The organism is Hymenobacter coalescens (assembly GCF_054783195.1).
In genome coordinates, this window is sequence record NZ_BAAGRA010000002.1 from 114,707 (window position 1) to 225,031 (window position 110,325).

At 64.9% G+C, this 110,325-nt stretch carries 106 protein-coding genes (2 of these 106 only partly in view); 59 read left to right on the plus strand and 47 right to left on the minus strand.

Features of this window, described 5'->3' with window-relative positions; all coding sequences use genetic code 11:
• The 4 genes from araA to ACYVKQ_RS01650 form a co-directional block, all read right to left on the minus strand.
• On the minus strand, nt 1–1,162 hold the 5' portion of the coding sequence (gene araA, locus ACYVKQ_RS01635; RefSeq protein WP_460574926.1) for an L-arabinose isomerase. It extends 329 nt beyond the left edge of the window; only the first 1,162 of its 1,491 coding nucleotides appear in the window; its start codon is at nt 1,160–1,162; its stop codon lies beyond the left edge, outside the window.
• 220 nt (nt 1,163–1,382) lie between these two features.
• On the minus strand, nt 1,383–2,078 hold the full coding sequence (locus ACYVKQ_RS01640; protein WP_460574928.1) for an L-ribulose-5-phosphate 4-epimerase: 696 nt from the start codon (nt 2,076–2,078) through the stop codon (nt 1,383–1,385).
• A gap of 76 nt (nt 2,079–2,154) precedes the next feature.
• Nucleotides 2,155–3,825: a ribulokinase gene (locus tag ACYVKQ_RS01645; RefSeq protein WP_460574930.1), complete on the minus strand. Its 1,671-nt coding sequence runs from the start codon at nt 3,823–3,825 to the stop codon at nt 2,155–2,157.
• Nucleotides 3,826–3,928: 103 nt separating this feature from the next.
• The gene (locus ACYVKQ_RS01650; protein WP_460574932.1) at nt 3,929–5,155 is read right to left on the minus strand and encodes an aldose epimerase family protein; all 1,227 of its coding nucleotides are present in this window, start codon (nt 5,153–5,155) and stop codon (nt 3,929–3,931) included.
• 317 nt (nt 5,156–5,472) lie between these two features.
• Here ACYVKQ_RS01650 and ACYVKQ_RS01655 point away from each other — a divergent pair, with 317 nt between their 5' ends.
• Both ACYVKQ_RS01655 and ACYVKQ_RS01660 read left to right on the plus strand, forming a co-directional pair.
• On the plus strand, nt 5,473–6,105 hold the full coding sequence (locus ACYVKQ_RS01655; protein WP_460574934.1) for an LON peptidase substrate-binding domain-containing protein: 633 nt from the start codon (nt 5,473–5,475) through the stop codon (nt 6,103–6,105).
• 129 nt (nt 6,106–6,234) lie between these two features.
• Nucleotides 6,235–7,461: a metallophosphoesterase family protein gene (locus ACYVKQ_RS01660; RefSeq protein WP_460574937.1), complete on the plus strand. Its 1,227-nt coding sequence runs from the start codon at nt 6,235–6,237 to the stop codon at nt 7,459–7,461.
• Here ACYVKQ_RS01660 and ACYVKQ_RS01665 read toward each other — a convergent pair.
• Nucleotides 7,412–8,326, minus strand: coding sequence for a diacylglycerol/lipid kinase family protein (locus ACYVKQ_RS01665; RefSeq protein ID WP_460574939.1), 915 nt, complete (start codon nt 8,324–8,326; stop codon nt 7,412–7,414). The genes ACYVKQ_RS01660 and ACYVKQ_RS01665 overlap by 50 nt on opposite strands.
• 110 nt (nt 8,327–8,436) lie before the next feature.
• Nucleotides 8,437–9,249 carry a M48 family metalloprotease gene (locus ACYVKQ_RS01670; protein WP_460574941.1) on the minus strand — a complete coding sequence of 271 codons (813 nt, stop codon included), beginning with the start codon at nt 9,247–9,249 and terminating at the stop codon, nt 8,437–8,439.
• Nucleotides 9,250–9,424: 175 nt separating this feature from the next.
• On the opposite strand from ACYVKQ_RS01670, the gene ACYVKQ_RS01675 reads away from it, so the two are divergent.
• On the plus strand, nt 9,425–9,613 hold the full coding sequence (locus tag ACYVKQ_RS01675) for a hypothetical protein (protein ID WP_460574943.1): 189 nt from the start codon (nt 9,425–9,427) through the stop codon (nt 9,611–9,613).
• A gap of 84 nt (nt 9,614–9,697) precedes the next feature.
• Here the strand turns inward: ACYVKQ_RS01675 and ACYVKQ_RS01680 are convergent, their stop codons facing one another.
• The gene (locus tag ACYVKQ_RS01680) at nt 9,698–10,471 is read right to left on the minus strand and encodes a murein L,D-transpeptidase catalytic domain family protein (protein WP_460574945.1); all 774 of its coding nucleotides are present in this window, start codon (nt 10,469–10,471) and stop codon (nt 9,698–9,700) included.
• A gap of 94 nt (nt 10,472–10,565) precedes the next feature.
• Between ACYVKQ_RS01680 and ACYVKQ_RS01685 the strand changes: the two genes are divergently transcribed.
• A complete protein-coding gene (locus tag ACYVKQ_RS01685) occupies nt 10,566–10,973 on the plus strand; it encodes a hypothetical protein (RefSeq protein WP_460574947.1) in 408 nt (135 codons plus the stop codon).
• An 88-nt stretch (nt 10,974–11,061) separates the two neighbouring features.
• On the opposite strand, the gene ACYVKQ_RS01690 is transcribed toward ACYVKQ_RS01685, so the two are convergent.
• Together ACYVKQ_RS01690 and ACYVKQ_RS01695 are read right to left on the minus strand one after the other, a co-directional pair.
• Nucleotides 11,062–11,460, minus strand: coding sequence for a hypothetical protein (locus ACYVKQ_RS01690; RefSeq protein ID WP_460574949.1), 399 nt, complete (start codon nt 11,458–11,460; stop codon nt 11,062–11,064).
• A gap of 269 nt (nt 11,461–11,729) precedes the next feature.
• Nucleotides 11,730–12,200, minus strand: coding sequence for a DUF4199 domain-containing protein (locus ACYVKQ_RS01695; RefSeq protein WP_460574951.1), 471 nt, complete (start codon nt 12,198–12,200; stop codon nt 11,730–11,732).
• A gap of 321 nt (nt 12,201–12,521) precedes the next feature.
• On the opposite strand from ACYVKQ_RS01695, the gene ACYVKQ_RS01700 reads away from it, so the two are divergent.
• Nucleotides 12,522–14,147 carry an ABC-F family ATP-binding cassette domain-containing protein gene (locus tag ACYVKQ_RS01700; protein WP_460574953.1) on the plus strand — a complete coding sequence of 542 codons (1,626 nt, stop codon included), beginning with the start codon at nt 12,522–12,524 and terminating at the stop codon, nt 14,145–14,147.
• A gap of 83 nt (nt 14,148–14,230) precedes the next feature.
• Entirely contained in the window at nt 14,231–15,127 is an 897-nt protein-coding gene (locus tag ACYVKQ_RS01705) for a hypothetical protein (RefSeq protein ID WP_460574955.1), read from the plus strand.
• 103 nt (nt 15,128–15,230) lie between these two features.
• On the opposite strand, the gene ACYVKQ_RS01710 is transcribed toward ACYVKQ_RS01705, so the two are convergent.
• Nucleotides 15,231–15,392 carry a lmo0937 family membrane protein gene (locus ACYVKQ_RS01710; protein WP_460574957.1) on the minus strand — a complete coding sequence of 54 codons (162 nt, stop codon included), beginning with the start codon at nt 15,390–15,392 and terminating at the stop codon, nt 15,231–15,233.
• Between the two features lie 346 nt (nt 15,393–15,738).
• Between ACYVKQ_RS01710 and ACYVKQ_RS01715 the strand changes: the two genes are divergently transcribed.
• The 3 genes from ACYVKQ_RS01715 (at nt 15,739) to ACYVKQ_RS01725 (ending at nt 18,442) form a co-directional block, all read left to right on the plus strand.
• Nucleotides 15,739–16,629 carry a 3-hydroxyacyl-CoA dehydrogenase family protein gene (locus ACYVKQ_RS01715; RefSeq protein WP_460574959.1) on the plus strand — a complete coding sequence of 297 codons (891 nt, stop codon included), beginning with the start codon at nt 15,739–15,741 and terminating at the stop codon, nt 16,627–16,629.
• Nucleotides 16,630–16,803: 174 nt separating this feature from the next.
• The gene (gene msrA, locus ACYVKQ_RS01720) at nt 16,804–17,343 is read left to right on the plus strand and encodes a peptide-methionine (S)-S-oxide reductase (RefSeq protein WP_460574961.1); all 540 of its coding nucleotides are present in this window, start codon (nt 16,804–16,806) and stop codon (nt 17,341–17,343) included.
• Nucleotides 17,344–17,506: 163 nt separating this feature from the next.
• Entirely contained in the window at nt 17,507–18,442 is a 936-nt protein-coding gene (locus ACYVKQ_RS01725; protein ID WP_460574963.1) for an isoaspartyl peptidase/L-asparaginase family protein, read from the plus strand.
• Between the two features lie 82 nt (nt 18,443–18,524).
• Here the strand turns inward: ACYVKQ_RS01725 and ACYVKQ_RS01730 are convergent, their stop codons facing one another.
• The 3 genes from ACYVKQ_RS01730 to ACYVKQ_RS01740 all read right to left on the minus strand — a co-directional run bounded on the left by ACYVKQ_RS01730 (nt 18,525) and on the right by ACYVKQ_RS01740 (nt 22,783).
• Nucleotides 18,525–19,820, minus strand: coding sequence for an alpha/beta fold hydrolase (locus ACYVKQ_RS01730; protein WP_460574965.1), 1,296 nt, complete (start codon nt 19,818–19,820; stop codon nt 18,525–18,527).
• Nucleotides 19,821–19,866: 46 nt separating this feature from the next.
• Nucleotides 19,867–21,708 (minus strand): S8 family peptidase, encoded by a 1,842-nt coding sequence (locus ACYVKQ_RS01735; protein ID WP_460574967.1) that lies wholly within the window; start codon nt 21,706–21,708, stop codon nt 19,867–19,869.
• A gap of 250 nt (nt 21,709–21,958) precedes the next feature.
• Nucleotides 21,959–22,783, minus strand: a complete 825-nt coding sequence (locus tag ACYVKQ_RS01740; protein WP_460574969.1) for a 2,3,4,5-tetrahydropyridine-2,6-dicarboxylate N-succinyltransferase — start codon at nt 22,781–22,783, stop codon at nt 21,959–21,961.
• Nucleotides 22,784–22,855: 72 nt separating this feature from the next.
• Between ACYVKQ_RS01740 and ACYVKQ_RS01745 the strand changes: the two genes are divergently transcribed.
• The 4 genes from ACYVKQ_RS01745 (at nt 22,856) to mnmE (ending at nt 27,448) form a co-directional block, all read left to right on the plus strand.
• Nucleotides 22,856–24,061 (plus strand): glycosyltransferase family 4 protein, encoded by a 1,206-nt coding sequence (locus ACYVKQ_RS01745; RefSeq protein WP_460574971.1) that lies wholly within the window; start codon nt 22,856–22,858, stop codon nt 24,059–24,061.
• A 76-nt stretch (nt 24,062–24,137) separates the two neighbouring features.
• On the plus strand, nt 24,138–25,148 hold the full coding sequence (locus tag ACYVKQ_RS01750) for a 3-oxoacyl-ACP synthase III family protein (RefSeq protein ID WP_460574973.1): 1,011 nt from the start codon (nt 24,138–24,140) through the stop codon (nt 25,146–25,148).
• A gap of 138 nt (nt 25,149–25,286) precedes the next feature.
• Nucleotides 25,287–25,946, plus strand: a complete 660-nt coding sequence (locus ACYVKQ_RS01755; RefSeq protein WP_460574975.1) for a metal-dependent transcriptional regulator — start codon at nt 25,287–25,289, stop codon at nt 25,944–25,946.
• A 119-nt stretch (nt 25,947–26,065) separates the two neighbouring features.
• A complete protein-coding gene (mnmE, locus tag ACYVKQ_RS01760; RefSeq protein WP_460574977.1) occupies nt 26,066–27,448 on the plus strand; it encodes a tRNA modification GTPase in 1,383 nt (460 codons plus the stop codon).
• A gap of 128 nt (nt 27,449–27,576) precedes the next feature.
• Here mnmE and ACYVKQ_RS01765 read toward each other — a convergent pair whose 3' ends face one another.
• A complete protein-coding gene (locus tag ACYVKQ_RS01765; protein ID WP_460574979.1) occupies nt 27,577–28,617 on the minus strand; it encodes a DUF6268 family outer membrane beta-barrel protein in 1,041 nt (346 codons plus the stop codon).
• A 12-nt stretch (nt 28,618–28,629) separates the two neighbouring features.
• Complete coding sequence (locus ACYVKQ_RS01770; protein WP_460574981.1) at nt 28,630–29,085, minus strand: DUF2147 domain-containing protein; 456 nt, start codon at nt 29,083–29,085, stop codon at nt 28,630–28,632.
• 318 nt (nt 29,086–29,403) lie between these two features.
• Here ACYVKQ_RS01770 and ACYVKQ_RS01775 point away from each other — a divergent pair, with 318 nt between their 5' ends.
• Complete coding sequence (locus tag ACYVKQ_RS01775) at nt 29,404–30,696, plus strand: type II citrate synthase (RefSeq protein WP_460574983.1); 1,293 nt, start codon at nt 29,404–29,406, stop codon at nt 30,694–30,696.
• A gap of 82 nt (nt 30,697–30,778) precedes the next feature.
• Here the strand turns inward: ACYVKQ_RS01775 and ACYVKQ_RS01780 are convergent, their stop codons facing one another.
• The 7 genes from ACYVKQ_RS01780 to lepA form a co-directional block, all read right to left on the minus strand.
• Nucleotides 30,779–31,141 (minus strand): hypothetical protein, encoded by a 363-nt coding sequence (locus tag ACYVKQ_RS01780; protein WP_460574985.1) that lies wholly within the window; start codon nt 31,139–31,141, stop codon nt 30,779–30,781.
• 103 nt (nt 31,142–31,244) lie between these two features.
• Nucleotides 31,245–31,622, minus strand: coding sequence for a hypothetical protein (locus ACYVKQ_RS01785; RefSeq protein WP_460574987.1), 378 nt, complete (start codon nt 31,620–31,622; stop codon nt 31,245–31,247).
• Between the two features lie 323 nt (nt 31,623–31,945).
• Entirely contained in the window at nt 31,946–33,886 is a 1,941-nt protein-coding gene (locus ACYVKQ_RS01790) for an OmpA family protein (RefSeq protein WP_460574989.1), read from the minus strand.
• A gap of 10 nt (nt 33,887–33,896) precedes the next feature.
• On the minus strand, nt 33,897–34,478 hold the full coding sequence (locus tag ACYVKQ_RS01795; protein WP_460575180.1) for a 7-carboxy-7-deazaguanine synthase QueE: 582 nt from the start codon (nt 34,476–34,478) through the stop codon (nt 33,897–33,899).
• Nucleotides 34,479–34,693: 215 nt separating this feature from the next.
• Nucleotides 34,694–35,605 (minus strand): bifunctional 5,10-methylenetetrahydrofolate dehydrogenase/5,10-methenyltetrahydrofolate cyclohydrolase, encoded by a 912-nt coding sequence (locus ACYVKQ_RS01800; RefSeq protein WP_460574991.1) that lies wholly within the window; start codon nt 35,603–35,605, stop codon nt 34,694–34,696.
• A 252-nt stretch (nt 35,606–35,857) separates the two neighbouring features.
• The gene (locus tag ACYVKQ_RS01805) at nt 35,858–36,085 is read right to left on the minus strand and encodes a hypothetical protein (RefSeq protein WP_460574993.1); all 228 of its coding nucleotides are present in this window, start codon (nt 36,083–36,085) and stop codon (nt 35,858–35,860) included.
• Nucleotides 36,086–36,146: 61 nt separating this feature from the next.
• Nucleotides 36,147–37,934, minus strand: coding sequence for an elongation factor 4 (gene lepA, locus ACYVKQ_RS01810; RefSeq protein ID WP_460574995.1), 1,788 nt, complete (start codon nt 37,932–37,934; stop codon nt 36,147–36,149).
• Nucleotides 37,935–38,062: 128 nt separating this feature from the next.
• On the opposite strand from lepA, the gene ACYVKQ_RS01815 reads away from it, so the two are divergent.
• Nucleotides 38,063–38,914 carry a hypothetical protein gene (locus tag ACYVKQ_RS01815; RefSeq protein WP_460574997.1) on the plus strand — a complete coding sequence of 284 codons (852 nt, stop codon included), beginning with the start codon at nt 38,063–38,065 and terminating at the stop codon, nt 38,912–38,914.
• Between the two features lie 54 nt (nt 38,915–38,968).
• Here ACYVKQ_RS01815 and ACYVKQ_RS01820 read toward each other — a convergent pair whose 3' ends face one another.
• Nucleotides 38,969–39,463 carry a hypothetical protein gene (locus ACYVKQ_RS01820; RefSeq protein WP_460574999.1) on the minus strand — a complete coding sequence of 165 codons (495 nt, stop codon included), beginning with the start codon at nt 39,461–39,463 and terminating at the stop codon, nt 38,969–38,971.
• Nucleotides 39,464–39,665: 202 nt separating this feature from the next.
• Nucleotides 39,666–40,706 carry a prohibitin family protein gene (locus ACYVKQ_RS01825; RefSeq protein WP_460575001.1) on the minus strand — a complete coding sequence of 347 codons (1,041 nt, stop codon included), beginning with the start codon at nt 40,704–40,706 and terminating at the stop codon, nt 39,666–39,668.
• 585 nt (nt 40,707–41,291) lie between these two features.
• Here ACYVKQ_RS01825 and ACYVKQ_RS01830 point away from each other — a divergent pair.
• The 9 genes from ACYVKQ_RS01830 to ACYVKQ_RS01870 all read left to right on the plus strand — a co-directional run bounded on the left by ACYVKQ_RS01830 (nt 41,292) and on the right by ACYVKQ_RS01870 (nt 51,322).
• Nucleotides 41,292–42,179, plus strand: a complete 888-nt coding sequence (locus ACYVKQ_RS01830; protein WP_460575003.1) for a carboxypeptidase-like regulatory domain-containing protein — start codon at nt 41,292–41,294, stop codon at nt 42,177–42,179.
• 56 nt (nt 42,180–42,235) lie between these two features.
• Entirely contained in the window at nt 42,236–43,354 is a 1,119-nt protein-coding gene (locus ACYVKQ_RS01835; RefSeq protein ID WP_460575005.1) for a WD40/YVTN/BNR-like repeat-containing protein, read from the plus strand.
• A gap of 106 nt (nt 43,355–43,460) precedes the next feature.
• Nucleotides 43,461–44,330, plus strand: a complete 870-nt coding sequence (locus ACYVKQ_RS01840) for a peptidase associated/transthyretin-like domain-containing protein (protein ID WP_460575007.1) — start codon at nt 43,461–43,463, stop codon at nt 44,328–44,330.
• Between the two features lie 97 nt (nt 44,331–44,427).
• Nucleotides 44,428–45,156, plus strand: a complete 729-nt coding sequence (locus tag ACYVKQ_RS01845) for a DUF434 domain-containing protein (protein WP_460575009.1) — start codon at nt 44,428–44,430, stop codon at nt 45,154–45,156.
• Between the two features lie 229 nt (nt 45,157–45,385).
• The gene (locus ACYVKQ_RS01850) at nt 45,386–45,532 is read left to right on the plus strand and encodes a hypothetical protein (protein ID WP_460575011.1); all 147 of its coding nucleotides are present in this window, start codon (nt 45,386–45,388) and stop codon (nt 45,530–45,532) included.
• The gene (locus tag ACYVKQ_RS01855) at nt 45,529–46,005 is read left to right on the plus strand and encodes a T6SS immunity protein Tdi1 domain-containing protein (protein WP_460575013.1); all 477 of its coding nucleotides are present in this window, start codon (nt 45,529–45,531) and stop codon (nt 46,003–46,005) included. Before ACYVKQ_RS01850 ends, ACYVKQ_RS01855 begins: the two co-directional genes overlap by 4 nt.
• Nucleotides 46,006–46,105: 100 nt before the next feature.
• Entirely contained in the window at nt 46,106–49,588 is a 3,483-nt protein-coding gene (locus ACYVKQ_RS01860) for a methylmalonyl-CoA mutase family protein (RefSeq protein ID WP_460575015.1), read from the plus strand.
• 92 nt (nt 49,589–49,680) lie between these two features.
• The gene (locus ACYVKQ_RS01865) at nt 49,681–50,658 is read left to right on the plus strand and encodes a hypothetical protein (RefSeq protein WP_460575017.1); all 978 of its coding nucleotides are present in this window, start codon (nt 49,681–49,683) and stop codon (nt 50,656–50,658) included.
• Between the two features lie 4 nt (nt 50,659–50,662).
• On the plus strand, nt 50,663–51,322 hold the full coding sequence (locus tag ACYVKQ_RS01870; RefSeq protein WP_460575019.1) for a hypothetical protein: 660 nt from the start codon (nt 50,663–50,665) through the stop codon (nt 51,320–51,322).
• Nucleotides 51,323–51,480: 158 nt separating this feature from the next.
• Here the strand turns inward: ACYVKQ_RS01870 and ACYVKQ_RS01875 are convergent, their stop codons facing one another.
• Nucleotides 51,481–52,242, minus strand: a complete 762-nt coding sequence (locus ACYVKQ_RS01875; protein WP_460575021.1) for an IS5 family transposase — start codon at nt 52,240–52,242, stop codon at nt 51,481–51,483.
• A 121-nt stretch (nt 52,243–52,363) separates the two neighbouring features.
• Here ACYVKQ_RS01875 and ACYVKQ_RS01880 point away from each other — a divergent pair, with 121 nt between their 5' ends.
• The 3 genes from ACYVKQ_RS01880 (at nt 52,364) to ACYVKQ_RS01890 (ending at nt 54,202) form a co-directional block, all read left to right on the plus strand.
• On the plus strand, nt 52,364–52,843 hold the full coding sequence (locus ACYVKQ_RS01880) for a GNAT family N-acetyltransferase (protein ID WP_460575023.1): 480 nt from the start codon (nt 52,364–52,366) through the stop codon (nt 52,841–52,843).
• 168 nt (nt 52,844–53,011) lie between these two features.
• A complete protein-coding gene (locus ACYVKQ_RS01885; RefSeq protein WP_460575025.1) occupies nt 53,012–53,431 on the plus strand; it encodes a hypothetical protein in 420 nt (139 codons plus the stop codon).
• Nucleotides 53,432–53,578: 147 nt separating this feature from the next.
• On the plus strand, nt 53,579–54,202 hold the full coding sequence (locus tag ACYVKQ_RS01890; RefSeq protein WP_460575027.1) for a GrpB family protein: 624 nt from the start codon (nt 53,579–53,581) through the stop codon (nt 54,200–54,202).
• Between the two features lie 57 nt (nt 54,203–54,259).
• Here ACYVKQ_RS01890 and ACYVKQ_RS01895 read toward each other — a convergent pair whose 3' ends face one another.
• Nucleotides 54,260–55,390, minus strand: a complete 1,131-nt coding sequence (locus tag ACYVKQ_RS01895; RefSeq protein WP_460575029.1) for a zinc metalloprotease — start codon at nt 55,388–55,390, stop codon at nt 54,260–54,262.
• A gap of 225 nt (nt 55,391–55,615) precedes the next feature.
• Here ACYVKQ_RS01895 and ACYVKQ_RS01900 point away from each other — a divergent pair, with 225 nt between their 5' ends.
• The 7 genes from ACYVKQ_RS01900 (at nt 55,616) to ACYVKQ_RS01930 (ending at nt 61,991) form a co-directional block, all read left to right on the plus strand.
• A complete protein-coding gene (locus tag ACYVKQ_RS01900; protein WP_460575031.1) occupies nt 55,616–55,924 on the plus strand; it encodes a hypothetical protein in 309 nt (102 codons plus the stop codon).
• 35 nt (nt 55,925–55,959) lie between these two features.
• A complete protein-coding gene (locus ACYVKQ_RS01905) occupies nt 55,960–56,178 on the plus strand; it encodes a hypothetical protein (RefSeq protein ID WP_460575033.1) in 219 nt (72 codons plus the stop codon).
• A gap of 258 nt (nt 56,179–56,436) precedes the next feature.
• Nucleotides 56,437–58,266 carry a peptidoglycan D,D-transpeptidase FtsI family protein gene (locus ACYVKQ_RS01910; RefSeq protein WP_460575035.1) on the plus strand — a complete coding sequence of 610 codons (1,830 nt, stop codon included), beginning with the start codon at nt 56,437–56,439 and terminating at the stop codon, nt 58,264–58,266.
• A 40-nt stretch (nt 58,267–58,306) separates the two neighbouring features.
• Nucleotides 58,307–58,894 (plus strand): hypothetical protein, encoded by a 588-nt coding sequence (locus ACYVKQ_RS01915; RefSeq protein ID WP_460575037.1) that lies wholly within the window; start codon nt 58,307–58,309, stop codon nt 58,892–58,894.
• Between the two features lie 38 nt (nt 58,895–58,932).
• Nucleotides 58,933–59,808 carry an aldo/keto reductase gene (locus ACYVKQ_RS01920; protein WP_460575039.1) on the plus strand — a complete coding sequence of 292 codons (876 nt, stop codon included), beginning with the start codon at nt 58,933–58,935 and terminating at the stop codon, nt 59,806–59,808.
• A 57-nt stretch (nt 59,809–59,865) separates the two neighbouring features.
• The gene (locus tag ACYVKQ_RS01925) at nt 59,866–60,951 is read left to right on the plus strand and encodes an OmpA family protein (RefSeq protein WP_460575040.1); all 1,086 of its coding nucleotides are present in this window, start codon (nt 59,866–59,868) and stop codon (nt 60,949–60,951) included.
• A gap of 227 nt (nt 60,952–61,178) precedes the next feature.
• Nucleotides 61,179–61,991, plus strand: a complete 813-nt coding sequence (locus ACYVKQ_RS01930; protein ID WP_460575042.1) for a polysaccharide deacetylase family protein — start codon at nt 61,179–61,181, stop codon at nt 61,989–61,991.
• A 95-nt stretch (nt 61,992–62,086) separates the two neighbouring features.
• On the opposite strand, the gene ACYVKQ_RS01935 is transcribed toward ACYVKQ_RS01930, so the two are convergent.
• Nucleotides 62,087–63,793 carry a GMC family oxidoreductase gene (locus ACYVKQ_RS01935; protein ID WP_460575044.1) on the minus strand — a complete coding sequence of 569 codons (1,707 nt, stop codon included), beginning with the start codon at nt 63,791–63,793 and terminating at the stop codon, nt 62,087–62,089.
• The gene (locus ACYVKQ_RS01940; RefSeq protein WP_460575045.1) at nt 63,790–64,671 is read right to left on the minus strand and encodes an aldo-keto reductase family protein; all 882 of its coding nucleotides are present in this window, start codon (nt 64,669–64,671) and stop codon (nt 63,790–63,792) included. Before ACYVKQ_RS01940 ends, ACYVKQ_RS01935 begins: the two co-directional genes overlap by 4 nt.
• A gap of 426 nt (nt 64,672–65,097) precedes the next feature.
• Here ACYVKQ_RS01940 and ACYVKQ_RS01945 point away from each other — a divergent pair, with 426 nt between their 5' ends.
• The 6 genes from ACYVKQ_RS01945 to ACYVKQ_RS01970 all read left to right on the plus strand — a co-directional run bounded on the left by ACYVKQ_RS01945 (nt 65,098) and on the right by ACYVKQ_RS01970 (nt 71,743).
• On the plus strand, nt 65,098–65,235 hold the full coding sequence (locus ACYVKQ_RS01945; protein WP_460575046.1) for a hypothetical protein: 138 nt from the start codon (nt 65,098–65,100) through the stop codon (nt 65,233–65,235).
• A 273-nt stretch (nt 65,236–65,508) separates the two neighbouring features.
• On the plus strand, nt 65,509–66,513 hold the full coding sequence (locus ACYVKQ_RS01950) for an alpha/beta fold hydrolase (protein WP_460575047.1): 1,005 nt from the start codon (nt 65,509–65,511) through the stop codon (nt 66,511–66,513).
• Nucleotides 66,514–66,728: 215 nt separating this feature from the next.
• Complete coding sequence (locus ACYVKQ_RS01955) at nt 66,729–67,358, plus strand: FKBP-type peptidyl-prolyl cis-trans isomerase (protein WP_460575048.1); 630 nt, start codon at nt 66,729–66,731, stop codon at nt 67,356–67,358.
• A 50-nt stretch (nt 67,359–67,408) separates the two neighbouring features.
• The gene (locus ACYVKQ_RS01960; protein ID WP_460575050.1) at nt 67,409–67,945 is read left to right on the plus strand and encodes a hypothetical protein; all 537 of its coding nucleotides are present in this window, start codon (nt 67,409–67,411) and stop codon (nt 67,943–67,945) included.
• A gap of 88 nt (nt 67,946–68,033) precedes the next feature.
• Entirely contained in the window at nt 68,034–70,004 is a 1,971-nt protein-coding gene (locus ACYVKQ_RS01965; RefSeq protein ID WP_460575054.1) for a KUP/HAK/KT family potassium transporter, read from the plus strand.
• A 161-nt stretch (nt 70,005–70,165) separates the two neighbouring features.
• Nucleotides 70,166–71,743: a type VII secretion-associated serine protease mycosin gene (locus ACYVKQ_RS01970; RefSeq protein ID WP_460575058.1), complete on the plus strand. Its 1,578-nt coding sequence runs from the start codon at nt 70,166–70,168 to the stop codon at nt 71,741–71,743.
• Nucleotides 71,744–71,819: 76 nt separating this feature from the next.
• Here ACYVKQ_RS01970 and ACYVKQ_RS01975 read toward each other — a convergent pair whose 3' ends face one another.
• Entirely contained in the window at nt 71,820–73,622 is a 1,803-nt protein-coding gene (locus ACYVKQ_RS01975; protein WP_460575063.1) for a M61 family metallopeptidase, read from the minus strand.
• Nucleotides 73,623–73,810: 188 nt separating this feature from the next.
• Between ACYVKQ_RS01975 and ACYVKQ_RS01980 the strand changes: the two genes are divergently transcribed.
• The 4 genes from ACYVKQ_RS01980 (at nt 73,811) to ACYVKQ_RS01995 (ending at nt 76,865) form a co-directional block, all read left to right on the plus strand.
• Nucleotides 73,811–74,365 (plus strand): C40 family peptidase, encoded by a 555-nt coding sequence (locus ACYVKQ_RS01980; RefSeq protein WP_460575069.1) that lies wholly within the window; start codon nt 73,811–73,813, stop codon nt 74,363–74,365.
• Between the two features lie 798 nt (nt 74,366–75,163).
• Entirely contained in the window at nt 75,164–75,601 is a 438-nt protein-coding gene (locus ACYVKQ_RS01985; protein ID WP_460575074.1) for a DUF2147 domain-containing protein, read from the plus strand.
• A 114-nt stretch (nt 75,602–75,715) separates the two neighbouring features.
• Nucleotides 75,716–76,183: a DUF2147 domain-containing protein gene (locus ACYVKQ_RS01990; RefSeq protein WP_460575076.1), complete on the plus strand. Its 468-nt coding sequence runs from the start codon at nt 75,716–75,718 to the stop codon at nt 76,181–76,183.
• A gap of 79 nt (nt 76,184–76,262) precedes the next feature.
• A complete protein-coding gene (locus tag ACYVKQ_RS01995) occupies nt 76,263–76,865 on the plus strand; it encodes a hypothetical protein (RefSeq protein ID WP_460575078.1) in 603 nt (200 codons plus the stop codon).
• A gap of 74 nt (nt 76,866–76,939) precedes the next feature.
• Here ACYVKQ_RS01995 and ACYVKQ_RS02000 read toward each other — a convergent pair whose 3' ends face one another.
• Nucleotides 76,940–79,000, minus strand: a complete 2,061-nt coding sequence (locus ACYVKQ_RS02000; protein WP_460575080.1) for a M1 family aminopeptidase — start codon at nt 78,998–79,000, stop codon at nt 76,940–76,942.
• A gap of 200 nt (nt 79,001–79,200) precedes the next feature.
• Here ACYVKQ_RS02000 and ACYVKQ_RS02005 point away from each other — a divergent pair, with 200 nt between their 5' ends.
• Nucleotides 79,201–81,450 (plus strand): gliding motility-associated C-terminal domain-containing protein, encoded by a 2,250-nt coding sequence (locus ACYVKQ_RS02005; RefSeq protein WP_460575082.1) that lies wholly within the window; start codon nt 79,201–79,203, stop codon nt 81,448–81,450.
• Between the two features lie 88 nt (nt 81,451–81,538).
• Here the strand turns inward: ACYVKQ_RS02005 and ACYVKQ_RS02010 are convergent, their stop codons facing one another.
• The 3 genes from ACYVKQ_RS02010 to ACYVKQ_RS02020 form a co-directional block, all read right to left on the minus strand.
• The gene (locus ACYVKQ_RS02010) at nt 81,539–82,183 is read right to left on the minus strand and encodes a cytochrome c oxidase subunit 3 (protein WP_460575084.1); all 645 of its coding nucleotides are present in this window, start codon (nt 82,181–82,183) and stop codon (nt 81,539–81,541) included.
• Nucleotides 82,184–82,327: 144 nt separating this feature from the next.
• Nucleotides 82,328–82,702: a hypothetical protein gene (locus ACYVKQ_RS02015; protein WP_460575086.1), complete on the minus strand. Its 375-nt coding sequence runs from the start codon at nt 82,700–82,702 to the stop codon at nt 82,328–82,330.
• Nucleotides 82,659–82,907, minus strand: a complete 249-nt coding sequence (locus ACYVKQ_RS02020) for a hypothetical protein (RefSeq protein ID WP_460575088.1) — start codon at nt 82,905–82,907, stop codon at nt 82,659–82,661. The genes ACYVKQ_RS02015 and ACYVKQ_RS02020 overlap by 44 nt, the downstream gene beginning before the upstream one ends.
• A gap of 176 nt (nt 82,908–83,083) precedes the next feature.
• Between ACYVKQ_RS02020 and ACYVKQ_RS02025 the strand changes: the two genes are divergently transcribed.
• The 5 genes from ACYVKQ_RS02025 to ACYVKQ_RS02045 all read left to right on the plus strand — a co-directional run bounded on the left by ACYVKQ_RS02025 (nt 83,084) and on the right by ACYVKQ_RS02045 (nt 87,407).
• Nucleotides 83,084–83,917, plus strand: coding sequence for a TapB family protein (locus ACYVKQ_RS02025; RefSeq protein WP_460575090.1), 834 nt, complete (start codon nt 83,084–83,086; stop codon nt 83,915–83,917).
• 48 nt (nt 83,918–83,965) lie between these two features.
• On the plus strand, nt 83,966–84,484 hold the full coding sequence (locus ACYVKQ_RS02030) for a DUF4920 domain-containing protein (RefSeq protein ID WP_460575092.1): 519 nt from the start codon (nt 83,966–83,968) through the stop codon (nt 84,482–84,484).
• A 99-nt stretch (nt 84,485–84,583) separates the two neighbouring features.
• Nucleotides 84,584–86,617, plus strand: a complete 2,034-nt coding sequence (ligA, locus tag ACYVKQ_RS02035) for an NAD-dependent DNA ligase LigA (RefSeq protein ID WP_460575094.1) — start codon at nt 84,584–84,586, stop codon at nt 86,615–86,617.
• 85 nt (nt 86,618–86,702) lie between these two features.
• On the plus strand, nt 86,703–87,083 hold the full coding sequence (locus ACYVKQ_RS02040; RefSeq protein WP_460575096.1) for a rhodanese-like domain-containing protein: 381 nt from the start codon (nt 86,703–86,705) through the stop codon (nt 87,081–87,083).
• A gap of 15 nt (nt 87,084–87,098) precedes the next feature.
• Complete coding sequence (locus tag ACYVKQ_RS02045; RefSeq protein ID WP_460575098.1) at nt 87,099–87,407, plus strand: hypothetical protein; 309 nt, start codon at nt 87,099–87,101, stop codon at nt 87,405–87,407.
• 75 nt (nt 87,408–87,482) lie between these two features.
• Here ACYVKQ_RS02045 and ACYVKQ_RS02050 read toward each other — a convergent pair whose 3' ends face one another.
• Nucleotides 87,483–88,427: a polysaccharide deacetylase family protein gene (locus tag ACYVKQ_RS02050; protein WP_460575100.1), complete on the minus strand. Its 945-nt coding sequence runs from the start codon at nt 88,425–88,427 to the stop codon at nt 87,483–87,485.
• 126 nt (nt 88,428–88,553) lie between these two features.
• Between ACYVKQ_RS02050 and dapA the strand changes: the two genes are divergently transcribed.
• Nucleotides 88,554–89,441 (plus strand): 4-hydroxy-tetrahydrodipicolinate synthase family protein, encoded by an 888-nt coding sequence (gene dapA / locus ACYVKQ_RS02055; protein ID WP_460575102.1) that lies wholly within the window; start codon nt 88,554–88,556, stop codon nt 89,439–89,441.
• Nucleotides 89,438–90,100, plus strand: a complete 663-nt coding sequence (locus ACYVKQ_RS02060) for a hypothetical protein (RefSeq protein ID WP_460575104.1) — start codon at nt 89,438–89,440, stop codon at nt 90,098–90,100. The genes dapA and ACYVKQ_RS02060 overlap by 4 nt, the downstream gene beginning before the upstream one ends.
• Here the strand turns inward: ACYVKQ_RS02060 and ACYVKQ_RS02065 are convergent, their stop codons facing one another.
• A complete protein-coding gene (locus ACYVKQ_RS02065) occupies nt 90,101–90,838 on the minus strand; it encodes a (Fe-S)-binding protein (RefSeq protein ID WP_460575106.1) in 738 nt (245 codons plus the stop codon).
• A gap of 245 nt (nt 90,839–91,083) precedes the next feature.
• Nucleotides 91,084–91,935, minus strand: coding sequence for a hydroxymethylglutaryl-CoA lyase (locus tag ACYVKQ_RS02070; RefSeq protein ID WP_460575108.1), 852 nt, complete (start codon nt 91,933–91,935; stop codon nt 91,084–91,086).
• A gap of 264 nt (nt 91,936–92,199) precedes the next feature.
• On the opposite strand from ACYVKQ_RS02070, the gene ACYVKQ_RS02075 reads away from it, so the two are divergent.
• The gene (locus ACYVKQ_RS02075) at nt 92,200–93,489 is read left to right on the plus strand and encodes a peptidoglycan DD-metalloendopeptidase family protein (protein WP_460575110.1); all 1,290 of its coding nucleotides are present in this window, start codon (nt 92,200–92,202) and stop codon (nt 93,487–93,489) included.
• Between the two features lie 122 nt (nt 93,490–93,611).
• Here the strand turns inward: ACYVKQ_RS02075 and ACYVKQ_RS02080 are convergent, their stop codons facing one another.
• The 3 genes from ACYVKQ_RS02080 to ACYVKQ_RS02090 all read right to left on the minus strand — a co-directional run bounded on the left by ACYVKQ_RS02080 (nt 93,612) and on the right by ACYVKQ_RS02090 (nt 96,868).
• Nucleotides 93,612–94,217 (minus strand): hypothetical protein, encoded by a 606-nt coding sequence (locus ACYVKQ_RS02080; protein ID WP_460575112.1) that lies wholly within the window; start codon nt 94,215–94,217, stop codon nt 93,612–93,614.
• 135 nt (nt 94,218–94,352) lie between these two features.
• Nucleotides 94,353–95,075, minus strand: coding sequence for a hypothetical protein (locus tag ACYVKQ_RS02085; protein ID WP_460575114.1), 723 nt, complete (start codon nt 95,073–95,075; stop codon nt 94,353–94,355).
• On the minus strand, nt 95,072–96,868 hold the full coding sequence (locus ACYVKQ_RS02090; protein WP_460575116.1) for a S8 family serine peptidase: 1,797 nt from the start codon (nt 96,866–96,868) through the stop codon (nt 95,072–95,074). Before ACYVKQ_RS02090 ends, ACYVKQ_RS02085 begins: the two co-directional genes overlap by 4 nt.
• 164 nt (nt 96,869–97,032) lie before the next feature.
• On the opposite strand from ACYVKQ_RS02090, the gene ACYVKQ_RS02095 reads away from it, so the two are divergent.
• Entirely contained in the window at nt 97,033–97,866 is an 834-nt protein-coding gene (locus ACYVKQ_RS02095) for an OmpA/MotB family protein (protein ID WP_460575118.1), read from the plus strand.
• 105 nt (nt 97,867–97,971) lie between these two features.
• On the opposite strand, the gene ACYVKQ_RS02100 is transcribed toward ACYVKQ_RS02095, so the two are convergent.
• Nucleotides 97,972–98,544 (minus strand): 2'-5' RNA ligase family protein, encoded by a 573-nt coding sequence (locus ACYVKQ_RS02100; protein WP_460575120.1) that lies wholly within the window; start codon nt 98,542–98,544, stop codon nt 97,972–97,974.
• Between the two features lie 73 nt (nt 98,545–98,617).
• Between ACYVKQ_RS02100 and ACYVKQ_RS02105 the strand changes: the two genes are divergently transcribed.
• Nucleotides 98,618–99,061, plus strand: a complete 444-nt coding sequence (locus ACYVKQ_RS02105) for a hypothetical protein (RefSeq protein ID WP_460575122.1) — start codon at nt 98,618–98,620, stop codon at nt 99,059–99,061.
• A gap of 92 nt (nt 99,062–99,153) precedes the next feature.
• Here ACYVKQ_RS02105 and ACYVKQ_RS02110 read toward each other — a convergent pair whose 3' ends face one another.
• The 7 genes from ACYVKQ_RS02110 to surE all read right to left on the minus strand — a co-directional run bounded on the left by ACYVKQ_RS02110 (nt 99,154) and on the right by surE (nt 106,227).
• Complete coding sequence (locus ACYVKQ_RS02110; RefSeq protein WP_460575124.1) at nt 99,154–100,548, minus strand: zinc-binding metallopeptidase family protein; 1,395 nt, start codon at nt 100,546–100,548, stop codon at nt 99,154–99,156.
• A 166-nt stretch (nt 100,549–100,714) separates the two neighbouring features.
• A complete protein-coding gene (locus ACYVKQ_RS02115; protein ID WP_460575126.1) occupies nt 100,715–101,584 on the minus strand; it encodes a universal stress protein in 870 nt (289 codons plus the stop codon).
• 114 nt (nt 101,585–101,698) lie between these two features.
• Nucleotides 101,699–102,868 (minus strand): polysaccharide deacetylase family protein, encoded by a 1,170-nt coding sequence (locus ACYVKQ_RS02120; RefSeq protein WP_460575128.1) that lies wholly within the window; start codon nt 102,866–102,868, stop codon nt 101,699–101,701.
• A 6-nt stretch (nt 102,869–102,874) separates the two neighbouring features.
• Entirely contained in the window at nt 102,875–103,423 is a 549-nt protein-coding gene (locus tag ACYVKQ_RS02125) for a SixA phosphatase family protein (RefSeq protein ID WP_460575130.1), read from the minus strand.
• 61 nt (nt 103,424–103,484) lie between these two features.
• Nucleotides 103,485–104,489 (minus strand): DUF1028 domain-containing protein, encoded by a 1,005-nt coding sequence (locus ACYVKQ_RS02130; RefSeq protein WP_460575132.1) that lies wholly within the window; start codon nt 104,487–104,489, stop codon nt 103,485–103,487.
• Between the two features lie 101 nt (nt 104,490–104,590).
• Nucleotides 104,591–105,217 carry a hypothetical protein gene (locus tag ACYVKQ_RS02135; RefSeq protein WP_460575134.1) on the minus strand — a complete coding sequence of 209 codons (627 nt, stop codon included), beginning with the start codon at nt 105,215–105,217 and terminating at the stop codon, nt 104,591–104,593.
• A 134-nt stretch (nt 105,218–105,351) separates the two neighbouring features.
• On the minus strand, nt 105,352–106,227 hold the full coding sequence (gene surE, locus ACYVKQ_RS02140) for a 5'/3'-nucleotidase SurE (protein ID WP_460575136.1): 876 nt from the start codon (nt 106,225–106,227) through the stop codon (nt 105,352–105,354).
• A 192-nt stretch (nt 106,228–106,419) separates the two neighbouring features.
• Here surE and ACYVKQ_RS02145 point away from each other — a divergent pair, with 192 nt between their 5' ends.
• From ACYVKQ_RS02145 to ACYVKQ_RS02160, 4 genes are all read left to right on the plus strand, one after another.
• Complete coding sequence (locus ACYVKQ_RS02145) at nt 106,420–107,076, plus strand: hypothetical protein (RefSeq protein WP_460575138.1); 657 nt, start codon at nt 106,420–106,422, stop codon at nt 107,074–107,076.
• Between the two features lie 122 nt (nt 107,077–107,198).
• The gene (locus ACYVKQ_RS02150; RefSeq protein ID WP_460575140.1) at nt 107,199–107,633 is read left to right on the plus strand and encodes a DoxX family protein; all 435 of its coding nucleotides are present in this window, start codon (nt 107,199–107,201) and stop codon (nt 107,631–107,633) included.
• Nucleotides 107,634–107,772: 139 nt separating this feature from the next.
• A complete protein-coding gene (locus ACYVKQ_RS02155; RefSeq protein ID WP_460575142.1) occupies nt 107,773–109,524 on the plus strand; it encodes a M14 family metallopeptidase in 1,752 nt (583 codons plus the stop codon).
• Nucleotides 109,525–109,608: 84 nt separating this feature from the next.
• On the plus strand, nt 109,609–110,325 hold the 5' portion of the coding sequence (locus tag ACYVKQ_RS02160) for an ABC transporter ATP-binding protein (protein WP_460575144.1). 192 nt of this gene lie beyond the right edge of the window; 717 of the gene's 909 nt are visible here — the first part of the coding sequence; the start codon lies at nt 109,609–109,611; its stop codon lies beyond the right edge, outside the window.

Genomic DNA, 110,325 nt, shown 5'->3' on the forward strand with positions numbered 1-110,325 from the left:
CCGGGCCGGCCGGGCAGTTGAACACCAAGCGCGCCGGATCGGCCTTGCCGCCGATGCCCAGCGGGTGCACTTCCACCCGGGGCTTGCCCGCGGCAATGCTGGGGCAGATTTCGAGCATGTGCGAACCGAGCACCTGCTCGTTGCCGGGCTCGAAATGGTAGGTGTAGTCCTCCATGAAGGAGTTGCCGCCGGGCAGGCCGGCGCCCATCACTTTCATGGCCCGCACCAGCGCGGCCGTTTTCCAGTCGCCTTCGCCCCCAAAGCCGTAGCCCTCGGCCATCAGGCGCTGGGTAGCAATGCCAGGCAGCTGGGCCATGCCGTGCAGATCCTCGAAGGTGTCGGTGAAGCCGATGGCCTTGGTGTCGTGCAGAAAGCGGCGCAGGCCCGCTTCAATGCGGGCCGCCTCGCGCAGGGAGGCCCGCTGCCGGCCGCCTTCCCGCAGCGTTTCGCCCAGCTCGTATTCCTGCTGGTACGTGGCCAGCAGCGCGTCCACGTCGGCGGCCGGCACCGCATTGATGACGGCCACCAGGTCGCCAATGCCGTAGGTGTTCACGCTGTAGCCAAACTTGATTTCGGCCTCTACTTTGTCGCCCTCGGTTACGGCTACGTAGCGCATGTTGTCGCCGAAGCGGACGATGCGCCCGCCCTGCCAATCGGCCCAGGCGCAGGCGGCGCGCGCCCAGGCGCTCAACCGCTCGTGTACCCCGGGGCTTTGCCAGTGGCCCACCACCACCTTGCGCTTCAGCCGCATGCGGGCCCCGATGAAGCCAAACTCCCGGTCGCCGTGCGCCGACTGGTTCAGGTTCATGAAGTCCATGTCGATGTCCGCCCACGGAATGTCGCGGTTGAACTGCGTGTGCAGATGGGCCAGCGGCTTTTGCAGGATTTTCAGGCCGTTGATCCACATCTTGGCCGGCGAGAAGGTGTGCATCCAGGCCACCAAGCCTACGCAGCTGGGACTGGTGTTGGCATGCTGCACGAGCTGGTGTACCTCGTCGGGGCTGGTGAGGGCCGGCTGGTAAACCACCTTGACGGGCAAGGCCGCGCCCAGCGCGTCAGCAATGTGCTGCGCGTGGCGGGCCACCTGCGCCAGGGTTTCGGGCCCGTACAGGTGCTGGCTGCCGGTCACAAACCAGACTTCGTACTGCGAAAGGTCAATCATGGAAAAAGGCTGAACGCAGTGCCGGCTTGGGTGCGCCGGTCACCGCCAGGTGAACAGAATTGAATTATCGATTGTGTAGATCAAACCGCCAACAGGAGCAGCGTGCTCATCGGCGGTCGTCTTTGTTTAACGCGGCGAGCAGGCTGGTAACCTGCGTTACCAGACCGCATGCCTTGTTGGCCTGGTGAGCATAAGCAGCCGCCAGTAGCAGCAGATGGTATCAACTTTGACCGTAGTACGACTGTGGGCCGTGCTTTCGCTCGTAGTGCTTGCGGATGAGCGCGTCTTTGAGGCGCGGCAGCCCCGGGCGCAACGTGCAGCTCAGGTAGGCCATGCGGGCCACTTCCTCCAGCACGGCGCTGTTGTACACGGCTATGTCGACGGTCGTGCCCCAGGTGAAGGGCGCGTGGTTGGCGAGCAGCACCATTTCCACCTCGCCGGGCGAGAGGCCCCGCCGCTGAAACTCGTTGAGGATCTGCCAGCCGGTCTGGTGCTCGTAGTCGCCGTTGATCATTGCGTCGTCCATGGGCGGGGCGCAGGGCACGTCCGCGGTGAGGTGGTCGGCGTGGGTGGTACCCAGGATGGGGATGTCGAGCTGGGCCTGCGCCCAGGCCGTGGCGTAGGTGCTGTGCGTGTGCACGATGCCGCCGATGTGCTCCCAGTGGCTGTAGAGCACCGCGTGGGTTTTGGTGTCCGACGAGGGCCGCTTCTCCCCTTCCACGACGCGGTTGGCAAAGTCCACCACCACGATGTCCTCGGGCCGCAGCGTGTCGTAGGGGACGCCGCTGGGCTTGATGGCGAAGACGCGGTTGGCGCGGTCCACCACCGAGGCGTTACCGAAGGTGAAGAGCACCAGCCCGAGCTTGGGCAGCTGCATGTTGGCCTCGTAGCAGGCCTGTTTGAGAGCTTGGTACATGCTTGGGGTTGTCAGTTGCGAGTTGGTTGGTAGCAGGCGGCCCGTTCGGGCGCAACGCCAGCGGCCAGACCTCCGGTTAGGCTATGCGCGGCGTCTGGGCTTCCACAAACGCCCCGAAGGCCTGGTACTGCCGGTAACGCGTTTCGTAGTCGGCGACGCGGGCGGGGGTTGGCGTGTAAGTTTCGGCGAAGCCGTTGCCCATGGCGCGCTGGGCCGTCGTCACGTCGGGGTGCAGGCCGGCGGCTACGGCCGCGTACATGGCCGCGCCCAGCGCCGGGGCCTGGTCCGACTCGGCCACCTTGATGGGCCGGTTGAGTACGTCGGCCAGGGTCTGCATCATGAAAGCCGACTTTTTGGCCACGCCGCCCAGGCCAATAACCTGCTTGATGGGTACGCCCTGCTCCTCGAAGCGCTCCACGATCTGGCGGGAGCCGTAGCAGATGGACTCCACCAACGCGCGGAAGATGTGCGGGGCCGAGGTGCCCATCGTGAGGTTCATCAGCGCGCCTTTCAGGGCCTGGTTGGCGTCGGGCGTACGCCGGCCGTTCACCCAGTCCAGGGCCAGCACGGCCGATTCGGTGGGGTCGACGGCGGCGGCGGCCTGGTTGAGCGCGGCCATCATCCGCTCGCCCAGCTCCAGTAGCAGGGCCTGCTGCTGCGCGGCCGCCAGCACCGCCGACTGCGGCAGCAAGGTGCGCAGCGGCCACTCCAGCACCTGCCGAAACCACGCCAGCAGGTCGCCCACGGCCGATTGCCCGGCCTCCAGGCCCAGCATGCCGGGCACCACCGAGCCATCTACCTGCCCGCAGATGCCGGGCACCAGCCGGCGGCCCACTTCGTCCATCGGCGCCACCACGATGTCGCAGGTGGAGGTGCCCATGACTTTCACCATGGAGTGCGCCTCGATTTCGCCCGCCACGGCGCCGGCGTGGGCGTCGAAGGTGCCCACGGCCACCACCGTGCGGGGGCTCAGGCCCAGGCGCTCGGCCCACTCGGCCGAGAGCGTGCCGGCCGCTTCGTCGGCGGTAAACGTGTCGGTGTAAAGCCGGGCGCGCAGGCCGGCCAGCCGGGGCTCCAGGTGCACCAGGAACTCTTCGCTGGGCAGGCCGCCCCAGCTCTCGTGCCACATGGCCTTGTGGCCGGCGGCGCAGCGGCTGCGCTTGCAGGATGCCAGGTCGCCGCCGGTGAGCTGCAAGGTGAGCCAGTCGCAGTGCTCCATCCAGGAGTACGCGGCCTGGGCTACGGCCTCATCCTGGCGTACCACGTGCATGATTTTGGCCCAGAACCACTCCGAGGAATACACCCCACCTTCAAACTGGGTGTAGTCGGGGCCGCCCCAGCTTTGGGCTTTTTGGTTGATTTCGGCGGCTTCTTCCAACGCCGTGTGGTCTTTCCAGAGCACGAACATGGCGTTCGGATTCTCCTCGAAGCCGGGCAGCAGGGCCAGGGCCACGCCCTGCTCGTTGACCGGGCCGGGCGTCGAGCCGGTGGTATCCACAGCCAGGCCCACGATCTGCGCCTTATCGACCTTAGCGGCTACCTGGCGCACAGTGGCCTCCAGGCCTTCGAGGTGGTCGAGCGGGTGCTGCCGAAACTGGTTGTGGGCCGCGTAGCAGTAGCGCTGCTCGTTCCAGCGGGCGTACGGGTGCACGGCCTGGGCTACTTCGGCCCCGGTGTGGGCATCCACGAGCACGGCCCGCACGGAGTCGGTACCGTAGTCGATGCCGATTACGAAGGTCTTGGACATGTAGGTGAACTGGTGAGGTGGTGAACTGGTGAGTTGGTGTCCGGGAGGCCGGCGCCACGCATGTCGCGCAAGCCGAACGGCACTCACCAGCTCACCAGTTCGCCTATTTGCGCACGCCGAAACGGTACACCGTGGTGGAACGCAGCGTCTGGCCGGGCTCCAGAATGGTGCTCGGAAACTTGGGCTGGTTAGGCGAATCGGGAAAGTGCTGGGTTTCCAGGCAGAAGCCTGCGTGCTTGCCGTAGACGATGTCCTCCTTGCCTTTCAGCGTGCCGTCGAGGAAGTTGCCGGTGTAAAACTGCAGGCCCGGCTCGGTGGTCGTCACGTCCAGGGTGCGGCCCGTGGTGGGCTCGTACACGGAAGCCGCCGCGTGCATCCCGTCGGACTGGTTCAGCACCCAGTTGTGGTCGTAGCCGCCGGGCACCTGCCCGATGCGCACCCCGATGGCGCGCGGGGCGGTGAAGTCGAAGGGCGTGCCCTTCACCGGGCGCAGTTCCCCGGTTGGAATCAGGCCGGCGTCGACCACGGTGTAGCGGTCGGCCGGGATGGTGAGCTGGTGGGCCAGCACGTCTTTGGTGCGGCCCAGGCCGAGGTTGAAGTAAGCGTGGTTGGTCAGGTTGACGGGCGTGGCCTTGTCGGTGGTGGCCGTGTAGTCAATCTTCAGGGCGTCGTCGGTGGTCAGCGTGTACACCACTTTCACCTGCAGGTTGCCGGGGTAGCCTTCCTCGCCGTCCTTGCTCAGGTACTTGAGCGTGAGCGTCTGCCCCTCGGCGGAAGTGCCCGGCTCGGTTTGCCACACCACCTTGTCGAAGCCGCGGGTGCCGCCGTGCAGGTGGTTGGCGTCGTTGTTTTTGGCCAGGGTGTACTGCTGCCCGTTCAGCGTGAACTGCCCCCCGCGGATGCGGTTGCCGTAGCGCCCGATCAGCGCCCCGAAGTACGGGCCGGCTTTCTGGTACGCCGGGCTTTGGTAGTCGCTTACGTTGTCGAAACCCAACACCACGTCGCTGGGCCGGCCGTCCCTGTCGGGCACCACCACCTTGGTCACCGTGCCGCCGTAGTTGGTGATGCTCACCCGCAGGCCGTGGGCGTTGGTGAGCGTGTACAGCAGCGCATCCTGGCCGTCCTTGGTCATGCCGAAGGGCAAGGCCGCCGGGGTGGCAAACTTGCTGGCCGGCGCTGCGGCCGGTATCGTAACCGAATCGGCCACCAAGGGCGTTTCCGCCGCCGTTTGCTCAGCGGGCTTCGACTGCTCGCAGCCGACCAGAATAAACAGGCTGACCAATCCGGCGCTGCTGCGGGCCAGCATACCGGCGCGGAAGAGTGGTGTCATGGCGAAGGGGGCGTGGGTAAAAAGTAGCGGACAAACCAGGGGGGCGGCGGGCGGGCAAGCGCGGCCGTATCTGCGTCGGCAACCCGCTCAAGACGTAAAGTAGACAAAGCTTTTGAATTCACACAATCGTTTGTGTGAACCCAACGGTGGATTACCCGTGGTGCAGCCGGCCTGTGCCGGCTCGCTGCTTACCCGAAAGCCCGCGCAGAAGTAGCTAACAAAAGCGGCAAAACCCTACTTTACAAGCCGGAGCCAGCCGCGCAGGTTTTCAGCCGGCACCCCTCCGTATTCAGCCGCTACCTGTTTGCTCAGCTCCCATGCGCCTCTTACCCCTCTTCCCCTTGAACCTGGTCGTGTTTCCGGGCGAGAAGCTCAACCTGCACATTTTCGAGCCGCGCTACCGGCAGCTGATCGAAGATTGCCTGCAGGAGGACATCAGCTTCGGCATTGCGCCCTTTCTGGCCGACCGTGTGCAGCCTGTCGGCACCGAAATGCGCCTGACCAAGGTCGAGCGTACCTACGCCGGCGGCGAGTCGGATATCCGGACGCTGGCCGTCGGGCGCTTCCGCATCACCGAGGTGTTTCGGCAAGCGCCGGGCAAGCTGTACGGCGCTGCCACCGTCGAGGAGTTTCAGGAAGAAGGCGCCGCCGACCCGGTCCTGCGGCAGCGCATCAGCGCCCAAATCGAACGCCTCTACGATGCGCTGGGCCTGCAAAAACTGTTTATTGAGCTGTCCCCTGAGTACGCCACGTTCGACATTGCGCACCAACTGGGTCTGTCCACCGAGCAGGAGTACGAACTGCTGGCCATGGCGTCCGAAGCCGACCGGCAGGCGTTCGTGCTGGAACACCTGCAGCACATCCTGCCGGTGGTGCTGGAAACCGAGCGGCTCAAGGAGCGCGTGCGGCTCAACGGACACTTCAAGCACCTCACGCCCCCGAACTTTTAACGGCTGAGGGCCCGCTACACGCGCCTAAGGCCAACGTTTGGGCGCGGCACAGCAGCGGCCGCGTGCCCAAAGCCGACCGTTGCCGGGCGCTTGCCCGTACAGGGCAGGGTGACACAGCTTCTTCCATGGTTGCCCGCCCTGATTCTGGCCTTGGTGGTGGGCTGGCTATTGTACCAGTACGCGCTGGAGCGCCGCTTCCGCCGCCGGCCCTACGTAGCTCCGGCGGCCCGGCAATGGGCCAGCCTCACGCCGCCCAGCGAAGCGCCCCGGTACCGCCTGTGCCTGATCGGCGACTTGGGGGCCGTGGCCACCGATGGCCGCGACCCTGTGCTGAACCTGCTGCAGCACTGGCTGCGCGAGGCCGGCGCGGCGGGCACGGTGGTGCTGCTCGGCGACAACGTGTACCCCACGGGCCTGCCGCCCTTGGGCAACCCGCAGCGTCCCGCCGCCGAGCGGCGCCTCGATGCTCAACTGGCGCTGCTGCGCGACTTTCCGGGGCAGGTAATTTACCTGAGCGGCAACCACGACTGGAACAAGGGCCGCGCCGACGGTTACGCCTACCTGCAGGCGCAGGAAGCCTACGTGCGCCACCACCTGCCCCGGGCCCGCTACCTGCCCGAAAACGGTTGCCCTGGCCCCGTTGCTCTCCCGCTGGCCGAGGGCTTGGTGTTGCTCGTGCTCAATACCCAGTGGTGGGTGCAGCGCGGGCCGCGGCCGCTGGGAGCTGCGAACGGCTGCACTGCCAACGACGCCCAGGAGCCGTTCGCGCAGCTGCAGCAGCTGATGGCCCGGCACGCGCAGCAGCAGCTGGTCGTGGTGGGGCACCACCCGCTGTACTCCAATGCCATGCACGGCGGCAAATTCACCGTCAAGCAGCACGTTTTTCCGCTCACGGCGGCGCACAAGCGCGCTTACGTGCCTTTGCCCGTGCTGGGCTCGTTGTTTCCCGCTTACCGGCGGGTACTTGGGGCCGCCGAAGACATGGCCCACCCGCGCTACCGGCGCATGCGCCGCCGCCTGCTGCAGGTGCTGCGCCAGTTTCCCGGCGCGGTGTACGCCGCCGGCCACGACCACAACCTGCAGTATTTCCTGCGGCGCGGGGTGCACTACATCGTGAGCGGGGCGGGCAGCAAGACGGCGTACGTGGAAGCCGGCGGCAAAGCCACGTTCACCCACGAGCATAAAGGCTTCTTCACGCTCGATTATTACGCCGACGGCCAGCTCTGGCTGCAGACCTGGGAGCCCGCCGATGCGCAGGGCACCCCGGCCCCAACGCCCTTCCGCTGGCCTCTGGTGCCCGCACCCGCTACGCCTGCGCCGCATGCGGCACCAGCACGCGCAGGCTCCGCGGATTAATAACTACTTCTACCGGCGTGGGCATGAGCATGGGCTCCCCGTCTACCTGCACGCTCACCTGCGTGGCGCCTGGCACCTCAATGCGGGCCCGCTGGCACGGCAGCCGCCGCGTGTACGCCGACTCGTCGAAGCCTTCGGTATAGAGCTGATACAGAATGCCCGGGGCCGCCGTGCCCGGAAAGGGCTCGATGACGCAGACCTCAAATCGGCCGTCGTCCATGCGGCTGGCGGGGTTGATGACGACGTTGCTGCCGAAGGTGCGGGCGTTGGCAATGGTGAGCATAAAGGCTTCGCCCTCCCAGGTTTCACGGTCCGTCACCACGCGGTAGCGGGCGGGCTCGTAGCGCATGTATTCCTGCAGCGCCACCCGCACGTAGGCGCCGGGGCCGCGGGTGCCGCCCTGCGCGAAGCGCTCCACCACCAGCGCGTTGAAACCCAGATCGGCCAGGTGCGCCGCAAAGTGTCCGCCCACCGTGAGCGTGTCTAGCTCGCGCACGTCGTGCTGCCAGATCAGCTGCAAGGCGTCCTGTGTATCCTGCGGGATGCCGAGGTCCTTGGAAAGCCCGTTGCCCGAACCCAGCGGCACGATGCCCATGGGTAGCGGCTGCCCCTGCAGGGCCTGGGCCACCAGGCTCACGGTGCCATCGCCGCCGGCGGCAAATACGGCGTCGTACTCGTGGGTCCGCAAGAACTCCCGGAGCTGGTGTAGGTCGTCTTGGCCGCTGGTTTCGTACAGCCGGGCCGTGCGGCCGCGCTCGGCGCAGGTGCGCCGGATCAGGTCCTGTACGTCGGCCTTGTCGATGTCGCCCGAAATGGGGTTCATCACGAACAACAACCGGCGGAGAATGGGTGGGGTGTCAGACATAGGCGGCAACATAGGAAAAGCGTTTCTGCCGCCGTAATAACGCGGCGGCCACGAAAAAGGCCGGGGCAATACGCCCCGGCCGTGCAGCAGCAAGCCATCCGGCCCCAAAGCTACGGCTTCAGGCCCGCCGGAATACCGCTCGGAAACTCTTCCGCAATTTCGTTTTCCAGCACCCCCACGCGGTTGCCCGGGTTGGGGTGGGTGCTCAGAAACTCGGGGCCGCCGCTGCGGCCACCGGCCTGCTCCAGAATCTGCATCACCTGAATCATGGCGCGGGGGTCGTAGCCGGCGTCGGCGGTGTACTTCACGGCCAGTCGGTCCGATTCCAGCTCGTCCTCGCGCCCAAAGCGCAGGTTCACCACCTTGGCAATGGCGGCGGCAATGGCGGCATTGGCTACCGAGCCGCCGGGCCGGTCGGGGTCGTAGGCGGCAATGGCACCGGCGCCGGCCAGGCCCTGCGTGAGCTGCTGCTTGGCCAGCTGCTCGGCCGAGTGCCGCCCTATGACGTGGCCGATTTCGTGGCCAAGCACGCCGGCCAGCTGCCCCTCGGTTTTCAGGTTTTTCAAGAGGCCGGCCGTGATAAACACCTGCCCGCCCGGCAGGGCAAATGCATTGATGGTCTGCTCGTCGGCCAGCAGGTGAAAGTCAAAGCGGTACGGCGACTGGGTGGCGCCGGAAGCCTGCACCAGCTGCTGCCCGACGCGGTCGACGGCGGCCTGCGCCTGCTGATCGGGGTGCAGCCCGCCGTATTGCTGAGCCATCTGCGGGGCGGCCTGCAGGCCCAGCGCTACTTCCTGCTCGGCGGTCATGCTCACGTGTTGCACCTCGCCCGTGACGGGGTTGGTTTGCCGGTTGCAGTAGTAGGTGATGAACGAAAACCCGGCTACCAGCAGGGCAATGATGTATCGAAGGCTGCCTCTCATGGAAAGACGGGGTGTGGGGGAAGGATCAACCGACGGTTTTCGCCGGCACAGAATCTAACGCGGCGCGCGCGGCAGGGTTGTACGCCCCAAAGCAGCCAAAACCGTGACCCTTGCGTATCAGGCACAACAGCTGCCCGCCCGGCGGGTGCTTCACTCCCATCTACTCTTCCAGACCATGAATCAGAAACGCACTTTTGGCTCCCTGCTGACGCTGCTCGGCATTGCGGGCATCATCTACGGCGCCATGGGCCTGCTCGGCATGGCCGACCTGAGCAAAATCAATTCGTTTGTGCCCCTGGGCGTCGGCCTGATTTTCTTCTTTGCCGGCATCAGCCTGGTGCGTGCCACCGGCGACCGGGCCTGACGCTTGCGCAAATAACCCCATATAAGCCCCACGGCCCGCTCCGAAGCTTCGGAGCGGGCCGTGGGGCTTATATGGAAACCTGATCTATTGTCCGGTGCTGAACGCGGCGCCCTCGGTGCGCGCAAACGCCGGCAGGGCCGCGTTGAGGTTCAGCCAATCTGAGGTGTAGGGTACCGAGCGCGGCCCTTGCACAAACAGCACCGACCCGCTCTGGATGGTCTTGATAATGCTCGCCGACTGCGCGGCGGGCAGCGCGGGGCAGCCCTGGCTGCGGCCCAGGCGGCCGTTTTGCCGGATAAAGTCCTGGCTGACGTAGTCGGCACCGTGCACGACCACGGCCCGTTCGGCGGCCTGCGAGTTGTAGCGCGGGTCCAGCCCCCGCAGCTTGAGCGAGAGGCCGTGCTTGCCCTGGTAGGTGTTGCCGGTCACGTAAAAGCCGAGGCTGCTCATCTCCGAGCCGAGGCGGTTGGAGAAGGTCTGGGCCACGTCGCCGCCCGTGTTCTTGCCGTGCGCCACCAGCGTGTGGTAGAGCAGCCGCGTGCGGCTCAGGTCGATAACCCACAGGCGGTTCTGGCGGCTGGAGCGACTAAAGTCGATAACCGTCAGCACCGGCCGCTTGGCCAGCCCGCGGCTGCGCAGGTTGAAGTAGCCGATCAGGGCGTTGCGCAGCACCTGCACGTTCAGCCCCGTCTGGGCCAGGCGGGCTCCCACGTAAGTGCGGAGTAAATACTGTTCGAAAGCGGCGGTGGTCGCCGCTTGGGCCGCGCTGGGCACCTGGGCCGGTTTGGCAGCCAGGGCCGGCCGAAGCCCCGCGGTCAGCAACAACAGCCCAATCAGGCCGTAACGAGCAAGCTTCATAGGTGGTGGAGTACGTAAACGCGATGCGTCAACCGGAGCAAAGACAAAAATAGTAGTTTTGTCCAACCTCGGCCCACTTAACTGGCCGAATGGCATGCTGGTTCCCACGATGTTACAACGCTCGGCCCTTTATTTTTTGTGTGCGCTGCTGCTGGCCGGCTGTGGCCGCTCGCTCAAGTCGCTGCCTGGCTTCGATGCGGCGGCCTGGCAACAAGACCAGCGCGGCTGCGGCGGCGTCCGCCAAACCCTGCTCCCAACCCTCGATCAAAACCGGGAGCAGCTCTACAACGTGCATGTTGACGCGGTGACCGACCTGCTGGGCCGGCCCGACGAAGAGGAACTGCAGGAACAAACCCAGCGGGTGTATTACTACTACGTCGTACCCGGTCCCCAGTGCGCCCCCAACCACCCTTCGGCCAGCACCCGCCGCCTGATGGTGCGCTTTGGTTCCCTCGGCACCGTCACGGAGGTATTGTACACCTCTGCGCCGCCGCTTCCGTAAGGTGCACACTACCCGAAACGCCACGTGGGCGGCTTCGCAAGGAGGCCGCCCACGTGGCGTTTCGGTCAATGACGTTACCCGGTTTGGCTTAGCCCAGACCGTTGCTGGCCGGATCGGCCGGTAGTGGCGTAGCGTCCTGCTTCTGCTCGTTGTGCAGCATCCCGATTTGCGACGGGGTAAGGATGCGCCGGCATTCCTGCTCGTACTGGGCCTCAAGCTCGGCCATTTTTGCCTGCCGGGCCGATGGATCCTGCTGGTACTGCCACTGAATTTCGTCCATGCGGGCCAGCTTGATCTGGTTCACTGAGCGCAGGCGGATGTACTGCGCTTCGTTGAGCTGCAGGCGGTTGGCCATTTGGCGGGTAAGCTCAGCGGCCGTGGTCACGGCGGGCTGCCCCCCGGGAGCGGCGGCCACGCGGTCTTTCATTTGAGCAGACGCAGCCACAGCCAGCCCGCTCAGCAAGAGGGTGAGGGTAAGTACCTTCATGGTGGAGAAAAGCAAAAAAGTGGTGGTTGGACAATCCAGCCTCGGCTTGGCTTCCGGGCTATGTTTAGTCCAAATATATATTAATAAAGTTTTAAAACAAGACTGTCAGAAAACATTTATTCTTGGGATATAAACACGTTGCCGCAATCGTAACGTTCCCATGCTGGGAATAATGGTCACAATGGGAAAAGGGCCTTTGCAAGCACAAAAAAGCGGCCCCGCACGCACGTGCAGGGCCGCTCGGGCTAAGTAATTCAGGCTGCGCCGGGTTATTCCACGTGCTGCATGGGCTTGTGGTCCGGGCTCTTGAAGTACTGCATGGCAATGAGCGAAATGATGACGCCCGACATCACGCCTTGCAGCAGCAGAGCCAGGAAAGCAACGGTGACGGAGAGGTCAAAGCCAAACAGGTCCTCGGCACGCATCCGCTCCATCAGGCCCGGGCTGACAACCGAATACACTACGAAGAAGAGACCAAAGACAACGCTAGCGACGCCGGCCGTGATGATGCCCGTGCCGAACCCGTGCAGGTACGGCATGCGGTCGTGCCGAACGGCTTTGTAGTGCGCAATGGCGATGCATACGCCGATGGCCAAAATGACAAAGTTCAGGTAGCTGTACTCGATTTTGTGCGCTACGCCAAGCAGCGAAGCAACCAGGAAATAAGCAGCCATGGCCGCAGCCGTGAACAGGCCGTAGCGAATACCGTTGCGCTCAGGGGAAAGCATGTGGTCAGCCATAAGGCAGGAAGATTTTAGAGGAGTTGGAGAGATGGGTCCGCGCCGCACCGTCCCGAAAGGGGTGCTACTCAGCCGGTCAGGCCAGCAAAGCGGCGTTGAAGTGTAATACTGCCATTCGGCGTCGCTGGTTGTGCTTGGCCCGCACAAATTCCGTTTTATCCGCCGCCAAGCCCTTGGCAATGAACTTTGAGCGACCGGGATTTTTTGCGGCCGCGCCGGTGTTACAGGGCGGATTCTCCAACCGGCACGGGCATTTTTTTCTCTACCTTTGCGCGGTTTTTCCGGGTCGGGGTCCGTCCTTATTCCGCTTACTTTTCCTGCATGATCAGCACTACCAACGTCAGCCTGCGCTACGGCAAGCGCGTGTTGTTTGAAGACGTCACCATCAAGTTCATGCCCGGCAACGTGTACGGCCTCATCGGGGCCAACGGGGCGGGCAAATCCACCTTCCTGAAGATTCTGTCGGGCGAAATCGAGCCGAACACGGGTTCGGTGGACATGCCCAACGGCGCGCGCCTATCGGTACTGAAGCAGGACCAGTTTGCCTACGACAACTACCCGGTGCTGCAAACGGTGATTATGGGTCACCAGCGCCTGTGGAAGGTGATGGAGGAAAAGGACGCCATCTACGCCAAGCCGGATTTCTCCGACGCCGACGGCGAGCGGGCGGCCGTGTTGGAAGGTGAGTTTGCCGACCTGGAGGGCTGGAACGCCGACTACGAAGCGGCCGAACTGCTCTCCGGCCTCGGCATCGGCGAAGACAAGCACTACACGATGATGGGCGACCTGGGCACCTCCGATAAGGTGCGCGTGCTGCTGGCCCAGGCCCTGTTCGGCAACCCCGACGTGCTGCTGCTGGACGAACCCACCAACGGCCTCGACGCCGAGACCGTGTTGTGGCTGGAAAATTTCCTCGACGGGTTCCAGAACACCGTTATCGTAGTGAGCCACGACCGCCACTTCCTCGACGCGGTGTGTAACTACATGGCCGACCTGGACTTCTCGAAAATCACCATGTACCCCGGCAACTACTCGTTCTGGTACGAGTCGTCGCAGCTGGCGCTGCGCCAGCGCCAGGAGGTGAACAAGAAGACCGAGGACAAGCGCAAGGAACTGGAAGAGTTTGTGCGCCGCTTCTCGGCCAACGCCTCAAAATCCAAGCAGGCCACCTCGCGCCAGAAGCTGCTGCAAAAGCTTACGCTGGAAGAAATCAAGCCTTCGTCGCGCAAGTACCCTTACATCGCCTTCAAGGCCGAGCGCGAAGCCGGCAACCAGCTGCTGACGGTAGAAAACCTGGCCGCCACGGTCGACGGCGAGACCATCTTCCGCAACGTGTCGTTCAGCCTCGACAAGAAGGACAAGGTGGCCATCATCAGCCGCGACGACCGCGCCGCCTCGCTGCTCTTCGACATCCTGTTCGAGCAGAAAAAGGCCGATAAAGGCGACTTCAAGTGGGGCACGACCATCACGCCCTCTTACTTCCCGAAAGAGAACACCGAGTTCTTCAACACCGACCTGAACCTGGTGGACTGGCTGCGCCAGTACAGCACGGAGAAGGACGAGTCGTTTATCCGGGGCTTCCTGGGCCGCATGCTCTTCTCGGGCGAAGAGTCGCAGAAGAAGTCGAATGTGCTTAGCGGGGGCGAGAAAGTACGCTGCATGCTCTCCAAGATGATGATGGAGTCGGGCAACGTGCTCGTGCTCGACGACCCGACGAACCACCTGGACCTGGAAAGCATCACGGCCCTGAACAACTCGCTGCGCGACTTCACCGGCTCCATGCTCTTCGCCTCGCACGACTTGCAGTTCATCGACACGGTGGCCAACCGCATCATCGAGCTGACCCCGGACGGCATCATCGACAAGCGCATGACGTACGAGGAGTACCTGGCCGACGAGACCATCAAGGCCCAGCGCCAGCGCATGTACCAAACGGTCGGCGCCTAGCGTTCTGCTTTGAAAGGCCGCGGATGCAACGATCCGCGGCCTTTTTGTTACTTACCTTCCGAAGGACCTTTCGCTCTCCCCCTATGAAGCGTTTACTGCTGGTGGCCGCGCTCAGCGCCGCCGGATTATTGTTTACCACCGAGGCCCAGGCCCAACGAACGGACACCACGTACGTGAAGCCCCAGTTGCCGACCGGCCCACCCATGGCACCGCCCCCGCGCCCCGCTACGCCCGCCCCTGCGCAGCCCACGCCGGCGCAACCGCAGCAGCCCGTGCCCCAACAGCCGGTGCGCCCCAGCGGCGGCATCGACGACGACGGCCGCACGGCCCAGCCGCTGCCCGGCACGCCCCGGCCCCAGCCGGCCACGCCAGCCCCAGTCGGCCGCCCCACCGGTATTGACGACGACGGCCGTCCGGCCCAGCCCCTGCCGACGGACGGCAGCCCCGTGCCCGGCGCCGTCACGGTACCGGAGCGCAAGCCCAGCAAGTACTTTCTGTACACGAACTTTAACCTGGGCTTGTCCTCTTCCTACGACATCACCCAGTTCAACGTGGGCGCGTCGCCGGCGATTGGGTACCGCGTGACCGACAAGTTTGCCATTGGTCCGGGTATCACATACACCTTCAACAATTTCAGCCTCTCGCGCGATGCCCAGGCCGTGGGCTACCCGAGCAACATTTCCTGCAATAACATTGGCGTGAAAGCCTTCGCGCAGTACATCGTATACAAACAATTCTTTGTGCACGCCGAGTACGAGGTAACGCGGGCGCAGCTCGTGCCAAGTCCCATCGTGCTGGGCGGCCCCTACAAGTTCAACCGGACCATCACCTCCCCGCTCGCCGGCGTGGGCTACCGCAGCCCCTTGGGCGAGCGAGCCGCCCTGGACATCACGGTGCTCTACAATTTCAACGACGGCATCGAGAACATCTACGGGCAGCCGGTTATCCGCTTCAGCTTACTCTTCGACCTGGGCAAGTAACCGCTGGCCGGCTTCGGCAGATGGTAACAAACACGAAACGGGCGGCTCCCCACTGGGAAGCCGCCCGTTTCGTGTTTTTCAGACGCAACTAGGTGCGGGATATTCAGACGGCGCTGCCGCGTATGAGGCGCAGCACCACGGCGATGATGGCAATGACCAGCAGGATGTGAATCAGGTTGCCCATCCCGAAGCTGTTGAAGCCCAGGAAGCCCAGTAACCAGATGATGATCAGGATTACCGCGATGATGTACAGTAGGTTGCCCATGGCGTGGGAGAAGAGTTAAGGTGAGAGGTGTGGAAGTGAACGGGAAGCGCTGTGCCTCGGATGCATCCTTTTTGGAAGCCCTTTGGCGAGGCGCTCTGCGGGTTTGTACGCCGAGTTGTACAAAAGGATATCCGCCGGCAAAAAAATATTCACAGACATAGTTGCTTCGCTATGCTAGCAGCTTGATAATCTGTGGGCAAACTTTTCTGGGGTTTTGTGGTTTTGGCGCTTCCCGCCGGCCCGGACCCGGTCTTGCAGCTTGGGCCGCGCCGGCCTTTCGGTTAGCTTTGCCCCGCCCGGCACTCCCGGGTCTTTTTCTTTTGCCTAACTCCCACCCTTCCCACACATGCTGAACGTCGCCGTTATTGGCTCGGGCACCATGGGCAATGGCATTGCCCACGTGTTTGCCCAGCACGGTTTTCCGGTTACCCTCATCGACCTCAATCAGGCGGCCCTCGACAAAGCCTGGACCACCATCGGCAAAAATCTGGACCGCCAAGTGGCCAAGGGCGGCCTTTCCGAAGACGACAAAGCCGCCACCCTGAACCGCCTGCAGCGCAGCACCTCTCTGGCCGACGGCGTGCGCGACGCGGGCCTGGTGGTGGAAGCGGCCACCGAGAACGTGCAGATCAAGCTCGACCTGTTCCGCCAGCTCGATGAGCTGGCACCCGAAGGCTGCATCCTGGCTTCGAACACGAGCAGCATCAGCATCACCAAGATTGCGGCCGTCACGAAACGCCCCGACAAGGTCATCGGCATGCACTTCATGAACCCGGTGCCGGTGATGAAGCTGGTGGAGGTGATTCGCGGCTACGCCACCTCCGACGCCGTGACGGAGCAAATCATGGAGCTGTCGCGGCAGCTGGGCAAGACGCCGACGGAAGTCAACGACTACCCCGGCTTCGTGGCCAACCGCATCCTGATGCCGATGATCAACGAGGCCATCATCACCCTGCACGAGGGCGTGGCCGGCGTGGAGGAAATCGACACGGTGATGAAACTGGGCATGGCCCACCCCATGGGTCCGCTGCAGCTAGCCGACTTCATCGGCCTGGACGTGTGCCTGGCCATCCTGCGGGTGCTGCACGAAGGCCTTGGTAACCCCAAGTACGCTCCCTGCCCCCTGCTCGTGAACATGGTAATGGCCGGCCGTTTGGGCGTGAAGTCGGGCGAAGGCTTCTACAGCTGGACGCACGGCACCAAGGAGCTGGTGCTGGCCGAGCGCTTCCGTAAGTAAGCCCGTCATTTCGGCACTTTATCCGAGCCCCGGTGCCCTGCGGCGCCGGGGCTCGGTATTTGCACGGCTTGGCCGGAGCAGTGAAGGCCGGCCGCAGGCCGCTACCGGGCAGCTTGTAACCTTCCGGCCCCAATTGCGCTTAACCATACTTCCACACCTTATTTCCCACCTGACATGGAATTAGCAACCTTCGGGGCCGGCTGTTTCTGGTGCGTCGAGGCGGTCTTTCAGAACCTGAAAGGCGTCGAGAAAGTCGTATCGGGCTACACGGGCGGCCGCATTGCCAACCCCACCTACAAGGAAGTCTGCTCGGGCCTGACCGGCCACAACGAAGTCGTACAGCTTACCTTCGACCCGGCCGTCATCAGCTTCGAGGAGCTGCTCGAAATTTTCTGGAAAACCCACGACCCCACTACCCTCAACCGCCAGGGCAACGACGTGGGCACCCAGTACCGCTCGGGCATCTACTACCACAACGACGAGCAAAAGCAGCTGGCTGAAACCTACAAGCAAAAGCTCAACGAAGCGCAGGCCTTCGACAAGCCCGTGGTAACGGAAATCCTGCCCGCCGGTCCTTTCTACCAGGCCGAGGACTACCACCAGAACTACTACAACCAGAACGGCACGCAGCCTTACTGCCAATTTGTGGCCCGCCCCAAGGTGGAAAAGGTCAAGGCGCTGTTCGGTGAAAAGCTCAAGGCGGCAGCGCAGTAGCCAACTTACTTATACTCATTCAAGCCCGGCTTCGGCCGGGCTTGTTTTGTTTTCGGAGGGCCCTACAGCGCTTGCCCTGGCACCAACTCCGGCGGGTTTCGGCCGTAACAACGACACGCCGCATTGCTCTCCCACACCGCCACCTATTCCACCAGCACCGAATATGGGCAAGTGCGTTCTGATCATTCACGGCGGAGCCGTCAATACTGACCCGGCTACCATTCCGCCGGCAAAGGAGAAAAGGCTGAAACAGGGCCTCAAGCAGGCCTTGATGGCCGGCGCAGAGATTCTGCAGCGCGGGGGCACGGCCCTCGACGCGGTAGAAGCCGCCGTGAAGAGCATGGAAGACAACGAGTTGTTCAATGCCGGCCGCGGCGGCATGTTCAACATCAACGGGGAGGTCGAAACCGAGGCGTCCATCATGGACGGGGCGACGCTGCGCGGCGGGGCGGTGAGCGGCCTGAAACTGGTGAAAAACCCCGTCAGCGTGGCCCGGCTGGTGATGGAAAAGTGCAAGCACTCCTTCCTGACGGGCGAAGGCGCCCAGGAATTTGCCCTTTCGCAGGGGCTGCCCCTGCACGACCCGAACTACTTCAAAACCGACGAGCAGCGGGAGCAGTGGCTGGAAATCATTCAGGAAGCCGAAGCCGAGCACGCCGACCGGCACGACACCGTGGGCGCCGTCGCCCTCGATCAGTACGGCAACCTAGCCATGGCCACCTCCACCGGCGGCATCGAAGGCAAGCTGCGCGGCCGCGTGGGCGACAGCTGCATTTTCGGGGGCGGTGGCTACGCCAACAACGAGGTCTGCGCCGTTTCGACCACCGGCGACGGGGAAATCATCATGCTGGCCGGCGTGGCCCACGAGGTGTACGCCCTGCGCAAGTACAAGAAGATGAGCATCGGGCAAGCCGCGCGGACGGCCGTGGACGTGTACGCCGATAAGCTGGCCGGCGACCGGGGCATCATTGCCGTGGACCCAGCCGGCAACATTGCCATCGAGTCGAACACCAACGTGATGCGCTGCGCCTACCAGGTGGACGGAGAAGAACCCTTCGTGGCCATCTGGAAAAAAGAACTGGACGAGCACTTCAAATAAGCTCGGCTCCGCGCGGCGTACATCTCCGCGCAAAGCCCCGCCCGACAGTGCCGGGCGGGGCTTTGCGCGGACGCTCCTTTGATCAGGTGGTAGCTACGGCCTGCATGATGGCGTAGGCGACTTCGTCGCGGCAGATATCGGAGTGGCCCCGAATGACGTCGTCGGCGTTGAGGTTGAGGATGCGCCCGGGCTTGAACGCGTAAGCCGACGCGACCGGCAGCAGCTTGCCGGTCGCGGCCTCCGGGGTCTTGAGCGCCCCGTTGCGCCCGATGCCGCCGTACTTGTCGGTGGCGTCGCCCAGGCCCGCAGCGACCTGCCGGGCCACCCGCGAGGCCAGCGGGTACATGCGCCCGACGGCAATGTCGCGCACACTGTGGGTTATCAGCACCGGCCCCGTAACCGTGGGTGCGGCGGCCTTAAACAGGGACCGAAAAAACCCGTGGTTGCCGGCTCCGTCGTAATCCTGGGCAAAACCGTAGTGCGAAAAAGCCGCCTGCAGCAGCGTCAGGGTGCTCACCTTGAAGTCGGCCTGGCCACTGGCCGCCGCCGTTACCAGCCGTCCGCCAAAGCTGTGGCCAATCAGGTGCAGCCGCAGTCCGGGCCGGGCCTGCACGGCCGCTTTCAGCACGGCGCGCAGCCCCTGGCTGCCCACTTTACCGGCGCGCTCCTTCATCTGGTAATAGGTCGTGAAATTGAGCAGGTTCAGCGCCCCGGATTTCATGTCGCCCCACCAGTCGCTGAGGCCGGCCACCTGCCCCGCGCCGGCTTCGCCGTCGAACTGAGCCGGCGGCAATGCCGAGTCGGGCTGCGCCAGCAGCTCCACCAGCATGTCGTCGGGCGTTTCCGCCACCAGCTCGGCGCCGTCGATGTCCGGGGCCGGGGCCGCATCGTCCACCAGGTCGCGCAGCAGGGCAGCAAACTCTTTGCGGGCCGATTTTTTGTCTTCCAGGTACGGCACCAGCTCCTGGGCCCGGGCCAGCCGCTGGTCGGCGGCGGCCGCGTCGAACACGCCGCGCAGGCGGTCCAGCTCGGCCCGCAGTACCTCGTCCGTGACGAGCGAGCCGCCGCTGGCGGCGCCGCTGGGAATCAGCTCCTGCTCGGCAAACTTCTTCGACGGCCAGAACACCCCCAGTACGGCAAAGCTGCGCCCCGCCGGCCGGTGCTGGCGCAGGCGCTGCAGCAGGCACTCGTAGAGCTTTTGCGCCTCGGCCATGTCGTTGTTCCACCCGTGCGAAATCACCAGCAGATCGGTCACGGGCGGGTGGCCGGCCGTAGCGCGCAGGTAGTCGAGCAGGCGCTGCGTTTCTGCCCCCTGAAACACCTGTCCTTCCTTGGTAAACTGGACGCGAAAAAACGGAAACTCGGCGATTTTGCTCATGGCAACCGGGAAAGAAGGGTGAGAAAAGGCAATAGCACCTGACTGCTTAAATCGATTGGATGGCCCGCATCAGATCCACCAGCCCGGCGCCCTGGAAATACCGCTCGCGCTTCAGGTCGGTGGCCGAAGAAATAAACAGCTCCTTAACTTTTTCGGGGTAGCCGATGAACTCGCGGCGGATTGATAAAAAGGCGGCAATGGCCCCCGACACGTGCGGCGCGGCCATGCTCGTGCCGCTTTGCTCGAGGTACTCGCAGGGTTTCTGCTTGTTGACCATCTCCTGCAGCTTGAGGCCGGCCGCGCAGGAAATGATTTTCTCGCCGGGCGCCACCAGATCGGGTTTTTGCCGGCCGTCGCCGGTGGGGCCCTTGGAGGAGAAGTAGGACACGCCGTACACGTGGGGCATGTCGCGGTGCGTGGAGCCGACGGTAATGGCCAGGTCGGCGTTGCCCGGGTCGTTGATGGTCAGCGACATGCCCGCCGGCACGGGACCGTTGAACTTGCTTTGGGTGAGGCCGTAGCCGGTGTTGCCGGCGGCTACCACCACCACCACGCCCGAGCGCACCAGCCGGTTTACTTCCACGCACAGGGGGCTCTGCCCGCAGGCAAACCACTCGGGTTCAAAAGTATAGCCCACGCTCATGTTGACGCCCTGCACGATCAGGTTGCGGCCATGCCCGTTCAGCTCCTGGATTAGGGCAATGGCAGCAATCAGGTTGCTGGCCGAGCCCCGCCCCTTTTCGTCCATGACTTTCAGGCTGAGCAGCTTGCACTTCGGCGCAATGCCGCTGATGCGCGCAATGTCCACCGGCGCGAAATCCAGGTCGCCGAGCCCGTCGCGCTGCCGGGAGTAGGCCCGGATGGGCGCCGCCGCGTCGCCGCGCAGCTCGCCCGCGATGATGCCCGCCACGTGCGTGCCGTGCCCGAACTCGTCGGTCAGCGGACCGCCGCTGCCGGCCGAGCCGCTGAAGTCGACGTGCTGCAGGGGCGGCTCCAGCACGAGGTTTTCGTGCTGCCGGAAATGCGGGTGCTGCTCGTCGATGCCGGAATCGAGCACCGCCCAGACCAGCCCCGCGCCGGTGGCCGCGTAGGACACCTGGGCGGCATCGGCCTTGACGGTGGAAATCGACTTGTTGACGAGCCCGTTGACGGGAAAATCAGGCCAGATGCGGTACAGGGCGCGCTTGACCGGCACACGCCGCTCGGTGGGTTTTTCGCCGCGCCGTGCCCGCTCAGTCTGTTCGGCTGCTTCGGCCGCAGCGGCCAACTCCTGGGCGTGCTGCAGGTCGCGCTCCACCAGCCGGCGGATCACCGGCCCCTCAAGCTGCGCGAAAAGGTACTGCTGCACATACCGGTTCTTGGGGTCGGCCACGGCGCGCAGGCCCTGCGCGCGGTGCTCGGCGCTCTGCGGGTGGTCCTTGATCAAGGCGTTTAGCTCTTCCCACACCCAGTGCTTGGCCGCTTCGCGGCCCGCGGGGTACTGCAGGTTCAGGTCGATGATGACCGCGAACAGCTCGGGCTCGTACGCCGGCCGGGGTGATTTCAGCAGCCCCTGCAGCCAGTCGAACCATTCGGCCTGGGCCGTGGCGGGCGGCGCCAGCCCGGCTTCCTGCAGATCGGCCCACAGCCGCAGCACCCACGCGCTGTACCGGCCGCTGCGGTCCACCAGGCCGTATTCGTGCCAGGCGTCGGATAAGTCGGCCAGCAGCCGGCGCCAGGGCAACGCCCGCCGCTCGGCAAACTCCCGCAGCAGCCCAAACCAGCGCTGCGCATTCGCGTCGGCCGCGATTTTGACCAGCAGCGGCAAGGTTATGACGGACTTATCGAGCGTATCCGGGTCGAAGGGAAACAGATTCTGCCGGGGAAGCGGCGGCACGTCGTCAGCCATATCGATGGGGTTAGCAAAAAGGGGAAACATAGGTGGACGCTGCCCGCCCGGGCTACTACGCAGGCGCCCAACGGGCCTGGGACGCAGCTCCGCCCGAATAATAAGCCTGCCTAATATAGCGGAAGTGCCGGTCGGCAGCCAAGCCGGCTGGCGGGCACCAGGGCAAAAAAAGAGCCCGCCTAATGCGGGCTCTCGGAGCAGTCAGGATAGGTGGCAGACCCTTGCTGTTAGAAGGCGGCCCCCGCGCCGTTTACACGGCCACGTTGTGCTCCCGCAGGGCGTCGTTGAGCGAGGTTTTCAGGTCGGTGCTGGGCTTGCGCTGGCCGATGATGAGGGCGCAGGGCACGTGGAACTCGCCGGCCGGAAACTGCTTGGGCAAGGAGCCGGGAATCACCACCGAGCGGGGCGGCACGTAGCCGCGGTACTCCTTGCCCTCGGGCGTGCTCACGTCGATGATGCGGGTGCTGCCGGTGATGGTCACGCCCGCGCCGATGACGGCTTCCTTGCCGATGTGGCAGCCTTCGACCAGGATGCAGCGCGAGCCGATGAAGGCCCCGTCTTCGACGATAACCGGGGCCGCCTGCACCGGCTCGAGCACGCCGCCCAGGCCCACGCCGCCCGAAAGGTGCACATGGGCACCCACCTGCGCGCACGAGCCCACCGTAGCCCAGGTATCGACCATGGTGCCCTCGCCCACGTAGGCGCCGATGTTCACGTACGAGGGCATCATGATGACGCCGGGCGCGAGGTAAGCGCCGTAGCGGGCCACGGCCGGGGGCACCACGCGCACCTGCTGCTGGGCGTAGTTGGTCTTGAGCTTCATTTTGTCGTGAAACTCAAAAATGCCCACCTCGTGCGTCTGCATCTGCTGCAGCGGGAAGTAGAGGATGACGGCTTTCTTGATCCAGTCGTTGACCTGCCAGCTGCCGTCTTCGCTGGGGCTGGGCTCGGCCACGCGCACGAGGCCGCGGTCGAGGTGGTCGATAACGCTGCGGATGGCTTCCTGGGTAGCCGCGTCCTGCAGGCGCGAGCGGTCGGTCCAGGCCGCTTCGATGAGGGGTTGGATGTCGGTCATAGTCGGGGTCGAAAAACAGATGAAGCCGCCGCCCCTTGGCTGCGGAGGCGCGAAAGTAGTAGGTTTGACCTTGTGCTGCCCCACTCCCGCCCCGCTGCGCCGCTCCTGCTGCTGGCTTCCGTGCTGAAGCCCGTGGACGACACGCGCATGTACGAGAAGTTTGGCCGCACGCTGGCCGCGGCAGGTTACCGGGTGGCCGTAGCAGGCCGCGCCACGGCGGTGGCATCCTTCCCCGCCGACCTGCCGACCCAACACCCGATTTTCAGCGGCCACCGCCTTGGGCTGGCGCGGCTGACGGCACAGTGGCGCTACTGGCGGCTGCTGCGGCAGCTGCGGCCGGCGCTGGTGGTGGTGCACGCCCCGGAGCTGCTGCCGCTCACGCTGCTCTGGCACCTGCTAGGCCCCGCTCGCCCCTTTTGCTACGACGTACGCGAAAACTACGCCCTGAACATCCAGACCCAGCAGGTATACCGCGGCGGGCTGCGCCGCCTGTTGGCCGCCGCGGTGCGCTGGGTGGAGCGGCGGGCCGCCCGACGGGCCGCCGCGGTACTGCTGGCCGAGCGCAGCTACGCCCAGGAGCTGCCCTGGCTGCCGGCCGGCCGCACCGTGGTGCTCGAAAACAAGTACGTGCCGCCCGCCGACGCCGTGGCCCCGCCGACGCCCGTGCGCCTGCCGACCCCGCCCGAGCCGTTGCGGCTGCTGTATTCGGGCACCATTTCGGCCCTCAACGGCTTGTTCGAAGCCATTGAACTAGCCCGGCAGCTGCGCACGGCCTGGCCGCAGCTGCAGCTGACCATCATCGGCTACTGCCAGCAGCCCACGGAACTGCGGCAGCTGCAGGACCTGGTGGCCCGGCACCCCGAGTGGCTACGGCTGATCGGCGGGGCGCAGCCGGTGCCGCACGCGGCCATCGTGGCCGAAATCGGGCGCCACCACCTGGGCCTGCTGCCGTACCAGGAGCATCCCAGCTCCTGGCGCTGCCTGCCCACCAAGCTCTACGAATACCTCGCCAGCGGCCTGCCGGTGCTCATTCCCCCCAACCCGCTCTGGGCCGCCGAAGTCGAGCGGCACCAAGCGGGCTTGGTCGTGGACTTTGCGGCGGCCGGCCAGCTCAATGCGCCCCAACTAGCCCGGCAGCTCAGCGGCCGGCGCTGCTATCCGGCCGGGCCGGTGGCCGAAGCCCGCTGGGACTCGGAGGCACCGCGCCTGCTGGCGGCGGTACGGGCAGCCCTGCTCGCGCCCGCCGCGGAAACTGCCCGTACCGGGCGTGCGTTGTAGGCGCGGTGCTATTGTTATCTTTGGCGCCTTTTTCCCCGCTTTTACCGCTCCGCTTTTTTTCCTCACCCCCATCATCATGTCCCAACTGTATTCCGCCGAAATTGCCGGTATGGGCCACTACGTGCCCTCGCGCGTGGTTACCAACGCCGACCTCGAACAACTCATGGAAACCACCGACGCGTGGATTCAGGAACGCACCGGCATTCAGCAGCGCCGTTGGTTCAACGAGGGCGAGGACACCACCGCCAACATGGGCGCCCGCGCGGCCCGCATGGCCCTGGAGCAGGCGGGCCTGCAGCCCGACGACGTACAGCTCATCGTCTTCGCCACGCTCTCGCCCGACTACCTCTTCCCCGGCTCCGGCGTGCTGCTCCAGCGCGAGCTGGGCATTAAGGCGCCCATTCCGGCCTTCGACGTGCGCAACCAGTGCTCGGGCTTTATCTACGCCCTCTCGCTGGCCGACCAGTTTATCAAAACCGGCATGTACGAAACGGCCCTGGTGGTAGGCTCCGAAATTCACTCCTCGGGCCTCGACAAGAGCACCCGCGGCCGCGGCGTTTCGGTGATTTTCGGCGACGGTGCCGGCGCGGCCGTGCTGCGCCGCAGCACCCGCGAGGGCCACGGCATCCTGAGCACCCACCTGCACGCGCAGGGCGAGCACGCCGAAGAGCTGATTACCCGCGAGCCGGGCTCCAACCGCGAAAACCGGGTGCAGGTCGTGCTCGACGAGCCGGAGGCCATGTACCCCTACATGAACGGGCAGCAGGTGTTCAAGCACGCCGTCACGCGCTTCCCGGAGGTCATCAACGAGGCGCTGCAGGCCAACGGCTACCAGTCCTCGGACATTGATATGCTCATTCCGCACCAAGCCAACCTGCGCATCACGCAGTACGTGGGCCAGAAAATGGGCCTGAGTGCCGACAAGGTGTTCAGCAACATCCAGAAGTACGGCAACACCACGGCGGCTTCGGTGCCGCTGGCCCTGAGCGAGGCCGTGCAGGAAGGCCGCGTGAAGCCCGGCGACCTGGTGTGCCTGGCCGCGTTCGGCTCGGGCTTCACCTGGGCTTCGGCCCTCATCAAGTGGTAACCACCGCTTCTAACCGGCCCCAGGCGCAGTAATACGAGGCAGGCGGTTTTCGCCTGCCTCGCTTTTTTTCGGACCTTTGCTCCCAGGTGCAGCTGCCCCTGTTCCGCCTGCCGTCGTTCACTTCCACCCGCCACCGCGTTGCCGAGTCATACTGAGGAAAATTACCTGAAGGCCATTTACAAGCTTTCGGAAGCCGAGCCCGGCGCCGAAGTCAGCACCAACCGCATTGCCGAGGTGCTGCAGACCCGGCCCGCCTCCGTGACCGACATGATGCGCCGCCTTGGGGAGAAAGGACTGCTGAGCTACCAGCGCTACCGCGGCGTGCTGCTCACCAGCGAAGGCCGGCGGCTGGCTTTGCTCACCATTCGCAAGCACCGTCTTTGGGAAGTTTTCCTGGTGCAGAAGCTGGGCTTTGCCTGGGACGAGGTGCACGACGTGGCCGAGGAAATGGAGCACATCAGCTCCCCGGTGCTGGTGCGCCGCCTCGACGAGTTTCTGGGCTTTCCGGAAGTCGATCCGCACGGCGACCCGATTCCGCGCGAGGACGGGGCCATCCTGCGCCCGCAGCACCGCCTGCTGGCCGAGGTGCCGCCGGGGCAACGGGGGCTGCTGGTGGCCGTCAAAAACACCTCCCAGCCCTTTCTGCAGTACCTGAACAAGGTCGGGCTGGTGCTCGGCTGCAACATTGAAGTGCTGGATAAGATAGCCTTTGACAGTTCTCTGGAAATCAGCATTAATGGCTCGCCAAAAACCCAGATATCCGCCGAGGTCAGCCGCAACCTGTTCGTCACTTCGTAAGCGGTGCACTGGTGAGGTGGTGAATTGGTGAGTGCCATTTTAGCTGCGCGACCTGCGCGGCTTGGGCCTCCCGAACATCAACTCGCCACCTCTCCACTTCACCATTTCACCCGTTCCCCTTGCTTCCGCTCGCCCTTTCCGATACCATCGTCGCCCTGTCCACACCGCCCGGGGCGGGCGCCATTGCCGTGGTGCGCCTCTCGGGCCCGGCGGCCATCGACCTGACCGCGGGCGTTTTCCGCGGCCGGAACCTGACGGAGCAGCCCGGCCACACCCTGCACTACGGCACCATCCGGGAGGATGACCGGATTCTTGACGAGGTGGTGGTGAGCCTGTTTCGCGGGCCGCACTCCTATACCCGCGAGGACGTGGTGGAAATCAGCACCCACGGCTCCGACTACATCGTGCGCGAGCTGCTGGCCCTGCTGGTGCGGCGCGGCGCCCGCCTGGCCGAGCCGGGCGAGTTCACCAAGCGCGCTTTTCTGCACGGCGCCCTCGACCTGGCCCAGGCCGAGGCCGTGGCCGACTTGATTGCCGCCGATTCGGCCCTGCAGCACCGCGTGGCCCTGAACCAGATGCGCGGCGGCTTCTCGCGCGAGCTGGCCGACCTGCGTCAGCGCCTGATCGATTTTGCGGCCTTGCTGGAGCTGGAGCTCGACTTCGGCGAGGAAGACGTGGAGTTTGCCGACCGCACCGGCCTGGTGCGGGTGCTCACCGAGGTGCAGACGCTGGTGCGGCGCCTGCTGCGCTCCTTCGAACTGGGCAACGTCATCAAAAACGGCGTCACCACCGTCATTGCCGGCCGGCCCAACGCGGGCAAGAGCACCCTGCTCAACGCCTTGCTCAACGAGGAGCGCGCCATCGTATCGGCCATTCCCGGCACCACCCGCGACTTTATCGAGGACGAGGTCAGCCTGGAGGGCATCAAGTTCCGCTTCGTGGACACGGCCGGCCTGCGCGAAACCACCGACGAAGTGGAAGCCATTGGCGTAGAGCGCACCCGGCAGCGGGTGCAGCAGGCCGCCGTGGTGCTCTACCTCTTCGATCTGACCACCGCCACGCCCGCCGAGGTAGCGGCCGACGTGGCCGCGCTGCCGCTGCCGCCCGGCGCGGCGCTCCTGCTGCTCGGCAACAAGCTGGACGAAGCCCCGGCGGCGGCCGTGGCGGCCCTGCAGGCGGCGCACCCGCAGCTGCTGTTGCTGTCCGCCGTGCGCCTCGCCGGCCTCGACGAACTCAAGCAACACCTGCTGGCCACCGTGCGGCGGGAAGGCCTGGATGCCGGCGCCGCGACCATCGTCACCAACCTGCGCCACGCCCGCAGCCTGGAAGTGGCTGCCGAAGCGCTGGCAGCCGTGCAGCACGGCCTGCAACACGGCCTGGGCACCGAGCTGGTGGCCGCTGACCTGCGCCGCGCCCTCACGGCCCTGGGCGAAATCACCGGTGACATCAGCTCTGACGACCTGCTGGGCAGCATCTTCACCCGCTTCTGCATCGGCAAATAAACGGACCGGGCGAACGTCGCCCGCCCGTGCCCCGGCCAGCCCACTTTGGCGTTAAACCATCACTCCAACGCGCAAAACAGACCGGCTGGCGGGCACGAACGGGCAACGTCCGCACGGCACCGCTCGGCTCAGGGGCTGACGAGGTTGACGCTGAGGTTGAAGTACAGGGGATTATCCAGTGAATGATCGAACACGGGTTTGTTGTCGCCCTGCGGATTTTGCTCGGCAAAGGTGTTGAAGCGCCAGTTGTAGCGGTAGCCCACCTGCGCCGACAGCCACACAAAGCCCGCGAGCTGCCGCTCGTAGGTGATGCGCGGCTTCATTTCGCCGCGGCGCAGGTAAAGGTCCTGGCCATTTAGCGGGCCGAGGTAGTAGGTATTGCCCTCCAGCTCATAACCCAGCAGCAGCAACGAGGTGGTACCGAAGCTGCGGCGTAAGTTGACGCGGGCCGGAAACACGGCTTCCACGCCCCAGCGCGGGTTGAACGTGCGGTTGTAGAGCAGCACCGGAATGTGCAACAGCTGCCCGGCGCGGTACGTGCGCGTCACGCCCAGGCCCCACATGTAGTTGTCGTTGCGCTTCCAGCCGTAAATCGCCGTTCCGCTGTACGTGAGCCCCTTGCCGCTGAGCTCGTCGAGGCGACGGTAGTTGCCGTTCAGGTCGGTGTTGGCCTGCACGAGCAGGAAGCGCTGCTCGTTGAAGGGCTTGAACATTGTGGCGCTGGCGCCGGTGCTGCGCAGGCCACGGCGCAGGGCCTGGAAGTACGTCGAGGCCTCAGCTCCGTCGAGGCGCACGTCGGTGTTCCAGTACGTAAGGCCCAGGTTCAGAATGAAGTTGGAGCGCGAAATGACGGGTGCGTTGACGCCCAGGCGCAGCCCCCCGTAGCGGTTCACGTTGCGGGCAAGGGCGGCGTCGGCAGGGCCAGCGGCCTGGTGACGCCCGGTGGCCGTCAGGTCGAAGCCGGTTTGTGCCTCGTACCCCACCGAAATCAGCTTGGTGGGGCTTAGGTAAAGCACTTTTTGGGTGGCGTAGGCTTGGGCGGGCTTGTCGGCATCGCCGAAGTCGCCGAAGTCCAGCGAGTCGGGGGCAGCGGGCGGGGCTACTTGGGCGCGGACGGTGCCGGCGCTCAGGCTGGCGGCCACCAACCCCAGGAATACAGAGGAGCGCATGGGTTGGCGGGGTTAGCTTTTCTTTACCTGGCGCTTCCAGACATCGGTGCGCCCGAAGAGCGACACCCCAATGTAGCCGCGCACCTCCAGGGTGTTGGCGTCCACCAGCTTCATCTCGCAGCTGTAGTCGTTGCCAGTTTTGGGGTCGTACACTTGGCCGTCGTCCCACACGTTGTCGCCCTTATACACGAAGTTGCGCAGGTTTTCCATTCCTTTCAGGGGGCGGCTGCGCAGCTTCTCCTCGGGGTTGTTTACGTCCGTGCGCGGGGTACCATCCGGGTTGTTGGGCACCTTCAGCCATACCACCCGCCCAAAGTATTTGTCGCCGCGCTTGTACACCTGCACCATGCCGGTGCCCTCGCCGTTTTTCCACACGCCGAGCACGGCGTCGGGGTTCTGTGCCTGTGCCCCGGGCGCCAGGGCGCCCAGCAGCACCACCAATAGCAGGAGGTGTTTCCAGTACTTCATTGTTGGATGGGGTTAAAGGTTTCCGTCCCAAACATAAAGCCAAACTACCATTAATAAAAGTATTGCTATCATTATCAATAGCAACGCTTGGCCGGCAAATATCTGGCTGCTTGCAGCCGGCGAGCGGGCTTAATTTTTTTAATTCCGGCACTTCCCGGCGGTGGTTTGGAGTTGGCACTCAGCCCTGAACAACTGCCCAGTTGTATTTGTACTACACCCGGTCCGGCGCAATCTCGCCGCCGGGTTGCAGGGCAAGGCACTAATTGCGTACTTCGCCCCCGCACGCCACCCTCTCTCCTGTCCACTAATTAGTTTGTAATGGCAGAAACCGCTGAAATTATCCTCGACGGCAAATCGTACACGATGCCGGTGTTCGAGGGTACGGAGAACGAAAAAGCTCTCGACATCAACAAACTCCGCGACCAGACCGGCTACGTTACGCTGGATTCTGGTTACAAGAACACCGGCGCCACCAAAAGCGCCATCACCTTCCTCGACGGCGAGGAAGGCATCCTGCGCTACCGCGGTTACCCGATCGAGCAGTTGGCCGAAAAGTCCAGCTTCCTGGAAGTGGCTTACCTGCTGATCTACGGCGCGCTGCCCACCGAAGCCCAATTGAAGGACTTCAGCGCCCAGATTACCAAGCACACCCTCGTGCACGAGGACGTGCGCAAGATTTTCGACGGCTTCCCGTCGGCGGCCCACCCGATGGCCATCCTCTCCTCGCTGATCTGCGCCCTGACGGCTTTCTACCCCGAGAGCGTGTCGCCGGACCTGAGCAAGGAGGAAATCGACCTGAACGTCATCCGTCTGATGGCCAAGCTGCCCACCATCGCCGCCTGGACCTACAAAAACCAGATGGGTCATCCGCTGAACTACCCGCGGAATGACATGGATTACTGCTCGAACTTCCTGCACATGATGTTCAGCTTCCCTACGGAGAAGTATGAGCTGAATCCGGTGGTCGTCAGTGCCCTAAACAAGCTGCTCATCCTGCACGCCGACCACGAGCAGAATTGCTCGACGTCGACGGTGCGCCTGGTGGGCTCGGCCAACGCTTCGCTGTACGGCTCGGTTTCGGCCGGTATCAACGCCCTCTGGGGCCCCCTGCACGGCGGCGCCAACCAGGAAGTGGTGGAAATGCTCGAAGCCATTGAGCGCGACGGCGGCGACACCAGCAAGTTCATCGCCAAGGCCAAGGACAAGAACGACTCCTTCCGCCTGATGGGCTTCGGCCACCGCGTGTACAAAAACTTCGACCCGCGCGCTACCATCATCAAGAAGGCCGCCGACGAGGTGCTGACCGCCCTAGGCCTGCAGGACAGCCCGCTGCTGAAAATCGCGAAGGAGCTGGAGCAAGCCGCCCTCACCGACGAGTACTTCGTTCAGCGAAAGCTCTACCCGAACGTGGACTTCTACTCGGGCATCATCTACAAAGCCCTGGGCATCCCCACGGAGATGTTTACGGTGATGTTCGCCCTGGGCCGCCTCCCCGGCTGGATTGCCCAGTGGAAAGAGATGCGCGAGAACAAGGAGCCCATCGGCCGCCCGCGTCAGATCTATATCGGCGAAAAAGAGCGCAACTACGTGCCGATCAACGAGCGGGCCTAGTTTGCCTCTGGCAACGACCAACAAAAAAAGCCAGCCCGATGGGGCTGGCTTTTTTGCGTATTGTGAGCGGCGGGTAAGGCGTTTAGCGCGGGGTTGAGGCGTCCATGGCCGTCATGCTGGCGCGGGAGCGTTGGTATGCGGCCATCTGGCGGGGCCACAGGATGGCGGCCATGTCCCATTCGTAGTGCTCCTGCAGCTCGGCCAGTTGCTGATCCAGCGCCGCCGGGTCGTTGGCCAAGCGGGATTTCAGATCCTGCGTGGCGGCCAGCAGGTGCAGGTTGAGCCGGCGCACCTTCACGAACTGGGCTTCGTTGAGGGGCACTTTATGGGCGAGCTGCTGGGTGAGCTTGGTGGCGCGCTCGTTCAGGTCTGGCTCCTGGCCGGCCGCGGCCGGCTGGGCCAGCGTTAGCAGCAGGGCGGCCGACAGGTAGAATAGTTTGTTCATGGCGGTGGAATGTAGATTAGAGTGGTACAAAGCTCGACGGGACCTGCCCGCCGCAAGCGCGACGTCCCTGCCGTGTGAGCTCGGCAGGGACGTCGACTGGGGACTAACGGGCGCCGGGCAGGCCCAGGGCCGTCATGCTGGCTTGGCTTTGCTTGTAAGCGAGCAGTTGCGTGGGGCGCAGCATCATGGCCAGCTCGGTGTGGTAGCTCACCTGCGCTTCGGCCATGCGGATGTCCCGGATTTCAGGGTCGGCGGCGAAGCGCACTTTGAGGTCTTCCATGGTGCTGAGCATGCGCAGATTCAGCTGCTTCAGGCGCAGGTATTGGCCTTCGTCGAGCTGCATCTTGCCGGTCATGGCGCGGGTCAGCGCGGTTGCCCGGTTGTTCAGGCCGGCGGGGCTGTCACTATCGGGGTCCGTGGCCGCGTGGGCGACGCTGTGGAATCCGATGGCGAGGCCAGCCAGAAGGAGGAGCATTTTCATGGGACGGGAGTGTGGAGGTTGGACAATGAATGGAAAGGGTTTAGTGGTGACAAAGAGCGGAGCCCCGTATCCAAAGCCCGGAAAAGGCGCTGGGAACTGCTTGGGGTTCGAACCAAATGTGAGGAAAGGAAAATGAAACTCCAAAAAGAAATTTTGTAACTATTCTATTTACAAGCTTTCATTAAAGACACACTAAACACTGATTATCAAACCAATAATTAACTATCAACCAAGCACTGATATAGCACAAAAAAAAGCCCGGCGGGCTGCCAAGCTCACGCTGACAGCCCGCCGGACAGGCATTTCTGGCCCTGAAAGAGCGGCTATAGGATCCGGAACTCGATGCGGCGGTTCTGCTGCCGGTGCTCGTCCGAATCATTGCTGACCAGCGGCTTCGATTCGCCGTAGCCCCGGAAGCGCAGGCGCTCGGCTTTCACACCGTGTTCCACCAGGTAGCTGTACACCGATTTGGCGCGGTTCTTCGACAGCACCATGTTGTCGTCGTCGGTGCCGACGTCGTCGGTGTGGCCCGAAATTTCCACCTGCACGTCCGGATACTGGCTCATGAACTTGATCAGCCGGTTCAGTTCCGTGCGGGAATTGGGTTTCAGGGCGTATTCCTTGGTGTCGAAGAAGAGGTTGTTGAGCACAATGGCGCGGCCGGCGCGCACGGGCTCCAGGTAGATATCAAGCGTAAGCGGGTCGAAGCTGCGCTTGTCCGAATAGTCGAAATTTAGGCTCTTCATCAGGTACTTATCCGCCACCGCGTACATGCCGTACTGGTGCCCTTCGTTGAGCACCACGGTGTAGTCGCCGCTTTCCGGGTCGCTCATCACGGCCTGCACCAGCTCGTCGGTTTTCAGGTCGTACAGCTGCACATCGGCTTGAATGGGTTTCTTGGTCACCGCATCGTACACGCGGCCCTGGGCGTAGGTGCTTTGCTCCCGCGAGCGGATCTGGGCCGGCACCTCGAAGCTGAACAACTCCACGGGCCGGTCCCGCTCCGCCACGGCGGCCTCGGCCGGACGGGTGCGCGAGCAGAACCCCCGGCGGTTGTCGGAGGAAATAAACAACGAGGCTTCGTTCTCGAAGGTATTGAGCGGGTAGCCTAGGTTTTCCGACACCGACCACTTGCCCGCAGTCTGGGTGCTGCGGTACACGTCGAGTCCGCCCATGCCAATCATGCCATCCGAGACGTAGTACAGCGTGGTGCCGCTGGCGTGGATGAACGGGGCCATGTCCTTGCCCGCTGTATTGACCGGCGCCCCCAGGTTACGGGCTAAGGACCAGACGCCGTCTTCCTGCAGAGTGGTCACGTAAATGTCTTCCAGCCCCTGCCCGCCGCGGCGGTCCGAGGTGAAGTAGAGCGTACGGCCGTCGGCTGAGAGCGTGGGCTGCGAGTCCCAGGCCACGGAGTTGACGTTGCGGCCCAGGTTGCGCGGCTTGCTCCAAGAGTTGCCGGTGCGCCGCGAGATGTACAGGTCGCAGTTGCCGACGGCCCCGGGCCGGTCGCAGGAGGCAAAGACCAGCGTCTTGCCGTCGCCGGAGATGGTGCCGGCGCCTTCGTTGAACTGCGAGTTGATGGCCGAGGAAATCAGCGCCGGCTCGCCAAAAGAACCGTCCTTCTCCATGCGGCTCACCACGATGTCCTCGTCGGATTCGCCCGTCTTGCGGGCTGTGTACACCAAAAAGCGGTTGTCGGCCGTGACGGCCGGGAAGTACTGGAAGCGAAAGGTGTTGAGCGGCGCCCCGAGTCGCTCCGGCGCCTTGCCCACCGGGCTCTGGATGGACTTCAGGGCAAATTCACAGTTCTGTACCTGCTGCTGGGCCCGCGGAATGTAGCGTTGCCCCTTGGGGGCCACTTTCAGGAATTTGCGAAAAGCCTCCAGCGCCGGCTGGTAGTCGCCGAAGCTCATGGCCAACTCCCCCAGGGTGAAGTAATCGTTCATCCGACCGGGGTCAAAGGGCATCTTCTCAACGCCTTGCCGGTAGGCTTCGTAAGCCGGGCGCATCTCGCCCATGGCCTTGTGTAGCTTGCCCTTCAGCAGAAAAGGCTCCCCCAGGGAAGGAAATTTCTGGTTGAGTTGGTTGAGCGTTTCAATGGCTTTACCAAACTCCCGGTCTTTCTCCTGCTGCTGCGCTTTCTCCCAGAGGTTTTTGGCCTTGGTATTCGTAATCGGGACCTTCGCTTGTGCGGCGGCCGGCTGCAGGGGCAGCAGGCAGCCGGCAGCTACGACCAACAAGGGCAGCAACACGCGGCGCATAAAGGGGCGGCTAGGGGATGTCGAGGTACTTATGCGTCTGCAGGGACACCTGCCAGCGCGGGTGCTGCTTGACGTAATCGATGATGAGCGGCGTGACCACGGCGGCTTTGCCCCATTCGGGCTGCAGGAACAGCCGGCAGTCGGGGCCCACCAGGGCGGCGTGTTCTTCCGCCCAGGCAAAGTCGCTCTTGTGGAAGACCACCACTTTCAGCTCGTGGGCGTGGGCCAGCACCTCAGGCAGCGGGGCCTTGAATTTCTTGGGCGAAACGCAGATCCAGTCCCACTCGCCGCTGAGCGGGTGCGCGCCGGAGGTTTCCATCCAGGTTTGCATACCGGCTGCGTGCAGGGCCTGCGTGAGCGGGCCCAGGTCGTGCATGAGCGGCTCGCCCCCGGTAATGACCACGTGGCGGCCCGGGTGGGCGCTGGCCTGCCCGACCAGGTCGGCGATTTCCTGACGCGGGTGCGCGTCGGCGTCCCAGGACTCTTTCACGTCGCACCAGTGGCAGCCCACGTCACAGCCACCGAGGCGGATGAAATACGCGGCCCGGCCGGCATTGGCGCCTTCGCCCTGGATGGTGTAAAACTGTTCCATCACCGGCAGCGCGGCGGGGGCAGTGGGCAAACTGGCAGACGACAGGGTAGGCAGCGGGTAAAGCAAAACGGAGGCGTAGGGCACAAACAAAGCGCGGGCCGCTCGGCAAACGAAGGTCCCGTATCCGGGGTTTCCCTCACCACCTAACGGCCCGACCTTAAAAATAGCATACCCCGGCGGCATTCCCAATTCTGGGGAAGCTTTTCCGGCCTTTTTTAGCGCGGGTACACCTCGCCCTTGGCGGCCCGCAGTGTGTTCTGCAGCAACATGGCAATGGTCATCGGGCCCACCCCGCCCGGCACCGGCGTGATGTACGAGCACAGAGGCGCCACGCTGGCAAAGTCCACGTCGCCCTTCAGCGCCCACCCCGACTTCTTGGTGACATCTTCCACGCGGGTGGTGCCCACGTCGATAACCACCGCCCCGGGCTTCACCATGTCGGCCGTCACGAAGCCGGGCCGGCCCAGCGCCGCCACCAGAATATCGGCCGTGCGGGTGATGCTGGGCAGATCCTGGGTACGCGAATGGCATAAAGTAACGGTGCAGTTGCCGGGCTCCAAGTTCTTAGCCAACAGAATGCTAACCGGCGTTCCTACGATATTGGAACGGCCGATTACCACGCAGTGCTTGCCGTCGGTCACCAGTTCGTAGCGGCGCAGCAACTCCACGATGCCCGAGGGCGTGGCGGGCAGCAGCGCGGGCAGCCCGGCTACCATGCGGCCGATGTTCATGGGGTGAAAGCCGTCCACGTCTTTCTCCGGCTTGATGGCTTCGATGACCTTGTTCGGGTCGATGTGCTTGGGCAACGGCAGCTGCACGATGAAGCCGTCGATTTCCGGGTCGTTGTTCAAATCCTCTACCTGCCGGAGCAGCTCGGCCTCCGTGATGTCGTCCTCGAAGCGGATGAGCGTGGAGCCGAAGCCCGCCGCCTCGCAGGCCAGCACCTTGTTGCGCACGTAGGTCTCGGAGCCGCCGTCGTGGCCGACCAGCACGGCCGCTAGGTGCGGCACTTTCTGGCCCTGGGCTTTGAGCTTGGCTACTTCGGCAGCAATTTCCTGCTTGATGTTCTCGGCGGTCTGCTTGCCGTCGATGAGGCGGTAGGTCGTGGCGTCGGGAGCAGTGGTCATGGTATGTTGAGAAGTTGGTGTTTCAGCTACAAGCCGCTGGCGCTGGATGCGCCGCTGCGTCGTCGGGGGGTGCCCTCCCGGCTGGGAAGTCGGCTTCCTCCTTTGCACCGGGTTCGAAATGGTTCGCAGCGGCGCCCTCAGCCCACCAGCCACCCTCGTCACGGCTGCGCCCGGGCCGGCTGGGGCAGGGCTTTGACGTTCAGAAGTGGCTGCGGTGTCATGGAAACGTCAGGAACGTTAGCAGTCCGGGGGTTACTGCGGGTTGGCGGCAATACTAGCTTCCGCGTTGCGGGCAATGGCCTCACGGCCGGCCTTTAGGATGGCCTGCTCCATAACGGGCCAATCGTCGCGCCAGCGGAAGCGTAACTCCTGCCCGCGGCGGATTTTTTCGAGTTGGGCCTCACTCGTGCAGTTCTTGGTCAGCAGCGTGTTGTTCATGATGTTGGCGTTAATCACACAGCGCTTTTGCAAGAATTGCATGAAGTGAAAGGAAAGCAAGCCACAAAAAAAACGCGCCGCTGAGGCGGCGCGTTTTTCAGGGTTAATCAATTTTCAAAACGGCGAGGAAAGCTTCCTGGGGAATTTCGACGGAGCCCACCTGGCGCATCCGCTTTTTGCCTTCTTTTTGCTTTTCGAGCAGCTTGCGCTTACGCGAAATATCGCCGCCGTAGCACTTGGCAATTACGTTTTTACGCAGGGCCTTCACGGTTTCGCGGGCCACGATTTTCTGGCCGATGGCGGCCTGAATGGCAATTTCGAACATCTGGCGCGGCAGCAGCTCCTTGAGCTTTTCGCAGAGGCGCTTGCCCCAGTCGTAGCTCTTGGAACGGTGCACGATAGCGGAGAGGGCGTCCACCTTCTCGCCGTTGAGCATCACGTCCAGCTTCACCATGTCGGACTGGCGGAAGCCAATCAGCTCGTAGTCCAGCGACGCGTAGCCGCGCGAAATGGTCTTGAGCTTGTCGAAGAAGTCGAACACGATTTCCGACAGCGGCAACTCAAACGCCAGTTCCACCCGCTCGGACGTCAGGTAGCTTTGGCCCTTGATGATGCCGCGCTTCTCCATGCACAGGGTAATGATCGGCCCGACGAACTCCGAGGCCGTGATGATCTGCGCCTTGATGTAGGGCTCCTCGATGTGCTTGATCAGGTTCGGCTCGGGCATTTCGCTCGGGGCCGACACCATTTTCAGCTCGTCGCGGTTCGAAATGACCTTGAACTGCACCGAGGGCACGGTGGTAATCACGGTCATGTTGAACTCGCGCTCCAGGCGCTCCTGCACGATTTCCATGTGCAGCATGCCCAGGAAGCCGCAGCGGAAGCCGAAGCCCAGAGCCGCCGAGGTTTCGGGCTCCCACACCAGGGAGGCGTCGTTGAGCTGCAGCTTCTCCATGGAGGAGCGCAGCTCTTCGTACTCGGTGGTATCCACCGGGTAGATGCCCGCAAATACCATCGGTTTCACGTCCTCGAAGCCCACGATGGCCTCCTTGGTGGGACGCGCCACGTGGGTAATGGTGTCGCCGACCTTTACTTCGCGGGCTTCTTTGATGCCCGAAATCAGGTAGCCAACGTCGCCGGCCGAAACCACGTCACGGGCCTCCTGGTTGAGCTTGAGCACCCCGATTTCGTCGGCGCCGTATTCCTTGCCCGTGGCCATGAAGCGCAGCTTGTCGCCTTTGCGCATGGTGCCGTTCTTGATGCGGAACAGCACTTCGATGCCGCGGTAGGAATTGAACACCGAGTCGAAGATCAGCGCCTGCAGCGGGGCCTCCGGGTCGCCGGTGGGCGCGGGCACGCGCTCCACGATGGCGTTCAGGATGTTTTCGATGCCGATGCCGGCCTTGCCCGAGGCGTGGATGATGTCCTCGTGCTTGCAGCCGATCAAATCCACGATTTCGTCCGAGACTTCCTCGGGCATGGCGTGGGGCAGGTCAATCTTGTTGAGCACCGGGATGATTTCCAGATCGGCCCCGATGGCCAGGTACAGGTTGCTGATGGTCTGGGCTTCGATGCCCTGCGAGGCGTCCACGATCAGCAGCGCGCCTTCGCAGGCGGCGATGGAGCGCGACACTTCGTAGCTGAAGTCGACGTGACCGGGGGTATCAATGAGGTTGAGCGTGTACATTTCCCCCTTGTAGGGAAACTGCATCTGGATGGCGTGGCTCTTGATGGTGATGCCCCGCTCCCGCTCCAAATCCATGTTGTCGAGCAATTGGGCCTGCATCTCGCGCTTCGATACCGTGCTGGTAAATTCCAGCAGGCGGTCGGCCAGCGTGCTTTTGCCGTGGTCGATGTGGGCGATGATGCAGAAGTTGCGAATGTTCTTCACTCGGCTGAATTAAGGCTGTATGCAGCCACGAAGGTAGCGGATTGGGGCCGCAAAAACTATCCGCAGGCCCGATATACCCCTTGGCGGTAACCGGCCAACCCGCTTACTTTAGCGCTAGTTCCCCCGCCATGTCCATTACCGATACCCCACCCGCCGCGGCCGCCACCGATGCTCGGCACAAGGCCCTTATTGCCGGCGCCAACGCCACCATCCTCTACCTGCTGGCTTACCTGACGGCCGACACGGCTTACCGCCTGGCCACCGTGGCTACGGCCGTGCAGTTTGGTATTCCGGGCGTCTGGCGGCTGGGCCGGGTGCAGTTTCGCATGGCCGATACGGCCTGGTGGCGCTCGGCGGTGGTGGCCGTGTACAGCGCCGGACCGGTGCTGTGCCTGCTGCTGGCCGTGGGCGCCTGGCTGTGGTTCTGGCAGCGGGCCCGGTTTCAGCGCGGGCTGCTGAAGCAGTACCTGATGTGGCTGGTGCTGCACGGCCTGAACCTCTTCTTTGGCGCCCTGGTGGCCGATACGTTTACGCAGTCGGGCTTTTGGTTTGTGCCGAGTTGGCTGTTTCTGGCCGGCAACGCGCCCAACGTGGCCGTGGCCGCCCTGTTCGGGCTGCTGCTGGCGGTGCTGGGCTACCTGGCGGCGCCGCTGTTTCTGCAAAGCCACGACTCACGCACGCTCATGCGCTACCGGCAGCGCCCGCGCCTGCTGCTCACCACACTGCTGGTCCCCTGGCTGCTGGGCTCCGGGCTGCTGGCCGCGGCCAAGTACCCCGAGCTGACGGCCAACGAATGGCTGCACTTCGTCACCCTGCTGCTGGCGCTGGGGCCGCTGGCGCTGGCCAGCGCCAATGAGCTGTTTGAATTCACCGTGCCGGTGCCTCAAAAAACCCGCGTCGCCTGGGGGCTGGCGCTGGCGCTGGTGGTGGTGGTGGTAGTCGCCCGGGTGGTGCTGGGACGAGGAGTGACTTTTGGCTGAGTCGCCGCGTCTGCAGCGGCGCTGCAGCCGACGGGAGCGGCCGACACCAGGAACCTACGGCACCACCGGCATAGGCTGGGGCGCCCACTCGGGCAGCAGCAGACGCAGCGGCGACTCAGCCGGTGCCCACGGCGTGGTGGCCCAATACAGGTGCACCACAGCCGCCGCGGTGCCCGGCTCGTACACCCGGGCTTCGTACTGCACGGGCCGGCCGCGGTAGTGACCGTAGCCCGTCGCAGTGGTGACAGCAGTGCCCACGGCGCTGAACTTCGCCGGGCCAGCGGGCCGCAGGTCGGTGTGGTACAACAGCCGGTGCACGGCACGGGCCGGGGCGGGCGCTGGGCGGTGCAGCCAGTAGCCCACCACCAGCCGAGCCGCGTGTTGCGGGTGGCTGTAGGTGGTCAGGCGCACGGTGTCGGGCACCACGCGGTAGTGCTCCGTCCAGCCGCTCGGGGCCCGGAACTTAAGCTGCCGGACCCGCCCGAGCACAGGGTCGTGGGCGGCAGGAGCGGCCAGCAGGCAGGCCGCGAGCACAAAAAGCAAGTTCATGGCGCATGCAGTTACAAGGGAGTGGTCATCAAGAGGCTTGTATCTATTGGGGAAAGCCGGCTGGGCTTCGGCCCGGCAGGACCGCGCTGTACCGGGGGTACCGCGGGCCGGAGGATGGCGGTGCTCCGGCCGGGCCCGGATCTGGGGCCGGCCCCGGCGGAGCCGCCGTCGGCCTGGGTGCTGCGCCCCCGGCCGGACGTGCTTACTGGGCCAGCGTGTTGAGAATGGGCGCGTCGCCTGAAATAATGGTTTTGGTGTTCTGCGACTTCGACAGCTCCCGGAACGCCTCGATGCCCTTGTAGCGCAGCACTTCCTTGGTTAGGCCCTGGCTGATGAGGCGGTTGGTGGTGCGCACGGCTTCGGCTTCGATGCGCATGGCATCGGCTTGTCCCTGAGCACGCAGCACAGCCGCCTGCCGCTCGCCCTCGGCCCGCACGATGGCAATGCGCTGCTGGCCTTCGGCTTCGATGACGCGGCGTTCGGCGTCCTTGGTTTCGCGCTGCTTCAGAAACTCCATGCGCTGCGCATCCTGTTCGGCCTCCAGCTTATCCTCAATGGCCTTGGCCAGGCCAGCCGGCAGCGCGATACTTTTCAGCAGCACGTTCTCAATCACGAACCCTCGCTTGGCCAGTACCTCGGCCATCTGGTCGCGGATGGCCCGCTCAATGGCCGCGCGCTCGGCGCTGTGCATGTCCTTGGCGTAATAGCGGGCCCCCACGTCGGCGGCGGCGGAGCGGAACACGGGCAGGATCAGCACATCGGCGTACTGCATACCCACGTTTTCCAGCACGTTGGGCAGTTCCGTGCCCTGCACCCGGTAGAGAATTGAAATTTCCGAGCCCACCGTGAGGCCTTCCTTAGAAGGCAGATTGGAGCGGATTTCCAGGTTTTGGGTAGTGGTAGGCACCTTGATGATAGTGCTGGTAAAGGGGTTAAAAACCTTAGGCCCGGCGAGGATAACTTCGCGGTCGATCTGACCCAGGCGGCGCCGGACGCCTACTTCGCCCTGTCGCACGACCGTGCAGCTGCTCAGCAGACCGGCCAGCAGGGGCACCAGCAGCAACGGCAAACGTCCCGACAGCAGGGCCGGCAGCGACAGCCGCTGCAGCCGCGTGCGAATCAGGTAGCGCCGCTGAGCCCGGGCGTGGTGGCGGGCGGCCTGGGCACTCAGGGGCAGCAGCGGCTGGGCGGCCTGCAGCCCGCGGCGCGTAAAGAGGGCGCGGAGCAACAACAACAGTTTCATGGGTGAAAAAAGGAGTTTGGGTGAGAGTTGCGCGTACCGCCTCGCGCTGGGCACCAAGAGAACCTGTATGCTGAAAGTCGAGCCGCGTGAAAGTTTATATATCTTTCTTGGTAGTATTACTATCACAAACTAAAGCAATACTATTATGTTCCGGTTTTGTAGATTTTTTTCGCTGCCCGCGAAGCTTTGCATGAACGAGCTGATCAGGCGGCTGTGCGCGTGCGAAGGCCGGTGCGGCCATGCGGCCCCGGGCATTTGCCCGCGCCCTCGTCAGCTTGCCCGGCCGCCAAGATTCGTGGCCGGGCGCGGCTGCCACGCCCCGCTGCTGGCGGGTACCCGTGGAGCTTTCCCACCGACCCGGTGAAGTGCCAAGCCGCTGGTGGCCAAGGCGCGTGGCCTACCGGATTGTCTCGCCCACGCAGCAGCTAACCACCTACGGGCAGGTACCAGCAGGCAGCCAAGCAAGGCTGACCGCCCCGCGCACGGTGGCCCCACCAATATTTTCGGAGCATTTTTGCCGCGGCCCATACAACCTCTCAGGTCCCGGCCTGCTCCTGGCCTAAACTGCTGCCCACCGTTATGTTTATGTACGTCCGTTTTCCGTTTTTCCTGCTCCTGGGTTTACTGGGCTGTTTGAGCGCGCAGGCGCAGCTGCTCACCGGCCGCGTGGTGGCGCCCCCCACCAGCCTGCCCGTCGCTTACGCCACGGTGGGCGTGAAGGGGCGCCCTCTGGGCTCGACTACCGACGACGCGGGCCGTTTCGCCTTTGCCGTGCCCGCGGCGCTGCCCGCCACCGATTCGGTTATCATTTCTTGCGTCGGGTTTCAGTCGCGGCGCCTCACGGTGGGCCAGCTGCGCCAACCCGACGCCGTGTGGACGCTGCAGCCCGGCGTGCAGGCCTTGCAGGAGGTGCAGGTGCGGCACGGCCGCCTCACGCCCGCCATCCTCGGCCGGCAAGCCCTAGGCGGCAGCGCCCACTGGACCACGGCCATCCGCGACAATTCCCCGGCGGCAGCCGGCCTGAACGCCGGCCGCGACGAGCGGGGCTGGGAAGTGAGCACGCTGCTGCCGGTGCGCAAAAGCTGCTACCTCGACGCGTTCCACGTGTACATCGAGCAGAACGGGTTCGACCCGATTCGGCTGCGCTTCACGCTCTACGCCGTGGAGAACGGCAAGCCCCGGCGGCAGCTGCTCACCGACGACATTCAGTTTACCATTCCGCGGGAGCAAACCGGCTGGACCAGCGTGGACCTGAGCCAATACAACATTCAGCTGCCCAAGGGCCAGACCGTGGCCGCCGGCATTCAGTGGCTGCAGGGCACCAAGCTTCCGACTTCCGCCAAAGCCTTCGGGGGGCCCGGGGCCTTCCCCTCGCCCACCCACCGCGTGGCCGTGCGCAACAAAAGCGAGGATGAGTGGAAGGTGCTGCCCGTCAACGTGAGCATGTACCTGGCCGTGCAGCAGTACGAATAAGCCGCCGGCCGACGGGGCTTTTCCGGCGAAGGCCGGGGCGTGCTTATTTTGCCGGCATGGTACGTTTCCGCCGCGCGGCGCGGCTCATTGCGTCAACGGGCCTGCTTGGGGCGCTCGGCCTGGCCGCCTGCTCGGGCCCCACGGCTTCCTGGCAGCTGATTTCCCCCTTGGGCCTGCCCATCAAAAACCACCAGGCCGGGGCCCTGCTCTTCCTCGACGACAGCACCGGCGTGCTGCTGGGCAGCGCCTGGAGCGAGGCAGCTGAGCTAACCCAAACCATAGCCGACGAGCAGGTATCGACCATCTTCCGCACCACCGATCGCGGGCTGACGTGGCGGATGCGGGCCCTGAGCAAAGGCCGAGGCTTTGTGCTGGGCACCCGCGTCGGGCGCGCGGCCTACGCCGTGGAGCTGCGGCCGCGCTCCGCCAGTAGCCCCCGGGATACGTCGCGGGTGCTGCGCTCTACTAACGGCGGCGAAACCTGGCAGCCGCTGGGCCGGGTGCCCGGCCGCATCTTCACCCTCAGCTTTGCCGATACCGTGCACGGCTTCGCGCTGACCACTACTCCCCAAGCCGGCGGCGCGGCCACATACTACACCACCGACGGCGGGCGGCACTGGCTGCCGGCGCAGCTGGAGCTGCCGGCTGCGACCCGGACCGGCGTAGCCGCCCCCGATGGCTCGGCCTGGCTGCTGCTTGCGCCGCCGCACCCGAACCCCGACGCGGCGGCTACCTCGCTGGCCCGCGTCGACTGGCGCACGGGCCGCGTGACGACCGAAACCATTCCGGGCGGCCGCGTAACGGCGCCTCCGCAGCTCGACGCGGCCGGCAACCTGTGGCTGGCCGCCGCGGCCGCCGACGGCAGTGCGCTGGTGCTGCGCCGCGATGCGCGCAGCGGCCGGTGCGCCGTGGTTCATCGCTTCGCGCCAGGCCGCGGGGAGCACCTGCGCCCGATAGCCCTGCACCAGGCCGGCAGCAGCTTATCCGTACTGCTGACCGCCGACGCGCCCCTGAACCAAACCCGTTTTTACCACAGCCCCGATGCGGGCCGCACCTGGCGCGCCGAAGCGCTGCCATCGGGGGCAGTGGGCGGCCCCGTGGCCTTTTTCGGCCCGGAACACGTTTGGCTTGCGGGGCCGGGGCCGCAGCTGCGGGTACGCGCACCCCGTTTCTGAGCGCGTTCCAGCGGCCGAATCGGTACTTTTGCGCCGTTGTTGCCGGGAGCTTTTCCAATCCGCCGGGCCGTATTCTTCGTTTTGGGTCCGTTCGTTCCCGCTTCTTATGCTTCCCCTGCTTCGCCGGCTCCTGTGCGGTTTTCTTCTGAGTGCCCCGCCCCTGCTCGCGGCGGCCCAAACCGCCGTGCCGCCCCTGGAAGGGCAAGTGCTGAATGCCCGCACCGGGCAGCCCGTCCCCTTCGCCACGCTGGGCGTGCCGCGCCGGGGCCTGGGCACCGTGGCCGATGAGCAGGGCCGCTACGTGCTGCGCCTGCCCGCCGGCCCGGCCGACACGCTCATCATCACCAGCGTGGGGTTTTCGCGCGAGGTGGTGCTGCCCGCCGCGCTGGCCGCCGGGCAGCGCGTGTTCAAGCTGCAGCCCCAGGAGCAGGCGCTAGCCGCCGTGGCCGTCACGCACCGCCCCGTGCACCCGGCCCGGCTGGGCCGCAATCAGGAGAAGGGCGACGTGCGCTGGATGGCCGGCTCCTCGGGCAAAACGACGGTCGACGACGAGTGGGGCTGGGAGTTGGGCACGGTGCTCACGCCCAAGCGCGCCGCCCTGCTGGAGGAGTTTCACGTCTTTCTCCACGACAACACCTACGACCACCTGCGCTTCCGCCTGAACCTGTACGCCCTGGAAAACGGCCGCCCCGGCCGGGCGCTGCTCTCCCAGGACGTGCAGCTGACTACCGGCCGCTGGCAGAAAGGCTGGCTGACCGTGGACCTGCGCCCCTACCACCTCACGCTGGAGGCCCAGCCGGTGGTGGCCACCATTCAGTGGCTGCAAAGCGAGAAGACGCGGCCCGAAAACAAGTACTTCTCCATCCCCGTCAAGCGCCACCCCAAACAGACGATGGTGGAGCGCGAAAACAGCCAGGCCCTGTGGACCATTCACGCCATGCAGCCCAGCCTGTACTTCGACCTGCTGATGGAGTAGCGGAGCCGCGCCCCGGGCCTGGGGCCCCACTCACGGCTCGGTAGGAAGTCTGACGCTGCCGGGTGCAACTTGCCCCGCCACTGCCCGTTGCCTGCCTATGCGCCCTGCCGACACCCGCCACCGCGGCCCCCACCCCGCCGATACCGAGTTGTTTGCGCCCCGCTGGCTGCCCGAGCTGCGCCGCGCCACGGCCGAAATATCCTGGCTGCTGACGCGCGGCTACCCGCCCGGCGGTACCCTCAAGCTCGTTGGCGACCGGTACGCCCTCACCGAGCGGCAGCGCTGGGCCGTGGGCCGCGCCGCCTGCACCGACGAGCAGTACCACGGACGCCGCGCCAAGCAGCTGCCCACCGCCGACCTCGGCGGCCGGCCCGTCGCCATCGACGGCTTCAACCTGCTCATTACCCTCGAAACGGCCCTGAGCGGCGGCGTGGTGCTGCGCGGCCGCGACACGGCCCTGCGCGACCTGTCGAGCATCCACGGCACCTACCGCGCCGTGCAGGAAACCGACCGCGCCATCCGCCTCGCCGCCGCGGCCTTGCGCCCCCTGAACCCCGGCCCCATCCGCTGGCTGCTCGATCAGCCCGTATCCAACAGCGGCCGCCTCGCCGCCCGCCTGCGCGACCTGGGCCCCGAACTCAGCCTGTCCTGGACGGCCGAAGTGGTGATGAACCCCGACACGGTGCTGGCCGCTACCCCGGAGGTGGTCGTCACGTCCGACTCGGAGGTGCTGGACCGCGCAGGCTGCTGGCTCAACCTCGCTGCCCTGGCCCTGGAGGCCGAGCCGCCGTGCTGGCTGCTGGAGCTAGGGACAAGTGCGGCCTGAAAGCATCTAGTGGCTTAGCTCCGCTGTCGAGCCTAATGCCACCAGCTGCAAAGTCCATGTCTCGTTCGTTGGAGTTCACGTCAACCCGCATAAGGTTCATGACGCCTTCGTTGAAGTTCATGTCACCTCGCGCAAGGTTCATGTCAGCTCCGTTGAAGTCCATGTCATCACCATTGAACCTCATGTCACGTTTGTTGAAGCCAATGACACCTTCGTTGAAGTTCATGTCATGCTCGTCGAAGTTCATGCCGCCTTCTTCGAGGTTCATGTCACCGCCGTTGAAGCTTATGAGGCCTTCTTCGAGGTTCTTGTCAGCTCTATTCCAGTTCTTGCCACTTCCGTTCATGCGTTGCCACGGTCTACCATTGATTCATGACCTCTCCTAGCCCTCATCTTATTAAAAGTGTCAGCGCCGACAACGCGAATGAGCTGCTCAAAGCTTGGCTATGGCTTGTAGACAAAGGGATTACAGTGCTGTTCGCTTCGCTTTTTGGCGACTTGTTTCTACGCTACCCCGACCAATCCGTCAAGTGGCTGGATACCGGTACCGGCGACCTTACCCAGCTAGCCGCTAATACCGAAGAATTTTATTCAGTTCTGCAGTACCCCGAAAATCATGATTACTGGTTGCTGCCTGATTTGGTGCAAGACGCGGCGCAGGCTGGCTTAATACTCGGCCCAGCCGAAGTGTACAGCTTTACACTGTTACCGCTGCTTGGAGGTGAATACAAGCCCAATAATTTGTATCCCACCGAGCTCCAAACTCATCTGGACCTGACCGGAACGCTCCACGAACAGTTAAGTGGGCTTCCTGATGGCACTGAGGTAAAATTCAAAGTGGCCGACTGAGCTGCTTTTCTTGCCTAACACCCGTTAGCCCCGCGTGTCACCCCCACCGGGGCTTTTTCGTACTTTAGCCGCCCATTTCCCACTCGTTCGGAACCCTACCATGCACCCAGCTCCCGTAGCTCCCTATAAACCCCAGAACCACGTCCGCATCGTTACGGCAGCGGCGCTGTTCGATGGCCACGACGCGGCCATCAACATCATGCGCCGCATCATCCAGGCCAGCGGGGCCGAGGTCATTCACCTTGGCCACAACCGCTCGGTGCAGGAAATCGTGGACTGCGCCATTCAGGAAGACGCCCAGGCCATTGCCATTACCAGCTACCAGGGCGGCCACAACGAGTTTTTCAAGTACATGCACGACCTGCTGCAGGAGCGCGGCGCGGGTCACATCAAAATCTTCGGCGGCGGCGGCGGCGTCATCCTGCCCGCCGAAATCGAGGAGCTGCAGGGCTACGGCATCACCCGCATCTACAGCCCCGACGACGGCCGCGCCATGGGCCTGCAGGGCATGATCAACGACCTGCTCGAAAAAGCCGACTTCCCCACGGGCCAGAACCTGAACGGCGAAGCCGGCCACGTCAAGGAAAAAGACGCCCGCTCCCTGGGCCGCCTGATTTCGGCCGCGGAGAACTTTCCCGACGAGTTCGAGCGGGTGAAAGGCCAACTCGTCGCCGATTTCCAGAAGGCCGAGTTCGGCAGCGACCAGCGCCTCAACGCCGCTTCGTCCTCGCCCAAGAAAGCGCCGATTCTCGGTATCACCGGCACCGGCGGCGCTGGCAAGTCGAGCCTGGTGGACGAGCTGGTGCGCCGCTTCCTGCTCGACTTCCCCGACAAGACCATTGCCATCATCTCGGTGGACCCGAGCAAGCGCAAGACCGGCGGCGCCCTCCTGGGGGACCGGATCCGGATGAATGCCATCAACAACCCGCGCGTGTACATGCGCAGCCTGGCCACCCGCCAGAGCAACCTCGCCCTGAGCAAGTACGTGCAGGACGCGGTGGACGTGGTGCGCGCCGCCGACTTCGACCTGATCATTCTCGAAACCTCCGGCATCGGGCAGAGCGACACCGAAATCATCGAGCACTCCGACGCCAGCCTCTACGTGATGACGCCCGAGTACGGGGCGGCCACGCAGCTGGAGAAAATCGACATGCTCGATTTCGCCGACGTCATTGCCCTGAACAAGTTCGACAAGCGCGGCGCCCAGGACGCCCTGCGCGACGTGCGCAAGCAGTTCCAGCGCAACCACCAACTCTGGGATACCAAGGCCGACGAGTTGCCCGTATACGGCACCATCGCCTCCCAATTCAACGACCCGGGCATGAACCGCCTGTACCGGGCCGTGCTCAGCACCATCGAGCGGAAGACGGGCGCCACGTTCCTCTCCCACCTCGAAACCAGCAACGACGCGAGCGAGAAAGTCTACATCATTCCGCCGCACCGCACCCGTTACCTCTCCGAAATCACCGAAACGATCCGTCAATATGACCAGTGGGTGGAAAAACAAGCCGGAGTTGCTCAGCAACTCTACGGACTCCAGCAAAGCCTCGAAGCCGTCCGCAGCCTCGGAGCCGGCCAGCCTGGATCAGCTCACGGAGCCGGGGGGAGCAGCAGCGACGGACCCCAACCAGTCGAACTCGCAACCGGCCTGGAGAAAGCCTTCCAGGAAATTAAACTACGGCTGGACGGGCAAAACTGGAAACTCCTGGAGACCTGGCCGCAAAAGGTAGCCGCCTACAAAGCCCCGGAGTTCGTCTTTAAGGTGCGCGACAAGGAAATCCGCATCAAGACGCACTCCGAAACCCTCTCCCACCTGCAAGTGCCCAAGGTGGCCACCCCGCGCTACTCGGCCTGGGGCGACCTGCTGAAGTGGATGCTGCAGGAAAACGTGCCCGGCGAGTTTCCCTACACCGCCGGCGTGTTCCCCTTCAAGCGCGAGGGCGAAGACCCCACCCGCATGTTTGCGGGCGAAGGCGGCCCGGAGCGCACCAACCGCCGCTTCCACTACGTGTCGGCCGGCCTGCCCGCCAAGCGCCTGAGCACGGCGTTTGACTCGGTCACGCTCTACGGCGAAGACCCCGACCACCGCCCCGACATCTACGGCAAAATCGGCAACGCCGGGGTGAGCATCTGCTGCCTCGACGACGCCAAGAAGCTTTACTCCGGCTTCAACCTCGCCGACCCGGTCACCTCCGTGTCGATGACCATCAACGGCCCCGCCGCCACCCTGGCCGCCTTCTTCATGAACGCGGCCATCGACCAGCAGTGCGAGCTGTACATCCAGGAGCACGGACTGGAAGCCGAAATCGACGCCAAGATTGACGCCATCTATAAGGAGCGCGGCCAGGAGCGCCCGCGCTACCAGGGCGCCCTGCCCGAGGGCAACGACGGCTTGGGCCTCATGCTGCTGGGCGTGACCGGCGACCAGGTGCTGCCGGCCGAGGTGTACGGGCCCATCAAGGCGCGCACGCTCAGCCAGGTGCGCGGCACCGTGCAGGCCGACATCCTGAAGGAAGACCAGGCCCAGAACACCTGCATCTTCAGCACCGAGTTTGCCCTGCGCCTCATGGGCGACGTGCAGGAGTACTTCATCAAGGAGAAGGTCCGCAACTTCTACTCCGTCTCCATCTCGGGCTACCACATTGCCGAGGCCGGGGCCAACCCCATCACCCAGCTGGCCCTCACGCTGTCGAACGGCTTTACCTTCGTGGAGTACTACGTGAGCCGGGGCATGGACGTGAACGACTTCGCGCCCAACCTCTCGTTCTTCTTCTCCAACGGCATGGACCCCGAGTACGCCGTGATGGGCCGCGTGGCGCGCCGCATCTGGGCCAAGGCCATGAAGCTGAAGTACGGGGCCAACGCCCGCTCGCAGATGCTGAAGTACCACATTCAGACCTCCGGCCGCAGCCTGCACGCCCAGGAAATCGACTTCAACGACATCCGCACCACCCTGCAGGCCCTGTACGCCATCTACGACAACTGCAACTCCCTGCACACCAACGCCTACGACGAGGCCATTACCACGCCCACCGAGGAATCGGTGCGCCGGGCCATGGCCATTCAGCTCATCATCAACCGGGAGCTGGGCCAGGCCAAAAACGAAAACCCCATCCAGGGCTCCTTCATCATCGAGGAAATGACCGACCTGGTGGAAGAGGCCGTGATGCTGGAGTTTGACCGCATCACCGAGCGCGGCGGCGTGCTGGGCGCCATGGAAACCATGTACCAGCGCGGCAAAATCCAGGAGGAAAGCCTGTACTACGAGATGCAGAAGCACACCGGCGAGCTGCCCATCATCGGGGTGAACACCTTCCTCTCCTCCAAAGGCTCGCCCACGGTGCAGCCCGCCGAGGTTATCCGCGCCACCGAGGACGAAAAGCAGTACCAAATCACCATGCTCCAGGCCCTGCACGCCCGCAACCGCGACAAGTCCGACGCCGCCCTGAAGCGCCTGCAACAAGTGGCCGTGCAAAACGGCAACCTCTTCGAGGAGCTGATGGAAACGGTGAAGTCCTGCTCCCTCGGGCAGATTACCAACGCCCTGTTCGAAGTAGGCGGGCAGTACCGGCGGAATATGTAAATAAACATTGTTACAGTTTCTCGAGAATTATAGCAATTCCTTACTTTACGCCGGATTAGGTCACCTAAGACCTGATCCGGTTTTTCTTTTATATGGACTTTTCTTTTCATCTCCAACAAGGAATGCACCTGCTTAACAAGCAAGATGCTGCATCTGTCAAAAAAGCTCTGGAACATTTCAGGCAAGCTAACCAGATGACAGAGTATGGTAACATTGCTAAGCCACAAGTGCTGTATCACCTAGCATATGGTAATCTTGTTATTGGCAACATTGAACAATCATTTAAAATAGCACATAAGGCTAAAAGGTCGATAAATCAATCCATACAAAATAGCGTATTCAGCTCCCCATCTTTAGCCAAGATGCTTGGGGAGGATAACATTGATTCACTTATTGAATATATTAGCGCTAATTTTTTTGAACACATATTTTTTATCAACAATGAAGACGATTACTTTAATGAAAATGAAATAGATTTTTCTAATATTCACAAGCTTTACCCTAACGGGGATGTCTTAGAGCAAAAATTCATTAACAAATCGAAACTAACCGACGATATAATCTTCTCGACTTTCATAGGACAGTGCCGAACAAATGATCAATTAATTTATTTTGACAAAGTTAAAGGAGACGTAGTTAGCTATATAGACGGGTATTTTTCCTCCCATTGTGGTGACCAGAGCATTGAAAACAGAAAACTAGCAGATAAAATCACAAACAACGCTCCAACTGATTTTATTGACGAACAAAGGCACATACTAATTGATAGATTATTGCTTTCGGATTTTTTATCAGAGTACGAAAGTCAGACAAGAGGCTTAATTCCTTTTGACACGTTAGCGAAAGATTTTTCTTTATTTATCATGGCCGAATTTAAGGCACAAGGCATCAAATCAACTAGTGAGTTGGCCTTTTCGCCATATATGCATGAAAAATTTCATAATTTCTTCGGCAGCAAATACAAAGAACAAGCAAACAACTTAAGAGACGTTTATACCAAAATCTTTGAAGACACTTGCAAAAGAGTCGCAGAGAATTGGATCGACAAGAACATCTTCCTTAAATCTTAGCAATATGAACCCACAGCAAGAAATGGTACTGACTCTATTCACAAAGGAAGTGATAGAGCAAGCAAAAAAATTAACCAAGTCGACCAAGCAGATAGCTCCGATTGACAAGTATGACATGCCATTCCGCTTATATAAAGTCAACGACAGAACGGTAAATCTTGAGATACTTGTACAGCGAATGTTCGGCCCTACTAGAAAAGAATCCTTTGGCCTAGTTAGAAATATGACAGAATTTTTCAAGCCAATTGGCGTATACTCTATAGAAAAAGGATTCATATTCGATAAAGTTAGTATCACCTTACCAAAAGAATTTGAAAACGTCTACAAATTATTTCTGGACCCGGCTAAAATCAGCAACAATAATGAGGTAAAGTTTTTCTCATTAGAAGAGAATGCCGTAATAGCTGGCTTTTCGATGGATGCGGTTGTAGAAGCAAGGGCTATGAGAGACACTTCGTTCAAAGTAAATGGCCTTGATGTAGATATCTATATGGCTCATGAAGGATATCCCCAACTTTTCCTTGATGATAAATATGGGCTTCGCGGTCCGGTTGCAGCTTATTTTGCTCAAGGACCAAACTCCCTTAATCCAATGGTCAATAACAAACGTGTTTTTGATGATCTTGAAGCAAGGAGTTTGCTTTCGGCTTATAAGGCCCTATAGTTTGCAACTGATGTAGTCTCTGCAGAAGCCCCAGCCGCCGCAGCGGCCAGCCGGTACCGCGCCGCTAATCATGCTGTTGGCAGATGCCCGGCCTCTCGATTTCCTCACCAGTACTCAGTAAAAATGATGAACAAAAGCTTTAGAGCGTGTTTGGGAATTCAAAGTAGTCTGTTGAGGCAGAGCGATACGTTGGCCCAGAGAATCCAGGCGGCGTGGCTTTCGGGCGTGTACTCGTAATCCATCACCACACGCCGAAAGAAGTTGAGCCAGGCAAACGTGCGCTCGACGACCCAGCGGCAGCCCACGGGCACGAAGCCGCGGCTGGCGGGCGGGCGGCTGCTGACTTCGTGGCGCAGGCCGCGGGCCAAGAGCCCTTCGGCGAAATGGCCGCGGTAGGCACGGTCGGTGACGACGGTGGTCAGGCGCGGGCCCCACTGGCGGCGCTGCAGCAAGAGTGGGGCGGCCCCGCGGCTGTCGTGCAGGTTGGCCGCGTGCGTGCGGCAGGCCCAGACGCGGCCTTGCCGGTCCACCAGCACCTGCCGCTTGCGTCCGTTGACGCACTTGCCCCCGTCCGTGCCGCGGTGCTCGGCGATGCGCGGGGCCAACTTGATGCTTTGGCTGTCCAGGCACAGCACCGCCGGCGTGGCCGCTTGCCCCTGCGCTTGCCGGTCCGCCGCGTTCAGGGCCCGGTTCAGCTGCTGCAGCGTGCCGTCCTGCTGCCAGCGGCGGAAATAGTAATACACCGCCGGCCAGGGCGGAAACGCGGCGGGTAAGCAGCGCCACTGGCAGCCCGTGCGGCACACGTAGCGCAACGCGTCCACCACACGCCGCAGGCACAAGCGCCGCTTGCGTTGCAGCGGCAGCAGGCAGCGCATAACTTGCCACTGCGAGTCAGTAAGGGGTTGATAGCACGCAACCATAATGCAGACCGGAGCCTAGGAACTCCGCCTGCAACTTACTGGCTCGTTTCTGTTTAACTCAAATCAGATTCCCAAACAGGCTCTTACTCCGTTTCCGGTTATAAAAACAACAAGGCTGACCTTGCGGCAACTCAGCAGCAGTGATGACGAAGCAATATTTAGCTTGCGTTCAAGCAAGCAGGTAAACAAATACCTTGGTAGAAAGCCTAGCGAATCAATGAAGGATGCCCAGAATTTCATCCGGGCTATCAATGAAAACGTTCAACGGGACGAATCCATTTACTGGGGCATTACACTTGGCGACGACAAAAAACTAATCGGAACAATTTGCTTGTACAGCTTTTCAAAAGATAATACCACGGCGGAAATTGGATTTGAATTGCTACCAGACTTCCAGAGAAAAGGAATAATGCAAGAAGCAGCCCAAAAAGTAGTCGACTTTGGATTCAAAGACATTGGACTAAACTCGATAGAAGCTTATTCGCACTTCGAGAATCAAGAATCAACAAGACTTCTAGAAAGATTGGGGTTCAATAGAGAAAGTATTGCTGACGAAAATCTTATACTATTCAAAGTAACAGCTACCCTGCGCTCAGCATGACATTCAACGTGAGGGGCCGCACAATTGCGCAACGCGCTAGATGCGTAATTCCGACCCATTCCTGACGAGAAGCCCCAGCCTCCCACGGCCCCCCAGCGGCCAGCCGGTCCCGCGCCGCTTGGAGTCGTCTGGGCAGCGTTGTTCCATTCGAAATAATAAGCAGCACATATGGCCACTGATACTCATCTAACACCATCAGATTCATTCTCTGATGAGGAGCTACGCGAGATGTGGCGGGTCCGATGGAAGTCTTCAATTGAAGAATTGACGTCCATCGAGCATCAGCGCAAAACGTGGTTGGATGTAGTTAAGCCTAGCGTACACTACACGTATGTAGAGTTTATGAGCTGCTATTTCGATGATTTGCTGTGCGGATTGACTTACAATCAGCTTATGGATAATGGCTATGTAAGTAAATGGGAAAAGGACATTCTGACCGAATGGCACGAGGCACTTAACAGTTACAATTCTCCTTGCAATGATGATTACAACGATGAAGCCATTCTGAATGACCCTGAATGGCTTCGGATTGGAGAGTTGGGAGCGAGAACATGGCAAGAACTTCAACTGCTTTGGAATAGAAAATAATTACTCTTCTAGAGTACGTTGGCGCAACGCAACTCGTGACTAGCCGAAGCCGCAGCCTCCCTTGCCCACCAGCGGCCAGCCGTTGCCGCGCCGCTGGAGCTGCATCAGAAATGCTTATAGCGACCTTCACATCCTTCCACCGCCTCGATGCCTGCCCCAAAGCCAATCGTGCTAACGCCATACTCCGACCAATGGCCGGTGGTGTTTCAGCAGCTGAAGGACGTGTACGAAGCAGCTTTGGTCGGTTTGGTCGAAGGAATCGAGCACGTTGGCAGCACTTCGGTTCCGGGCCTGCAAGCCAAGCCCGTCATCGACGTTGACATCATCATAGCGGAAGCAGGCCAGCTGGCAGCCGTCGTGCCCAGGCTGGCCGCTTTGGGCTACCACCACGTCGGCAACCAAGGCATTGCCGGCCGGGAAGCCTTTAAGCGCACCTCTGCGCTGGTGCCGCTCGACGGCTCCGGCAAAGCCTGGCCGCCTCACCACTTGTACGTGTGCCCACGGGGCAGCCTGAGTCTGCTGAACCACCTCACATTCCGGGACTACCTTCGCTCGCACCCGCAGCAGGCCCGGGCTTACGGCCAACTAAAGGAAGAGCTAGCCGCCGCATTTCCGGGCGACATGGACCGCTACGTAGCCGGCAAGACGCCGTTTGTGCTTGGGGTGCTGCAGCAGCTCGGATTTGAAGCAGGTTCGCTTGCCTTGATCCAAAGTCAAAACGCCCCTCCCCCCGGGTCACCTAACGCAAGCTTGCCACAGCGTAGCTTGTAACCAACCGTGTTCGGCAAGCTCAGCATGACTTGATAACCAGCACTCCAGAATTAGCTCCTAAACCGGCTTAACCGCTGCAGCTTCCTGCTCGGCCCAGCGGACGGTATCCAGCAGCCACTCCTGGTACAGACGGGCACTGCCTTGGTCGAGGTTGCGGGGCAGCTCGCGCAATGCCGCCTGGGCCTGGGTGCGGGCACGTTCGGCATCACCGGCGAGGCGGGCCAGGGCAGCTTCGACGCGGTACGGCTGGTCGGCCGGGGTGAAGGCATTGACTTTGGCCACGGCCTGGTGGCTCTGGGCCGCGGCGGCATCGTGTTCGTAGGCAGCGCTGAAGAAGGCTGCTTCCAGCCAGCCGCTGGCTTGCAGCGCTTTGGGCAGCTCGGGCAGGTGCTGGCGGTACTGGCTCAGGTGCTGCCCGGCCGCGGTCGGGTTACCCGAATCGAGGTGGTGCAGATAAAGGTAATAGGGCACGTAGGGCCGAAACGGGTGCTTGACGTCGAGCGCAGCAGCGGCTTCCAGGGCGGGGCGGCTCAGCTCACGGGGGCGCATCCCGGCCATGCTGTGGATGGTGGCCGTCAGCATGCACGCTTCCATCTCCCGTTTGGGTCCCGGGCGGCTCAGGTTGAGCAGGCGCATGCCGTCGCTGGCAAATCCTCCAGCTTGCAAGGGAAGCAGATTGATAACGCCCAGCAAAAGGGAAAGGGCCCCGCTCAGGCTCAGCGCCACGGCCGGCACCGTGGCCTGGGCCGCACCGGGCAGCAGCGCGTAGAGGCCCAGCGCCAGTGCACCCCAGGCCAGGCTTGCCAGCGGTCCGCCCGCTATGAACACGCGAAACCGCTCGCAGAGGCGCAAATCGTCCGGCGGCGCACTCAGGGCCAGGCCGCCGGCGGCGTTGAGGCTGCGGTTCCACCCGAAGCGCAGGCGCCCCGAGGGCTGGCGGCGCCACATCAGCGGCCCCACCGTAAGCCAGTGCAGGCGAAACCCCTGCAGGCGGCCGGCCAGCGCGTGGCCGAGTTCGTGCAGGCCCACGGCCACCAGCCAAGACACCGGCAGCAGGGCCAGCAGCCCCAGAAATTCTGCGCTGCTCCAGTGTAAGTTCACCGGGAAAGCCCACCCGTGCCGGGCGCTTAACAGACCAATTCCTCCGCCCAGGATGGCGCACAGCAGAAGCCGCAGCAGCTTTTTCATGGTGTATTGCTCGAATCTCAACCTCTTCGGGAAGCGAAACCGCTCCGCAGAATACCAAATGTAGCGCCCCCGACGCGGCTGCCGCAAGCGGTGGCAGGCGGTGCCACAGGTGCCCGGCTATATTGCGCGGAGCTTTGCCCGGTGGCCCCGACCGAGCCGGTTGGTCGAAGCCTTCCCTCCCATGTTTCCCTGTAGCATCGCCTCCCACGGCTGCTCTCCCCCACCATGCGCAGAGTTTTACCAGTCATCGTGCTGGCCCAGTTCTGCTGCACCTCGCTCTGGTTTGCGGGCAACGCCATTGCGCCGGAGCTGGCCGTCACGTTGCGGCAGCCGCCGGGCTTCGTGGCGCCCCTGACCAGCGCGGTGCAGCTCGGCTTCATTGCCAGCACGCTGGCGTACGCCCTGCTGGCCGGGGTCGACCGGTTTTCGCCCGCGCGGGTGTTAGGCCTCAGCGCCTTGGCGGCCACCGCGTGCAACCTGGGCCTCAACGTGCCCGGCATCGACGCGGGCGCCCTGCTTGCGTGCGGCTGCTGACGGGCTTTTTCCTGGCCGGCATCTACCCCGTGGGCATGAAAATAGCCGCTGACTACGCCCCGGCCGGCCTGGGCCAGTGGCTGGGCTTTCTGGTGGGGGCGCTGGTGCTCGTGGCCGATTCGCCGATGTTTTCCAGCCTGGTGGCCCGCAGCACACCCGAAACCACCCGCGGCACGGCCCTGACCATCGTCAACTGCCTGGGATTCGCGCTGACCGTTCCCAGCATTGAGCTGACCAGCTGGACGGTCGGGTAGAGGCGCACAACCTCTTGGTGGTGCTGGCCCTGGGGCTGCTGGCCCAGCTTGGGCACCCGGCAAAGCCGCCGGGTAGCCGCGGCGCCGGCGGGCGGCCATAACCGCCGCTGCCCTAACCCGGACGCGGCGCACGACACGGCAGGGCGGCACGGATGCCGGGCGCACAGCCACCAGGAAGCTGTCGCCGTTGGGCGGGAGCCAGGCCCCGTTCGGCGAGCAGCTGGGCGCTAAACTGGGCAATTGCCTAGCTTTGCCCTCATGCGCACGGCTCTCGACAGGTGGAAAAAGACGCTGCTGATGATGGTAGCGGGCCTGAGCGCCTGTTCCTCTCCCGATCAGCAAACGGGCCTTCCCGCCCAGCCGGACCAAAACGTCAGCATCCGCTACTCGGCCCGCCGTGTGCCGGTGGGCGACTCGCTGATTCGGGGCCGCCTGCTCGACCGGCACGACTCCGTGCTTGTCGCCACCCGGCCGCAGTTTCTGCTGCAGCTGCCGCGCCGCCCCCCGCTCGATACGCTCCTGCTGGGTGAGCTGCTGGGCTGGGACTCGACCACCGTACGCCGCCGCATTGCCGAGGCATTGCCCTACCCCGGTGCTCGGCCCGGCTACCCGGTGCAGCTCAGCCTGACAGTCGCCGAGGCCGAGCGGGTGCGCCGCGACAGCAGCGCCACCGTGCCCCGGCTCACGCTGACGCAGCGCCCCCGGCGCACCTACACCACCGGCGCTGGCGCGCCCGTGCTCGGCTACCTGGCTGCTGAAGCGCAGCCCTTCCTGCGCCAGGCTCAGCGCACCGGGCGCGGGCGCTTTTACCGCCTGCGCAACGGCGGCGTCGAAACCTACTACAACGGCCTGCTCAGCGGGCACCGCGGCTATCTGCACCCGCTGCTGGACCGGCAGGGCCGGCAGCACGGCACCTGGGCCAAGGACACCCTCTTTCAGCAGGGCCAGGACCTGCGCCTGACCATCGACGCGAAGCTGCAGGCTTACGCGGAAAAGCTGCTGGGCAACCGCCGCGGCTACCTCGTGGCCCTGGACCCGCGCACCGGCGAAATCCTGGCGTACGTGTCGGGGCCGGTGTACCCCGCCGCCACGCTCACCGCCCCCGATAAGGCCGGCGTGCGCGCCGAGCTGCTGGAGCACGAGGACATGCCGCTGCTCAACCGCCCGGCCATGCTGGCCAATCCGCCCGGCTCGGTCTTCAAGCTTGTCAACGCCGCCATTGCCCTGCAGATGCAGGCCATCAGCCCCGGCACGGCCTTCCGCTGCGACCAGTCGCTGGTGAGCTGCGTGCACCACCACCGCCCGGCCAAAAACCTGACCGCCGGGCTGAAGTACAGCTGCAACCCCTACTTCTACCAGGTGATGCAAAGCCTGATCGACTGCGTGCCCGACAGCCTGGCCGGCGACACCGTGGCCGCCCGCCACGCCAACCTGGCCCAGTGGCGCCGCTATGCCCGCTCCTTCGGCCTCGATTCAGTGCTGGGCGTGGACCTGCCGCGCGAGGCGCCCGGCTTTCTGCCCACCCCGGCTTACTACGACAAGGCCCGCCGCACGCGCAACTGGACCTACCGCTCCATTTACTCGCTGAGCCTTGGGCAAGGCGAAATCAACCTTACCGGCCTGCAAATGGCGAATCTGGCAGCCATCGTGGCCAACCGCGGCTGGTACTACCCGCCGCACCTGGTGCGCGGCGTGGGCGCCGGCGGGCCGCTGCCGCGCTTCACCCACAAGCGCCGCACCCTCATCGACAGCGTGCACTTCGCCGCCCTGGTGCCCGGCATGGTAGCCGCCCTGCAGCGCGGCGGCACCGCCGATGCCTCCAGCCTGGCCGATGTGGGCATCACGGTAGCCGGCAAGACGGGCACCGTGCAGAACGACGAAGGCGACGACCACGCCGCCTTCGTGGGCTTCGCCCCGGCCGATAAACCGAAGATTGCCGTGGCGGTGTACCTGGAAAACGCGGGCTTCGGGGCCACAGCCGCCGCGCCCTGCGCCGTGATGGTGATGGAGAAGCACCTGCGCGGCTACATTGCCCCAAAGCGCAAGAACTGGGAAAAGCGCATTCAGCGCCGGGCCGCGGGCGAGTAGACCGGCCGCCGGCGGCCGGTCGCGTATCTTGCGAGTACCTATGGCCATCTGGCAATACCGCTTAACCGCCCTGCCCGCCGCCGGAATCCGGCGCAAACTTGGCCACATTCCTGCCCAGCTCTTCATCGACCACGAAGGCCGGAAACAGTACTGGGCCGCGCCGCCGTCGCCAGACTCGCTGCCCCGCCCAGCCTTCGAAGACGCGTACACCATCAATTGGTGGGAGGACGTAAGCATTGCCGCCGCTCCGCTGGCCGCGCAGATTGATCAGCTGCTTCCCCGCGAAACCTGGGTTGCGCCTACGTCCGACTATATCCGCTGGAAAGGGGACGGCCGCCGGGACGAAGACCACGATTGTTCCATTGCCATCGACGCGGCCACCGGTACGCTGGGAAACGTCGAGTTTCGGACCGACTTTCGCAACCTCGACAAGGCCTTTGCTTTCCTTTCGGCTATGCTGACCCTGAGCGCCTCCCGCGACCTGCTCGTGTTCGATGCCGCCGGGGCGCTGATGCCGCCTCAGGTGGCGGCGGTGCTTCCATCCGTTCAAAATTCCAGCGCGGTGCGCTTCCTGACCAAGCCGCAGCAGTTTCTGGAGCAGATACTGCGCGAACAAAAAGACAGGTAACGGGTAGTATTTCCCAATCCATCCTTCCGCCCTCGCCCATGCCCGCAACTATCACCATTGCTCCGCACTCCGCCCAGCCGCTGATGGTCAGCCGCCTGGGCTACGGCACCATGCGCCTCACTGGCCCCGACATCTGGGGCGAGCCCGCCAACCGCACCGAAGCCCTGCAGATTCTGCGCACCGCCGTGGAATCAGGGGTCAACTACCTCGACACGGCCGACTACTACGGCGAGGACGTGACGAACCGCCTCATCCGCGAGGCGCTGCACCCGTACCCGGCGGGGCTGGTCATCGGCAGCAAGTTGGGCGCCACCCGCCGCCCCGATAAAAGCTGGGTGCCCTACCACCGCCTGGAGCAGCTGCGCCAGAGCATCGACAACAACCTGCGCACCCTGGGCCTGGAGCAGATTCCGCTGGTGCACCTGCGCCTGATGGGCCACGCCGGCGTGCCCCTCGACGAGCAGCTCGGCGCCATGTTTGAGCTGCAGCAGGCGGGCAAAATCCTGCACGTAGGCCTGAGCAACGTGACCCGGGAAGAGCTGGAGGTGGGATTGAAGCTGGGTCCGATTGCCACCGTCGAGAACATGTACAGCTACGCCCAGCGCACCACCGTGCAGCTGCCCCACGGCCACAACCCCGGCGGCGAGGAAGTGCTGGACCTCTGCGAGCAGCACCAGCTGCCATTGATTCCCTTTTTCTCCCTGCTGCACGCGCTGTCCAAGGCCAACGACAACATCGCGGAGGTGGCGCGCCGCTACGACGCCACGCCGGCCCAGATCAACATTGCCTGGCTGCTGCACCGCTCGCCCTGGATGCTGCCCATTCCCGGCACGTCGTCGCTGGCGCACTTGCGCGAAAACCTGGCGGCGGCCGATATTCGCCTGAGCGCGGAGGACCTGGCGCTCCTGGGCTGAGCCCACCTGGCCGGGCCACGCCCGTAGCTGTTACTGATTTATTTGCTCCTGAAGCTCATGCATAGCACCCCGAAATGCAGCATGTGCCTGGGCGCGGTGGCCCTGCTGCTGGCCGCATCGGCGCAGGCGCAATCTTCCGCGCAGTCGTTGGCCGGCATCTGGCAGGGGGTGGAAACGGCCCCGGACGAGCCCGGCGCCACCTGGCCGGCCGTGCTGCGGGTGCAGCAAGGCAAAGGCAATGGGCTGTTCGGCGTGCTCTACCAGGAAGCCGGCGGCCGCCCGGGCGTGACGGTCACGTTTCAGGTGCAGGCCACCCGCACCGCCGGCGGCATGCGCCTTGAACACCTGCGCAAGCTCCACGAAACCGGCATCAACCCGTTCAGCTACTGGTGCGAGGGGGCCATTGCCTTCAGCTACGACGCCGAGCAGGAAAAGCTGACCGGCCGGGCCAATTATGACCCGGTGGGCAACTGCGACCATGGCAGCTTCGCCCTGTACCGCGTCAAGCTGAAATCGGCCGCCACAGTGCCGGCGGGGGCCGAAACCACCATCCGCGTGTCGGGGCGCGACGTGCGCTGGTACGCCGATGCCGACCTGAAGCAGCCCGTGGCCACGGGCAACACCCACCGCACCAAGCTCAGCAAAACCACCACCTTCTACCTCGTGCAGGGCTACTACCGCACCCGCGAAAGCGCCGTGGTGCCCATCACCATCAAGGTAAGCGGCGCCGTGGCGCCGGCTAAGCCCACACCGACTCCGCCTGCCGCCCCGGTGCCGGCAGACACGGCCCGCCCGGCCGCGCCCATCATCACCGAAAAGCCCGTGGTGTTGCCCACGGTACTCTTCCGCCAGGGCACGCCGGAACTGCTGCCCGAAGCATTGCCGGCCCTGGACCAGCTGGCGGCGGAACTCCGCAACCGGCCCGCGCTGCGGCTGCGCGTAGCGGGCCACACCGACCGCATCGGCGAGCCGGAGAAAAACCAGGCCCTCTCGGAACAGCGCGCCGAAGCGGTGAAGGCGTACCTGGTGAAGGCGGGCATTGCGGCCGGGCGCATCAGCACCGTCGGCTACGGCGACTCCCGCCCGCTGCACCCCTCCCCCGACCCGCGCAACCGCCGCGTGGAAGTAGCCGAAGTACGGTAGCAACCGGGGGCTTGCGCAGGCGCCCCATCCGAACTATAGTGGGCGCAGTTGCAGCGGCTAGCTTCAGCAACGCGGGGGTGCCTGCCCGGAGTACAGCCGGTGCGCGTCTGTCGTTTCGGGGACGCGGCGGCCGTTGTTCACAAGCCGGCAATTGTTCCTAAAAAGCATAGACTTGCAGCGCCCGGCCGAGCGCCGCCTGACCTCTACGTTTCACTATGCCCACGGACATGCGTTTTTTTCAACTGCTGCTGCTGGCCGCGGCCTCGCCCCTGCTTACGCGCACGGCGGCCCTGGCCCAATCGGCCACCACCTGGAACGGCAAGAGCTGCGCCGTGGTGCTCACCTACGACGACGCCCTCGACGCCAACCTGGACCGCGTGGTGCCGGCCCTGGACTCGGTGAAGCTGCGCGGCACGTTCTACCTCATCGGCTCCTCGCCCGTGGTGGCGCGGCGGCTCAGCGAGTGGCGGCAGGTTGCCAAACGCGGGCACGAGCTGGGCAACCACGCCCTGATGCACCCCTGCGACGGCTCGCTGCCCGGCCGCAGCTTCGTGACGCCCGACAACGACCTGAGCCAGTACACCGTGAGCCGGGCCGTCAGTGAAATCCGGACCACCAATACCCTGCTCACGGCCATCGACGGCCAGACGGCGCGCACCTTCGCTTACCCCTGCGGCGACCGGCAGATCCGGGGCGTGCACTTCTACGAGCAGCTCCAAAACGATTTCGTGGCCGCGCGCGGCGTCACCCAGGGCCAGCCCACGGCCGCGCAGGTCGACTGGCACAACGTGGCCTGCTACTCCATCAACGGGCAATCGGCCGAGTACATGATTGAGCTGGTGAAGAAGGCGCAACAGTCGCACACGCTGCTGGTATTCCTGTTTCACGGGGTGGGCGGCGGCCACGCCCTGAATGTGGACGCGCAAGCCCACCGCCAACTGCTGCGCTACCTCAAGGCCCAGGAAAAAAGCATTTGGGTCGCGCCGATGGTGGAAGTGGCCGCCCGCATGAAAGGCACGCCGGCGCCCATCGCCAAATAGCGTCCTTGCTCGGCCTTCTTCGAGGCGCATAAGTCAGCCCCCACGCCCACCGGCCTTTCGACGGTGGACGCGGGGGCTGAACGCTTACCCCGGAATCACTCCACGGCCTGCAATTCCGCCGCGGCCTCAAGGGCTGCGGTCGGCTGCCGCTGCCGGAGGTAATCGGCCAGCCGCAGGGCCTGGGCCACGATGGTGAGCGTGGGGTTGGCGTGCCCCCCCGTCGGGAAGACCGAAGCGCCGGCCACGAACAGGTTGTCCACGCCGTACACCTGGGCATTGCCATCCACCACGCCGGTGCGCGGGTCGTCCGACATGCGGGTGGTGCCGATGTGGTGCGCGGCCGAGTTGAAATGCGTCATCTGCTGGCGCACGGTGCGCCGCAATTCCTGCTCGTCGAAGCGAATGTCGCCGGCGCCGGCCGCCCGGAAGCGCTCCACGAACAGCTGATGCGCCCGCACGATGGATTCCAGGTCTTCTTCCTGAAACGCCATCCGCACCTCGGCCCGGGGCATGCCGAACGCGTCCGTTTCCGTCGCCGAGAGGCAGATGCGGCTTTCGCGGTGCGGCGCCTGCTCGCCCTGAAAGTACAGCCCCCAGTTGGGGTTGTGCTTAGAGGGCAGCAGGTACGGCAGCCGGCGCTTGGCCATGCGTTGCAGCCCGATGCGCACCAGCTCGGGCAGCTCCACGAGGCCATGGCGGGCAATGTTGGCCAGGTGGCTGCGCAGGCCCGGCAGCTGCTGCCGGGCCTGCCCGACTATGCGCCCGAAGGATTTCTGGCTGAGGATGAAGAGCAAGGTTTTGGCCACGAAGCGCGAAGAAAACAGCACGTCGCGGTGGCCCTCCCCGTTGCGCGGGTGGTAGAGAAAAAAGATGCAGTTGAGTAGCCGCTGCCCCTGCTGCGCGGGCTCCGGAATCCACCAGCGGCGGCGGCAGTACACGCCCTGGTCGCGCTCGAAGCCGGCGTGCAGCGCAGCCCGGTTGTGCACCGTCAGGTCGGCGTACACGCCGCAGTAGTGCCCCATGTAGTAGCGGCCCACGTTGTCCAGCTCATTACCCAGCCCGGTGGGGAAGCGCGCCGAGGTGGAAGCCAGCAGCAGCCGGGCATTTTCGATGCCGCCGGCGGCCAGCACAAACCGGCCGGCGGCCACCGTCAGCGGCTGCCCGCCCATGGTCACGCGCACGTGGCTTACGCGGCGGCTGTCGCCTGCGCAGCGCAGCGCCAGCACGTGCGCGTCCATCAGCACCCGGATGTTGGGGCTGCTTTCCAGCGCGTCCTGGTAGGTTTTGCCGAAGTGAACCGGCGGGCTCCACCGCTCCAGCGCGTCGGAGGTCAGCTCCGCCGCCTCCATGCCCGGCAGAATTTCCCGCGGGGCCGCGGGGAAGGCCGAGCGGGCGCTGAACTCGTAGCGCCCGATCTGGCAGAGGTCGGCGGCCTGCCGGTAGTACGGCAGCAGGTCTTCGTAGCGGAAGGGCCAGCCGCTGTCGGGTACCCAGGCGCGCGGCTTGAAATCGACGGGCTCGAAGGGAATGCAGCGCCCACCCCAGGCGGCCGACGAGCCCCCAAACTGCCGGCGGCGGTTTTCCTCCAGCGGCTCGTGCGAGCCGGCCGGTGCGGCGCTGCCCCGGTACAGGTCCTGGTTGGCCAGCGTTTCCGTCCAGGCGCCACCCGTTATCATCACTACGCTGAGCGGGGTGTTGTTCAGGCGCAGGGCCAGCGAAATGGCGGCCGGGCCGCTGCCGATGATGCAGACATCAGCCGTGAGGGTGTGGTCGGGGGCGAAGGTGTTGGTGGAGAGGATCATGGCAGCAGGTCGTTGAGCACCGGCAAGGCCGGCCGCAGGTTGGAGACATAGCGCAGGGCGTCGATGTTGTGGGCCAGGTGGCTGAGGCTGCTGGTGCCGAACAGCACGGCGTCGGCCCGGTGGTCGGCCAGTACCGACGCAATCAGCAGCTGCGCCAGCGACATGCCGGCCAGCCCGTCGAGGCTCCGAATGGCGGCGGTGTGCTGCGCGAAGGTCTGCTGCAGGCTGCGGTAGGGCTGCAGCACGGCGTTGGCCAGCACCGGAATGCCGTGCCGGCGGCACAGAGCCACGATGGGGTTGTCGAGGTGCCAGTTCACGGCCGTCTGCACCAGCTGCACCTGTCCGCTGGCAATGCCGGCTTCCACCACCCGGTAGTCGTTGGTGGAGAGGCCCGTGTAGCGCGCCAGGCCGAGCTGCCGGATGCGGGCCAGCCCCTCCCAGGGGTCGGCGCCGGCCAGGTCGTCCCAGCCGGGCTCGTGCAGCAGCAGCGCATCGGCCGCTTCCACGCCCAGGCGCTGGTTGCTCTTGCGGATGCTGCCGAGCAGGTACTCCGAGCGGTAGTTGCCCTTCGCCCCGGCTTTCTGTCGAAGCTTTTTGCCGAGCTGATTCAGGGGCGAAAGCCAGCCGGGCGTGTGCACGCAGGGCAGCCCGGCTTTGGTCACCACGAAAAAGGGCTGCGCGGTGGCCTTCAGGGCGCGCCCAACGAGGCGCTCTGCGTCGCCGGAGCCGTAATAGTCGGCCGTGTCGATGAGGTTGACGCCTTGCTCGGCCGCCAGCCGCAGAAACGCCCGAAACGTATCGGCCGGCAAGCGGCTGCCCAAAGAGGCGGCCCGGCTCGTCCCGATGCCGACGCGCGAGAGTTGATCCAGTGAAATCATGTGCAAAGCGTTTGCGGTGGACAAACACCCCGGGCCAGCCAGCACGGTTGGGCGCCTCAGTCGCGGCGCCCACGGAGGGGTGCCGCAGCGGCCCAGCCCGGCCGGTAGCATCGGGAGAAGGCGGCCCCAGTATTCGACCGCTGAAGCTGGCTAATGCCCTCAACAGTCAGAAACAACTGCGCCGGCCTTCAGGGTAAATATTGACATATTTTCCGATAATATATAACTATGTTTAGTGATTTTTGTCAGTAATCCTGATTTCAGCAACTCTCATTTCACTGCTTCCAATTCTGCTGCTGGCTATTTTGGCGAAACGTGCCTAAAGGCTTACCTAACAAAACAATGAGGCATGCATAACAACTAATTAACATTCATGTCGTATCTTTGCATCAAGATTCTGAACATCACTTACATAGAACATAGACAATGAAAAAGACCACCGCTGTTTCGACACTGTTGCTGCTGGGTGGCCTGGGGTCCTTAGGGCTGTGGGCGGCTCGTACGCTGCGCTTTAACTTGCACATCGGCGCCCTCGACGAGGAACTGAGCGACTACTGCTGCTAAGCGCCTCTTTTCCGGGACTTCCGATTGATACCAAGCCGGTTCTGCCTCCGCAGGGCCGGCTTTTTCGTGCCCTTCAGTGCCCCGGCGCCTGCGCGGCCGCGTAGGCAAGAACAGCAGCGGCCAAACTGGCCTGGCCCGCGCCCTCCCGATCATCCACCGAGGTTGCCCGGCGCCGGCCGGCTGGCCAGCGGCTGAAACCCGGGCGGCTTCCGTCGCGGTGCAGTAGCTTAGCCTGCGGAATGCCCGCTACCCTACCGGGCTTCCCGTTAGCCGATGCCCCTGCTCTTTTCTTCACCCCGCTGCCTGGGCGGCCTGCTGCTGGCAGGCCTGCTGGGTGCGGCCGTTCCGGTCTGGGCCCAGCAGCCCGGTGCCCCACGCGACACGTCGTTCACCGTGCACAGCGCCTACGTAAAGGCCAAAAAGCAACATCCCAGCATCACCGTGGCCCGGCCGCCAGTGCCGAAAACCATCCGGCAGCGGCCGGGCGTGACGTACTGCACCCTGCCCGGCGGGCGTGAGCTGAAGCTGGACGTGTTCTACCCCAAAGCCAAGCGCAAACAGCGGTTTCCGGCGGTGCTCGTCATCCACGGCGGCGGCTGGCGCTCCGGCGACCGGTCGCAGCACGTGCCGCTGGCCCAGCAGCTGGCGGCCCGCGGCTACGTGGCCGTCACGGCCGAGTACCGCCTTTCCACCGAAGCGCAGTACCCGGCAGCGGTGCAGGACCTGAAGACGGCCATCCGCTGGCTGCGCGCCAGCACCGCCACCTACCCCATCGATACCACCCGCGTGGCGGTGTGGGGCTTTTCGGCCGGCGGGCAGCTGGCGGCCCTGATCGGCACGACCAACGGCGACCCAGCCTTCGAGGCGGGCAGCTGCTACCGCAGCCGCAGCAGCCAGGTGCAGGCCATCGTCGACGCCGACGGCACCCTGGCCTTCATCCATCCCGAATCGGGCGAGGGCGACGACCGGAAGGGCCCGTCGGCGGCCACGCTCTGGTTTGGCGCGCCCAAGACCGAGCGGACCGAGCTGTGGCACCAGGCCGGGGCGCTCAACCACGTCACGGCCCAGACACCGCCCATCCTGTTCATCAACAGCAGCGTGGACCGCATGCACGCCGGCCGCGACGACATGCGCCGGCAGCTCGACGCGTTCGACATTTACAGCGAAGTGCACAGCTTTCCGGAGGCCCCGCACCCGTTCCCGCTGTTCAACCCGTGGTTTGAGCCGACGCTGCAGTACACGGTCGACTTTCTAAACCGGGTGTTCCGGGGCAAGTAAGCCGGCTTGGTCGTGGCGCCGCCCAAGCCGGCCAGCGGCACGCCCAGTCGCTCGTATCAGCCTGTGCCGCTGCGGCTTCCGCCCCAGACGCCCCGGCGGGCGGGTCCGCTCCGGCCGGGCCGGCTCGCCGGGGCCTGCTTTTTTTCTGCACCTTCGCCCCGGCAGCCGTATAAGGATGCTTTACCACGCCTGCCTTTTACCCCAAACCCTACCCCATGGAACTGACCTCGCTCAAGCAGCAAATCAGCTACATCATCGGCCGCGACCTGGCCCGTAACTTCGCCCAGCAGGGCCTCGACCTGGACGTGGACGTGCTGGCCACCAGCCTCCGAGACGCCCTCAGCGGCAAGCCTAGCCAACTCTCGCCCGAGCAGATGCAGCAGGCCATGCAGCAGTTTCAGGCCCAGATGGGCGGTGCCGACGAGGAAGAGGACGGCGGCAGCCAGTCGGGCGGCGAAAACAAGGCGGCCGGCGAGGCCTTCCTGGCCGAAAACAAAAACAAGCCGGGCGTAACCACCCTGCCCAGCGGCCTGCAATACGAGGTGCTGCAGGAAGGCTCGGGAAAGAAAGCCGGCCCGCGCAGCTCCGTGACCACCCACTACCACGGCACGCTCATCAACGGCAAGGTGTTCGACAGCAGCTACCAGCGCGGCGAGCCGGCCACTTTCGGCGTCAACCAAGTAATTGCCGGCTGGACAGAAGCCCTGCAGCTGATGAGCGAAGGCTCGAAGTGGCGCCTGTACATCCCCTCGAACCTGGCCTACGGCTCGCGCGGTGCCGGCCGCGACATCGGACCGGATTCGGCGCTGATTTTCGACGTGGAGCTGCTGAAAGTAAACAACTAAGAACTTCCCGGTGGGCGGACGGTTATGCTAGCCGTCCGCCCCTTCCGGTTATGGAACCGATATCCTACCGCTTCGCGCCGCCCCCCGTGCCCCCGCCGCGCCCACCCCTGCACAGCGAGGACGGCCGCTGGCAGCTCACCGATGACGAGCTAACCCTGGAGGGCCGCAGCTACTCGCTGCTGGAGCTGGAGCGCGTGTCGGTGCAGCACGTACGTTGGCTGCTCTGGATCATGCTCGGCGCCTTCGTGCTCGGCGGCTTTACCCTGGCTTTTCTGCAGGACTGGATTCGGACGCTCACGGCCATGCTCGGCATGGCCAGCGGTGCGCTGATTCTGGCCTGGGGCCAGCGCGGCGCCAACCGCGTGCGCCTGCACCTGCTGGGCCGCCAAGACGCCCACCACGCCCTGCCCGGCGAGTTGGCAGCGTGGCAGACGCTGGCCAGCGAAACCAACCTGCGCATTCACCTGCGCCACCAGCGGGCCGCTGCCGAGGCCCTGGCCCTGCTGGCGGCCCAGCAGCCGGAACAGCCCTTTGACGGCGGCGCCCCCGCGAGCGGGGAATCCGCTCCCACGTCTTCTATTTCGTAGGATCCGGGCCGACCGCACAGATGTGAGACCGGTCCTTACCTTTGCGCGCCTCATTTTCCGAGGCCCTTACCCCCGTTGTCGCGTCCTTATGAGTGACACCCAAACCCTCGCGGAAGGCAAAGCTACTTCCTCCCCCCACGCCCACACCGCGGTATCCACGGCGGGCCTGCTCATTGCCCTGGGCATCATCTACGGCGACATCGGCACCTCGCCGCTGTACGTGATGAAGGCCATCGTGCCCAACATCATTACCCGGGACCTGGTGTACGGCGGCATCTCGGCCGTGCTCTGGACGCTCACGCTGCAAACTACCGTCAAGTACGTGCTGCTGACGCTCAACGCGGACAACAACGGCGAAGGCGGCATTTTCTCACTCTACGCCCTGGTGCGCCGCCGCGGCGCCTGGCTGTCGGCTGTGGCCATTGTGGGCGGGGCGGCCCTGCTGGCCGACGGCGTGATTACCCCGCCGATTTCGGTGTCCTCGGCCATTGAGGGCCTGGAGGCCAAATACCCCGGCATCCCGACGGTGTACATCGTCATAGCCATCCTATGTGGGCTGTTTCTGCTGCAGAGCTTCGGCACGCAGATCGTGGGCAAAGCCTTCGGCCCCATCATGTTCCTGTGGTTTTCCATGCTGGCCGTGCTGGGCGTGTACGGCATCACCCAGCACCCGCAGATCCTGCAGGCCATCAACCCCTACTACGCCTACAACATGCTGGTGAACACGCCGGGCGGCTTCTGGCTGCTCGGGGCCGTGTTTCTGTGCACCACCGGGGCCGAGGCGCTGTACTCCGACCTGGGCCACTGCGGCAAGGGCAACATTCGCATCAGCTGGGTGTTCGTGAAGCTGTGCCTGGTGCTGAACTACTTCGGGCAGGGCGCCTGGCTGATGAACCACGTGGGTGACAAGCTCAACGGCCGCAACCCCTTCTTCGCCCTCATGCCCGACTGGTTTTTGCTCGTCGGCATCGGCATTGCCACCATCGCGGCCATCATTGCCTCGCAGGCGCTCATTACCGGCTCGTTTACGCTGGTGGCCGAGGCCATCCGCCTGAACATGTGGCCCAAGGTGCGGCTGAACTACCCCACCGACGTGAAGGGCCAGCTGTACGTGCCGAGCATGAACCGCCTGCTGCTGCTGGGCTGCATCGCGGTGGTGCTGTACTTCCGCAAGTCGGAAAACATGGAGGCCGCCTACGGACTGGCCATCACCATCACCATGATGATGACCACGCTGCTGCTCTCGATGTGGCTGCGGGCCAAACGCGCCCCCGTGGCGCTGATCGGGCTGTTTCTGCTCGTGTACGGGGCTATCGAGGGCTCCTTCCTGATTGCCAACCTCATTAAGTTTCCGCACGGCGGCTGGGTGTCGGTGGCCATCAGCCTCTGCCTGATTGCGGTGATGTACGTGTGGCTGCGGGCCTTCTACATCAAGCGCCGCCTGACGGAGTTCGTGAAAATCGATCCGTACATGGACGCCCTCAAGGAGCTCAGCAACGACGAATCGGTGCCGAAGTACGCCACGCACCTCGTGTTCATGTCCTCGGCGGAGCGGCAGACGGAAATCGAGTCCAAAATCATCTACTCCATCTTCCAGAAGCGCCCCAAACGCGCCGACATCTACTGGTTTGTGCACGTGGACACCACCGATGAACCGTACACCATGGAGTACAAGGTGACCGAGCTGGCCCCGAACGATGCCTTCCGGGTGACCTTCCGCCTGGGCTTCCGGGTGGAACAGCGCATCAACCTGTACTTCCGCAAAGTGGTGGAAGACCTGGTGCGCAACAAGGAAGTGGACATCACCTCGCGCTACGAGTCGCTGAGCAAGCAGCACGTCACCGGCGACTTCCGCTTTGTGGTGCTGGAGAAGTTTCTGTCGGTCGAAAACGAGTTTCCGTTCGTCGAGAACCTCGTGATGCAGGCTTACTTCTACATCAAGCAGTTCATCGCCTCGGAGGACAAGTACTTCGGGCTGGACACGTCTTCGGTAAAGATTGAGAAGGTGCCGCTCATCATCACGCCCACGCGCAACGTGTCGCTGAAGCGGGTGTACTAACCCGGTCCTGGCCCCGCCGGCCACCAACGCGACGCCCCTAAAGGCCGCTCCAAACCACTGGAGCGGCCTTTTGCGTTGGCGGATAGTAGGCATGTTGCATTACTCCCGATTTTTTCGTGCCTTGACGGAATGTTCTCATTCTCACCCCAAAACACCGTTCTATGCGCAATTCTACCCTGTACCCCGCCGCGGCCCTGCTGCTGTGGCTGGGCGCCTGCCAGTCCTCCGACGAGGAGCTTCTTCAGGTGCAACCCGAACCGGCAGCCAGCGGCGAAGCCCTGACCACCACGCAGCTGGACGACCAGATCTGGGCCCAGGTGCGGCGCACCGGCACCTACGACTGGCGCCAGGCCACCGACCACGTGGTGTGGAGCGCCCTGCAGCGCTCCGACCAGGTGCTGAGCGTGGGCTACGCCCCCGCCGGCGCCGCCCCCGATGTCCTGCCCGAGCGGGCCGCTGCCGACCCGGCGTACCAACAGGTGCGGCAACAATTGCTGGCGCTGATGGTGGCTGCCGAGCGCGAGGCCGACCCCTCGGTCACCGCCGAAAACCTCGTCGTATTTGAAGAGACTACGTTGCCGGTGCTCACCGTGCGCGTACGGCAGCTACGCACCGTGCAGACGCTGCGCCGCTCCCCGCTCGTGCGCTACGCCGAGCCCATGGGCTACGAGCCCCACCGCGAGGGCCAGACGGCCAACCGTACCAACGCCACGCTCAGCAGCAGCGGCTGCGGCTCCAACACCGCTGCGCCCGGCCTCGTGGCCGGCTCCGACTACACCGTGCTCACGGGCGGCAGCAAGTCGTCGTGGAACCAGGCCGATGCTTACCACGGCATTCGCGCGGCCTGGACGCAAAGCACCGGCCGGGGCGTGAAGATGGTCATCATCGACTCGGGCGCCTCGGACGCGCAGGAAAACCTGGGTGCGGCCTTCAACCAGGGCCTGAGCACCGACCGCACCATCGAGCGGCTCGTCACCTTGCCGCGCAACAGCCTCTTCGGCATCCCCTACGGCGCCGCCGAAACGCCCAACGACCCGTGCGGCCACGGCACCAGCATGGCCGGCGCGGCGGCAGCGCCCCGCGGCACCGATGGCGCCGCCGTGGGCATTGCCTACAACGCCAACCTGATTACCATCCGCGCCGCCGAAGACGTGTTTCTGGACGCCTCGCGCGAAGTGCAGGGAGTATCCACCGCCTTCACACTGGCCGCGGGCCGCCCCGACGTGCGCATCATCAGCATGAGCATGGGCCGCGTCACCAGCTCCGGCCAAATGGCCGACGCCATCCGTTATGCCTATGCCCGCGGCAAGCTCATTTTCTGCGCCGCCGGCACGTCCTTCGACTGGTCGGCCGGCTGGGTGGGCGTCATCTTCCCGGCCAGCCTGCCCGAAGCCGTAGCCGTGACGGGCCTCAAGGATAACCTCACCACCCGCTGCGACGAGTGCCACACCGGTGCCGACGTGGAGTTTGCGGTGGTGATGCAGCGCAGCAGCAACAACCTACGCCCCCTCTCGCTGGCCATGAGCGGCGATACCCCGAGCACCGTGGGCGGCTCGTCGGTGTCGACGGCCTCCATGGCGGCCATGGCCGCGGTGGTGTGGAGCAAGTACCCCACCGAGACGCGCGAGCAGATCCGGCAGCGCCTGGTTGCGGCCAGCTCTAACGCCACCAACCGCAGCCCCAGTTTCGGCTACGGCCGCGTGAACCTCGCCCGCGCCGTGGGGGCTGTGGTGCAATAGCCCTCATCGTTCAGCAACGAAAAAGCCCCGCCGGAAGCGTTCCGGCGGGGCTTTTCAGTAGGTTACCGTGGTGGCGTTACTGGGGCAGCTGCAGCCACTTGCGGCGCACGGCCAGCTGCTCCGAGGAGGCATCGGCGGCCATTTCAATGCGGTAGCGCGTGGCTGTGCCGGCCAGCAGCGGAAACGTCAGCTCCCGGAGCTGCCCGTCGCGGGTAACGAGCAGGCGCAACGGGCTGCCCACGGGGCGGGCGGCCAGGGCCTGGTTGAGGTCGGTGGGCGGACGCAGCCCATCCACAGCCACGATTTCGTCGCCCACGTTCAGGCCGCCCTGCCAGGCGCTGCCGTCGCGCAGCACGGTGCTTACCACCGGCTTGCCGCTGGCCGTGGAGACCGAGGCGCCCAACGCGGCCTCCTGGCCGGCGGCGGCGTTCAGGCGCAGGCCCGCGTAGCCCAGCGCGCCTTCGTAGTCCAGGCGCTTGGTGCCGTACACCGATTCGCGGAAAAACGCGTCGAAGCGCCGGCCGGCGACTTTGGCCACCGCGTCTTGAAACTCCTCGTCGGTGAAGCCCCGGCCCAGTTTCTTGTAGTACTGGTCGTAGAGGTAGCGCATCACGTCGTCGAGGCTTTTCTGCCCCTTGGTGGCGTTGATGACCATCAGATCGAGCACGGCTCCGATGACCTCGCCCTTGTCGTAGTAGCTGATGGTGGCGTTTGGCGAGTTTTCGTTGGGCCGGTAGTGCTTGATCCAGGCGTCGTAGCTGGCTTCGGCGGCCGACTGCACCCGGTTGCCGGGCGTGTTTTCGACGCGGGTGATGCCCGTCGCCAGCTGATCGAGGTATTGCTGGGGCTTCTGGAAGCCGGCACGCTGCACGATCAGGTTGGAGAAGTATTCCGTGCCGCCCTCGCTCAGCCAGAGCATGCGGGTGTAGTTTTCCCGGTCATAGTCGAAGGGCCCCAGGGCGATGGGCCGGATGCGCTTCACGTTCCAGAGATGGAAATACTCGTGCGCGGCCAGGCCCAGAATGCCCAGGTAGCCGACCTCCGTGGTGTAGGCGTTGCGCGAGATTTGCAGCGTGGTGGAGTACAGGTGCTCCAGGCCCCCGCCGCCGCGCTCCAGGTTGTGCACGATGAAGAGGTAGCGGTCCAGTGGGTTCTGCCCCACTACCTGCTGCGCCGACTCGCAGATGCGCTTGAAGTCGGCCACCACGCGCTGCTCGTCGTAGCTGGCCGGGCCGTACATGGCAATGCGGTGCGGTGCACCCTTCACATCGAAGCTGAGCACCTTGTGGTTGCCGATTTCAATGGGCGAGTCGGCCAGCTCGTCGTAGTTCGACGACACGAACGTGTACGACGGCCCGGCCCCGGCGGGCTTCAGGCTGGTCGAAACTTCCTTCCAGCCCTCGTGGGGCCGCACTTCCAGCTGCGCGGGCAGCTGCTTCTGCCCCTCCGGGTACATAAACACGCTGGTGCCGTTCAGGTAGCCGTGCGAGGCGTCGAGGAAGCTCGTGCGCACGCTCAGCTCGTTGGCGTACACGCGGTAGCGCACCTTGAAGTCCTTCTGACCGGGGTGCGTGATGCGCCAGGTGTTCTTGTTGATTTTCTCCACCTGCAGGTCCTTGCCGCCGCTCTGGGCCGCGAAGTCCTCCACGTTTTTGGCAAACTCGCGCACCAGATAGGAGCCCGGAGCCCACACCGGCATCTTCACGTCGGTGGTGCGGCCCGCGAAGCCGCTGAGCTGCATTTCTACCTCGAAGTAGTGCGTTTGGGGGGCCGGCATGGCCAGCACGTAGCGTAGCGCGGGCGCCGCCAGCACCGGGGCCGAGGCCAGCAGGGCCAGCACGGCCGTGGTGCCCAGCCGGCGCAAAGAAGAATGAAGCATGTAAACGGTGGTGGTGAATGAAACCGCGAAAAAACCGCGACGTGCGCCACTGACGAGCCGGCACGCCCGGGGGCTGCAAAGTAAGCCCGAAAACCCACGGCTTGCGCCACCCAGCAACACCGAATAGGCCCGCTGCGTTAGTTTCAGCACCCGCCGGCGTACCACACCTTGCCCCGGTTGGCACGATTATGCGTTACGTTTGGCTGATGTTTGGAATCCTGATAACCGCACTGCTGGGCCTACTGGGCTGGCAGAACCTCCGCCCGGACGCCCCGGTGCCCGCCAGCGGCGACCTGCCGCGCGTGCGGGCCGTAGTATACCGCGCCACCACGCGCCCCGGTGCCGAGCGCGCCGATCAGGTCGTGAGCTTCGCCCTGCGCCAGCTCGGCAAGGCTTACTGCTACGCCGGCACTACCCCCGAGGGCGGCTTCGACTGCTCCGGTTTTTTGACCTACGTGTACGGCAATTTCGGCATCGACGTGCCGCACTCCTCTGCCCTGCAGTACAAAACTGGCGCGCCGGTGCCCCGCCCCGAAGCCCGCAAAGGCGACCTGATCATCTTCACCGGCACGGCGCAGGGTAGCTCCACGCCCGGCCACGCCGGCATCGTGATATCCGAACCGGGCCAGCCGCTGCGCTTCGTGCATTCTTCCTCCTCGCGCCGCGACCCGGGCGTCAAAATCAGCCAGGTCGATGGCACCGACTACGAGCGGCGCTTTCTGGGCGTGCGGCGGGTGCTGTAACGGCCCCGTCGACAGCCACTACGAAGGGTAACGAAGTAGCAACGGGTCCTGATAAAGCACTATTCAATAAATAGCCCCGCCCGCAACTCCTGCATTTGCAGGAGTTGCGGGCGGGGCTATTCTTATGGCAGGTGCTGCTAGCTGCCGTAGTGCTTTGGCCGGGCAACGCCTGCCGGAACAGCGCGTGCACTTGTGCCGACGCACTGACCACAAAGGAGAAACAGGTACCGGCTGAAAACAGCGAAGCCCGGCTGCCTTCACAGGTAGCCGGGCTTCTAATCCTGGGGCCATCTTACCAAGCGACCGGCCACCGGGGTCACCGGTGCGGCCATCTCAGTTCAGACCTGCCGTAATGCAGGGCAACATACGCTCCCCCACGACACTTGAGTGTTACGCGCGTTCGGCGGTGAAGCGAACGACATTACTCAGGCTTGGCAGGATGGATTTGGGACTATCAGACATTTTGTACCTCCTTTCTTTTTGGTGAAACATCACCTCCGGGGGCGCTACCAACAACTTAGGTCCGCTGGCCGGGGCTGTAGCACTCGCTACGGTCACTAAAGTTATATCCCGTACGAATGGTTCAAAATTAAAAGTGGCTTTTTTCTTTCTGCAAAGGGCATTTACGGGCAGCTAATTGATTTTCAGCGCTATTATTTTCTGTTCCACCACCGCTTCTAGCAGAACGGTTGCAGCTTGGTATACTACTTGCCATGGGCAGCCGCAAGCACATTGTTGCGGCTTCAAGTTGCTTTTGTATCTTTTCCCACCAACTTCACTTCCTACCCCCTTCTAACCATGAAGAAATTGCTCCTGTGCCTGGTGATGCTGCTCGGCATCGTTGGCGCGGCCTCGGCCCAAAACCTCTCGCCGCTGGGCGTATGGACCAACAGCGAGAAGAAAGCCACCTTCGAGATTTACAAGTGCGGCAACAAACTCTGCGGCAAGATTGTGTCGTTGACCGTGCCCAACGACCCGGCTACCGGCAAGCCCAAAACCGACTCGCAGAACCCAGAGCCCAAGCTGCGCAACCGCCCTCGCCTGGGTATGGTGTTCATGGAAGGCTTCGAGTACGACGAGGACAACAAATGGGACGACGGCAAGATCTACGACCCGGAAAGCGGCAAAACGTACTCCTGCTACATGAAAATGCTCAACGCCAACAGCATGGAGGTAAAAGGCTATATCGGCTTCTCGCTGATTGGTCGCTCCCAGACCTGGACGCGCGTTAAATAAGCCGCTGCTTTTTGATGCTGCTATTTCGGCCGCCTGCTCCGTTCCCGGGGCAGGCGGTTTTTGTATGGGCGCCCACCGTCTGCACGGCGTTGTGTAACTTGGGGCATTGCACCAATGACTGCCTCCTTGCCCTTACTTCGTCTGCTGCTGTTTTCGCTGCTGCTGCTGGCGGCTCCTTCGCTGAGCGCCCAAACGCCCGCGTCCGCCACGGCCATGCCCTTGGGCGTGTGGGTGGATGAGCAGGGCGAAACCCAGGTGGAATTCTTCCGCTGCGGGGAGCAGCTCTGCGGCCGCATCGTGCAGCGCCTGCACGCTACCGACGCCGAAGGCCACCCCCGCCTCGATCAGCACAACCCCGACCCGAAGCGTCGCAACCAGCCGCAGGTGGGGTTGACCATCATCCAGGACCTACGCTACAACGCGGCTGAAAGCCGCTGGGATGGCGGCCAGATCTACGACCCGGACAACGGCCGCACCTACTCCTGCTACGTCAAGCCGCTGGCCTCCGACCGGATGGAGGTGAAGGGCTACATCGGCTTTGCCCTGGTGGGCCGGGCGCAGGTGTGGAAGCGGGTGCGCTGAGCCCCGTCTGCCGCTAGCGCTGCAAACTATTTCGGGCAAAGCGTGTTTTCCGCTCGTTTCGAAGTCAGTTCGCATCGCCGTGTTTCAATTGCTACGCCGTTTATTCGAGGGCCGGGGGCCCGATGCCAGTTGGCAGCCGCTGCGGCGCTCCGCAGCGGAGGCGCGGGCGTACGAGCAGTGGAAGCAGGCTCAGGTGTACCGCAACTGGCTGCAGCCTTACTTCAAGGCGTACCACTACTGCAAAGCGGGGCTCCCCCCGTGCCACGGCGGCCTGCGGGTGCAGCGCGTAGAGGGCGGCGGGCGGCGCGGCGCGCTGCTGCTCTATGACCCCAGCATCGGGCCGGATAACTTTCAGCATCTTTTCGACCTGATCCGGGACCGAACGCTGCCGCTGGGCTACTACCTCGCGTGCTCCGACGTGCGCACGCGCCGCCACCCACGCTACACCGAAACCATTGCCAAGCATTTTCTCAAGCCCACCCCCGGCGACTGCCCGGACACGGGTCGCTGCGAGCAGCACTTTGGCACGATTTCCATCGACCTGATCAGCTTCAATGCCCATCCGGGCTTTATCCGGCTGATCAGCAACCCCATCGAGGATTCCGTGTTCAGCCCTGCCCATTCCTTCGATGAACTGATGGAGGCGGTATTTAACCTGGGAGCGGCTCCTAATCCGGCGTAATTTCCTCTAAACGACGTGCGGGGCCCCGGCTGCCGCTCGCAGCCGGGGCCCCGCACGTCGTCGGGCCGGTGGGCTTATTCCTTGACGAAGCGCGACCAGCCCGTCAGCGTGCCGTCGGGCTGGCGCAGGCGCAGGTGGTACAGGCCCGGCGCCAACGCCTGGACGCGCACCTGGGACTGGCTGGTAGGCAAGGCTTGGCGCAGCACCACGCGGCCGGTGGCGTCGACGACTTCGGCCGCGGCCGTGCGCTGCGGCATGGCGGGCACCTGTAGCACGTCCTGGCACGGATTGGGATAAACTGGCAGGCGCACTGCCGCTTGCGCAGCCCGGTTGGCCAGCACCAGCGTGTTGTCGCGCTGGGCCGCGCTGCCGTAATCCAGCACCCACTGATCCGGGTCGATGTCGATGGCAATAACGCTCTGACCGGCGGCCAGCGGTACGGCAAAGTCGGTGGTGGGCTGCGTCTGATTCAGGCGCACGACGGCCGTCTGTCCGCCCGAATAGCGCACGCGGTAGCTCACGTCGGTGTCGAAAAAGGGCGTTACGGTGGGCATGGAAGCGGTTTCGGCTACGCGCAGAAACAGCGTGGTGCCGACCTGATTCCAGCGCACGTTGAACGAAGGGTAGCCTTCGCCGCGGTACCACTGATCGAAGAAGTACTGCAACGACCGGCCGGCTTCCTGCTCGAAAACGCGCTGCAGGTCGCGGGTGCGGGCCGTGCGGCCGCTGTACGTGGTCTGGTAGGTACGCAGGGCCCGGAAAAACTTCTGGTCGTCGTTGAGCAGGTAGCGGAGCATGTGCACGACGGCCGCGCCCTTTTTGTAGCTCAGCCGCGAACTGAAAATGCGGCCTACGTTCGTGGTATCGGCCACGCGCACCGAGCCGCCGGGCTGAAACACGTAGGAACTGGTGTTGAAGTTGTAGGCGTTCTGGGCCAGAAAGTAGGTATCGTTCAGCCATTGGCGGGCGTTGCCGCTGCTGAAACGCACCAGCGACAAGTACTCGCCGTAGGAAGCGAAGCCCTCGTTCAGCCAGATGTCCTCCCAAGAAGCGCAGGTCACGTTGTCGCCGAACCATTGGTGAAACAGCTCGTGGGCCGTGAGCGTGAACGAGAAGCCGTCCTGCGTGGTCATGGTCTGGTGCTCCATGCCCCCTCCGATGGGCGCCATGCTGTGGCCGTACTTCTCGTTGGCGAAGGGATACAGCCCCACCAGTTCGGAAAAGTTTTCGAGGAAGCCCGGCGTGCGGTCAATTTCCGCCTGGTAGTCGTTCAGCGCCGCCTGGTTGTAGACGTAGTTGACAATGGGAATGCGTGGCCCCCCCGTGGGGTTGGCGTAGTTGACGTACTCCAGGTAAGGCGCCACCGCCACCGAAATCAGGTAGTAGGCAATGGGCGAGCGGGAATGCCACTCGTAGCGGTTGCGGCCGCCGGCCACGGGCGTCACGCGGCGCAGCACGCCGTTGGAGCCCACTTTGTTGGTGCTGGCGGTAGTCACCCACACCGTCGAAGAATCGGCCTTATCGGTGAGCACCTGCTTGCAGGGAAACCATTCGTGGGCGCTGAAAGGCTCCGAGAGGCTCCAGGTCACGCCTACGCCGTAAGCTGTGCTGGTGTTGAGGGCGTTGCCGATGGCGGCCGTGTTGCTGAACGGCGCCGTGCCCCGGTAGTAGATGCGGGCTTCAAAGGTGGCCCCGCCGGCCACGGGCTGGGGCAGGGCGGCCGTTACGTCGCCGCCGGCCCGGCGCCACCCCGAACTGCGCTGCCGCCCCACCACCACCGAATCGATGGTGTAGCCCCAGTTGCGCGTCGCATCGCGGTTGAACAGCTCAAACGCCAACGAATCCAGCGGTTGGCCGCTGATGTTGCGTGCCCGGATCACCCCGGAGCCAGCGACGTCGCGCGAGTTGTTGCTCAGCGAAATGTCGAGCTTGTAGTAGAGCACGTCGTAGCGGTCCATCTTCTGGCGGTGCCGCACGGTAGTATTGGGCTGGCGCAGCTGCGCGGCCAAGTGGCCTTGCGCACACTTGTCGCCGCCTTCCCGCAGGCTAGTCAGGGAAAGGGGGGCTGTGGGCACTTGGGCCCAGGCCGCGCAGGTCGAGAGCAAGGCAGCCGCCAGGGAGTAAACAAAGCGCATAAGGTCGGAAAAATGTGGTGCAGCAGCGCACCGGCTCCGTTGCGGGGCCGGGTCTGCAAGTTAGGGGGCAGAATCTGGGCAAGAAAGCGTGCCGAAGTGCAGCTATTCGCCCAATTGCGTTGTAATTTGTTGATTACGCCAAAGACCCGGTTTGTGCTACGCAAGTTGCGCCCCGTTGGCTCGCTTTTCCCCTGACTGCTATGCGCTTACACCTTTACTTTCGTCTATTGCTCGCGCTGCTGGTGCTGGCCCTCGTCGGGGCGGCGCCAGCCCGGGCCACGCACATTGTGGGGGGCGAGCTGGACCTGCAGCACCAGAGCGGCGACGTGTACCGGCTCACGCTCACGCTGTACTTCGACGCCATCAACGGCAGCAGCGGCGCCCTCGACAACGACGCGACGGCCGGTATTTTCGAAAAGGGCACCAACCGGCGCATGCAGGACGTGACGCTGCCGCTCACGCAGAACACCTTCGTGCCCTACACCAACATGGCTTGCGCCATCGGCTCGCTCAGCACCCGCAAGCTTACCTACTCGGCCCAGGTGACGCTGCCGGCGGGGCAATACAACGCCGCTGCCGGCTATTACGCGGCGGTGGAACGCTGCTGCCGCAACGGAGTCATCAGCAACATCCAGGTACCCGGCAACGCGGGCCAGACCTACTACCTGGAGTTTCCCGCCGTCACCCGCGGCGGGCAGGCGTTTCGGAATTCCTCGCCCCGCATCTTCCCGCCCCTGAGCGACTATGCTTGCCTGGGCGAGCTGTTTTACTTTGATTTCGGCGGCCAGGATTCCGACGGCGACTCGCTGGTGTACGACATGGTGACGCCGCTCAACGGGCACGCCAATACGGCCGTGCCCCGCCCCGCACAGCCGTTCCCGGCGCCTTACTCGCAGGTGACCTGGAGCGCGGGCCTGGGTCAATCCAACCAGATGCCGGGCACCCCCACCCTCGGCATCGACGCCCGTAGCGGCCGCCTCACGGTGCGGCCCACGCGCCTGGGCCTGTTCGTGTTCGGGGTGCGCTGCGCGGAGTACCGCCGGGGCGTGAAGATTGGCGAGGTACGCCGCGACTTTCAGCTGCTGGTCATTCCCTGCTCGCCCAACCAGACGCCGCAGATGATTGTGCGCGCCCCGGGCCCCGGCCGCCTGCCCTACCGCCCCGGCCTCGACACCCTGCGCCTGCTCGCGGGGCAGGACCGCTGCGTGCGGCTGAGCTTCACCGACCCCGACCCCACCTCGCAACTGCAGGTGGAGCTGCGGGCCGTGAACTTTCCGCAAAACACGGTGCCGCAGCCCACCGTGCGCCAGGGCACCGTACGCATGCCCGGCCAGCCCGATACCATTACCTCCTCGGTGTGCTTCCCGGAATGCTTCAACACCCGCGGGCAAGTGTATCTGCTCGACGTCATCGTGGCCGACAACGGCTGCAGCCTGCCCAAGCGCGACACCGTGCGGGTGGCCTTTACGGCGCAGGCGCCGCCCAACCAGCGGCCCTTCGTCGCGCTCGTGTCGCCAACGCCGCGGCTGCCCATTGCCGCCCGAGTCGGCGACCTGATCGAATTCGACGTGGAAGGCCTGGACGCCGACCTGGACGCGGTGACCCTGGAGCTGAACGGGCGCGGGTTCACGCCGGCTTCCGTGGGCGCGCGGCTGGTAAGCGTGAGTGCGGCGCCGGGGCGCTCGGTGATGCGCTTCAGCTGGCGCGTCGATTGCCGGGCCGTGGCGCGGGGGCTGCACGAATTTGAACTGCTGGCGGCGGCTACCCCCTGCCAGGAACGGCAAACCAGCCCCCTGCTGGTGGTACCGGTGCAAGTGCAGTACGCCAATACACCGCCGGTGCTCACTTCCACGTTTTCGCCGGGCAGTGGCCCTGGTTCGCCCCCGCTGGTCATCCGGCTGCCGCTGGGCGGCGTGTACGACGCCACGCTCACCGGGCTCGACGCCGACCTCGACGGGCTGGTCCTTTCGGCCGCGGGCACCGGCTTTGACCTGGCCTCGGTGGGCATGACGCTGCGCACGAGTGGCGGCGCGGGCTCGGCCACGGGGGCCTTCCGCTGGGTGGTGGGTTGCGAGGCCGTGCGGGAGGAGCCGCTGGAAGTCACCTTCACGCTCACCGACAACACCTGCGTGCCCGTACCGCAGCAGCGCGTAGTGCGCTTTGAGGTGGCGCGGCCACCGGCCCCCGACTTTCTACCCCCCAACGTCTTCACGCCCAACAACGACGACAAAAACGAATTCTTCGCGCTGCCTGACCTGCCCCCGGATTTCTGCGAGCAACGCTTCGCCTCGGTGAAGATATTTAGCCGCTGGGGCAACCAGGTTTTCCAATCGCCTGAACGCAACTTCCGCTGGGAAGGCCGCGGGGTATCGGCGGGGGTGTACTACTACTTGGTGGAATACACTGACGGCCGCACCTTCAAAGGCACCGTGACCGTGCTGCCTAAGTAACGCGCCCTCAAACACCAGAAAAACGCGACGGGGCCCAGCTGCATGCAGCTGGGCCCCGTCGCGTTTCGGGCGGCTGGCCGGCTTACGCCTAGAATAGAAACAGGAACACCATGAAGAGGATGATCCACAGCGCATCCACGAAGTGCCAGAAGATGCCCAGCAGCCGCAGCCGCAGGTGCCAGTACGGATTGCGGATAAAAACCAGCATCCGAATGCCGTTGCGGGAAGCGCGGACCGCGTGGCCCAGCAACACCCCCAAAAAAATCATGCCGCCGAGCAGGTGCAGCACGTGGAGCACCGAAATCAGGTATACGTAAGTTCCGGAGGGCTCCTGCGTCCAAAACACCCCCTGCTGACTTAGCTCGCGCCAGCCCAGCACTTGCAGGCCGGCGAATACGCAGCCCAGCAGCAGCGTGGCCCCCAGACAACGCGCCAGTGAGGCAATGTCGTCGGTGCGGTACAGGCGCGGGGCCTGCGCCAGCACGTAGCTGCTGAGCATCAGCACCACCGTGCTCAGCGAAAACCAGCGCGGAAACGGGTGGGGGCTGCCCAGGGCGCCGTCCTGCGTGCGGGTATAGAGGTACAGGGCCACCAATGCCCCGAACATCATCGTTACTCCCGCCAGCGTGAGGTAGAGTACCAGCTCCAGCAGCGGCACCCGGCTCCGGCGCGCCGACGTTGGGGTGGGTCGTCCCGCTCCTACTTTATCCTTCCGTTCCTTATCCGAGTTCATGGCCGATGGTGGAGGTGCTGCCCCACCCGTTGAGCCGCCTATGTACCTGGGGAAGAGGCGACCGAGCCGAATGGAGCTTCCCACAAGGTACGGAAAAACGCCGCCGGGGGACAGCGCCACGCCCTGATTTTCGGCGGCAAAATTTTACCCCCGGAAAAACGAACCTATCTTTCCCAGTACGGCGTTCAGCGTGATTTTCGGCCCGCGCCCGGCCCCGAAGGTCACCCAGGTTTTGCCGGCCACGCGCAGGTCCAGCACCAGGCCCAGGCGCAGCATCAGTTCGTTGAGCTGCTGCAGCGGGTCCGGTCCCTTGGGGCCTTTCGGCTTGTGGGGGTCCTTGGGTTTGTTGGCGCCGGTCAGCTCGTCGAGTACATGGGCGCTGGGCAGATTCAGGATGAGGTAAGTGCCGGAAGCGGCCAGCTGCAGGTCGTGGCCGTTCCAGGTGATGACCAGGCGGGCCTCGATGTCCAGCCCGCTACCCACCGATGCCCGGGCTGGTGGTGGCGGGCGGCAGCGCACCGGAGGGCGGGTTGTCGCCCTTCGTGCGAATGCGCAGGGAGCCGTTGAGCCGCCACGTGGTGGGCGCGGCGGGATTTTGCGGGTTGGGCATCTGCAGCTCCATTTGCTCGAAGGTGCAGGCCAGCTCCACGCCGCCCGAAAGCTTGGAGAGCAGCGAGGCGGCCATGTCGGCCCAGTTGGCGGAGGATTGGGTGGAATCAGCCATAAGTCAGCGGCGAAAAGAGGGTCGCGAAAGTGCGAACCGGCCGCAAGAAAGCAAGCCGGGCGCACACTCCATACGCAGCCGGCGCACCGGGCGCTGCATTACCCCACGCGGCCGCTTTTGCGTATGCAGCCTCAACGGCCTCCGCAGCCGTCCTTCCACCCGCGCTTTTTTCGCCCATGCCGCTTTCTGCACACCGCCTCTGCCTGCTCCCTGCTGCCGCCTTCGGGCTACTCATCGGCTGCACCCGCCCCGATGCCACCACGCCGCCTGCCGCTACTGCGCCCGAAACGGCGGCCCAAGCCCCACCGGCCGCCGCGCCGGCGTCCACGGCGGATGCCAGCTGCGAGCAGCCCTTCGGCTTCAACGACGGCACCGAGCTGACGTACCGCCTGCTGGATGAGAAAAACAAGCCCGAGGGCCTACAAATCCTGAAAGTGGCGAGCATCACGCCCCTCGAAGCCGAGAAAAAAGCTCCGGCCTACACCCAGGTGCTCCTGAAAAGCAGCCTGTACGACGTCAACAACCGCCTGCAGCGCAACGACGAGTTCGTGTACCTGTGCCGCCGCGACACGGTGCTAACCGACGGCCGCCTGCTGCTCGACCCGGCCATGCTCCGCTCCTTCCGCGACCGGCGCTTCGCCTTCGAGCCGGTGCACTTGGCCTGGCCCAACCAGCCCACGAGCGGCCCGCTGCCCGGCGGCAAGCTCACGGTGCAAGTCAGCAGCCCGAGCGTGGACATTGCCCAGGTTATTACTTCCGTGTCGGAGCGCAAGCTCAGCGGCCCGGAAAGCGTGGCCACGCCCGCCGGCACGTTTCAGTGCTACAAGGTGGAGTCGCGCTACGAGTACGTGACGCAGGCCCGCGCCGACATGGTCCGCCGCACCGTCAAGCGCGTCACCGATTACTACGCCCCCGGCGTGGGCGTGGTGCGCACCGAAATGCGCGACGCCGACGGCGAGCCGGACCACACCGCCGAGCTGATCAAGCGTACCGCCGGCGACGCGCGCTAACTGCCGCTGAATGCGTAAGTTTGGGGAGGCTTGTTCCATCTTCCCCCTATGAAACGCACCCTACTCGCGCTGACTGCTGCCGTAGCCCTGCTGGGCGCCTGCCAGCAGCAAACCACCCCGGACACCGCTGCTTCGGGCAAGGCCTCAACCGAAACCGCCGCGGCCGCCAAACCCGACGGCCAGACCTACGGCGCCGCCGTTACGGAGGAGGGCGCGCAGCCGATGTCGGCGCTGCCCACGGTGCTCGGCACCCAGGACTCGGCCCAGGTGAAGCTGGTCGGGCAGATTACCGACGTGTGCCAGGCCAAGGGCTGCTGGATGAAGATGCAGACCGCCGACGGCAAGGAAATGCGCGTGAGCTTCAAGGATTACGCCTTCTTTGTGCCCAAAGACGTGAAGGGCCGCACGGTGGTGGTCGACGGCTGGGTGCGCCGCGAGGAAGTACCCGTGGCCGACCTGCAACACTACGCCAAGGACGCCGGCAAGTCGGATAAAGAAGTAGCCGCCATCACCAAACCCGAGCAGCAGGTCAATTTCCTCGCTGACGGCGTGCTCATTAAGAACTAAGGGCGGGATATTTCCGCCGTTGCCGTGGTCAGGACCGCTCCCAACCGGGGCGGTCTTGCTATTTTTGGCCAAGCCCGCTAGCCGACTTTCCCGCCTCGCATGACTGATTTGTTTGCCATTCAGGACAAAATCCGCGCCCTCACCGAGCGCCTGCACTACCTCAACTACCAGTACTACCAGAACGACGTGTCGGAGGTGCCCGACCAGGAGTTCGACCGCCTGCTGCACGAGCTCCAGGCCCTGGAGCAGCAGTACCCCGAGTACGCCCAGCCCAACTCGCCCACCCAGCGCGTGGGCGGCACCATCACCAAGCAGTTTCCGACGGCCGAGCACCGCTACCCCATGCTCAGCCTGGCCAACACCTACTCCGAAGCCGACCTGCGCGAGTTCGACGAGCGGGTGCAGCGCGGCCTGGAAGGCGCCGAGTTTCAGTATGTCTGCGAGCTGAAGTTCGACGGCGTGGCCATGTCCTTGCGCTACGAACAGGGCCAGCTCAGCCAGGGCGTGACCCGCGGCGACGGTACCCGCGGCGACGTGGTCACCAGCAACGTGCGCACCATCAAGACGCTGCCGCTGCACCTGCGCCCGGAAGCCGGGCAGCCGGAGGACTTCGAGGTGCGCGGCGAGATTTTCATGCCCCTTGGGGTGTTCAACGACCTGAACGCCGAGCGGGAGCAGAACGGCGAGCCGCTGCTGGCCAACCCGCGCAACGCCGCTTCCGGCACCCTGAAGCTGCAGGACTCGGCCGTGGTGGCTGCGCGCCGCCTGCGCTTCTATGCCTACAGCTTCCTGAGCAACGGCCGCCACTTCCCCACCCACAGCGCGGCCCTGCAGGCTCTCAAGCGCTGGGGCCTGCCCGTGTCGGACACCTGGCGCCTGTGCGGCAGCATCGACGAGGTGCTGGGCTACATCCACGAGTGGGACAAGCAGCGCTTCGAGCTGCCGGTGGCCACCGACGGCATCGTCATCAAAGTAGACGATTTGCGGCAGCAGGAGCTGCTGGGCTACACGGCCAAGAGCCCGCGCTGGGCCATTGCCTACAAGTACCCGGCCGAGGCCGGGCGCACCCGCCTGCGCGAAATTATTTACCAGGTGGGCCGCACCGGCGCCGTGACGCCCGTGGCCCTGCTCGACCCGGTGCCGCTGGCCGGCACCGTGGTGAAGCGCGCCTCGGTGCACAACGCCAACCAGATTGCCGCGCTGGATTTGCGCCTGGGCGACATGGTGTTCGTGGAAAAGGGCGGCGAAATCATTCCTAAAATCACCGGCGTGGATCTGCTGGCCCGCCCGGCCGATGCGCAGCCCATCATCTACCCCACCACCTGCCCGGCCTGCGGCACCCCGCTGGTACGGCCCGAGGGCGAGGCGCACTACCGCTGCCCCAACGAGCGGGGCTGCGCCCCCCAACTCAAAAGCAAGCTGGAGCACTACGTGTCGCGCAAGGCCCTGAACATCGACGGGCTCGGCGCCGAAACCGTGGGCCGCTTCTTCGACCTGGGCCTGGTGCGCACCCCCGCCGACCTCTACGAGCTGCCCGCGCGCCGCGACGAGCTGGTGAACCTGGAGCGCCTGGGCGAGAAGTCGGTGCAGCGCATGTTTGCGGGCCTGGAGCAAAGCAAGCAGGTGCCCTTCGACCAAGTGCTGTTCGGGCTGGGCATTCGTTACGTGGGCGAAACGGTGGCCGAAAAGCTCGCCGCGCACTACCGCAGCATCGACCCCATCCTGAACGCCTCGGTGGAAGAGCTGGCGGCTGTGCCCGAGGTGGGCGGCGTCATTGCCGAAAGCGTGGCGGCCTGGGCCCAGGACGCGGCCAACCGCGAGCTGGTGGACCGCCTGAAGGCCGCCGGCGTGCAGCTGCAGCTCACCGGCGAGGCGCCGCAGCCGCTCAGCGACCGGCTCAACGGGCTCACGTTCGTGTTGTCGGGCGTGTTTGAGCAGCACTCCCGCGAGGAGCTGGAGCAGGTCATCGTGCGCAACGGCGGCAAGGTCACGGGTTCCATCAGCAAGAAACTCAGCTATTTGGTGGCCGGCGACAAGATGGGCCCCGTCAAGCGCGAAAAGGCCACGTCGCTGAAAGTGCCCATCATCGGCGAAACGGATCTGCTGGCCATGGTATCGGACGGCGGGCTGTAGGAAAAATTTAATCTCGGCCGGCACGTTACGGGGCGGACGCGTTGTTTACTTTGGCAGCACGTCCGCCTTTTCTTTCAGCTTCGCTATGAAACAGCTTCTACCCTACTGCCTGGCGCTGGCCCTGGCCGCCACCGCCTGCTCGGCGCAGGCCCAAACGGCCCCCACCGTGACGCCTGCCCAAACCCAGCAGCAGCTCGCCAAACCCGGCGTTATCCTGCTCGACGTGCGCACGCCCGCCGAGTTCGGCGCCGGCCACCTGCGCGGGGCCCGCAACGTGAATTTCCTTTCCACCGACTTCGCCGACCAGGTCGCCAAGCTCGACCCGAACGCCACGTACGTGCTCTACTGCAAGTCGGGCAACCGCGCTGGCCAGGCCGGCACCCTGATGCTGCAGAACGGCTTCAAGAACGTGGTCAACGCCGGCGGTTTCGAGGCCCTGAAGGCCGGCGGGCTGCCGACGGAGTAGCGCTCCGGTCCGGCCATGGCCGTCGTGTTTGCTACCGGCCAGTGGGTGGGCAATGGCTGGCCCAGCATCGACATTGAGCCCGCCGAGCACCACTACCAGGTGTTCCTGCCGCTGCTGCACTACCTGGCCACGACCTACGGCTTTGCCGCGCCGCGGACCTGCCCGATGCTCGACGGCTACGCGGCTGATTTTTGCCTGAACGGCTCCGAAGGCACCCTGTTTCTCGATAACTGGGGCATGTCACTGGCCTTTGAACACGAGGTAGTGCGCGACCAGGTGCTGGCGCACTTGCAGGCCCAGCCCGGTACTTTCCTGCTCGGCTGAATCTTCCCGAACAACCCCATCAAAAAGCCCCGGCTGCGTTTGCGGCCGGGGCTTTTTGATGGGTGGTCAAGCGGCTTACTTGCCGTCGAAGCTCTGCACAATGCTGTTGTGCAGGGTCTTCGGGCTCCAGTAGCCCGAGGCGATGATGCGGCGGATGGTGAACAAGGGGTCCTGCTGGTCGCGCTTCTCGGCCAGCACGAAGGCGGCTACCATCCCGCGCTTCTTCAGCTCCGGAATGGCCTCGGGGTTCCACAGGCCGAAGGGGTAAGCGAAGTAGTTGATTTTCTTGCCGGTGATTTCCTCCAGGGTCTTGGTGGGCTTTTCGATCTGCGTCACCCAGTCCTGGCCCTGGTATTTCTTCACGTTGTGGTGGTCCCAGGTGTGCGAGCCGATGACGTTGCCCTCGTCCGAAAGCTGCTTCACCTGCGCCTTGCTCATGTAGTTGGGGCGGCCCAGGCTCACCGTCATGATGAAGTACACGGCCTTGAAGCCGTACTTATCCAGCGTGGGCTTGGCCACGGTGAACTGGTCAAGGTCGGTGTCGTCGAAGGTGAGCATCACCGGCTTGCTCGGCAGCTTGGCGCCGGTGGTCAGGTAGGCGTACAGCTGATCGGGCAGGATGGTGTGGTAGCCCGAGTCGGCCAGCATCTTGATCTGCTCCTTGAAGCGCTCCTCCGGCACGATGTAGTCCTTGGCGCCCTTGGAGTCCTTGGCGCGCCAGTCACGGATCTGGTGGTAGCACAGAATGGGCACCTGCGGGCGGGCTAGGATAGCGGCGGCGTTGCCTGCGGCCGAGGCCGGGATGGTGCTCGGATCGGGCGCGGTGGTGGTGACGTCGGCGGGCGTGGCGGCTTTTTCTTCAGCGGCGGTGGCGGCGGCGCCCGACATGGCTTCCGCCGTGGCGTTCGTCGGCGTTTCGGATTCCGAGGCCGAGGCCTTTTCGGTGTTGCAGGACGACACGGCGAGGCCGGCGGCTAGAGCGGCGGTGCTCAGCAGGATAGCGGAAAAACGTTGCGACATGCGGGGGAAGAGGCGGCCGGCGGGGCCTAATGGAGGAAATCGAGCCAACGGAACCGGCCTAAGCCTGACGCGTTCGTACCTTCGCACGGCCGGTTCTTCCCACAAAACTAACGGATTCGGCCTCTCATGCACAAACTTGCCTCCCGTCTTCCCGCGCTGCACGGCACCGGCGTCGCCCTGGTTACGCCCTTCTCCCCCACCGATTTCAGCGTGGATTACCCCGCCCTGCGCCGCCTGCTCGATTTCGTCATCGACGGCGGGGTGGAATACATCGTCATCAACGGCACCACGGCCGAGTCGCCGACCACCACCACGGAGGAGAAAGCCGAAATCCTGCGCGTGGCCAAGGAGCACGTAGCCGGCCGCGTGCCGCTGGTCTACGGCATCGGCGGCAACGACACGGTCGCCGTGGAGCACACCATCCGCAGCACCGATCTGGACGGCGTCGCGGCCATTCTGTCGGCCTCGCCCTACTACAACAAGCCCACGCAGCGCGGCATCGTGGCCCACTACCAGCGCCTGGCCGACGCGGCCCCGGTGCCGGTGCTGCTCTACAACGTACCGGGCCGCACGGCCTCCAACATCACCGCCGAAACCACCCTCACGCTGGCCCAGCACCCGAACATCATCGGCACCAAGGAAGCCAGCGGCAACGTGGAGCAGTGCATGCAGATTGCCGCCGGCAAGCCCGCCGACTTCCTGCTCATCTCCGGCGACGACATGCTCACCACCCCGCTCATCTCATTCGGCGGCGTGGGCATCATCTCAGTGCTGGCCAACGCCTTCCCGCGCAAGTTCTCGGACATGACCCGCCACGCCCTCGCGGGCGACTACGCGGCGGCTTCCAAGCTGCTGTTTGAGCTGCTGCCGCTGAACCCGCTGATGTACGAAGAAGCCAACCCCGTGGGCGTGAAGGCCGCGCTGGAGCTGCTGGGCGTGATTCCCGGCGCCGTGCGCCTGCCGCTGCTGGAGGCTTCGGATAGCTTGAAACAGCGTATCAAAGAACTGTTATGAGCGCGCTGCTGGCGGCGTTTGGCATCCCGGTCGCACTTCTTGGCTTTGTTGCCTTGATGTTTGGCCTTGCCAAATTCAAGCCCATCCAGCAAAAGCCCCAACTGCTCAAGTGGATTCACTTGGGCGGTTGGGGCTTTACGCTGCTGCTGTTTGCGGTTTACGTAGGTTTCCGAGTATCGCTGCGCGGGCAGTGGGCCGATGTAGTGCCGTTTGGCATAGCCTGGCTGGCAGCAGGTAGCTACTTTTTGCTCCGACGGAGGCAGCTCGGTTGGGCTGGCAAACTGTACTTCGGCAGCTGGTTTCTGTACCCCGCTGCACTGGCCGGCGCCTACCTGCTGGACCGCATTTTTTTCGCCCTCGTCTCGCTGCCCGTTCTGGCATTCATTCCCCATACCAGTTATTATACAGGTCCGGAATGTTCGATCCGGGATGCGACGGGCGGCTTTCTGGGGGCACGACGAATCACCCTGCTTACTCCGAAAGGCTTTGTTTTAGAGAAGCATCACGGAGTGATACAACCGCCCGACGAGCTCGGCTCTTATACTCCCGACAGCGTCACCTTGGCCCGGACCGTGCCCAGCTCCAGTTCTGATAGCGTTGCGGTGATGCTGTCTACTGCGAGCGGAAGCAAACGGCACGTTAGCTTTCCGCGGGAGTAGTTACCACCCACTCGCCAGCACATCGGCCACGTGCAGGGTCTTAAGCGGCAGCTTTTCCTTGCGGATGTAGGCGTCCAGGTGCATCAGGCAGCTGGTATCGGTGCTGACGAGGTACTCGGCGCCGGTGGCCAGGGCGTGCTCCACCTTTTGCTGAGCCATGGCCACCGAAATCGGCTCGAACTTCACGGCGAAGGTGCCGCCAAAGCCGCAGCAGGTTTCGGTTTCGGCCATTTCCAGGCGCTCCAGGCCGGCTACGGAATCAAGCAGCTGGCGCGGCTCTTCGCGGATCTGACACTCGCGCAGAGCCGAGCAGGAGTCGTGGTAAGTGTACTTGCCGCTGAGCTTGGCGCGGGGAATTGATGTCACGCCCAGCACGCCGACCAGGAACTCGGTGAATTCGAACACCCGGCGCTGAATAGCCGGAAACTCCGCGCAGCGCGGCGAATCCTCCAGCAGCTCACCGTAGTGGTTGCGCACCATGCCCACGCAGGAAGCCGAGGGGCCCACCACGTAGCGCTCGGCCGGGCCGGCAAAGTCGGTGAGGAATTTCTCGGCCACCTGCTGGCTTTCCTTGCGGTAGCCGGCGTTGTAGGCGGGCTGCCCGCAGCAGGTCTGGGCGGGGTTGTAGTTCACTTGGCAGCCGACGGCTTCGAGCACCTTTACCATGTTCATGGCGGTGTCGGGGAAGAGCTGATCGACGAAGCAGGGGATGAAAAGGTCAACGAGGGCGGCAGGCATGGCAACAGGCTAGGTAGTATCGGCGGCGCAAGGTACAACCCAACGTCATCCTTCATCTGGTGTAGGGCGCAGCCGAAGGACCTTCTCCACTTCTTGCACCAACGGCCCCGCGCCCTCACCAACGTCAGTCCGTTTGGGGATGGCAGCTGGGCTTCCGCGGTACCAAAGTGGCGGCGCATAGTCGGTAACACCGGCACGCGCCAGCGCCTCCGAATGACGTATGTATAGCCCCGTTTCGGTTAATCTCAATGCCCGCCAAACACCGCCTGGCTCATCCCCTGCGCCTCGCGCAGCGCGGCCATATCCAGCCCGGTGGGCACGCCCTGCGCCTGCAGGTACTGCACCAGGTTTTCGGTGGCCATGTTGCCGGTCAGCTCGTCGGCAGCCATGGGGCAGCCTCCGATGCCGCCCAGGGCGCCGTCGAAGCGGCGGCAGCCGGCCTCGTAGGCCGCTTCCACCTTTTCGCGCCAGCTCTGGGGCGTGGTGTGCAGGTGGGCGCCGAACTCGATATGCGGAAAAGCGGCCGTCAGCTCGCGGAAGGGCGGAATGATGGTTTCGGGCGTGGAGGCGCCGATGGTGTCGGACAGGGCCACGATGCGGACGCCCAACGCGTCGAGCTTGCGGGTGAACTCGCCGAGCACTTCGGGGTTCCACGGGTCGCCGTAGGGGTTGCCGAACCCCATCGAGAGGTACACCACCAACTCTTTGCCGCGCTGCTGGCACAGCTCCTGCATCTGCGCCACCTCGGTCAGCGCCTCGCCGATGCTCTTGTTGGTGTTGCGCCGCTGAAACGTTTCCGACACCGACAGCGGGAAGCCCAGGTACTGAATTTCGGCGTAGCCCACGGCGGTTTCGGCCCCGCGCAGGTTGGCCACGATGGCCAGCAGCTTGGTCTTGGTCTGGCTCAGATTGAGCCCGGCCAGCACCTCGGCCGTGTCGCGCAGCTGCGGAATGGCCTTGGGCGACACGAACGAGCCGAAGTCCAGCGTATCGAAGCCCACGCGCAGCAGTTGGTTGAGGTAGGCGGTTTTGGTGGCGGTGGGAATGAAGTCCGGCCAGCCTTGCATGGCGTCGCGGGGGCACTCGATAAGTTTCATGGGCGGGAGCTAGTGGGAACCCGGCAAAGGTAGGCGACCAGTCCCCAACCCGGATGACCCGCGCGGCTACCGGGCAGCAAGAGCCTGTAAACCGCATAAAATGGCACCGGGCCACAACCTTCCGGGCAGCCCGAGCCCCCGACCGCAGCCCTTGGGCCAATTCGAACCCTGCGCCGGCGCCTGATGTTCTGCCCAGGTATGCGCCAACTCATGACGACGTGCCGGCCCGCGAGCTGGCTTTTATCTTTCCTGTTATTATCCCTTGTGCTGGCTTCCTGCGGCAAGCAACAAACCTTGCAGGGCATTTTCAGTCAGCCCCGCACCCCGCACGAGGCCTACGCCCGCAAGCTCCGCCAATCCGGCCTCGACCAAACGGCCCTGGGCCGCGACTGGCTGCTGGCGGCCGACCGCGCCCTGCGGGATTCGCTGGTCGTGCGCCTACCCTTCCGCGAAACGGGGCTGTTCCGGGCTGAGCAGGCCTTCGCCGCCTCGTACCGCTACGCCGTGCGCGCCGGTGAGAAAATCGACATCACGCTGACCCTGGAGCCGGCCACGGCCGACGTGCGCGTGTTCGTGGATGCCTTTGAGCTGGACCCCAGCACCGCCCAACCCCGGCCGCTGGCTTCCGCTGATACCGCGGCCCGCACCTTCAGCTACGTGGCTGAGGACGACCAGCAGCACCTGCTGCGCGTGCAGCCCGAGCTGCTGCGCACCGCCCGCTTCACCATCCGCATCCGCCGCGCCCCTTCGCTGGCCTTCCCCGTGCAGGGCAAAAACGACGCGGCTGCCGGCTCCTTCTGGGGCATGGACCGCGACAACGGCGCCCGGCGCCACGAGGGCATCGACATCTTCGCCAAGCGCGGCACGCCCGTGGTGGCCGCGGCCCCCGGCATGATTACCCGCGTGGGCGAAACGCCTCGGGGCGGCCGCGTGGTGTGGCTGGCCGATGCCGCCAACGGGCAGCACCTCTACTACGCCCATCTGGACAAGCAACTGGTGCAGGCCGGGCAGCTGGTGCAGATCGGGGACACGCTGGGGCTGGTGGGCAACACCGGCAACGCCCGCACTACCCCGCCCCACCTGCACTTCGGGGTGTACCGCGCCGGCCGGGGCGCCGTCGACCCCTTCCCCTTCGTGCGGCGGGCCGACGCTGAGCCGGCCACCCCGCGCACCCCGGCCGAGCGCCTGGGCCAGTGGGTACGCCTGACGGGCGCCCGCACGTCGCTGCAGGCGGCGCCCACCGAGGTAAAGCGCAAGTCGGCCGCCCTGCCCAAAAACACGCCCTTGCTGGTAGTAGGCGCCACCGCCGAGTGGCTGCGCGTGCAGACGCCCGGGGGCCAGCTGGGCTATGTGCCCGCGCGCACCGTTGCTACGGAGGCGCTACGCCGCACCGCCCTGCCCGCCACGGCCGACCTGCTCAGCCACCCCGCGCCCACGGCCGCTCCGCTAGACACGCTGCCGGCCAACACGCGCGTGGCGGTACTGGGCGAGTGGAGCGGCTACCAGCTGGTGCGCAACGCTGCCGGCCGCGTGGGCTGGCTGCGCGTGGGCTAATCCTTCAGCCGCAAAGCTTTAAACTGCGGTACGCTACCCGTATTTCTCGGCCCCAAACAACAGCCGGCCCGCTCCACAACTCAGGTAGGGCGGGCCGGCGGGCGTTAGCGGAGGCGGCTCGGCTAGTCGGCTACCACTACGGCTTTGTTCAGTTTCTTGGCGAAGGCAATCCGCTTTTCACGGCCCGAGGCGTCTTTGTAATCAAAGCCCACGGCGCGGTTATCGGCCTGCACGGCGCTCCAGCCGGCGGCGTCGCCGCCCTCGGGCGGAGCCGTAGCCGTGCGCGGCACGGCAGGCGACGAAAACTTATCCTCGGCGAAAAACGAGTTCATGCCCTGCAGGATGGCCAGCTCGCGGCTGCGCACCGAGGCGGCCTGCGGGTCCTCCTGCAGACTACGCTCGTCGATGAGGGCTTTGGCCGGAATGACTTCATTGCGCAGCGTGTCGCCTTTGGCGGAAATGATCAGGAAGCGGGCGTTGGCATCGATGATCTTCGGGCCTTGGAGCAGCAGCACGAATTTATCCTTGCTGCCGCGGTCGGAGAACGTGTGCTGGGCCTGCACCGTGCGCAGCACGGTGCGGCTGGTGAGGCGGCTGCGGTCGGCTTCCGGCTTGGGGGTGTACACCTTTTCCGGGTTATTCGACGTGCCAACTTCGCGGTCAGTCGTCACGCAGGACGCCTGAGCCAGCAACAGCAGCAACGCCGCAGGGAGCAATATGTGTTTCATGGAGTGGTGGAATCTAGGGGAGTAAGCCTGTGTACGCAAAACGCGGCCTGGCGGCAGACGCGGCCGCGAATATCGTACCACGGCGGGTATTTGTGGCGCGTACGCAGGGCCCGGGCCGTGGTTGCACGGTCGAGCTTAGAGCACGCCGATTTCCAGGCCCAGCACCCAGCGTGGCAGTTCGGGGAATTCGGCCGCCCGCGGGCCCCGAAATGTGTCGCTGAGGCGGTACCGAGCCACCAGAGCGAGACGCTGACTGCCCAGCCGGGCGCCGGCCCCGTAGGCCCAGCGGCGCAGGTAGGGCAAGCCGGTTGCAGTGGTTTTGACGCGCCGCGCCTGCCCGTTGTTCGGCTCATCCTCGGTGCGATGCGCCGTGCCCGGCACCCAGCCGCCCCAGCCCGCCACGTCGAGGTACCGCCCCACGGTATTGCCCTGCCGCCCAAAGCGCAGGCGGGCCCAGGCTTCCAGGTCGAGGCGGTGCAAAGTGATGGATTCGCGCTGGTGCAGGGTGGCGGTGGGCAGCCGCTTGGCCGCGTTCTGCGCCAGGCTGTAGCGCAGGTACTGGTACCGCACATCGGCCCCAATGGCCAGCAGCGGCGTCAGCTGCAGCTTTTCGCGCAGGCCCAGCGCCATTTCGGCCGAGGCCCAGGGGCGCAGCTCCGCGCCCGGGGCCGTGGGCTGGCCAAGCACCGGCAGGTAGCTCACGTACAGGTGCCGAAAGTGGCGGCGGTGCGGGCCGTAGCGCTGCTGGGCGGTATCGGCAGCTACCTCGGTGCTCAGCAGGGGGCGCTGGGCCCAGGCAGGCAGCGCGGCGCTCAGCAGCAGGCCGACGGCTCCGCCCAACACGGGTGCGATTCTCATGGCAGACGTTGTTCGGCGGTGTAACCGCGGTAATGCACCCGCAGCACGTCGCCGGGGGTCCAGCTGCCGGCAGGCAGCCGCAGCACCGCCCGCTGCGACACCTCCAGCACCTCGTAGCGACGCAGCCGCCCCCGCGCATCGGCCAGGTGCCAGTAGCAATAATCCGGGTACGGCAGGGGCAGCGGCAGGGCGGGTGGCTCGGGCGCGCCGGGCCGGCTGGCCGACACCTTTTCGCGGCCGGGCCGGGGCACGGGCGGGGCGTTGCGGCTGCTTTCGGCCAGGCCCGCCCCGGCCGTTACGGAATCGGTGAAGAGCGGCAGCGGGCGCAAGGCCACGGTGGCTTCGGGCCGGATGACGACCTGCACGGCCGCGGGGCCGGCCACGATGTCGAGCGTGGGGGCGGCCGGCACCGCGCCGCGCAGGCAGCGCCCGGCCTGCGGCAGGCCGTAGCCGTGGGCGTAGTCGTAGTACGGGTAGAGCGTGGCCGAGCTTTCCAGCAGCCGAAACAGCTCCATGGCCTTTAGCTCGCGGCGCTGCTGCCACACGCAGGCGGCCAGTCCGGCCACCAGCGGACTGGCAAAGGAGGTGCCTTCCAGCTGCTGCACGTCGCCGCCGGGCGTGGCCGTCATCACCACCCCAAAGGCCGACACGTTGGGCTTGCGCCGCCCGCCCGCCGCCGGGCCACAGGAGCTGAACTCGGCCGTCAGCCAGGTATCGGGGTCGAGGGCGCCCACGGCCAGCACGGAGTCGGCGTCGGCGGGCGTGCCGATGAGGCGCCACCGCTCGTCGTCGCCGTCGTTGCCGGCGGCGCACACCACCAGCAGGCCTTTGCGCGCGGCCATGGTGGCGGCGCGAGCCACCAAGCTGGTGCGGCCGTCCATCTGCTCGCGGAAGTAGCGGGTATCGGTGTAGCCGAGCGAGGAGTTGATGATGTCGGCCCCGAGGCGGTCGGCCCATTCGGCGGCGGCCAGCCAGGCTTCTTCCTCGGCAAAGGTTTCGCGCTGCAGCAGCTCGGTGCGGGCCAGCAGGTACTCGGCCTGGGGCGCGAGGCCCAGCGGGGTGCCATCGGACAGGCGCCCGGCCAAGCAGGCCAGCACTTCGGTGCCGTGCGAGCCGCCCCGCAACACCTCGGGGCGGCGGCGCATGAAGTCCTGGGTCGCCACGATGCGCTTCTCGCGCCACAAATGCGCCAGGGCCGCGTGCGCATCGGCGCCGCTGAAGCCCACGTCGAGCACGGCGATGCGCAGGCCGCGGCCGTCGAGGCCGGCCCGGCGCAGCGCGTCGCCGCCGAGGGTGCGCGTCTGGCGCTGCGCCAGCTGCCGCTCGGCGGCGGTGAGGCGGGGGGTGCTGTCGGGGCTGCAGGCGGCGGGCCGTGCAGCAAGCGGCTGGCGGGTCCGGCGGGCGGGCTGCTGCGGTACGCCCGGCATCAGGGCCACGGCACGCACGGCGGGCAGGCGGCGCAGCCCGGCTATTTGGGCGGGCGTCGCCCAGCAGGCCACCGCGTTGAACCACCGGCTGCTGCCGGTCACGGAATCCACCGCGGCCTGCACCTGGCGCAGGTAGTCGGCGCGCAGCGGGAAGTCGGTGGTATCGGCGGCGGGCAGGTGCTGGCGCCGGCGCCGGGCCTGGGCTTCGGGCGAGAAGTACGCGGCCGCGTCGAAGCGCACGCCGTGCTTGTCGCGCAGAAACACCCAATACTTGGCCGGCGCGGGCCCAGCCGGCCGGGCCGCCCCGGGCCGCGGCACGAGGGCGGCCAGCGCCAGCAATCCAGCAGAAATCAGACGAACGAGCACCGGGCGAAACGCAAGCAGGAAAACGGGCCGAAAATACGCCGGAAAAGGCCGACTGCCCAATTTGGCCGGGCGGCCGCCCAAAACTTGCCCCGCCTCCGCTGCGTAACCGGGCCCAACGACGGCCCCGCCGCGGGGCCTCCCCCCTGCCTTATCCCAGCCACACCATGATGCCTTTCCCGTTTTCGCGCGGCCTGCTGGCCGCGACGCTCCTGACTGCGGCCGCCGTCGCGCCCGGCTGCGTGTCGCAAAAAAAATACACCGCCCTGCAAAGCCAGAACGCCGAGCTGACCAAGTCGCGCGACCAGCTGCAGGTGGAAAAGTCGGCTCTGGAGCAGGCCAAGGCTCGTTCCGAGGAAGAATTGCGGCAACGCCTGGCCTCGCGCAGCCAGCAAGTGAACCAGCTCAACCAGAACCTGAGCGGCGCCGAAGCCCAGAACACCCAGCTTTCGGCCGACCTGAAGGACCGGGAGCAGCGCCTGGCCGATCTGCAAACCAAGCTGGCCGAGAAAGACCGGGCCGTGCAGGCCCTGCGCAAGCGCGTGGCCGATGCCCTGCTGGGCTTTAACGCCCAGGACCTGCAGGTGAACCTGAAAAACGGCAAGGTGTACGTGTCCTTGTCGGAGCAGCTGCTGTTCAAGTCGGGCTCGACGAAGGTAGACCCGCGCGGGCAGGAAGCGCTGCGCAAGCTGGCCGCCGCCCTCAAGGGCAACACCGACGTGAATGTGCTGGTGGAAGGCCACACCGACAACGTGCCCATTGTGCGGGGCACCGCCGGCATGCGCGACAACTGGGACCTGAGCGTGCTTCGCGCCACGGAAATCACGCGCATCCTCACGGAATCGGGGATGGCGCCCGGGCAGGTGACGCCCTCGGGCCGCTCGGAGTACGTGCCGGTGGCCCAAAACGACTCGCCGCAGAACAAAGCCATGAACCGCCGCACCGAGATTATCCTCACCCCCAAGCTTGACGAGCTGTTTCAGCTGCTGGAGCAGAACTGATCGAACAATCTTGCCGGGCCACCAGGCCCCTAGCCGCCCCGCAGCAGTAGCTATGGGGCGGTTTTTTTAAGGGCTCTGCACTACTCCTTTCGGTTGGGCAACAGCTTAGCCGGCGGTTGCAGGACGAGTTCCGCCCAGCGCGTGCTCCTGCACCGGCTGCCACTGCCGGCCGTTGTGGCGAAACAGCACGAGCGAAGTCACCGCAAACGTGGTGCGGTAGTGGCGGGCGGCAAAGTCCTGCCGGAGCGCGGGCACCTGGGCGGGCGGCAAGTCACGCGTGGCCAAGGTCATGTGCGGGGTGAACAGGCGCGTTTCGCGGGGCACCTCCGGCAGCTCGCTCCGGCACCGGGCCACCAGGGCCGCGTGCAGCTGCCGGAGTGGCTCGGCTGGCGTCACGTGCACGAAGAGGGTGCGGTTGCCAAACCAGGCGAAATCCTGCAGGCCCGCTTCTACCGGCGGCTGGGCGGCGGCAAACGCGGCCAGCACCCTCTGGGCCCGCGGCTCGAACGCGGCCGGCACGAGGCGAAAGGGCGGAATCAGGGTGATGTGCGGGGGCAGGCGCACGGCGTTGCGCGAGCCCGTCAGGCGGTGCACTTCCTGTTTCAGGGCCCAGATTTCGGAGAAGACGGGCTCGGGCGGCAGGGTGGCCAGCAGGTAAAGGGCGGGTTGGGGTGTCATTTCCCTCTTAAACGCGGCTTTGAACCCCATAGATTAGCTTTGCTCTCTTACTTTCCCCACCAATACCTGCTGCATGAAGAAGCTCTTACTTCTTGTTTTACTGCTCGTCAGCGCGAAAAGCTATGCCCAGCAAAACCCCGATGAACTGGTAACCGCATTCTTCCAGGAGTACCCCAAGGGGCCGGCCAAGGCGCTGGAAACGTTATATACCACTAACCCTTGGGTGTCACGGAACAAAGACGCCGTCGAGCAACTGAAGTCAGAAATAAATAAGCTGACGCCAGATTTTGTCGGCCGGTATTACGGGTACGAGCCCATTATGACCAAGCGCATTGCCAACAGCTTCGTACTCAAATCCTACTTAGTGCGCTACGATCGACAGCCGCTCCGCTTCACCTTTGAGTTCTACAAGGCCAATGACAAGTGGTTTATTTACGCCTTCAAGTTCGACACGAACCTGGACGACGAGTTGGAGGAGTCAGCCAAGCTCAACTACCTATCTCTAGACCAGAAGTAAGGGCTCTTGCCGGACGGCCCAACAAAACGCCACCGCCCCGCCGTAGTTGATTACGGCGGGGCGGTGGCGTTTTGGGTGCTGCCCAACCAGCTCTACAGCCCGTACTTGCTCAGCAGGTAAATCAGCGAAGCCATGGCGGCCCCGCCCAGTTCCAGCTCCCGGCGGTTTACCTTGTCGAAGGTGTCGGCGGCCGTGTGGTGGATGTCGAAGTAGCGCTGCGAGTCGCAGTCGTAGCCGATGAGGGCCTGGGCCTGCCCTTTCAGCGGACCGATATCGGTGCCGCCGTGGCCGGCCGCGATGCTGCCGGCGTGGTAGGGCGCAAGCAGCGGAGCCCAGCGCTGCACCTTGGCCACGGTGGCCGGCGAAGCCGTTTCCACCCCGAAGCCGCGCGGCGTGAAGCCCCCGCCGTCCGACTCAATGGCGGCCAGGTGCTTCTCCCCGGCCGCCTTGGCCAGCTCGGCGTACTTGATGCCGCCGCGGTTGCCGTTTTCCTCGTTCATGAAGAGCACGGCGCGCACCGTGCGCTCGGGGCGCAGGCCGCTGGCCAGCAGCAGGCGCAGCGCCTCCATGCTCTGCACGCAGCCGGTGCCGTCGTCGTGGGCGCCCTGGGCCAGGTCCCAGGAGTCGAGGTGGCCGCCGACGGTGATGATTTCGTCGGGGAACTTCGAGCCCTTGATTTCGCCCACCACGTTGTAGGATTTCACATCGGGCAGCGTCTGGCAGGCCATTTCCAGCTCAAACTCCAGCCCGGCATTCTGCCGAAGGGCCGCGCTGAGGCGGTCGGCGGCCAGGGTGCTCAGGGCGGCGGCCGGAATCTTGGTCACGGCCTCGTCGTAACGCGTGGTGCCGGTGTGCGGGTAGTCGTCTTTGGCTGAGGTCATGGAGCGCACCAGGGCGCCCACCGCGCCGCGCTTGGCGGCCTCCACCGGCCCGCGCCCGCGCTGGTCCACGGCGCCGCCGTAGGCCTGGCCCGGCTCGATCAGCTTATCGTCGAAGGGGCGGTTGAAGAACACAAACTTGCCTTTCACCTGGGCGTCGGGGAGCTTGGCCAGCTCGTCCCAGCTGCGTACTTCCACCACCTGCGCCTTGAGCTTGCCGTTGGTGCCCACCGAGCCGCCGAGCGCGCACAGCGTCACGTCCTGGCTTTTGCCCTTCGGCGCCTTGAACGAGCCTTTTTCCTTGGCCCCGCGCACCCAGTGCGGCACCATCACCTCCTGCAGGTATACCCGGTCGAAGCCCAGCTTCTCCATGGTCTGCTTGCCCCACTGCACGGCCTGCTCGGCCTGGGGCGAGCCGCTGAGGCGCGCGCCGATGTTCTGACAGAGGTAGCGGAGGTTGTCGTAGCTCTGCCCGCGCAGCAGGGCCTCGTCGTAGATCTTGCGCAGGTTAAGCGAATCGGTTTTGGCGGCGTTCTGGGCCTGGGCGGGCACAACCAGCGCGGCGGAAAGCAGCAGGCCGGCGGCCACGGAGCGGAAGCGGTGGAGCATGAGAGCGGGAAAAAGCAGCGCGCCCACCCGGGCGCGGCAGTCAGAGACGCCGCTGCGGGCCGGGCGTTGCTTGCCGCCCGGCCCGCAGCGGCCTGCCGCAAAGAAAGGCCCGTTGCCGCGAGCCGCCAAACGGCGCCCCCGGCAACGGGCCTTCGCGCCCTGGTGCCTAGTGCGCCCGCAGCTCTTCGGCGGCCACGGGTGCGGGCTGCGGCACCGCCTCGGCAGCGGGCAGCAGCAGCACCGGCAGGGTGGCCTGGCGCAGCACGCGGGCCGTCACGCTGCGGTGAAACAGTTGGCCGAGGAAGCTGCGGCGGCGGGCCAGCAGCACCAACAAGCTGGCTTCGCGGCTGGTCGTGGTCAGCCGCACGCCTTCCTCGGGCGTAGCAGCCACGGGCTGGCTGAACCTCATTTCGGTGGCGGCGGGCAGCAGGCCGCTGCGCTGCACGGCGCGCAGCACCTCGTTGCGGCTGCGGCTGCTGTAGGGCGTGGCGGTGTGCATCAGGGTCAGCTCGGCCTGCCAGGTGGTCAGCAGCTCGCGGAAGCCGCCCGCCGCCGGCGCAGGCACGCTGAAGTCCTCCCCGTCGACGGCCAGCACCACCCGGCGCGGGGGGCGCAATGCGGCGGCCTCGGGCACCAGCAGCGCCGGGTACGGGCTGTGGCGCAGCAGCGGCAGGGCGCGGTTGGCCAGCAGCGCATCGAAGTAGCCCTCGGTGCCGGTGAGGCCGAGCACCAGCAGCAGCGGTTGATAGCGCGCCACGGCCGCCTCCAGCGCCGCCCCAAAGGCGCCGTCGACAATTTCCACGGCGGTTGGCACCAGCATCTCGGCCGCAATGGCTTCCAGGGCCGTGCACACCTGCTCCCGCTCAAAGTAACCGGCGCTGCCCAGCACCAGGCCGGTTTCGGGCGACAGGGCCGGCACCTGGTGCACGTGCAGCAGCACGACGCGGGCGCCGAGCGGACCGGCAAGTTGGGCGGCGTAGCGGCGGGCGTGTTCGGCGGCGGGCGAAAGGTTGGTGAGGACGACGAGGTTGTCCATGACGGCGAAAGTCGGTTGAGAGTACGCCGTAAAAGTCCGGCGCCGGTCCCGGGCCGCCGATGACGTAGCTCAGCCGCAAAGCTGATTTTGCTCAGGTACGGGCTTGCTTGCCGGCTACCACAGGCCCCGCTGCCGCAGCATACGGGCCAGCGGGGAGCTAGCCCGTACCAGGGGCCGCAGCTCGCGGTAGGGAATGACCACTGGCACCCGCTGCACGGCGTGCGGCGCTCCGAAGCTGCCGAGCAGGCAATAGGCACCTTCGCTGTCGAAGCCCAGCGCGGGCAGTTCACCGCCGCCGACATCGGCATCGTTCAGCCCTAAGCTGCTGGCGTACGGGTGCGCCCGCAGCCGGCGCAACAGCAGCCGGCGCAGGGCGCTTTCCTGGCCGGGCCGGAGCCAGTCGGCCAGCTTCACGGTCCGCCCGGTGCCTAGGTCGTACACCGCTAGCTCCTCGGTGCTGTTGGGGTAAGCCCCGCCCAAATATTCGCCCTCACTGCGCAGCACCGAGAGCAGGCCGTAACCGTTCAGGGTCACGTCCACGTCGCCGTAGAAACCGAAGCTGCCCGTGCAATCGGCGCCGTCCAGCTCCACGGCCAGCTGGTCGCGGCGCTGCCGGGGCTCGGGGCTCTGCAGGGCGCGCAGAGCCGGTTGCAGCGTATCGGGGCCGAGCAGGTGCAGGAAGGTGCGCCTCACCTCGGGGCGGCGCGGACCGGCCTGATCTTCGGCAAGCGGACAGGGCGCGCCCGTTGCCGTTTCAGTCAGTAGTTCGTAGCGCACGGCGCCGGTGTAGTCCTCGCGCAGCCGGAAAGGCAGTTGGCGGCGGCCGTCGGGGCTTTCCCAGGTGCCGCTGAGCACCGGGCCGGCCGCTTGCGTAGCCCGCCAGCGCCCGGTGGGCACGGTTTCGTCGGGAGCCTCGGGCTTAGGAGCGCCCTCTCGCAAGGTCAGAGGCTGGCCGGGCTGGTAAGCACTTTCATGACTGATAACCAATGTCCGGCCTTGCTGCTCGTAGTAGTAAGTACCGCGAAGACGCCAGCCGGCGTCTGGGTTGGGCGCATTGATGGTAAGCTCCAGCACCACCGGCGCGGCGCCCACCGTGCCCACGTAGCGGTGGTAACCGGTGAATGAGGCGGAAGCAGCCGTCGAATCGGGCGCCGGAGCCTGACCGGATACGGTAGCAGCCGCGCCCGATTTAGGCTGTTCGGCAGCGGGCCGACGGGCTTCACAGGCCGCGAGCAGGCTCAGCCCTAAACCGATGGCCCACCGGCGCAGATCTAGAGCGCGCATCCGACGTTATTTCACCGCCCCGTAGCGACGCACTGCCGTGGTGGCCGGACCACCGCTGGCTGGCAGCTTCACCTCGAACAGGTAGCTGAACTCGTTGTCGCCAATGGTTTTGACGGGCCGCACGGCCCCGAGGGCTTCGATGGTTTCGAGCACGGTGTTGGAGTGGCCCACCACCAGCACGGCTTTGCCGGGCGCGGTCTGCCGAATAAGGGCGGCCAGGGCGGCCAGGCCCTGGGGGTCGGGGTTATAAGGCTGAATGGCCAGCTTTTTGGCGGTGGCCAGCGGGCCGGCCGTGTCGCGGGTACGCTTCGTGTCGGTGGAGTACACGGCCACCAGCGGCGCCTTGCGCAGCACCCCGGCCAGGGTCGCGGCCCGCTGCTGCCCAGCTTCGCTCAGGGGCTGCTCGCGGGTGTTTTGCGGATCGGTGAGGGCCCCTTTTTCGGCGTGGCGCACCAGGTACACGGTAACGGCCTTGGGCTTGGCGCGGTCGGGCGCGGTAAAGGCCGTGGCGCCGAGCAGCGGCAGCAGGCAGAGCAGACGAAACAGCAAGGACATGCGGGGAACGTTTGACGTGGGAATGAACGCTACTGACGCGGCCAGAGTCGCGAGGGTGGCTTTACTTCAGGCGTAAAATCTGCTGCAGGTCGGCGGCCGACACGGTCAGCAGCCCAACTTTGGGCAGCCGCTCGGTGAGGGTGCGCCAGTTGGGCTCCTGCTGGAAGATGGGCAGCAGCAGCTTTTTGGCCTCGGCCACCTGCCCTTTGTTGGCCAGCGTGATGGCGTGCCAGTAGCGCATTTCCAGGTTGTCGGGGAAGGCCTTTTCGGCCGTTTCGTACTCGCGCACGGCCGTGGGCATGTCGTTTTTCTCCACGGCCAGGTCGCCGGCGTTCATGTGGTCGTAGGCGCGCTGCAGCTGCAGCAGGCGGCGCAGCTCCCAGAGCGGCTCGGCCGCGTCGTCCACGCGCAGGTCCACGAGGCGGTCGTCCCAGGGCGCGGCGCTGGCCGTGCCGCGCACCACCAGCAAGGCCGCCGACTGCCGCCCGCGGATGTCGCCGCCCTGGGCCTGGGCCGCGTCGAGGACGGCCAGCACGCGCTCGGCCAGGGGTAGCTGGGCGTTCTGCTCGAAGGCCCGGGCCATGGCGGGCCACACCTTGTCGGTGAGCATCATGTTGGCCTGCGCCGAAAACCCGGCGCCTTGCTGGTGCCCGGCCATGTCCACGCATTTCCGGCCGGTGTGGGTAGCCACGTTGCCCTTCGCGTCGACGATGGCCACCTGGCGCACGTCGCGGCCCTCGTCGGTGCGCAGCAGCTCGTCGAGGGTCTGCTGGGCGGTTTTGCCGCTTTTGAGCAGGGCTAGGCCGCGCGGACCGAACGACTTGTTGGTAAACGACTGGGTGGCAATGGCTCCTACCCCGGCCTCGGCCCACGACACGGCCGTGCCCACCGAAAACCAGTGACTTTGCACGGCCACGGCCAGCTCGCCGGTTTTCGGGTCGCGGGCGACGATGGAGTAGGTGTGGGCGAACGGCTCGCGCAGCGCGTACATCTGCTGCTGGGCGTGCATGGGCAAGCTCAGCAGGCAGCAGAGGAAGGTAAATAGCAGGACCGGAACGTGGCGCATAGGGCAAATGAAAAGGTCGGAATGGGGAGTGTGCCTAGTAGGCAACCGAAAATCAGGCGGCGGGTTACGGCCGTAGCGCTAGGCGTAGCACGGCGGCCGGCTCAGTGACTATAGAGCCAGTACACTTGCTCGCCGATGCGGCTGGCCTCGTTGCAGAAAGCTATTACCTGATCCAGCACCGGCGCAAACACTTCGTGCCGGTTCGTTCTGGTCAGGTAGTACGTCCGGCCTTCGATTTCAATCCGCTCCTTGATGTCCACCACCAGGTCCACGTCGTTGGGGTCGTGCGGAAAGTTGGTGATGAGCATCTGGCGCTCCGTCACCGGAAACGTGCACCAGGGCGAGGAGTGGTACAGCAAGTCGCCGTGAATCCAGCAGCGGCTGTGGTTGATGATGTCCGTCGGCAAGCCTTCCCGCTTCATCCGCTCGTAGTCAAGGTGGATTTCGTACGGCAGCGAATCCTGGTGCGTCCACAGGTAGTCTTTGACCTTCAGCAACACCCGGGCCAGCTCCGCAGGGTCCACGGGCGCGGGCGCCGGCTCGTCCTCAAAACTCTTGAAGTAGGGCGCCTCCAGCAGCTGGGCTTCCGCGGGCGTCAGAAACGGGGCGTGGTTTTCCCAGAGGGCCCCGCGGGTTATTTCATACTGGAAGTACCGCCCCAGAAACGGGGCCAGGTTCCGGTCATCGTACTTGTCGCCGACGGTGCTAATCTCGATGCGGGCGCCCATAAAACGAGGGATTGATGGCGGAGGCAAGATAAAACGCCGGCCCGTGTAATGCCCGACGCGGCTGCCGGCACGCCCATCACCAAGCGCGCCCCGGCACGGGGCCGGGGCGCGTTCCAGTCAACCCGTACCGATGCTTACCCCTGCGGGTTGGCCGGGCCGTAGTCGCCGGGGCTGACGGGGTGCGGCTGGGCCGGCTCGGCGGGCGCGGCGCGGCCGGGCAGCTGCAGCGACCAAGCACCATGCAGCTCGCGCAGGCCCGGGTGGTGGGTGAAATCGTACTGGCAGGGCACGATGCTCACGTAGTTGTGGGCCAGGGCCCACTCGTCCGTGTCTTCGGCGTGCAGCTCCTCGTTCTGGAAGTTGCCGAGCACCCAGTAGTAGGGCCGGTTGTAGGGGTCCTGGCGGGTATCGAACTCCTCTTGCCACTTGGCGCGGGCCTGTCGGCACACCTTGGCCCCCACGATGGGGTCATCGGATTTTTTGGGAATGTTCACGTTCAGGGCCGTGCCGGCGGGCACGCCTTTGGTCAGCGCCTCGCGGGCCACGTGCTCAATCCACGGCTCGGCGTGCGAGAAATCGGCCTGGTGCGAGAAGTCACAGAGCGAAAAACCGATGGCGGGCAGCCCTTCGATGGCCGCTTCCAGCGCCGCCGACATGGTGCCGGAGTAAATCACGTTCACCGAGGCGTTGGAGCCGTGGTTGACGCCGCTCACGACCAGATCGGGGCGGCGGCCCTTCAGCACCAGGTGCTTGGCGATTTTGACGCAGTCGGCGGGCGTGCCCGAGCAGGTGTACGCCTCGATGCCCTCGAACAGGTGGCTGCGGTCGAGGCGCAGCGGCTCGCTCAGCGTAATGGCGTGGCCCATGCCCGACTGCGGGGCGGCGGGTGCCACCACCACCACCTCGCCGAGGCGCTGCATCACGCGCACGAGGACCGCAATGCCGGGCGCGGCAATGCTGTCGTCATTGGAAATCAGAATAAGCGGCTGGGTAGGCGAATCGGGGCTCACGGCAGAAAACGTTGGTCGGCGGCAAAGGTAGACCGCAGAGGTAAACGGAGGGTTAAACGGATGCCAGCCGGCGCCGTTGGCCGCGGCGACTGCGCAACGGGCCGCCCAACGGTACCGACGCCCTGCCCCCGCGTGATTGGCCAATTGGTAAGCCCGTCGCACAGAACCGCCAAACCCGAGTAGGTTTGGGCCATGATTCGCCCCGTCACCGCCCTGCCCGCCGCCCTGGCCCTGCTGCTGGCCGCCTGCGGCCCCACCGAGCGGCCTGCCGAAGCACCGGCTGCCCCCGCTCCTACTGCAACACCGGCTCCCGCGGCCCCGGCCCCGCCGGCCGATACGGCAGCGGCGGCCGCTAGCCCGGCGGCCACGCCTGAACGCCTGTTGCTGCGCCCCGGCTATGTGGGGCCGCTGCGCCTGAACATGAAGGAAGCGGACCTGCTGGCGCTGCTCCCGTCCGCCGCCCTGCGCCCCACCACCCGCAGCCTGGAGGGCATTGAGTACCCCGTGTACGAGTACCGCCCCGCCGGTCAGCCGGCCGGCACCCCGCCCCTGCTGCTGGAAATGGTAACGGCCCTCGACGGCAACGGCAACCGCCTCTGGCGCGTGCAGCTGCAGGATGCGCGCTACCGCACGGCCGAGGGCATTGGGGTAGGCAGCACCTACGGAGCGGCTCGCAAAGCCTACGGCGTGCAAACCATCGAGCGGGCCGAGGGCCGGCTGGTGGCCGTGTCGGAGCGCGTGGGCATGACCTGGGTGCTCGACCAGACCGGCCTGCCCCCGGATAGGCTGCTGCGCAAGGACGACGTGCCGCCGGCTACGCGCATCACCGGCATTATACTTTACCAGTAAGAGGCAGCGCCTGCGGGTGCGAATCAGCGAATGATTGTGTACTTTGGCGACGCAGCAGCTAAGTTTCCACCCCGCACGCTGCCCGTTTAGCCGCGTTTTTGCCACCCCTGCCGTTGCCCGCTATGCCGCTGCTCGAAAACCGTTACCGCCACGCCGATGTGGGACTGCTGCTGCTGCGCCTCGGGCTGGGCATCATGTTCGTCGTGCACGGCTACCCCAAGCTGATGGGCGGACCGGATAAATGGACCGCGCTGGGCGAAGAAATGCGTCATTTCGGGGTGCATTTTGCGCCCACCGCCTGGGGGCTACTGGCGGCCGTGGCCGAAACCATCGGTGGCCAGCTGCTGGTGCTGGGCCTGCTGTTTCGCTGGGCCTGCGTGGCCTTGCTGCTGACCATGGTGGTAGCGGCCGTGTCGCACGTGGCCTCGGGCGAAGGCTTCGGCGCCTACTCGCACGCGGTGGAGAACGGCTTTGTGTTTCTTGGACTGCTGTTCACCGGGCCGGGTAAGTACAGCGCCGATCAGCAGCTGTTTCCGCCGCGGCGGCGCTTGTACTAGGTTTTCGGGGCCGGCCCCGGGCGGTGCGGCGCGCCGGGTGGGCGGCCGGCCCATGGCTGCGTGGCGCAGCCCCTTGCTTGCGGGTCGTCGTTTAGGTTTGGTTGCTTCGTGGCATCTTGCCGCCCCGAATGCTTTTCCCATGCTTGCTACCCTCATGCTAGCCGCCGCCCTGCTCGCTCCCCCCGACAAGACCAACTGGTTGACGCCCTTTGAACAAGGCAGCGGCAACACCACGGCCACTTACGCGGAGTGCATCGATTATTACAAGCGCCTCGACGCGGCCTACCCCGAGGTAACGCTGCGCGAGGCCGGCCCGACGGACAGCGGCGAGCCGCTGCACGAAGTGGTCGTGGCGCTGGACGGCGACGCGGACCCGGCTTCGGTGAGGCGCAAAAACCGCCGCGTGGTGTTTATCCAGAACGGCATTCACCCCGGCGAGCCGGAGGGCATCGACGCCTCCATGATGCTGGTGCGCGACTACCTGCAGCAGAAAAAGCTGCGCGAGCAGCTGCAGAACGTGACCCTGGTGGTGGTGCCCGTGTACAACGTGGACGGTATGCTCAACCGCAACCGCCACACCCGCGCCAACCAGAACGGCCCCGAGCAGTACGGCTTCCGCGGCAACGGTCGGCACTACGACCTGAACCGCGACTACATCAAGCAGGAAACGCGCAACGCCCGCTCGTTTGCCCAGCTGTTTCAGCGCTGGCGGCCCGAGGTGTTCGTGGAAACGCACACCTCCAACGGTGCCGACTACCAGTACACCATGACGCTCATTGCCTCGCAGAAGGACAAGCTGCACCCGGCGCTGGGCCAGTACCTGCAGCAGCGCCTGCTGCCCGCGCTCTACGGCGGCATGGAAAAGCGCAAGTGGCCGATGACGCCCTACGTGGACTTCGACGGCCCCACGCCCGAAAGCGGGCTGATCGGCTTCTCCGACTCGCCGCGCTACTCCACCGGCTACGCGGCCTTATTCAACTGCATCGGCTTCATGCCCGAGACGCACATGCTCAAGCCCTTCCGGCCGCGCGTGGAATCCACCTACGCGCTGCTGGATGAAGTCATCCGCTTCGTGCACCGCGACGCCGACGCCCTCGGGGCCGCCCGCGCCGAGGCCGACCGGCTGCTGCTCGCCCAAACGTTGTTTCCGCTGAGCTGGCAGCTGGATAAAACCCAGGTGCAGACGCTGCCGTTTCGGGGCTACGAAAGCGGCAGCCGGCCCAGCGAAGTCAGTGGGCTGCCGCGCCAGTACTACGACCGCACCCGGCCCTTCACCCGCCCGGTAAACTACTACAACGCCTACCGCCCCGCCCTGACGGTGTCGAAGCCCGCCGCCTACCTGATTCCGCAGGCCTGGGAACCCGTGATTGAGCGCCTGCGCCTGAACGGCGTGCATCTGCAGCGCCTGACCCAGGACGCCACCGTAGAGGTGGAAGCGCAGTACATCGAGGACTTCCAGACCACGCCCCGCCCCTTCGAGGGCCACTACCTGCACAGCCAGGTGCAGCTGCGCCCCGAGAAGCAAACCCAGTTGCTGCGCCGCGGCGACTACCTAGCCCGCCTCGACCAGCCCGCCGCGCGCTACCTGGTGGAAACGCTGGAGCCGCAGGCCCCCGACTCGTTTTTCGCCTGGGGCTTTTTCGACAGCGTGCTGCAGAGCAAGGAGCACTTCTCCCCCTACGTGTTCGAGGATCTGGCCGCCGAGGTGCTGCGCCGCCAGCCCGAGCTGCGCCAGCAGTTGGAGGAGCGAAAGAAGGCCGACCCGAAGTTTGCCCAGGACGCCCAGGCCCAGCTCGAGTGGGTGTACCGCCGCTCGGAGTACTCGGAGCCGGGCTACCGCCGCTACCCGGTGCTGCGGCTCACGGGCGCGGAGAAGCTGACGGTGGAGTAGCCTACTCGCCGGACGCCCCGTGCGCCCGCCGGCTCCACCGCTTTCCGCGCCAAGCTCCGCCCACCAATTTAGCCTCTCTCTGCCATGTCTCCCATTCTCGATATTGAGCACCTGACCAAGCGCTACGCCCGCACCACGGCTGTGCAGGACCTTTCGCTGAGTGTGCCCGCCGGCAGCGTGTTTGGCCTGCTCGGGCCCAACGGCTCGGGCAAGACCACCACCCTCGGCATTACCCTGGGCGTGCTGCGCGCTACATCCGGCTCGGTGCAGTGGTTTGGGCAGCCGCCTACGCCCGCCGCGCGCCGCCGCGTGGGCGCCCTGCTCGAAACACCGAACTTCTTTCCCTACCTCTCCGCCCGCCAGAACCTGCACATCGCCGCTGACACCAAACGCGTGCCGGCCGCCGGCATCGAGGCGGCGCTGCAAACGGTGGGGCTGACCGGGCGGCAGCACGAGCCGGTGCGTGGCTTTTCGCTGGGCATGAAGCAGCGGCTGGCCCTGGCCTCGGCCCTGCTCGGCGAGCCGGAGGTGCTCGTGCTCGACGAGCCCACCAACGGCCTCGACCCGCAGGGCATTGCCGACGTGCGCCTGCTCATTCAGCGCCTCAGCGCCGAGGGGCGCACCATCATCCTGGCCAGCCACCTGCTCGACGAGGTGCAGAAGGTGTGCACCCACGTGGGCGTGCTGCACCAGGGCCGGTTGCGCGCGGCGGGCCCCGTCAGCCAGATCCTGGCCGCCGCCGACCGCGTGCACCTGCGCCTCGGGCCCGAAGCCGACCCGCAGACGCTGCTGCAGGCGCTG

What these genes read in the sequence shown, in the direction of transcription:
- ACYVKQ_RS01975 (WP_460575063.1), bottom strand. Translation starts at nt 73,622, where the DNA reads ATGCTTCATTCTTCTTTGCGCCGGCTGGGCACCACGGCCGTGCTGGCC.
- ACYVKQ_RS02065 (WP_460575106.1), bottom strand. Translation starts at nt 90,838, where the DNA reads ATGCCTGCCGCCCTCGTTGACCTTTTCATCCCCTGCTTCGTCGATCAG.
- ACYVKQ_RS02130 (WP_460575132.1), bottom strand. Translation starts at nt 104,489, where the DNA reads ATGCGCCACGTTCCGGTCCTGCTATTTACCTTCCTCTGCTGCCTGCTG.
- ACYVKQ_RS02070 (WP_460575108.1), bottom strand. Translation starts at nt 91,935, where the DNA reads ATGAAACTTATCGAGTGCCCCCGCGACGCCATGCAAGGCTGGCCGGAC.
- ACYVKQ_RS01990 (WP_460575076.1), top strand. Translation starts at nt 75,716, where the DNA reads ATGACTGCCTCCTTGCCCTTACTTCGTCTGCTGCTGTTTTCGCTGCTG.
- ACYVKQ_RS02080 (WP_460575112.1), bottom strand. Translation starts at nt 94,217, where the DNA reads ATGAAACACATATTGCTCCCTGCGGCGTTGCTGCTGTTGCTGGCTCAG.
- ACYVKQ_RS01930 (WP_460575042.1), top strand. Translation starts at nt 61,179, where the DNA reads ATGCGTTTTTTTCAACTGCTGCTGCTGGCCGCGGCCTCGCCCCTGCTT.
- ACYVKQ_RS01640 (WP_460574928.1), bottom strand. Translation starts at nt 2,078, where the DNA reads ATGTACCAAGCTCTCAAACAGGCCTGCTACGAGGCCAACATGCAGCTG.
- ACYVKQ_RS01840 (WP_460575007.1), top strand. Translation starts at nt 43,461, where the DNA reads ATGCTTCCCCTGCTTCGCCGGCTCCTGTGCGGTTTTCTTCTGAGTGCC.
- ACYVKQ_RS01690 (WP_460574949.1), bottom strand. Translation starts at nt 11,460, where the DNA reads ATGAAGGTACTTACCCTCACCCTCTTGCTGAGCGGGCTGGCTGTGGCT.
- ACYVKQ_RS01795 (WP_460575180.1), bottom strand. Translation starts at nt 34,478, where the DNA reads ATGGAACAGTTTTACACCATCCAGGGCGAAGGCGCCAATGCCGGCCGG.
- ACYVKQ_RS01770 (WP_460574981.1), bottom strand. Translation starts at nt 29,085, where the DNA reads ATGAAGTACTGGAAACACCTCCTGCTATTGGTGGTGCTGCTGGGCGCC.
- ACYVKQ_RS02010 (WP_460575084.1), bottom strand. Translation starts at nt 82,183, where the DNA reads ATGAACTCGGATAAGGAACGGAAGGATAAAGTAGGAGCGGGACGACCC.
- ACYVKQ_RS02150 (WP_460575140.1), top strand. Translation starts at nt 107,199, where the DNA reads ATGCCGCTGCTCGAAAACCGTTACCGCCACGCCGATGTGGGACTGCTG.
- ACYVKQ_RS01740 (WP_460574969.1), bottom strand. Translation starts at nt 22,783, where the DNA reads ATGACCGACATCCAACCCCTCATCGAAGCGGCCTGGACCGACCGCTCG.
- ACYVKQ_RS02040 (WP_460575096.1), top strand. Translation starts at nt 86,703, where the DNA reads ATGAAACAGCTTCTACCCTACTGCCTGGCGCTGGCCCTGGCCGCCACC.
- ACYVKQ_RS01945 (WP_460575046.1), top strand. Translation starts at nt 65,098, where the DNA reads ATGAAAAAGACCACCGCTGTTTCGACACTGTTGCTGCTGGGTGGCCTG.
- ACYVKQ_RS01725 (WP_460574963.1), top strand. Translation starts at nt 17,507, where the DNA reads ATGGGCAAGTGCGTTCTGATCATTCACGGCGGAGCCGTCAATACTGAC.
- ACYVKQ_RS01950 (WP_460575047.1), top strand. Translation starts at nt 65,509, where the DNA reads ATGCCCCTGCTCTTTTCTTCACCCCGCTGCCTGGGCGGCCTGCTGCTG.
- ACYVKQ_RS01890 (WP_460575027.1), top strand. Translation starts at nt 53,579, where the DNA reads ATGCCTGCCCCAAAGCCAATCGTGCTAACGCCATACTCCGACCAATGG.
- ACYVKQ_RS02120 (WP_460575128.1), bottom strand. Translation starts at nt 102,868, where the DNA reads ATGCGCGCTCTAGATCTGCGCCGGTGGGCCATCGGTTTAGGGCTGAGC.
- ACYVKQ_RS01785 (WP_460574987.1), bottom strand. Translation starts at nt 31,622, where the DNA reads ATGAAAATGCTCCTCCTTCTGGCTGGCCTCGCCATCGGATTCCACAGC.
- ACYVKQ_RS01900 (WP_460575031.1), top strand. Translation starts at nt 55,616, where the DNA reads ATGCGCAGAGTTTTACCAGTCATCGTGCTGGCCCAGTTCTGCTGCACC.
- ACYVKQ_RS02135 (WP_460575134.1), bottom strand. Translation starts at nt 105,217, where the DNA reads ATGGGCGCCCGCATCGAGATTAGCACCGTCGGCGACAAGTACGATGAC.
- ACYVKQ_RS01750 (WP_460574973.1), top strand. Translation starts at nt 24,138, where the DNA reads ATGTCCCAACTGTATTCCGCCGAAATTGCCGGTATGGGCCACTACGTG.
- ACYVKQ_RS01955 (WP_460575048.1), top strand. Translation starts at nt 66,729, where the DNA reads ATGGAACTGACCTCGCTCAAGCAGCAAATCAGCTACATCATCGGCCGC.
- ACYVKQ_RS02100 (WP_460575120.1), bottom strand. Translation starts at nt 98,544, where the DNA reads ATGACACCCCAACCCGCCCTTTACCTGCTGGCCACCCTGCCGCCCGAG.
- ACYVKQ_RS01860 (WP_460575015.1), top strand. Translation starts at nt 46,106, where the DNA reads ATGCACCCAGCTCCCGTAGCTCCCTATAAACCCCAGAACCACGTCCGC.
- ACYVKQ_RS01775 (WP_460574983.1), top strand. Translation starts at nt 29,404, where the DNA reads ATGGCAGAAACCGCTGAAATTATCCTCGACGGCAAATCGTACACGATG.
- ACYVKQ_RS01710 (WP_460574957.1), bottom strand. Translation starts at nt 15,392, where the DNA reads ATGGGCAACCTACTGTACATCATCGCGGTAATCCTGATCATCATCTGG.
- ACYVKQ_RS01925 (WP_460575040.1), top strand. Translation starts at nt 59,866, where the DNA reads ATGCATAGCACCCCGAAATGCAGCATGTGCCTGGGCGCGGTGGCCCTG.
- ACYVKQ_RS02115 (WP_460575126.1), bottom strand. Translation starts at nt 101,584, where the DNA reads ATGGACAACCTCGTCGTCCTCACCAACCTTTCGCCCGCCGCCGAACAC.
- ACYVKQ_RS01730 (WP_460574965.1), bottom strand. Translation starts at nt 19,820, where the DNA reads ATGAGCAAAATCGCCGAGTTTCCGTTTTTTCGCGTCCAGTTTACCAAG.
- ACYVKQ_RS02000 (WP_460575080.1), bottom strand. Translation starts at nt 79,000, where the DNA reads ATGCGCTTTGTTTACTCCCTGGCGGCTGCCTTGCTCTCGACCTGCGCG.
- ACYVKQ_RS01715 (WP_460574959.1), top strand. Translation starts at nt 15,739, where the DNA reads ATGCTGAACGTCGCCGTTATTGGCTCGGGCACCATGGGCAATGGCATT.
- ACYVKQ_RS01850 (WP_460575011.1), top strand. Translation starts at nt 45,386, where the DNA reads ATGCTCGTCGAAGTTCATGCCGCCTTCTTCGAGGTTCATGTCACCGCC.
- ACYVKQ_RS01845 (WP_460575009.1), top strand. Translation starts at nt 44,428, where the DNA reads ATGCGCCCTGCCGACACCCGCCACCGCGGCCCCCACCCCGCCGATACC.
- ACYVKQ_RS02110 (WP_460575124.1), bottom strand. Translation starts at nt 100,548, where the DNA reads ATGCTCCACCGCTTCCGCTCCGTGGCCGCCGGCCTGCTGCTTTCCGCC.
- ACYVKQ_RS01655 (WP_460574934.1), top strand. Translation starts at nt 5,473, where the DNA reads ATGCGCCTCTTACCCCTCTTCCCCTTGAACCTGGTCGTGTTTCCGGGC.
- dapA (WP_460575102.1), top strand. Translation starts at nt 88,554, where the DNA reads ATGCACAAACTTGCCTCCCGTCTTCCCGCGCTGCACGGCACCGGCGTC.
- ACYVKQ_RS01805 (WP_460574993.1), bottom strand. Translation starts at nt 36,085, where the DNA reads ATGCAATTCTTGCAAAAGCGCTGTGTGATTAACGCCAACATCATGAAC.
- ACYVKQ_RS01895 (WP_460575029.1), bottom strand. Translation starts at nt 55,390, where the DNA reads ATGAAAAAGCTGCTGCGGCTTCTGCTGTGCGCCATCCTGGGCGGAGGA.
- ACYVKQ_RS01680 (WP_460574945.1), bottom strand. Translation starts at nt 10,471, where the DNA reads ATGAAGCTTGCTCGTTACGGCCTGATTGGGCTGTTGTTGCTGACCGCG.
- ACYVKQ_RS01670 (WP_460574941.1), bottom strand. Translation starts at nt 9,249, where the DNA reads ATGAGAGGCAGCCTTCGATACATCATTGCCCTGCTGGTAGCCGGGTTT.
- ACYVKQ_RS01835 (WP_460575005.1), top strand. Translation starts at nt 42,236, where the DNA reads ATGGTACGTTTCCGCCGCGCGGCGCGGCTCATTGCGTCAACGGGCCTG.
- ACYVKQ_RS02045 (WP_460575098.1), top strand. Translation starts at nt 87,099, where the DNA reads ATGGCCGTCGTGTTTGCTACCGGCCAGTGGGTGGGCAATGGCTGGCCC.
- ACYVKQ_RS02030 (WP_460575092.1), top strand. Translation starts at nt 83,966, where the DNA reads ATGAAACGCACCCTACTCGCGCTGACTGCTGCCGTAGCCCTGCTGGGC.
- ACYVKQ_RS01965 (WP_460575054.1), top strand. Translation starts at nt 68,034, where the DNA reads ATGAGTGACACCCAAACCCTCGCGGAAGGCAAAGCTACTTCCTCCCCC.
- ACYVKQ_RS01870 (WP_460575019.1), top strand. Translation starts at nt 50,663, where the DNA reads ATGAACCCACAGCAAGAAATGGTACTGACTCTATTCACAAAGGAAGTG.
- ACYVKQ_RS02060 (WP_460575104.1), top strand. Translation starts at nt 89,438, where the DNA reads ATGAGCGCGCTGCTGGCGGCGTTTGGCATCCCGGTCGCACTTCTTGGC.
- ACYVKQ_RS01960 (WP_460575050.1), top strand. Translation starts at nt 67,409, where the DNA reads ATGGAACCGATATCCTACCGCTTCGCGCCGCCCCCCGTGCCCCCGCCG.
- ACYVKQ_RS01865 (WP_460575017.1), top strand. Translation starts at nt 49,681, where the DNA reads ATGGACTTTTCTTTTCATCTCCAACAAGGAATGCACCTGCTTAACAAG.
- ACYVKQ_RS01790 (WP_460574989.1), bottom strand. Translation starts at nt 33,886, where the DNA reads ATGCGCCGCGTGTTGCTGCCCTTGTTGGTCGTAGCTGCCGGCTGCCTG.
- ACYVKQ_RS01665 (WP_460574939.1), bottom strand. Translation starts at nt 8,326, where the DNA reads ATGTCTGACACCCCACCCATTCTCCGCCGGTTGTTGTTCGTGATGAAC.
- ACYVKQ_RS01780 (WP_460574985.1), bottom strand. Translation starts at nt 31,141, where the DNA reads ATGAACAAACTATTCTACCTGTCGGCCGCCCTGCTGCTAACGCTGGCC.
- ACYVKQ_RS01815 (WP_460574997.1), top strand. Translation starts at nt 38,063, where the DNA reads ATGTCCATTACCGATACCCCACCCGCCGCGGCCGCCACCGATGCTCGG.
- ACYVKQ_RS01765 (WP_460574979.1), bottom strand. Translation starts at nt 28,617, where the DNA reads ATGCGCTCCTCTGTATTCCTGGGGTTGGTGGCCGCCAGCCTGAGCGCC.
- ACYVKQ_RS01700 (WP_460574953.1), top strand. Translation starts at nt 12,522, where the DNA reads ATGATCAGCACTACCAACGTCAGCCTGCGCTACGGCAAGCGCGTGTTG.
- ACYVKQ_RS02050 (WP_460575100.1), bottom strand. Translation starts at nt 88,427, where the DNA reads ATGTCGCAACGTTTTTCCGCTATCCTGCTGAGCACCGCCGCTCTAGCC.
- ACYVKQ_RS01920 (WP_460575039.1), top strand. Translation starts at nt 58,933, where the DNA reads ATGCCCGCAACTATCACCATTGCTCCGCACTCCGCCCAGCCGCTGATG.
- ACYVKQ_RS01855 (WP_460575013.1), top strand. Translation starts at nt 45,529, where the DNA reads ATGACCTCTCCTAGCCCTCATCTTATTAAAAGTGTCAGCGCCGACAAC.
- ACYVKQ_RS02020 (WP_460575088.1), bottom strand. Translation starts at nt 82,907, where the DNA reads ATGGCTGATTCCACCCAATCCTCCGCCAACTGGGCCGACATGGCCGCC.
- ACYVKQ_RS01695 (WP_460574951.1), bottom strand. Translation starts at nt 12,200, where the DNA reads ATGGCTGACCACATGCTTTCCCCTGAGCGCAACGGTATTCGCTACGGC.
- ACYVKQ_RS01970 (WP_460575058.1), top strand. Translation starts at nt 70,166, where the DNA reads ATGCGCAATTCTACCCTGTACCCCGCCGCGGCCCTGCTGCTGTGGCTG.
- ACYVKQ_RS01685 (WP_460574947.1), top strand. Translation starts at nt 10,566, where the DNA reads ATGCTGGTTCCCACGATGTTACAACGCTCGGCCCTTTATTTTTTGTGT.
- ACYVKQ_RS01875 (WP_460575021.1), bottom strand. Translation starts at nt 52,242, where the DNA reads ATGGTTGCGTGCTATCAACCCCTTACTGACTCGCAGTGGCAAGTTATG.
- ACYVKQ_RS01830 (WP_460575003.1), top strand. Translation starts at nt 41,292, where the DNA reads ATGTACGTCCGTTTTCCGTTTTTCCTGCTCCTGGGTTTACTGGGCTGT.
- ACYVKQ_RS01825 (WP_460575001.1), bottom strand. Translation starts at nt 40,706, where the DNA reads ATGAAACTGTTGTTGTTGCTCCGCGCCCTCTTTACGCGCCGCGGGCTG.
- ACYVKQ_RS02085 (WP_460575114.1), bottom strand. Translation starts at nt 95,075, where the DNA reads ATGAGAATCGCACCCGTGTTGGGCGGAGCCGTCGGCCTGCTGCTGAGC.
- ligA (WP_460575094.1), top strand. Translation starts at nt 84,584, where the DNA reads ATGACTGATTTGTTTGCCATTCAGGACAAAATCCGCGCCCTCACCGAG.
- ACYVKQ_RS02125 (WP_460575130.1), bottom strand. Translation starts at nt 103,423, where the DNA reads ATGTCCTTGCTGTTTCGTCTGCTCTGCCTGCTGCCGCTGCTCGGCGCC.
- ACYVKQ_RS01905 (WP_460575033.1), top strand. Translation starts at nt 55,960, where the DNA reads ATGAAAATAGCCGCTGACTACGCCCCGGCCGGCCTGGGCCAGTGGCTG.
- ACYVKQ_RS01705 (WP_460574955.1), top strand. Translation starts at nt 14,231, where the DNA reads ATGAAGCGTTTACTGCTGGTGGCCGCGCTCAGCGCCGCCGGATTATTG.
- ACYVKQ_RS02005 (WP_460575082.1), top strand. Translation starts at nt 79,201, where the DNA reads ATGCGCTTACACCTTTACTTTCGTCTATTGCTCGCGCTGCTGGTGCTG.
- ACYVKQ_RS02145 (WP_460575138.1), top strand. Translation starts at nt 106,420, where the DNA reads ATGATTCGCCCCGTCACCGCCCTGCCCGCCGCCCTGGCCCTGCTGCTG.
- ACYVKQ_RS01940 (WP_460575045.1), bottom strand. Translation starts at nt 64,671, where the DNA reads ATGATTTCACTGGATCAACTCTCGCGCGTCGGCATCGGGACGAGCCGG.
- ACYVKQ_RS01910 (WP_460575035.1), top strand. Translation starts at nt 56,437, where the DNA reads ATGCGCACGGCTCTCGACAGGTGGAAAAAGACGCTGCTGATGATGGTA.
- ACYVKQ_RS01800 (WP_460574991.1), bottom strand. Translation starts at nt 35,605, where the DNA reads ATGACCACTGCTCCCGACGCCACGACCTACCGCCTCATCGACGGCAAG.
- msrA (WP_460574961.1), top strand. Translation starts at nt 16,804, where the DNA reads ATGGAATTAGCAACCTTCGGGGCCGGCTGTTTCTGGTGCGTCGAGGCG.
- ACYVKQ_RS01645 (WP_460574930.1), bottom strand. Translation starts at nt 3,825, where the DNA reads ATGTCCAAGACCTTCGTAATCGGCATCGACTACGGTACCGACTCCGTG.
- ACYVKQ_RS01985 (WP_460575074.1), top strand. Translation starts at nt 75,164, where the DNA reads ATGAAGAAATTGCTCCTGTGCCTGGTGATGCTGCTCGGCATCGTTGGC.
- ACYVKQ_RS01735 (WP_460574967.1), bottom strand. Translation starts at nt 21,708, where the DNA reads ATGGCTGACGACGTGCCGCCGCTTCCCCGGCAGAATCTGTTTCCCTTC.
- ACYVKQ_RS01675 (WP_460574943.1), top strand. Translation starts at nt 9,425, where the DNA reads ATGAATCAGAAACGCACTTTTGGCTCCCTGCTGACGCTGCTCGGCATT.
- ACYVKQ_RS01885 (WP_460575025.1), top strand. Translation starts at nt 53,012, where the DNA reads ATGGCCACTGATACTCATCTAACACCATCAGATTCATTCTCTGATGAG.
- ACYVKQ_RS01935 (WP_460575044.1), bottom strand. Translation starts at nt 63,793, where the DNA reads ATGATCCTCTCCACCAACACCTTCGCCCCCGACCACACCCTCACGGCT.
- ACYVKQ_RS01980 (WP_460575069.1), top strand. Translation starts at nt 73,811, where the DNA reads ATGCGTTACGTTTGGCTGATGTTTGGAATCCTGATAACCGCACTGCTG.
- ACYVKQ_RS01915 (WP_460575037.1), top strand. Translation starts at nt 58,307, where the DNA reads ATGGCCATCTGGCAATACCGCTTAACCGCCCTGCCCGCCGCCGGAATC.
- ACYVKQ_RS02025 (WP_460575090.1), top strand. Translation starts at nt 83,084, where the DNA reads ATGCCGCTTTCTGCACACCGCCTCTGCCTGCTCCCTGCTGCCGCCTTC.
- ACYVKQ_RS02155 (WP_460575142.1), top strand. Translation starts at nt 107,773, where the DNA reads ATGCTTGCTACCCTCATGCTAGCCGCCGCCCTGCTCGCTCCCCCCGAC.
- ACYVKQ_RS02105 (WP_460575122.1), top strand. Translation starts at nt 98,618, where the DNA reads ATGAAGAAGCTCTTACTTCTTGTTTTACTGCTCGTCAGCGCGAAAAGC.
- ACYVKQ_RS02095 (WP_460575118.1), top strand. Translation starts at nt 97,033, where the DNA reads ATGATGCCTTTCCCGTTTTCGCGCGGCCTGCTGGCCGCGACGCTCCTG.
- ACYVKQ_RS01820 (WP_460574999.1), bottom strand. Translation starts at nt 39,463, where the DNA reads ATGAACTTGCTTTTTGTGCTCGCGGCCTGCCTGCTGGCCGCTCCTGCC.
- ACYVKQ_RS01650 (WP_460574932.1), bottom strand. Translation starts at nt 5,155, where the DNA reads ATGACACCACTCTTCCGCGCCGGTATGCTGGCCCGCAGCAGCGCCGGA.